113 protein-coding genes and 2 tRNA genes (2 of these 115 running past the window's edge) are annotated in these 114,518 nt (G+C 56.1%); 66 read left to right on the top strand and 49 right to left on the bottom strand.

The window, feature by feature from the left end:
• The 16 genes from EQG79_RS14630 to EQG79_RS14555 form a co-directional block, all read right to left on the bottom strand.
• Positions 1-960, bottom strand: partial view of a hypothetical protein gene (locus EQG79_RS14630; protein WP_077919749.1) — the 5' portion only. The gene continues 1,140 nt to the left of window position 1, outside the view; 960 of the gene's 2,100 nt are visible here — the first part of the coding sequence; the start codon lies at positions 958-960; its stop codon lies off the left edge, out of view.
• 3 nt (positions 961-963) lie between these two features.
• A complete protein-coding gene (locus tag EQG79_RS14625) occupies positions 964-2,397 on the bottom strand; it encodes an SGNH/GDSL hydrolase family protein (RefSeq protein ID WP_129602164.1) in 1,434 nt (477 codons plus the stop codon).
• Positions 2,397-3,227, bottom strand: a complete 831-nt coding sequence (locus tag EQG79_RS14620) for a hypothetical protein (protein WP_077919747.1) — start codon at positions 3,225-3,227, stop codon at positions 2,397-2,399. Before EQG79_RS14620 ends, EQG79_RS14625 begins: the two co-directional genes overlap by 1 nt.
• A complete protein-coding gene (locus tag EQG79_RS14615) occupies positions 3,227-7,885 on the bottom strand; it encodes an SGNH/GDSL hydrolase family protein (protein WP_129602162.1) in 4,659 nt (1,552 codons plus the stop codon). The genes EQG79_RS14620 and EQG79_RS14615 overlap by 1 nt, the downstream gene beginning before the upstream one ends.
• 28 nt (positions 7,886-7,913) lie before the next feature.
• Positions 7,914-8,183: a hypothetical protein gene (locus EQG79_RS14610; protein ID WP_077919745.1), complete on the bottom strand. Its 270-nt coding sequence runs from the start codon at positions 8,181-8,183 to the stop codon at positions 7,914-7,916.
• Between the two features lie 2 nt (positions 8,184-8,185).
• Positions 8,186-11,083: a hypothetical protein gene (locus EQG79_RS14605; protein ID WP_129602160.1), complete on the bottom strand. Its 2,898-nt coding sequence runs from the start codon at positions 11,081-11,083 to the stop codon at positions 8,186-8,188.
• A 2-nt stretch (positions 11,084-11,085) separates the two neighbouring features.
• Complete coding sequence (locus tag EQG79_RS14600) at positions 11,086-13,080, bottom strand: hypothetical protein (RefSeq protein WP_077919743.1); 1,995 nt, start codon at positions 13,078-13,080, stop codon at positions 11,086-11,088.
• Positions 13,081-13,147: 67 nt separating this feature from the next.
• Complete coding sequence (locus EQG79_RS14595) at positions 13,148-13,660, bottom strand: hypothetical protein (RefSeq protein WP_077919742.1); 513 nt, start codon at positions 13,658-13,660, stop codon at positions 13,148-13,150.
• A complete protein-coding gene (locus EQG79_RS14590) occupies positions 13,657-14,517 on the bottom strand; it encodes a hypothetical protein (RefSeq protein WP_077919741.1) in 861 nt (286 codons plus the stop codon). The genes EQG79_RS14595 and EQG79_RS14590 overlap by 4 nt, the downstream gene beginning before the upstream one ends.
• Positions 14,492-15,067 carry an N-acetylmuramidase family protein gene (locus EQG79_RS14585; protein ID WP_077919740.1) on the bottom strand — a complete coding sequence of 192 codons (576 nt, stop codon included), beginning with the start codon at positions 15,065-15,067 and terminating at the stop codon, positions 14,492-14,494. Before EQG79_RS14585 ends, EQG79_RS14590 begins: the two co-directional genes overlap by 26 nt.
• Positions 15,068-15,075: 8 nt before the next feature.
• Entirely contained in the window at positions 15,076-15,438 is a 363-nt protein-coding gene (locus EQG79_RS14580; RefSeq protein ID WP_129602158.1) for a hypothetical protein, read from the bottom strand.
• 56 nt (positions 15,439-15,494) lie between these two features.
• Positions 15,495-16,106, bottom strand: a complete 612-nt coding sequence (locus EQG79_RS14575) for a hypothetical protein (RefSeq protein WP_129602155.1) — start codon at positions 16,104-16,106, stop codon at positions 15,495-15,497.
• Positions 16,057-16,311 carry a hypothetical protein gene (locus EQG79_RS14570; protein ID WP_129602153.1) on the bottom strand — a complete coding sequence of 85 codons (255 nt, stop codon included), beginning with the start codon at positions 16,309-16,311 and terminating at the stop codon, positions 16,057-16,059. The genes EQG79_RS14575 and EQG79_RS14570 overlap by 50 nt, the downstream gene beginning before the upstream one ends.
• Positions 16,312-16,465: 154 nt before the next feature.
• Positions 16,466-17,407, bottom strand: a complete 942-nt coding sequence (locus tag EQG79_RS14565; protein ID WP_129602151.1) for a DUF6712 family protein — start codon at positions 17,405-17,407, stop codon at positions 16,466-16,468.
• 4 nt (positions 17,408-17,411) lie between these two features.
• On the bottom strand, positions 17,412-18,812 hold the full coding sequence (locus EQG79_RS14560; protein WP_077919736.1) for a hypothetical protein: 1,401 nt from the start codon (positions 18,810-18,812) through the stop codon (positions 17,412-17,414).
• Positions 18,809-19,072, bottom strand: coding sequence for a hypothetical protein (locus EQG79_RS14555; RefSeq protein ID WP_129602149.1), 264 nt, complete (start codon positions 19,070-19,072; stop codon positions 18,809-18,811). Before EQG79_RS14555 ends, EQG79_RS14560 begins: the two co-directional genes overlap by 4 nt.
• A 276-nt stretch (positions 19,073-19,348) precedes the next feature.
• Between EQG79_RS14555 and EQG79_RS14550 the strand changes: the two genes are divergently transcribed.
• A complete protein-coding gene (locus EQG79_RS14550) occupies positions 19,349-19,549 on the top strand; it encodes a hypothetical protein (RefSeq protein ID WP_077919734.1) in 201 nt (66 codons plus the stop codon).
• A gap of 831 nt (positions 19,550-20,380) precedes the next feature.
• A complete protein-coding gene (locus EQG79_RS14545; RefSeq protein WP_077919733.1) occupies positions 20,381-21,877 on the top strand; it encodes a hypothetical protein in 1,497 nt (498 codons plus the stop codon).
• A 387-nt stretch (positions 21,878-22,264) separates the two neighbouring features.
• Here the strand turns inward: EQG79_RS14545 and EQG79_RS14540 are convergent, their stop codons facing one another.
• The 5 genes from EQG79_RS14540 to EQG79_RS14520 all read right to left on the bottom strand — a co-directional run bounded on the left by EQG79_RS14540 (position 22,265) and on the right by EQG79_RS14520 (position 25,079).
• On the bottom strand, positions 22,265-22,798 hold the full coding sequence (locus EQG79_RS14540) for a hypothetical protein (protein ID WP_077919732.1): 534 nt from the start codon (positions 22,796-22,798) through the stop codon (positions 22,265-22,267).
• Between the two features lie 11 nt (positions 22,799-22,809).
• On the bottom strand, positions 22,810-23,280 hold the full coding sequence (locus EQG79_RS14535; protein ID WP_077919731.1) for a JAB domain-containing protein: 471 nt from the start codon (positions 23,278-23,280) through the stop codon (positions 22,810-22,812).
• On the bottom strand, positions 23,277-23,504 hold the full coding sequence (locus EQG79_RS14530; protein ID WP_077919730.1) for a hypothetical protein: 228 nt from the start codon (positions 23,502-23,504) through the stop codon (positions 23,277-23,279). The genes EQG79_RS14535 and EQG79_RS14530 overlap by 4 nt, the downstream gene beginning before the upstream one ends.
• The gene (locus tag EQG79_RS14525; RefSeq protein WP_077919729.1) at positions 23,501-24,088 is read right to left on the bottom strand and encodes a hypothetical protein; all 588 of its coding nucleotides are present in this window, start codon (positions 24,086-24,088) and stop codon (positions 23,501-23,503) included. Before EQG79_RS14525 ends, EQG79_RS14530 begins: the two co-directional genes overlap by 4 nt.
• Before the next feature lie 64 nt (positions 24,089-24,152).
• A complete protein-coding gene (locus tag EQG79_RS14520) occupies positions 24,153-25,079 on the bottom strand; it encodes an ArdC family protein (RefSeq protein ID WP_161492708.1) in 927 nt (308 codons plus the stop codon).
• A gap of 910 nt (positions 25,080-25,989) precedes the next feature.
• On the opposite strand from EQG79_RS14520, the gene EQG79_RS14515 reads away from it, so the two are divergent.
• Together EQG79_RS14515 and EQG79_RS14510 are read left to right on the top strand one after the other, a co-directional pair.
• Complete coding sequence (locus EQG79_RS14515) at positions 25,990-26,445, top strand: hypothetical protein (protein ID WP_077919727.1); 456 nt, start codon at positions 25,990-25,992, stop codon at positions 26,443-26,445.
• Positions 26,446-26,496: 51 nt separating this feature from the next.
• The gene (locus tag EQG79_RS14510) at positions 26,497-26,793 is read left to right on the top strand and encodes a hypothetical protein (RefSeq protein ID WP_077919726.1); all 297 of its coding nucleotides are present in this window, start codon (positions 26,497-26,499) and stop codon (positions 26,791-26,793) included.
• 72 nt (positions 26,794-26,865) lie between these two features.
• Here the strand turns inward: EQG79_RS14510 and EQG79_RS14505 are convergent, their stop codons facing one another.
• Complete coding sequence (locus EQG79_RS14505; protein ID WP_129602147.1) at positions 26,866-27,240, bottom strand: nuclear transport factor 2 family protein; 375 nt, start codon at positions 27,238-27,240, stop codon at positions 26,866-26,868.
• A gap of 646 nt (positions 27,241-27,886) precedes the next feature.
• On the opposite strand from EQG79_RS14505, the gene EQG79_RS14500 reads away from it, so the two are divergent.
• From EQG79_RS14500 to EQG79_RS31290, 4 genes are read left to right on the top strand one after another with little or no spacing between them, the layout of a single operon-like run.
• Positions 27,887-28,597 (top strand): response regulator transcription factor, encoded by a 711-nt coding sequence (locus EQG79_RS14500; RefSeq protein ID WP_077919724.1) that lies wholly within the window; start codon positions 27,887-27,889, stop codon positions 28,595-28,597.
• Positions 28,594-29,865: a sensor histidine kinase gene (locus tag EQG79_RS14495; RefSeq protein WP_077919723.1), complete on the top strand. Its 1,272-nt coding sequence runs from the start codon at positions 28,594-28,596 to the stop codon at positions 29,863-29,865. The genes EQG79_RS14500 and EQG79_RS14495 overlap by 4 nt, the downstream gene beginning before the upstream one ends.
• Before the next feature lie 44 nt (positions 29,866-29,909).
• Entirely contained in the window at positions 29,910-30,149 is a 240-nt protein-coding gene (locus EQG79_RS31295) for an EamA family transporter (protein ID WP_240699354.1), read from the top strand.
• A gap of 19 nt (positions 30,150-30,168) precedes the next feature.
• Complete coding sequence (locus EQG79_RS31290; RefSeq protein ID WP_236648601.1) at positions 30,169-30,318, top strand: EamA family transporter; 150 nt, start codon at positions 30,169-30,171, stop codon at positions 30,316-30,318.
• Between the two features lie 69 nt (positions 30,319-30,387).
• On the opposite strand, the gene omp85 is transcribed toward EQG79_RS31290, so the two are convergent.
• Together omp85 and EQG79_RS14480 are read right to left on the bottom strand one after the other, a co-directional pair.
• Positions 30,388-31,794: an Omp85 family outer membrane protein gene (gene omp85 / locus EQG79_RS14485; RefSeq protein ID WP_236648599.1), complete on the bottom strand. Its 1,407-nt coding sequence runs from the start codon at positions 31,792-31,794 to the stop codon at positions 30,388-30,390.
• Positions 31,795-31,879: 85 nt separating this feature from the next.
• The gene (locus tag EQG79_RS14480; RefSeq protein WP_077919721.1) at positions 31,880-32,509 is read right to left on the bottom strand and encodes a DedA family protein; all 630 of its coding nucleotides are present in this window, start codon (positions 32,507-32,509) and stop codon (positions 31,880-31,882) included.
• A 152-nt stretch (positions 32,510-32,661) separates the two neighbouring features.
• Between EQG79_RS14480 and EQG79_RS14475 the strand changes: the two genes are divergently transcribed.
• Entirely contained in the window at positions 32,662-35,085 is a 2,424-nt protein-coding gene (locus EQG79_RS14475; protein ID WP_129602145.1) for a TonB-dependent receptor domain-containing protein, read from the top strand.
• 492 nt (positions 35,086-35,577) lie between these two features.
• Here EQG79_RS14475 and EQG79_RS14470 read toward each other — a convergent pair whose 3' ends face one another.
• The 13 genes from EQG79_RS14470 to EQG79_RS14410 all read right to left on the bottom strand — a co-directional run bounded on the left by EQG79_RS14470 (position 35,578) and on the right by EQG79_RS14410 (position 45,424).
• Positions 35,578-37,347: a hypothetical protein gene (locus tag EQG79_RS14470; RefSeq protein WP_077919719.1), complete on the bottom strand. Its 1,770-nt coding sequence runs from the start codon at positions 37,345-37,347 to the stop codon at positions 35,578-35,580.
• A complete protein-coding gene (locus EQG79_RS14465) occupies positions 37,319-37,945 on the bottom strand; it encodes a hypothetical protein (RefSeq protein ID WP_077919718.1) in 627 nt (208 codons plus the stop codon). Before EQG79_RS14465 ends, EQG79_RS14470 begins: the two co-directional genes overlap by 29 nt.
• Complete coding sequence (locus tag EQG79_RS14460; protein ID WP_077919717.1) at positions 37,942-38,220, bottom strand: hypothetical protein; 279 nt, start codon at positions 38,218-38,220, stop codon at positions 37,942-37,944. The genes EQG79_RS14465 and EQG79_RS14460 overlap by 4 nt, the downstream gene beginning before the upstream one ends.
• A complete protein-coding gene (locus EQG79_RS14455; RefSeq protein ID WP_077919716.1) occupies positions 38,204-38,440 on the bottom strand; it encodes a hypothetical protein in 237 nt (78 codons plus the stop codon). Before EQG79_RS14455 ends, EQG79_RS14460 begins: the two co-directional genes overlap by 17 nt.
• A 19-nt stretch (positions 38,441-38,459) precedes the next feature.
• Entirely contained in the window at positions 38,460-39,056 is a 597-nt protein-coding gene (locus EQG79_RS14450; RefSeq protein WP_077919715.1) for a hypothetical protein, read from the bottom strand.
• Positions 39,040-39,702, bottom strand: coding sequence for a hypothetical protein (locus EQG79_RS14445; RefSeq protein ID WP_077919714.1), 663 nt, complete (start codon positions 39,700-39,702; stop codon positions 39,040-39,042). The genes EQG79_RS14450 and EQG79_RS14445 overlap by 17 nt, the downstream gene beginning before the upstream one ends.
• Positions 39,703-39,765: 63 nt before the next feature.
• Entirely contained in the window at positions 39,766-39,978 is a 213-nt protein-coding gene (locus EQG79_RS14440; protein WP_077919713.1) for a hypothetical protein, read from the bottom strand.
• Between the two features lie 15 nt (positions 39,979-39,993).
• Positions 39,994-40,524 carry a hypothetical protein gene (locus EQG79_RS14435; protein ID WP_077919712.1) on the bottom strand — a complete coding sequence of 177 codons (531 nt, stop codon included), beginning with the start codon at positions 40,522-40,524 and terminating at the stop codon, positions 39,994-39,996.
• A 57-nt stretch (positions 40,525-40,581) separates the two neighbouring features.
• Positions 40,582-41,007 (bottom strand): hypothetical protein, encoded by a 426-nt coding sequence (locus EQG79_RS14430; protein WP_077919711.1) that lies wholly within the window; start codon positions 41,005-41,007, stop codon positions 40,582-40,584.
• Positions 41,008-41,095: 88 nt separating this feature from the next.
• A complete protein-coding gene (locus tag EQG79_RS14425; protein ID WP_129602143.1) occupies positions 41,096-42,184 on the bottom strand; it encodes a hypothetical protein in 1,089 nt (362 codons plus the stop codon).
• A 63-nt stretch (positions 42,185-42,247) separates the two neighbouring features.
• Positions 42,248-43,753 carry a S49 family peptidase gene (locus EQG79_RS14420; RefSeq protein ID WP_129602140.1) on the bottom strand — a complete coding sequence of 502 codons (1,506 nt, stop codon included), beginning with the start codon at positions 43,751-43,753 and terminating at the stop codon, positions 42,248-42,250.
• 692 nt (positions 43,754-44,445) lie between these two features.
• On the bottom strand, positions 44,446-44,850 hold the full coding sequence (locus EQG79_RS14415; protein ID WP_129602138.1) for a hypothetical protein: 405 nt from the start codon (positions 44,848-44,850) through the stop codon (positions 44,446-44,448).
• Positions 44,851-44,995: 145 nt separating this feature from the next.
• Positions 44,996-45,424, bottom strand: coding sequence for a hypothetical protein (locus EQG79_RS14410; RefSeq protein ID WP_129602136.1), 429 nt, complete (start codon positions 45,422-45,424; stop codon positions 44,996-44,998).
• Between the two features lie 790 nt (positions 45,425-46,214).
• Between EQG79_RS14410 and EQG79_RS14405 the strand changes: the two genes are divergently transcribed.
• Positions 46,215-46,787 (top strand): recombinase family protein, encoded by a 573-nt coding sequence (locus tag EQG79_RS14405; RefSeq protein ID WP_129602133.1) that lies wholly within the window; start codon positions 46,215-46,217, stop codon positions 46,785-46,787.
• 52 nt (positions 46,788-46,839) lie between these two features.
• On the opposite strand, the gene EQG79_RS14400 is transcribed toward EQG79_RS14405, so the two are convergent.
• From EQG79_RS14400 to EQG79_RS14390, 3 genes are all read right to left on the bottom strand, one after another.
• Positions 46,840-48,060 (bottom strand): phage integrase SAM-like domain-containing protein, encoded by a 1,221-nt coding sequence (locus EQG79_RS14400; RefSeq protein WP_165358898.1) that lies wholly within the window; start codon positions 48,058-48,060, stop codon positions 46,840-46,842.
• 342 nt (positions 48,061-48,402) lie between these two features.
• The gene (locus tag EQG79_RS14395; protein WP_129602129.1) at positions 48,403-48,906 is read right to left on the bottom strand and encodes a helix-turn-helix domain-containing protein; all 504 of its coding nucleotides are present in this window, start codon (positions 48,904-48,906) and stop codon (positions 48,403-48,405) included.
• A gap of 376 nt (positions 48,907-49,282) precedes the next feature.
• The gene (locus tag EQG79_RS14390; RefSeq protein ID WP_129602127.1) at positions 49,283-49,534 is read right to left on the bottom strand and encodes a hypothetical protein; all 252 of its coding nucleotides are present in this window, start codon (positions 49,532-49,534) and stop codon (positions 49,283-49,285) included.
• 43 nt (positions 49,535-49,577) lie between these two features.
• On the opposite strand from EQG79_RS14390, the gene EQG79_RS14385 reads away from it, so the two are divergent.
• From EQG79_RS14385 to EQG79_RS14265, 26 genes are all read left to right on the top strand, one after another.
• Positions 49,578-49,904 carry a hypothetical protein gene (locus EQG79_RS14385; RefSeq protein WP_129602125.1) on the top strand — a complete coding sequence of 109 codons (327 nt, stop codon included), beginning with the start codon at positions 49,578-49,580 and terminating at the stop codon, positions 49,902-49,904.
• A gap of 14 nt (positions 49,905-49,918) precedes the next feature.
• Entirely contained in the window at positions 49,919-50,161 is a 243-nt protein-coding gene (locus EQG79_RS14380) for a hypothetical protein (protein WP_129602122.1), read from the top strand.
• Positions 50,162-50,164: 3 nt separating this feature from the next.
• Positions 50,165-50,485 (top strand): hypothetical protein, encoded by a 321-nt coding sequence (locus tag EQG79_RS14375; protein ID WP_129602120.1) that lies wholly within the window; start codon positions 50,165-50,167, stop codon positions 50,483-50,485.
• Between the two features lie 150 nt (positions 50,486-50,635).
• On the top strand, positions 50,636-50,920 hold the full coding sequence (locus EQG79_RS14370; RefSeq protein WP_129602118.1) for a hypothetical protein: 285 nt from the start codon (positions 50,636-50,638) through the stop codon (positions 50,918-50,920).
• Positions 50,910-51,287, top strand: a complete 378-nt coding sequence (locus EQG79_RS14365) for a hypothetical protein (RefSeq protein ID WP_129602116.1) — start codon at positions 50,910-50,912, stop codon at positions 51,285-51,287. The genes EQG79_RS14370 and EQG79_RS14365 overlap by 11 nt, the downstream gene beginning before the upstream one ends.
• Positions 51,265-51,471, top strand: coding sequence for a hypothetical protein (locus EQG79_RS14360; RefSeq protein ID WP_129602114.1), 207 nt, complete (start codon positions 51,265-51,267; stop codon positions 51,469-51,471). Before EQG79_RS14365 ends, EQG79_RS14360 begins: the two co-directional genes overlap by 23 nt.
• Before the next feature lie 58 nt (positions 51,472-51,529).
• A tRNA-Met gene (locus EQG79_RS14355) sits at positions 51,530-51,601 on the top strand.
• A gap of 915 nt (positions 51,602-52,516) precedes the next feature.
• Positions 52,517-53,236 (top strand): hypothetical protein, encoded by a 720-nt coding sequence (locus tag EQG79_RS14350; protein ID WP_129602112.1) that lies wholly within the window; start codon positions 52,517-52,519, stop codon positions 53,234-53,236.
• 2 nt (positions 53,237-53,238) lie between these two features.
• Positions 53,239-53,412, top strand: a complete 174-nt coding sequence (locus tag EQG79_RS30995) for a hypothetical protein (protein WP_165358896.1) — start codon at positions 53,239-53,241, stop codon at positions 53,410-53,412.
• Positions 53,413-53,414: 2 nt separating this feature from the next.
• A complete protein-coding gene (locus EQG79_RS14345) occupies positions 53,415-53,777 on the top strand; it encodes a hypothetical protein (RefSeq protein WP_129602110.1) in 363 nt (120 codons plus the stop codon).
• Positions 53,778-53,888: 111 nt separating this feature from the next.
• Positions 53,889-54,170, top strand: coding sequence for a hypothetical protein (locus EQG79_RS14340; protein ID WP_129602108.1), 282 nt, complete (start codon positions 53,889-53,891; stop codon positions 54,168-54,170).
• A 37-nt stretch (positions 54,171-54,207) separates the two neighbouring features.
• Positions 54,208-54,585 (top strand): hypothetical protein, encoded by a 378-nt coding sequence (locus EQG79_RS14335; protein ID WP_129602106.1) that lies wholly within the window; start codon positions 54,208-54,210, stop codon positions 54,583-54,585.
• Between the two features lie 94 nt (positions 54,586-54,679).
• On the top strand, positions 54,680-54,865 hold the full coding sequence (locus tag EQG79_RS14330) for a hypothetical protein (RefSeq protein ID WP_129602104.1): 186 nt from the start codon (positions 54,680-54,682) through the stop codon (positions 54,863-54,865).
• The gene (locus tag EQG79_RS14325) at positions 54,862-55,110 is read left to right on the top strand and encodes a hypothetical protein (protein ID WP_129602102.1); all 249 of its coding nucleotides are present in this window, start codon (positions 54,862-54,864) and stop codon (positions 55,108-55,110) included. Before EQG79_RS14330 ends, EQG79_RS14325 begins: the two co-directional genes overlap by 4 nt.
• Complete coding sequence (locus EQG79_RS14320) at positions 55,107-55,382, top strand: hypothetical protein (protein ID WP_129602100.1); 276 nt, start codon at positions 55,107-55,109, stop codon at positions 55,380-55,382. The genes EQG79_RS14325 and EQG79_RS14320 overlap by 4 nt, the downstream gene beginning before the upstream one ends.
• Positions 55,383-55,709: 327 nt before the next feature.
• The gene (locus EQG79_RS14315) at positions 55,710-56,273 is read left to right on the top strand and encodes a hypothetical protein (protein WP_129602098.1); all 564 of its coding nucleotides are present in this window, start codon (positions 55,710-55,712) and stop codon (positions 56,271-56,273) included.
• A 19-nt stretch (positions 56,274-56,292) separates the two neighbouring features.
• On the top strand, positions 56,293-56,688 hold the full coding sequence (locus EQG79_RS14310; RefSeq protein WP_165358895.1) for a hypothetical protein: 396 nt from the start codon (positions 56,293-56,295) through the stop codon (positions 56,686-56,688).
• Positions 56,678-57,973, top strand: a complete 1,296-nt coding sequence (locus tag EQG79_RS14305; protein WP_129602094.1) for a S49 family peptidase — start codon at positions 56,678-56,680, stop codon at positions 57,971-57,973. Before EQG79_RS14310 ends, EQG79_RS14305 begins: the two co-directional genes overlap by 11 nt.
• 62 nt (positions 57,974-58,035) lie before the next feature.
• On the top strand, positions 58,036-58,989 hold the full coding sequence (locus tag EQG79_RS14300; RefSeq protein ID WP_129602092.1) for a hypothetical protein: 954 nt from the start codon (positions 58,036-58,038) through the stop codon (positions 58,987-58,989).
• A gap of 59 nt (positions 58,990-59,048) precedes the next feature.
• The gene (locus EQG79_RS14295; protein WP_129602090.1) at positions 59,049-59,468 is read left to right on the top strand and encodes a hypothetical protein; all 420 of its coding nucleotides are present in this window, start codon (positions 59,049-59,051) and stop codon (positions 59,466-59,468) included.
• Positions 59,469-59,471: 3 nt separating this feature from the next.
• Positions 59,472-59,996, top strand: a complete 525-nt coding sequence (locus tag EQG79_RS14290; protein ID WP_129602087.1) for a hypothetical protein — start codon at positions 59,472-59,474, stop codon at positions 59,994-59,996.
• A gap of 2 nt (positions 59,997-59,998) precedes the next feature.
• Complete coding sequence (locus tag EQG79_RS14285; protein ID WP_129602085.1) at positions 59,999-60,202, top strand: hypothetical protein; 204 nt, start codon at positions 59,999-60,001, stop codon at positions 60,200-60,202.
• 49 nt (positions 60,203-60,251) lie between these two features.
• Complete coding sequence (locus tag EQG79_RS14280) at positions 60,252-61,088, top strand: hypothetical protein (protein WP_129602083.1); 837 nt, start codon at positions 60,252-60,254, stop codon at positions 61,086-61,088.
• Positions 61,024-61,761 carry a DNA adenine methylase gene (locus tag EQG79_RS14275; protein WP_129602081.1) on the top strand — a complete coding sequence of 246 codons (738 nt, stop codon included), beginning with the start codon at positions 61,024-61,026 and terminating at the stop codon, positions 61,759-61,761. The genes EQG79_RS14280 and EQG79_RS14275 overlap by 65 nt, the downstream gene beginning before the upstream one ends.
• A 33-nt stretch (positions 61,762-61,794) precedes the next feature.
• A complete protein-coding gene (locus EQG79_RS14270) occupies positions 61,795-62,358 on the top strand; it encodes a hypothetical protein (protein ID WP_129602079.1) in 564 nt (187 codons plus the stop codon).
• Positions 62,355-64,106, top strand: coding sequence for a hypothetical protein (locus EQG79_RS14265; RefSeq protein WP_129602077.1), 1,752 nt, complete (start codon positions 62,355-62,357; stop codon positions 64,104-64,106). The genes EQG79_RS14270 and EQG79_RS14265 overlap by 4 nt, the downstream gene beginning before the upstream one ends.
• A gap of 379 nt (positions 64,107-64,485) precedes the next feature.
• On the opposite strand, the gene EQG79_RS14260 is transcribed toward EQG79_RS14265, so the two are convergent.
• Positions 64,486-64,710: a hypothetical protein gene (locus EQG79_RS14260; protein ID WP_129602075.1), complete on the bottom strand. Its 225-nt coding sequence runs from the start codon at positions 64,708-64,710 to the stop codon at positions 64,486-64,488.
• A 478-nt stretch (positions 64,711-65,188) separates the two neighbouring features.
• On the opposite strand from EQG79_RS14260, the gene EQG79_RS14255 reads away from it, so the two are divergent.
• The 17 genes from EQG79_RS14255 to EQG79_RS14175 are packed head-to-tail and all read left to right on the top strand — an operon-like array spanning position 65,189 to position 89,164.
• Complete coding sequence (locus EQG79_RS14255) at positions 65,189-66,550, top strand: hypothetical protein (RefSeq protein WP_129602073.1); 1,362 nt, start codon at positions 65,189-65,191, stop codon at positions 66,548-66,550.
• Positions 66,547-67,461: a DUF6712 family protein gene (locus EQG79_RS14250; RefSeq protein WP_129602071.1), complete on the top strand. Its 915-nt coding sequence runs from the start codon at positions 66,547-66,549 to the stop codon at positions 67,459-67,461. Before EQG79_RS14255 ends, EQG79_RS14250 begins: the two co-directional genes overlap by 4 nt.
• An 18-nt stretch (positions 67,462-67,479) precedes the next feature.
• Positions 67,480-67,866: a hypothetical protein gene (locus EQG79_RS14245; RefSeq protein WP_129602069.1), complete on the top strand. Its 387-nt coding sequence runs from the start codon at positions 67,480-67,482 to the stop codon at positions 67,864-67,866.
• Positions 67,866-68,159 carry a hypothetical protein gene (locus EQG79_RS14240; protein WP_129602066.1) on the top strand — a complete coding sequence of 98 codons (294 nt, stop codon included), beginning with the start codon at positions 67,866-67,868 and terminating at the stop codon, positions 68,157-68,159. The genes EQG79_RS14245 and EQG79_RS14240 overlap by 1 nt, the downstream gene beginning before the upstream one ends.
• Positions 68,110-68,706, top strand: coding sequence for a hypothetical protein (locus EQG79_RS14235; protein ID WP_129602064.1), 597 nt, complete (start codon positions 68,110-68,112; stop codon positions 68,704-68,706). The genes EQG79_RS14240 and EQG79_RS14235 overlap by 50 nt, the downstream gene beginning before the upstream one ends.
• 2 nt (positions 68,707-68,708) lie before the next feature.
• A complete protein-coding gene (locus EQG79_RS14230; RefSeq protein ID WP_129602062.1) occupies positions 68,709-69,278 on the top strand; it encodes an N-acetylmuramidase family protein in 570 nt (189 codons plus the stop codon).
• A gap of 13 nt (positions 69,279-69,291) precedes the next feature.
• On the top strand, positions 69,292-69,630 hold the full coding sequence (locus EQG79_RS14225) for a hypothetical protein (RefSeq protein WP_129602060.1): 339 nt from the start codon (positions 69,292-69,294) through the stop codon (positions 69,628-69,630).
• Positions 69,627-70,409, top strand: a complete 783-nt coding sequence (locus EQG79_RS14220; protein WP_129602058.1) for a hypothetical protein — start codon at positions 69,627-69,629, stop codon at positions 70,407-70,409. The genes EQG79_RS14225 and EQG79_RS14220 overlap by 4 nt, the downstream gene beginning before the upstream one ends.
• A complete protein-coding gene (locus EQG79_RS14215; RefSeq protein WP_129602056.1) occupies positions 70,396-70,911 on the top strand; it encodes a hypothetical protein in 516 nt (171 codons plus the stop codon). Before EQG79_RS14220 ends, EQG79_RS14215 begins: the two co-directional genes overlap by 14 nt.
• Before the next feature lie 8 nt (positions 70,912-70,919).
• Positions 70,920-72,962, top strand: coding sequence for a hypothetical protein (locus EQG79_RS14210; protein ID WP_165358894.1), 2,043 nt, complete (start codon positions 70,920-70,922; stop codon positions 72,960-72,962).
• Positions 72,963-72,964: 2 nt separating this feature from the next.
• Positions 72,965-74,893, top strand: a complete 1,929-nt coding sequence (locus EQG79_RS14205) for a hypothetical protein (RefSeq protein ID WP_129602051.1) — start codon at positions 72,965-72,967, stop codon at positions 74,891-74,893.
• Positions 74,894-74,895: 2 nt separating this feature from the next.
• Entirely contained in the window at positions 74,896-75,165 is a 270-nt protein-coding gene (locus EQG79_RS14200) for a hypothetical protein (RefSeq protein ID WP_129602049.1), read from the top strand.
• Positions 75,166-75,193: 28 nt separating this feature from the next.
• Entirely contained in the window at positions 75,194-79,852 is a 4,659-nt protein-coding gene (locus tag EQG79_RS14195; protein ID WP_129602047.1) for an SGNH/GDSL hydrolase family protein, read from the top strand.
• A 53-nt stretch (positions 79,853-79,905) separates the two neighbouring features.
• A complete protein-coding gene (locus EQG79_RS14190; protein ID WP_129602045.1) occupies positions 79,906-83,472 on the top strand; it encodes a right-handed parallel beta-helix repeat-containing protein in 3,567 nt (1,188 codons plus the stop codon).
• Between the two features lie 3 nt (positions 83,473-83,475).
• Positions 83,476-85,512, top strand: a complete 2,037-nt coding sequence (locus EQG79_RS14185; protein WP_129602043.1) for a hypothetical protein — start codon at positions 83,476-83,478, stop codon at positions 85,510-85,512.
• Positions 85,509-85,976 carry a hypothetical protein gene (locus EQG79_RS14180; RefSeq protein ID WP_129602041.1) on the top strand — a complete coding sequence of 156 codons (468 nt, stop codon included), beginning with the start codon at positions 85,509-85,511 and terminating at the stop codon, positions 85,974-85,976. The genes EQG79_RS14185 and EQG79_RS14180 overlap by 4 nt, the downstream gene beginning before the upstream one ends.
• Positions 85,976-89,164: a phage tail tape measure protein gene (locus EQG79_RS14175; RefSeq protein ID WP_129602039.1), complete on the top strand. Its 3,189-nt coding sequence runs from the start codon at positions 85,976-85,978 to the stop codon at positions 89,162-89,164. The genes EQG79_RS14180 and EQG79_RS14175 overlap by 1 nt, the downstream gene beginning before the upstream one ends.
• Before the next feature lie 251 nt (positions 89,165-89,415).
• Here the strand turns inward: EQG79_RS14175 and EQG79_RS14170 are convergent, their stop codons facing one another.
• On the bottom strand, positions 89,416-89,829 hold the full coding sequence (locus EQG79_RS14170) for a hypothetical protein (RefSeq protein WP_129602037.1): 414 nt from the start codon (positions 89,827-89,829) through the stop codon (positions 89,416-89,418).
• A gap of 70 nt (positions 89,830-89,899) precedes the next feature.
• Positions 89,900-90,070: a hypothetical protein gene (locus EQG79_RS30990; RefSeq protein WP_165358893.1), complete on the bottom strand. Its 171-nt coding sequence runs from the start codon at positions 90,068-90,070 to the stop codon at positions 89,900-89,902.
• A 198-nt stretch (positions 90,071-90,268) separates the two neighbouring features.
• Here EQG79_RS30990 and EQG79_RS14165 point away from each other — a divergent pair, with 198 nt between their 5' ends.
• The 3 genes from EQG79_RS14165 to EQG79_RS14155 all read left to right on the top strand — a co-directional run bounded on the left by EQG79_RS14165 (position 90,269) and on the right by EQG79_RS14155 (position 92,478).
• Positions 90,269-90,754: a hypothetical protein gene (locus tag EQG79_RS14165; protein ID WP_129602035.1), complete on the top strand. Its 486-nt coding sequence runs from the start codon at positions 90,269-90,271 to the stop codon at positions 90,752-90,754.
• Between the two features lie 208 nt (positions 90,755-90,962).
• Positions 90,963-91,568: a master DNA invertase Mpi family serine-type recombinase gene (locus tag EQG79_RS14160; protein WP_129602033.1), complete on the top strand. Its 606-nt coding sequence runs from the start codon at positions 90,963-90,965 to the stop codon at positions 91,566-91,568.
• A gap of 469 nt (positions 91,569-92,037) precedes the next feature.
• On the top strand, positions 92,038-92,478 hold the full coding sequence (locus tag EQG79_RS14155) for a hypothetical protein (protein WP_129602031.1): 441 nt from the start codon (positions 92,038-92,040) through the stop codon (positions 92,476-92,478).
• Positions 92,479-92,518: 40 nt separating this feature from the next.
• Here EQG79_RS14155 and EQG79_RS14150 read toward each other — a convergent pair whose 3' ends face one another.
• The gene (locus EQG79_RS14150) at positions 92,519-93,727 is read right to left on the bottom strand and encodes a phage integrase SAM-like domain-containing protein (RefSeq protein ID WP_165358892.1); all 1,209 of its coding nucleotides are present in this window, start codon (positions 93,725-93,727) and stop codon (positions 92,519-92,521) included.
• Between the two features lie 264 nt (positions 93,728-93,991).
• Positions 93,992-94,076: transfer RNA gene (locus EQG79_RS14145), tRNA-Ser, on the bottom strand.
• Between the two features lie 173 nt (positions 94,077-94,249).
• On the opposite strand from EQG79_RS14145, the gene purL reads away from it, so the two are divergent.
• The 7 genes from purL (at position 94,250) to EQG79_RS14110 (ending at position 103,807) form a co-directional block, all read left to right on the top strand.
• Positions 94,250-96,511, top strand: a complete 2,262-nt coding sequence (purL, locus tag EQG79_RS14140; protein ID WP_077919704.1) for a phosphoribosylformylglycinamidine synthase subunit PurL — start codon at positions 94,250-94,252, stop codon at positions 96,509-96,511.
• A gap of 35 nt (positions 96,512-96,546) precedes the next feature.
• Complete coding sequence (locus EQG79_RS14135) at positions 96,547-97,365, top strand: inositol monophosphatase family protein (RefSeq protein ID WP_129602027.1); 819 nt, start codon at positions 96,547-96,549, stop codon at positions 97,363-97,365.
• A gap of 279 nt (positions 97,366-97,644) precedes the next feature.
• The gene (locus EQG79_RS14130; RefSeq protein ID WP_129602025.1) at positions 97,645-98,190 is read left to right on the top strand and encodes a hypothetical protein; all 546 of its coding nucleotides are present in this window, start codon (positions 97,645-97,647) and stop codon (positions 98,188-98,190) included.
• Between the two features lie 460 nt (positions 98,191-98,650).
• On the top strand, positions 98,651-98,989 hold the full coding sequence (locus EQG79_RS14125; protein ID WP_077920084.1) for a PadR family transcriptional regulator: 339 nt from the start codon (positions 98,651-98,653) through the stop codon (positions 98,987-98,989).
• A 44-nt stretch (positions 98,990-99,033) separates the two neighbouring features.
• Positions 99,034-101,664 carry an ABC transporter permease gene (locus EQG79_RS14120; RefSeq protein WP_240699358.1) on the top strand — a complete coding sequence of 877 codons (2,631 nt, stop codon included), beginning with the start codon at positions 99,034-99,036 and terminating at the stop codon, positions 101,662-101,664.
• Positions 101,665-102,129: 465 nt separating this feature from the next.
• Positions 102,130-102,708, top strand: coding sequence for a Crp/Fnr family transcriptional regulator (locus EQG79_RS14115; RefSeq protein ID WP_077919699.1), 579 nt, complete (start codon positions 102,130-102,132; stop codon positions 102,706-102,708).
• Positions 102,709-103,072: 364 nt separating this feature from the next.
• Complete coding sequence (locus EQG79_RS14110) at positions 103,073-103,807, top strand: SDR family oxidoreductase (protein ID WP_077919698.1); 735 nt, start codon at positions 103,073-103,075, stop codon at positions 103,805-103,807.
• A 197-nt stretch (positions 103,808-104,004) separates the two neighbouring features.
• On the opposite strand, the gene EQG79_RS14105 is transcribed toward EQG79_RS14110, so the two are convergent.
• From EQG79_RS14105 to EQG79_RS14095, 3 genes are read right to left on the bottom strand one after another with little or no spacing between them, the layout of a single operon-like run.
• Positions 104,005-105,510 carry a DUF1501 domain-containing protein gene (locus EQG79_RS14105; protein WP_129602021.1) on the bottom strand — a complete coding sequence of 502 codons (1,506 nt, stop codon included), beginning with the start codon at positions 105,508-105,510 and terminating at the stop codon, positions 104,005-104,007.
• The gene (locus EQG79_RS14100) at positions 105,510-108,800 is read right to left on the bottom strand and encodes a DUF1553 domain-containing protein (protein ID WP_129602019.1); all 3,291 of its coding nucleotides are present in this window, start codon (positions 108,798-108,800) and stop codon (positions 105,510-105,512) included. Before EQG79_RS14100 ends, EQG79_RS14105 begins: the two co-directional genes overlap by 1 nt.
• Positions 108,801-108,815: 15 nt before the next feature.
• Positions 108,816-110,285 (bottom strand): c-type cytochrome domain-containing protein, encoded by a 1,470-nt coding sequence (locus tag EQG79_RS14095; RefSeq protein ID WP_129602017.1) that lies wholly within the window; start codon positions 110,283-110,285, stop codon positions 108,816-108,818.
• A gap of 153 nt (positions 110,286-110,438) precedes the next feature.
• Between EQG79_RS14095 and EQG79_RS14090 the strand changes: the two genes are divergently transcribed.
• The 3 genes from EQG79_RS14090 (at position 110,439) to EQG79_RS14080 (ending at position 114,254) form a co-directional block, all read left to right on the top strand.
• Positions 110,439-111,308 carry an AraC family transcriptional regulator gene (locus EQG79_RS14090; protein ID WP_129602015.1) on the top strand — a complete coding sequence of 290 codons (870 nt, stop codon included), beginning with the start codon at positions 110,439-110,441 and terminating at the stop codon, positions 111,306-111,308.
• Between the two features lie 737 nt (positions 111,309-112,045).
• Entirely contained in the window at positions 112,046-113,377 is a 1,332-nt protein-coding gene (locus tag EQG79_RS14085) for a glycosyltransferase (RefSeq protein ID WP_129602013.1), read from the top strand.
• A gap of 211 nt (positions 113,378-113,588) precedes the next feature.
• Positions 113,589-114,254, top strand: coding sequence for a LuxR C-terminal-related transcriptional regulator (locus EQG79_RS14080; RefSeq protein ID WP_129602011.1), 666 nt, complete (start codon positions 113,589-113,591; stop codon positions 114,252-114,254).
• A gap of 11 nt (positions 114,255-114,265) precedes the next feature.
• On the opposite strand, the gene EQG79_RS14075 is transcribed toward EQG79_RS14080, so the two are convergent.
• Positions 114,266-114,518 carry the end of an HlyD family efflux transporter periplasmic adaptor subunit gene (locus EQG79_RS14075; RefSeq protein WP_129602010.1) on the bottom strand. The gene runs 1,091 nt beyond the window's last position, so the window shows 253 of its 1,344 coding nt (coding positions 1,092-1,344); its start codon lies off the right edge, out of view; it ends in the stop codon at positions 114,266-114,268.

Below are 114,518 nucleotides of genomic sequence, written 5' to 3'. Positions count from 1 at the left end.
GCTGTCGACAAAGCGAACCAGGCGGCAAATTCGATCATTGGCATTAAAGGTGAACGCCAGCCCAAATCGTCCCTTGATCGCTTTCAAAAAATCTGAAACGCTCATGTCGGGCATGTGCTGGCCGGCCGTTACGGTATGGCCCACCAGCAGGGTGTTGATGCCGCCCGTCAGCAGCTGGCCACCCGTCCAGATGGGTAGGGCGGTCATGTTGACAATGACTAGCCGCTGCGCTTCCGGACTGGCCAGCCAGTCGGATTCCAGGCGAAAGCCGGCCAGGGCCATGATGCGCTCGAGTACCCAGCTCAAGTAAAAGAACGGCACCACGGGATACCCCCGGGTGAGGGCGAGCTGACCGGATTTTAGGGTATCGGTGCGGAAGCCGTACCCACCGCCCGTCAGCGCTTCCCAGGCATTGACGTAAGGTTGACGAACAAAACCCGGGACCTTGACTGCATCCAGCGCGCTCTCGAAAAAGCCGTCATTCCGAATGGGGAAAAACGTGAGCGGAAATTGACCCGGCGGCATCTCGGCGATCTGCCGCAGGCGGGTGGCAATCGGTATGGTTTGGCCACTAATCAGCCCGTCGCCCAAATTGATGCGGTCGGGTAGGGCCTCCAGCAGGGTGAGATTGCGGATTCGGTCGTAAAACTCGGCGGAGTCGAGTTTGAGAAAACCCGTCAGCTTGCCACCCTGCAGCCGGTAGCCGAACCGGCAGCGCCGGTACAGCACCCCCTGCATTTCAACACGGACCGCCAGCTCGCCGAGGGGCCGGGCTGCGTCAGGTCGATACCCAAACCGGACGAATCGCCGGTTGTGGTCGTTCAAGGGAGCCTGGATCGGGTACGAGAATTCCGCCGGCAGTTCATCATCACTGAGCCAGGCAACGGCCTGCTCCGTGATGACTTCCTGACCGGGATCGAGTTGCAGGGCTTCACCCTGATCGTTGGTGATGGCGATCATGGGTTAGAATTGAATGTTGAGGGCGTTCAGGTCATCCCGCACCGCCTGAAATATTTTCAGGTTGCCACCGTCATTCGGATGGATGCCGTCCGTAGTGTCAAGCGCAGGATTGAAACAGGTGCGCGTGGAGCCAATCCAGATAATGTTCGGATCACCCACGCTGGCCACGGCGGCTGCCATTTGTGGACTGAGCGTGGCCAGGCCAGCTTCGAGGGCCGCATTCGTAACCGGGAAGGGGGCCAGCACTAGCATTTTCGCCGTGGGCGCCTTTCGCTGTTTGTGGCGGATCATGTCGACCAGATCCGCCACGGTTTTGCTGTCGGGAACGTTGGTAGATTTATTATTTACCCCGTGCTCGTAGACCCATACCCCGGTTTTGGTGTCAAAATCATAGCGGTTATCGAACAGGCGGAAATTATCATGGTCGGTAGTTGTCGAGCCACTGACCGACTTGTTGATCCGCCGGATGTGGTAACCCCGTTCGTTGCGGAGCCAGTTGCGAAACAACATGGACCACATCGTTTTGTAGTTCGACGCCCCCGAGCCCGCACTAATAGAGGTGCCGATGATCGGCATGATATGCGGGGCGGAGTAATCGTTATCGCAATCGATCAGCCAGCCATTACCGCTCCCCGATATGTGGGCATTAATCGTTGGCGCAACGGTTACCGACAGCGGAGCCGAGTTAGTGCCTGGCGCTAGGATGGCCGTGGTCGTTGCGGTTATTGTGCCGCTCGCCACCGAGGTAGACCAGCCCGATCCGCTGACGGCCACCAGCCGGACCCCGGTCGGCAGTACGTCAGTCAGCGTCGTCGTCCCAGTCAGTGAGGTACTGGTCGAGTTGGTAACGCTGACCGAATAGCTGAACGCCTGATTGGCCAGGGGCGTGAGGGTTGGATTTTTCGTTGTGACCAGCCCGGTCGAGCCATTCACGGCTGATGCCACAATCAGCAGCGGGTCGGCCTCGCTCATGGAGATGATATTAACCCCATAGGGGCCCATACCCGGCCGTATTACCGATCCGACGTTGATAACGACCGAACCCGATGGCCCACCTACAACCTGGCTGTTGAACTGCACGGCCGTGTTGCCCACGGCATAATAACCAAACCCGCCCTTCAGCCGCACCTGTCGGGTAGAGGACAGCGTTACACTTTTTAGATAGTACGCGTAACCGGGCGGAATCGGCTGAATGGTGCCCACGGACTGCCCGCCTTGCGTATTGAGCCCCGACCAGACAAAGCCGGTCGCTTCAAAACCAGTCGGCCCCGGGACGCCTTCGCGGTAGCAGCGCTGCTCAAAATCGTCGTTAGCCTGGTTAACCGATCCGGCTACCTGCAGCGATGAATTGGTAATTTTGGTGGGAAACCCCTCGATAGTCTGCGCGTGAGCGGTGTACGAAAGAAACGTGAGTAAACTGAGGATAAGCGTTTTCATTATCTGGAGATTAAAGGAGATACAGAGTAGGTGGAGCCGTCCCAATAGGTGACACTACGGCCAAAGCGCTCGTCGTTGGTGATCAGATAGATGGTGGGCCTGCCGGCGACTGATAGCGCCTGCGCGGCCTCGAACGTGGTCACCGCGACGATATCTGGCTTTTTGGCATCAGCCTGGGCCTTCGTATACACGTCGCCCGTATTCGCTTTCAGGCCGATCGACAACATCATATTCGACTTGTCGACGTTGTAGCTGCTCAGATCCACCTTGCCGGCCGACAGAGAGCTGATCTTCGTGGTCTGTCCGGCATCGATGCTGGCCTGACTGGCCAGGAAAGCGCTGTAGATATCCGAATCCAATTTGGTAGGCAGCGTGGCGCTGACGGCCGCGATCGAGGTGCTGAGGGGCAACAGATCCGCCCGGGTCAGGTTGCTGACGTTGACGGGCTGGATCTGCCCCTGGGTAGCAACGTTCCGGTTAGCCGCAACGAACTGAATGTAATCGGCCCAGACTACCGTCTGCTCGACGCGAATCTCCAGCCAGATCTGAGAAGGCTGCTGTTGCGTTTGTGAACTTGTCCAATTAATTGAGAAGGTCTGTCCGTTTCGCGTGATACCGGGCTGCAAATAGTCTGGTAATACTGTGCCAACCGGAAAGTTCTTAGCCCGGACGGTTACGGCAACCGGATCACCCTGGAGGGTGCCCGTCAGGCTGGCCGGCGAACTCGGGTAGAGCTGGATGGGTCTGGCTGCCAGGGTCAGCGGCAGGTTACTCTGGGCCAGCGTCGAGCCAGCCCAGAGCAGCATGAGAAGCGTTACGTAGGTACGCATTATTGATTGTCTAAATTGCGGTAGCTGATCCATTTGATGTGCCACTGATCGTTCTGCAGCGGGATGAGGCCACTCCCGTAGTTGCCGCGCTTGATACTGACCTCCATGCCCAGATCCCCCGACCAGTTCGGCACATTCGTCAGGTCGATATCGATCGTCCGCAGCTGCCCGTCGGCATTGATCGAGAGCGGATGGGTGAACTCCTGGGCGCCTTTCTTCCAGCGCAGGTAGATCGAGTTCGAGCCCTGAAACGACGCCCGGAGGTAGACGTGCTTGTGCACATCCGCGTTGATCCAGCGTTCGGGCAGGGTGATATCGAAGTCGCGCCCCCCGTTTTCGTTGTCGGTCGCCGGGGTCACCGTAATGCCGTCGACGATGTTTTTTTCGAGCTGATCGTAGGCGTTGTACAGCGTGCAGCCAAACCGGCTCTTTTTGCCCTGATCGAAGCGAACTTCGAAGGTGCCGGGCCAGCGCGGCTGGTTGTAGAGCCAGATCCGGGCGGCCGCTTCGCTCGGAAATTCGCCCAGCGCCACGTCGAAATCATACACCCCATCGCGATCGCACGACAGCATCGGGGCTGACGCGATATAAGCGGCCGGGAAGGTCGCGTTCGGCCCGTTGGGGTGCTCAGCCGCCACCACCCGGCCCGAGTGGGGCGTGTAGAGAATGATGACCCGGCCTGTACCCGGATTTTTGGCCAGGATAAAGGGCTCGGTCGAGAAGCGAGGGGGTTCGGCCGCCCCCGAGCTGGTAATGGGGTACGGAACCAGCGAGGCATTGGTGTAGGGCTTACCGGCGCAGTACCAGAACTCGGAATAGCTCGGGTGGACGTACGCGCAGGGCAGCTCCTGCTGGCGGGGGGTCGGGTAGTGACTGGCCTGAGGATCGTCGCGGAACATCGTCCAGCGCGAATGCCGCCGGACGGCCCGCGGTTCAGCCGGATCGAACTGCTGCCAGGTCTCCATGTACATTTTTCCCAGCACGCCGGTGCCATCCCCCCGGGGCGACGGTCTAAGCTCCCACTGCACCGGCTGCGTTTTGCTATACATCAGCCCGTTTTGTACCGAATGAATCAGCGTTTCCCCGTACTTGGGGTAATCGTCGATGTTGCCCCCCTGGACGGGGTTATAGCCGATGCCAACCGGGCTGAACGAGCTCAGCCCGGCTTCCGAGTACAGGCCTTCGCTCCAGGGGTGCAGGGCGACCCCGTTTGGAAAACCGTACATGGCATCCATCACCTGCCGACCGGCATCCTCCCGGCCGCTGTTCCACACCGGTGAGTTGATCAAATTGAGGTTGCTGCCGGCCACCGATAGCCAGTCGAGCACCGACCCCACGCGCACGTTGATGCCCGCCTTGATCACTCCATTATCAATAAAACTGCGCCAGGGCGACGCACTGGGGCGGGCCGTTTCGGGCTGGGCCGTATAGCTGCTGTTGGCTGCGTAAATCCCCCCGTACCCCTCAAAGCCGGCTGTCGTTGCCGTTCCCGAGTTACAGGTCGTGCAGACCGGGGCGCTGGGCGTCGAGGCAATGGCGACCAGCGTGCGCCGGGCCAGCTCGCGGTGGCCCGCATCGTTGGGATGGCGCTGCACCCCGTTGCCCGTCTGATCGACGTAGTACCCTGGATTACTCCAGAAATCAGCCACGTCGACCAGCGACAGGCCCAGCTCACTGGCCACCCCGTTGATGACGCTCGTCACCGCAGCCTGATTCCAGATCGAATTGGTCAGAACGACCCGCGCGGAGGGGTTGCCCGAGCGCAGTTTAGCCAGCAGCGCTTTGTAGTCCGCGCTGAGGTTGGTCAGATCGGCAATATTTTCGGCCAGGTGCACGACGATGAGGTTCGCGCCCCAGGCCGCTACGTTGTTGAAGCGATCCAGATTGAACGTCCGGTGGTTCTGCTCCCAGTCCGAGCCGGTGGAGCCCGTGACCGAACCTCCGTCCCCTTCGAAGTCGACCAGGGTGCGCGCCTGCAGATTGGTGTTGACCGTTTTAAGCTCCCGGACCACCTGGGCCATAAAGGTTTTGTCGGGCGCCGACGCGGCCATCGCCCAGGCGTATTCCCACACCCCCGGCAGGTAGGGATGGTAGGTAATGCTGTTGCCCACAAACAACACCTTGGCGTAGGCCGGATAGGTGCAGCTGGGGCACAGCCGCTCGGGAGCCGTGTCGAGGTTGGTGGCCCCGATGTACTGGATCTCCAGCTGCTGGCCTTTCTGAATCAGCCCGCAGCAGCCCCGGTCGTTACCAATCTCGAAGCGGTGAATGATCCCCGTCCAGCCGGGGGCGCTGGCCAGGTTGACGGCGTAGGTGTGAAACTGACCATCATCCTGCACGTCGAAGTAGACCGTCTGGGCGGCATCATCGCGCTGACCCAGGGGATACTGCACCGAATTGCCGGCGTTGTTGGGATCAAAGCCCGACGGTTTCTGTCCCACCCGCAGCCAGGTTACCCGCAGCCGGTTGGGCGCGTTGGAGGCCCCCTTGGCGTACTTCATCCGGATGTAGAGGGTCGTAAAGTCAGCCGCCTTCCAGGCTCCGGCCGGCGACTGCAGCGTCACCGTCGAGGCATGCGTGGTCGGGACGCCCCCGATCAGTTCGGTTTTTCCTTCAAACTTCGGATTCCAGTAATCGGAGTTGAAGGGCTCGCCTTTATCCGAAATACCGTCCAGGCCCACCCACCCGGCCCGGCCCGCGGCCCGGCTGAAGGTCCAGCTCGGCAGCGCCTGCCGGGGCAGGGCGTAGGCTGCTTCCCGGATGTCGGCCTCCGAGCCGATGACATAGCTATACTCGTGGTAGAAGGTCTGGTCGGCATCCAGGTGACTGTAGGGCCGGGCACCCATGTACATGAACCGATCACTGTACTCGCCGGACTCTCCGCCCAAATTTGTGTAATTCAGGTTGGCGTTGTACAGATCCGGCGAGACTAGCCCGATGTAGCCCCCCTCGGGTAGGTTAGCCGCTATCCAGGGTTCGCTGAGGGGAAAACTGGATATGGTCCAGCCAACGGCATCGGTGCTTGTCGTCGAGGCATTGGTAAAGGGTTGATTACCGTTGTAAAAGCGCGCTTCCGTCGCCGGCCAGATCATGGTGAACGGCGTCTCCTGCTCCCGGGCATCATAGAGCGTTTTATCGCCCCGGAAGTGGGTAACTTTCAGCCGGACGTCGACGCGCTTGTTGGTCACTTTCGCCCACCGCTCGACGTAGATAGGCAGCAGCTGCAGCTGGTTGTGGGGCCAGCTGACGTACTGGGTTTTGGCGTAGAGCCAGCCGTCCGGGGTAATGCCCTTGACGAGCACCGGCCCCGCTTCCCCACTCACCCCACCCCCCAGGGGGTTATAGCCAATCTGCGCCCAGAAATTACCCTGATCAGCTGCGTAGTTGAGGGGCCCTGCGTAGCCGCAGTACGACTCGCACCGACCCTGATCGCGCCGGTTGATGGTGCTCACCCACTGGGTACCCACTTTGCGCTGGATCTGCAGGGTGGCCCCGAAGCCTTCGGCCAGCTCAATGCGGAGGTTACCCGACTCCTGGCGCAGAATCCCCTTGACGGGTATGTTGTAGGGGGGCACGATTTCCGTGCTGACCTCCGTCCAGTCGCTTGGCTGAGCGGGGGCCTGGTAGGCGAACGTACCCGAGCCGCAGGTGGTGCAGGCCGGTGGAGTGGTGGTGCCCCCCCCGCTAGAACCGGCCGCCGTAAACAGCGGAACCGGCGTGGCCGTCAGCGCGGGCGTAAAGACGTGCACGAAATCAGCCTGACCCGGTTTTTTAAAGGTCAGCCGAATCGGCACCGTAGGCACCGGCCCCAGCGTCCACTCGATGACAAAGGGAGCCTGGTTATTGAGTTGCCCCCAGGGGTAGTCGACGCCCGAGCTGAGGCTGGGGTTGTTGTCATTCTGCAGGGCCATCGCCACGCCATCGACGCGCTCGATGCGCAGGGTGATGCCGTTGCCGTCATCGCTCGGATCGCCCTGCACCTGCAGGTACTGACTCGACTGGGTGTACCGCGCGGCCAGCCAGCTGGGGCCGGTGGTCGTGCCGGTACCGCAGGTGGTGCAGGTGGGCGGGCTGGTGTTGCTGCCCGACAGCACGATCCGCTGCGCGCCGGTACTGGGCGTAAACGTATAGGCGTAGGTAGCCGATCCACCCGCCTGCTCGGCCGTAATCCGGAGCGGTACCTGGGGCAGATTGACCGCCCACTGCCGGTCGTAGGGAGCCTGATTGTTGAGGGGTCCGTAGACGTAAAAGGTATTCGAGTTGATGGTAACGCCGTCCGGATTGGTGGTCGTGAAGGCCTGGTTATCCTGCCGCTCGAATTTCAGCCGGCCGATCTGGCCCGCCCCTTCCATGGTCAACAGCCCCCCGGTGTAGGAGTAGCGCATGCCGGTGATCCAGGAAGGAGCCGATACGCAGGTGCCACTGACGGGTATGGTGCCCCCGTGGGTGTAGGAAAAGGCGGTGCAGCCGCTGTTGACGGCCACAAAGAAGGCGTCTCTACCCGCTGGGTTGTCCGGGTAGACACTCATGTCGCGCCAGAGCTTGAACTTTTCGGTCGAGCCGTCCGCCCGCTCCCGTTTTACCTTCTGTTTCTTGAAGGACTGCGCCGAGCCGGTGAGCGTCAGGATCGACAGCAGCAGAATAAGTACTTTTTTCATGGTTCGTACAAGTGGGGTGGTAAGCAGGTTAGTCGATCAGATCCGGACCGTCGTCGGTGTCGGGGACGTAGGGGCCATCGGCCGTGGCCGCGCAGTTGCGGACCTGCCAGACCTTGCCCGAAGCCGGGGCGGGAGCGGCCAGCGTGGTCTGGGCCACCTGCTGGGCGTCGGTAAGCGCCCGAAACGCCGCTTCGGCCTGGGCGCAGGTGCCCTGACTGTAGGGCCAGTAGCGTTTCTGGCCCACCGGCCAGCCGGTCTTGGCGGCTACCGTGTTGGTTACTTCGAGGTAAAAAGCCATGGTTACGGAGCGGTATAGATGACCCGTACTTCACCGATGGCGAGGTTGGGCGCAGTGAACTGGAATTCGAGCAGATTGGTCGTTGTATCAGCTTTGCGGAGCCGGAAGGTGGTCGTGCCATTCAGGGCGGTGAGGTAATCGCCGGCCGACGCCCCGTATTCGTACTGGTACTGGAAGTTCTCAAAGCCATCCGGTCGTTCGTCGATGATATTGGACTCACCACTGTAACCGACCGGAAGCCACAGACCCAGGGACGACCACCAGCCTTCCATACCCAGATTGCCGCTGGTCGAGGCCGACCGCACCAAAAACATGGGGGTATCGTCCGGGGTGCGCCAAATGGCCACGCTGGTTATGCCGGGCGGTGTAGCCGCGGGCACGTAGCGCTCGGACAGGTTGGGAGCCGCTTCGAGCTGTATACCGGGCAGGGCGGTCTGGTTGGTCAGAAAGCCCCCACCCGTTCCCAGGTTGTCGTCGATCGGCGAATACACGATCAGCGCCTGCCGGGGCATCGCGTTGGGCAGGTTACTGATCTGCCCGTCGCTGAGCGTCGTTTGCCAGACCTGGATGTTGCGGAAGGCGTAGCCCTGGGCCGTCGATGGGGTGCCGTTGGTGCGGCCACCCCAGCTGAGAAAGGGCACCTCGATGCCCGCCGTCAGCGTACCGCTGCCGATGGCCACCTCATTGACGAACAGGCTGGCCACCCCGGCGATCGCGTTGTAGCGCACGACGATCCGGTGCCAGGTGCCGATCGAGAGCGGAGTCTGGGTCGAGGCCAGCAGGGTTCCCGTCGCGTAGATCAGCTCCAGTCGCCGGTCGGCCTGGGCGATGCGCAGGCGCACACCCGGCTGGTCGTTATCGATCGAGTGCTGGGAGAACAGCGAGCGGAACAGCGTGGCCTGCTCACTATCGAAGCGCAGCTCGAAGGCGGTCGTGAAGGAGGCCATCGGCCGGGTCAGCTTGAAGGGTATCCCCTCCGAAACGGTCACCATACGACCAGCCTCGGTCGAGCGGTTCAGGGCGGGCATCATCGCGCTGACCTGCAGGTACTCCCGGGGCATGGTTTTGACGGCCTGCTGGTGGCCCAGATCGTTCCAGTGGATGTTGTCGGCGTTGATGGCCGGCAGGTAGCCGCCGGTACCGTCGTCGCCCAGGGCACCCACCCCCAGCACGTAGGCGGGCAGGGTGTTGATCTGCGCCCACTCCTGTTTGACCAGGCTGTACTGGGCGGGCGACAGGCCGGGCCGGGTAAGCGAGTCAATCATAATCGGAATGGCGCCCACCGCGCGGATCTTGTTGACCAGCTGCCCGTAATTGAAAGTAAACGTGTCGTAGCCTACTACGTCGCCCTGCAGCGCATTGCTCCATTCGTTGCCCAGCGTGAGCCAGACGATGACGTAGTGGGGGTTGACCTCTTGCAGATCCTGATCGATGCGGTTGATCCACTGGCTGCTGTAGGAGCCGCCCACGGCGCGGTTGACGAACGAATGGGTGGCGCTGAGCGCGGTGGCCAGCTGCTGCATGGCTCCGTTGTTGCCAGGGGCGCTGTTCCCCACCGCGCTGGAGGAGCCCACCACCAGCACCCGTTTACGGGTATCGGCACCGGGGCGGTTCAGGGTGATCAGCACGTCGTCGGGCGTCGAGCCGTAGGCGTTGCTGCCCACCACGCGGATCGCGATGGTGTCGACGAAGGTGCTGGCCACGGTTAGTTTTCGGGTGGCGGGGTCATAGCTTAGCCCGTTGGGCAGCACCGCATTGGTGTTCTGGTCGATGATGCGGTATACATTCATACTGGTCGCATTGAGGAAATAATCGACCGGCAGCGTGTACTCATGGGCGTCGTTGTCACTGATGAGGATGTCGGCGATGGGGTTATGAAGAATAGGCGGAGCGCCACCGGGTTGTTCGGTGGGGCACGCGTCGGTGGTCTTGGGGCTATAGGTCAGGGCCGTGGCCGTACCGGCCACGCGCACGGTGATGGTCAGGGCCACGCCTGTGCGGAACTCGGCCGGGATGGTCCACTCGAAACCGTACTGGTTGAAGGAGCCGGTCTGTCCCAGGGCGGTGGCCACGTCGGGCCGGGGCTTGGTGGTGGACACGGTCGCCTGCTTGGTATCGCCCAGGTAGATATCGACGGACTGGGCCGCGTTGCGGTCGCTGTCGCGGCTCAGCCAGCCGGTTACCAGGTAACAGGTGTTGGTCTCGTGACTACCCCGGTAGCCGCCCGCCAGCAGGGGCGGACCGATCGGGTCAGGATCAGGGTCCGGATCGGGGTCAGTCGGCAGATCGACGTAGACGAATGCATCGACGAAGTGAGTACCGAATACCAGCACCGGTACCGGGGTGGTCGTGCCCCCATCGCCGGCCAGCGCCTGGTCGATATCGACGTAGTGGTTACCGAACACCAGGACCGAAACGGGGTCGGGATCGGGGTCAGTACCGCTGCCGCACCCCTGGGCCGTCAGTTTGGCGCACAGGGCCTGGATGGTGGCGGCATCGGCCGCGGCAATGAGCTGACCCAGCAGGCCGTTGAAGCCCGCAGCGCCCAGCACCTCGAGGGTTTTGGTCTGGGGATTGAAAACGACCAGGCGAAGCTCGGGAGCGCTTGCGGGCTCCAGTCCGGAAAAGACGACGCTTCCCGCCAGCTCGATATCGGCGTCGGTGTAGCCGTCCCGGCTGGCCACCTCATCAAGGGTATCACCAGCCCGGGGCATAGTCACGAACCGACGGCCCCGTTTGGCTTCGCCCACGTTACGGATCTCGATGAGGTACTCCTGACCCGGCACGAAGGGCTCCCCGTTCAGCTGGGCCGTAAAAAGAGGTTCGGTCTGCCAGGTCACTCCGTCGAGGCTGTACTCCCAACCGTCACCGAGTGGGCCTAAAATGCGTATACCGCCCATAGTTAAGCAGGTTCTAGGGCCGTGATCCAGGTTTTGACCCGGATCACGACGTCGTTATTGGTGAGGGTAGATTCAGCCAGCGCCCGCACCTCGTCAAGGGTCGGTACGTCTGACAAGCCGATGCCATCCCGGGTGTTGGGGATATTTTGCAGTTCGGCAAACTGTATGGGAATACTGGAGGGTCGGAAAATCATCCGGGCCGTCTGCTCGTTGAGAAAGCCCAGCGTGCGCGGATCGGGCCTGGCAGCCGCGATATCAAAGGTGTTGATTCGCTCGGGGGTCAGGCCACGCACCGCATTCGGTACGGTGTCATCGACCGATCGGATTAGGGTAGTCTGCTCGACGACTACCGTACCGCCCCCGGCCACGAAGCCGATGGGCGGGGCACCGTCGCCGGCTTCTTCTTCAGCTTCCGCCGTAAAAAAGTCATCCCGAAATAGGTAGGTGTACTCGAAGGTGTGGGCAAACAACGTGTCGCCATCCTTACCCTGTTTAATGGATTTGCTCAGGATTCCGATGGGCAGGGCCCGGCCGGTTTGCAGGCGAAACCGGTACGCCGACCGGTAGAAATCCGTCCACAACAGCAATTCGGCGGCCGGCCGAAACCCGGTAGTTACTTCAACCTGCTGCTGCAGCCCGACGTTGTAGTCGACAAACTGCCCGTCCTGTACAGTGTAGGCGTGCGGCAGGTAGCGTTCGGCCTGCTCATAGAACCGGGTTAATTCGGCCGATCCCTTGCCGGTGGTCGCCAGCGTGTCGACGACGCCCAGGCTGGTCAGGTAGGCGAAATAGCGCGTGTAGGGCTGATAATCGTAGTTGAGTACGTAGCGGTAGGTGACGCTGAGTGCGCTGCCGTTCCCGGCTGTACGGCGAACGCTGTATTCGGTCAGGTGTTTACCGGCTGGTACCAGCGCGAGCAGCTCCAGCTGCCGGGGGCCGACCGGGTAGGTAAGCTTTTCGCCTTTGGGCAGAGCGAGCTGAGTCGGCAACAGGTTGTCACGGCTTAGTGACGAGCCGTCGTCAAAGGTCAGCTCAACCGTTAAACGAGACTGATCCTGCTGCGGGCGGGTATTAACAAATGTCAGGTATTGCGGTTCATCAGGCCGGATATACCGCGTCAGCGAACCGAACCGCAGGGCCGTATCGAGGGCGGGGGTGCTACCGGTAAACTTGTAGAGTTCAAAGCCACTGCCGGCCCGGCCCGCAAAGTCAGCCCCGCCCAGATAAACGGTGCGGATGTCGTCGGCCTGCATGCGGCCGATCTGCAGCGGACTCCCCCAGGCTTCACCGTAAGCTAGAAAATACTTTCGTACCGAATAAACCGATCCAGACGGGTTTTGAAACGACCAGGTAGGCCAGTCGGGCGTTAGCAGGCTATGCAACACGCTGCCGGCGTCAAATTGGCACTCACCGGTTTCGTTGGTTTCGACGGGCGCGGAAAATACGCGGTCGAAATCCGCCGGACTGTCACCCGCCGAACCCGGCCGCAGCGCCCAGAGTTCAACGTACACGCCGTAGCGATCCCGCCGGATGGGGTCAGCCCCGGCTAGAATGGGCTCAAAACCGAGCTGAGCTGGCGCGGTGGGGGTTGGGGGGGCGACCAGTGACAGGGTATACGCTTCTCCGTGCTGGCGGGCGTTGAAGACGATACCCCGGTGGCTGCCGAAATCACTGGCTGTTGCGACAAAATCCTCGCGGAAGGGAAAGTACTCCTGGAAAAAGGGAGCCAGCACGTCGCGGGCGTAGTCGGCCGACCCGTCGCCGGCGGGGGCTTCATTAGGCAGCTGGGGGTTGTTGCGAAAGGTGATGGTTTGATTTTGCCCCCGCCAGCGCAGCTGGATGCGGGTGCCATCCGCCAGGGGCCCGCTGAAGCGTAGTACACCCCGGGCCGTGGCACCCCGGGTGAGGTACTGGCCTGATCCGAGAAAGTGAAAGGTGGTGCGCCCGCCCCGGGAAAAAGCCAGTGGATCGGGCGCGCTGATCAGGGTAACGGGCATAGCTCCGCGAAACTGCCCGCCCGGCTACGAATCGGCCGCGACAACCTCGGTGACGGCCCGGGGCTAATCAGGGAAGGTCGAGCCAGGTGCCCGGCTGGGTGGCCACGCGGGTGGGCAGTACCCATTCAAAGGAATAGCCCCAGCCGGTGGCTACGCCCGAGCCAATGACCGGGGTTGGTTCGCCATTGGTTTCTTTGGCTGCTACGACGCGTTTCTGCCCCAGCAGGCTGGTGGGGCGCCGGCAATCGTCAAACATCCGATTCACGAATTGGAGGGCGATCGTGCGGGCTTCGGTGCGCGCCCGGCGTTTGTCGGCCGGGTCGGCCGGATTGCATTTGACCAGCACGGCCAGGCCGCCCAGAATGCGCAGCCGGTGGTTGTCGGCGGTGCGGTCCTGATCGTCATAATACTGATCGAGCAGCAGACAAGGAAGATAGAGTTTATTCCGAAGGGCCAGCTCGAGTTCGGTCCGGTTGTCATCGTGCACAACGTAGAAGCGAGGTTCGGCCGCCGAGTGCCGAATGGCCGTATGCTGACTGGCCAGTCGGGCAAAATAATCGATGTAGTCCTGTTCCGTCATCGTTTTTTTACGGCTTCGAGTTGCTGTTTCATCTCGTCGGCCTGGCGGATCTGCTCGTTGAGTACCTTCAGCGCCAGGTACAGATTGGTCTGTTCGATGTCCCGGATTTTGGTTACGTCCAGTTTGGCCATGTTAATGGCCACGTCAAGCCAGCTGCCGCTAGTCGGTTTACCGCTGTTGGTTGAGGAACCGCCCGGCGGATCGAAGACCTGGGGGAAGTGACGTTTGAGTACGAGCAGGGACGAGCCAAAACCAAAGTAGAATCGCTCCAGCAGCGCCGGATCGAGCCGGGCAAAGCGGCTGACGTAGTTGGCTACCCTATCCTTATCCAGGGCGGGCCGGCCTTTCCCGAGCGGCCGGCACAGGACGGCCGCCAGCAGGGGGCGGTTGTTGCTGCGGAAGGCTTTCTCGGCGAACATAAAGTCCTCGAATGTGCAGTCCGACAGGGCCTCGGCGGGACCGCTGAAGATCTGACGGTTTCCCAGTCGGCCCAGCCAGACGCGGGGGGTTCCGAACTGAAAATCATAAACCCGAAACCGCCTGGGGAACCGGGCGTCGGGTTCGCCGATCCAGGCCAGCGTATCCAGCAGCTGCCCGCCAATCGACAGGGTCAGATCGATAGCTTCCGGAGAAAGCCCCTGCCGACGCAGAAAGGCCGCGTCGAACAGCCACCGCTGATCCCGGGGCTTCATGCCGTAGAGCACCCGTAACGCCACAAACACGCGTTCCTGGTGATCCTGAATGCTTAGCCGCACCCGGGTCATCTGAATGGCCTGCTGCTCGCTGAGTTCCGCCCAGCCCGACGGCCCACTAAACAGGCGGGCTTTACCCTTAATCCAGAGTTCGATAGTGTTCATACAGGGCTAAGAGGTCCGGTCCGTAGTTGTTGGCGGCACTGTCGGTACCGTTATAGGCATCGGCAAAGGCTTGCAGCCGTCGTTCGCGTAGCGCATCGGCCAGCCCCTGCTTTTGGATGTAGCGCACGAAGGCGTCGAGCTGGGTCCCTTCGCCCTGATTGAAGGCCTGCACCAGGTCGTAGGCACTTTTGTAGCCCAGTAGGGCATAATGAAAGCCCATAATCTGAAACATGCCGTAACTGGCGCACTCGAACGCCACATCCCCCGCCAGCTGGCGAGCCTGCTCGAGCCGTCGCCAGTCGCTGATCGTTCCCTTGTTGAAGGGGCATTTTCGCATGTAGGCATGGGACAGCGTGGGGTGCGTTTTGTTAAACTTACCCCGGGTGAGTCGCTGGAAAATATGGCCCTCGAAGCGAACGACCAGGAGCTGACGCTTCAAAAAACCGCCCCCATCAGACTCTTTTTCGGCAACCGCCCGGATGATGGCAACCTCGCAACCAAGCGCAGCCGCGGCCCGCTTGTAATCAGCTGGGGTGAGTATAGCTTTCATAGGTTCGCTCAGGCCTGGGCCGGTTCGGTGGGTTTGGCGACCGGTTTGCGGGGGTTCAGCGGGCGCAGGCCTGCTTTGCGGGGGTCGAGATCATCGATACGGGACAAAATCAGGCGGGTGTTGTCTTCGTTGACATCGTTCATGCGCTGGATAGCGTTGGCCAGCGCGTTGTAGGCCGCCGATATCTGGCCGTTCGAGCTCATCATTTTTTCGAAAAACTCTTTTTGAATGGCCAGCGTCATTGCCCGCTCGGCCGTCAGATCGGCATCTTTTTTATGGACGTATTTCCAGACGACGTACAAACAGAAAAAAAGGAAAAGCGCAATGGGCGTCACTTTGAGCGCTTCCATCACAACGGGCATAAATTCCATAGCGAAAAGGGTCTAGCCCCTGGCAACCAGGGGCGGGTTTGGATACAGGCGTTAGCTTACAAAAGCAGGGTAAGACCCAGCACGAATCCGAGGGCGCACCCAGCCCCCCCGAACGTCCACTTTCGCACCCGGAGTGTATCCAGGTAGGTGACAAGGGTCGAGTACGTTTGGTCGGGATCCGCCAATCGAGCCAGCAGGCGCCGTAAACGCCGGGGTAGGGTAGCTACGACCCGGGCAATGGTGCCATTGGCCCGCTCCAGCTCCTGTTTAACCACCCCGAGTTCGGTTTCGACCTGGCGGAGCCGGCCCCGAAGCCGGGCCGTTTGCAGGGAATCGTGCCGGCTAAGCCGGTCGCGATCCGCCAGGGCACCGCGGGTAGCGGTGATCTCCAGGGTGAGCGCCTGGATGCGGGCCTCGGCGTGCGTGCGCAGGGAGTCGGCGGCCCGCACTTTAGCCTTGACGGCCGCGTAGGTGCTGTTGTCCAGGGCCACACCGGTTGGGTACGGGAACGGCTGCTGGTTGACCATGGGGAGAACCGGCGGTAGCACCTGGGCGTCAGCTGGGGTAAAAAGCGCACCCAGGGTGGCCAGGGCTAGGGCAACCAGCAGGAGCAGGGCTTTACGGCAGCGTAACCCGAATCGAGTCGTAGCGTTGACGAAATTGTTCATAGGGCGTTTGGGTTTGGGAAGCTCGGTGGCGCACGATCAGCAGTTCGCCGGCCGACTCGTCGGCGCGGTGCTGAAGATGAATGCGGGTAGTGTCGACGTATAGCGTAGTTTGGTCAGTGGGGGTGGGGGGAGCGGGCCGCGAGCCGCAGCCACAGAAAAGAACGATTAACCCCAGTGTCAAGAGAAACAGGGATACGTGCCGCATTAGGGGTGTCCCAGGGGTTAGGAAGAGTCGCCAGGCTAAAAAAACTGCGGGTGTAGCTCGTTGACTGGACGGGGGGAAGGTAATTGGCCAGACAACTCGGGTGAGTACATGAATGGCTAAAACGATCAAACTGGAAGACAGGGTCGGGAGCATGTCAAAGCAGGGTTACAGCGCCGGTCGAATAGACCAGGCCGGTTGAATCGGAAAAAGCATTGGGGGCTAAGACGGCCGTAAGGCTATCTTCGTAGGTGCGCCAGGCTAGATCGGCCTGGCGCGTCAGGTTGTCGAGCAGCCAGCTCAGCTGTTCTTTGCCCGGCGCGTTGTAGTACTGGGTGTTGCCGTACTGGCTCGAGTAATTCACCTGCAGGTTCACGCCCTGAATCTCAACGCTCAGGTTAGGTAGGGCCTCGATGACGCTCTGGTAGGCCAGCGCCCGCTGAAGCTTTCGGCGGATCAGCGCCCGCGTCGCTTCCGGTACGGCAGGGGCCAGCTCGTCGATGCGCGCCACAGCCGCCACGCCCCGGTCTTCTTCGACGGCCCGGATAAACGGTCGCAGCGCCCAGAAGGTGAGCCAGCGGTCCTGGATCGGGTAATACCGCGAGAACTCGGCGGGCGTTTTGAATAAGGCGTCTTGATGCTCCTGAAAATAAGGCGAGTCTGGCCAGGTGGGGAAAATCTCGGTCTGACTGGCGACGAGCGTAATCAGCGCATCCAGCTCACTCCAGCCCCGCTCCAGCAGGGTCTGAGTGAGCTTGTTGGTCTGGTATTCGAAAGCCGCTTTTCGACCCTCCATGGCCGGCACGGTGATGCCAATGTCGTCGATCTGAACTTCGGCAAACGGTACGTGCTCGGCAAACGCAATGCGGGCTACGGCGGAGCGGGCCAGGTGCAACGCCTGCCGTTCGACGGTTGACAACGCCTGGCTGGCCGTGTTGACCAACTCCTCGAACTGGCTGGCTATGGCGGGCCCAAAAAACCGGTCCAGCAACCGGGCCTGGGTGGCTTCCAGCGTGGGCAGCAGCGCTTCCGCCGTATACGTGATTGTGACGGGTACGTACTGGCGTAGCTGGTCCGTCGAGCCATTGAGCAGGGGCATAGCGTTAGGTTAAGCGATCTTGGGTGCCAGCCCCGGTGTCCAGGGTGGTCAGCAGCGTATCCCGCCAGCAGAAGCGCAGTCTGGGGAAACGGGCTTTCCAGCCGTTGTAATCCGCCACGAAGGAAAGCGGCTCGATGAGCATCTGGCGAAAGGGAGCCAGCATCTGCAGGGCGATCAGGTAAGCCTCCCGCTTGTCGGAGCCGCCCGAACGGGCGCCCATCTTCTCACCCCCTGCGAAGCCGACCAGGGTCGGATCGATGTTGAGGGCGTAAAAGATGTTGGCCGCGGCCTCGAGATTGTCTTCGATGTACTTGCCGTCCTTCATGGCGTCCGTCAGGGGCACCAGCTGTACGTAATCCTTGGTTGATTTGCCGTCGAGCTGCTGTTCAATTTCGGTCATCAGCATGGCGCCCGCGTTCTCGACGTTGGTCAGCATTTTGGTGATCTTGTCGACCCAGCCTTTTTTAAGGGCCTGCTTCTTGGCGTTATCGGCCGCCGTGTAGTCGTTGCCCCACAGCGTTGACCAGTAATTTTTATCGACCTTCAAGTGATACTTTAAACTCATCTGGTTTTTGAGCAGGTACTTCTTGAAGGCTGGTACGGCCAGGTGCACGTCGAGCCAGCCTGATTCGACCAGGCTGTAGTGGTGAGCCAGGCTATAGAACCGTTTGCCCGGGGTGGGATACGAGATGGGGTATACGCAGTTATAAAATGAGCTTTCCCGCAGCCAGTCGACAGCATCCCATCGGTAGGGGTCGAGCGCGTTGATTTTGACCGTACGGCCGTCGTCGACGGTGCAGTGGGGCCAGTTGGCATTCAGATACACATGGGGCATATTGCCCCGCTCATCCATGCGGCACCAGCGGATTTCCTCGGCATTGAGCGGGTGGAGCTGCACGATTTTTTTGCGATCCTTGCTGAGCAGCAGTTCCGGAAACCCGTTAAAAAACCAGGCCGCATCGGCCGCCATCTCCCGGAGATACGTCTCAAACCGGATGTTGCTGATGAAGGCGGTAATCTCAGCCGTTACTGGATCGCCCGCCGGCAGCGGGCGGGTGAGTTCCTCGCCGTTCTGGTCAATATCCTCCAGCACCGCCTTAATGCCCCGGCCGATGAGCATAGAGGCTACTTTGCCCAGGGTAGGAGGAATGATGGGGTCACGGTTGTAGAGCTCAGTAATGCGCTGGGGAAAATCGTTGCTCTCACCCCAGGGCATGATATCGCCACTACCGGCAAACCGGGCCAGATCGGGCTGAACGACCGACGGGCGGGTCCCCGGCCCAGGTAAGCTACTGGCTCCGGCAATTAGCCGAGCCGGCTGATCATTCTCCAGGGCCAGGCTGACGCCGGCACCGGGCAACAAGACGACGTCGTAGGCATCCCCCGGGAAAAAATGCTCGTTCATGCGACCGGGATCTGATTAAAGTACAGGATCAGATCAAGGTGGACGCAAATACAATCGTTCGTGCCCAGGGGTTGCAGATTCACCGTGCGGTTCTCAGTTCGCTGTTTCGTCAGCAGCACGGCCTTGTGCAGTTCACGAATCTGGCCCCCCCGGCCACGTCGGCGATCGCCGGTCACGAAAACAAGTGAGAACGGTCGGGGCTGATGCAGGCCCACCGTGCGTCTCATTTCCTTCACCATGTCGCCCACCTTGATGATCATGTCAGTTGATAGCGCTACCCATTGGCAGCAATGGGCGGAAAATTGGGGGAGTGGGGTGCTCGATACCGCGACAACCTCGGTGACGGCCCCGAAGGAGTCGTACCAACGGACTTACATCCATTCGTTGTCCATAGAGGAGAGGGAGCGGTCGGTCGTGAAAAATAGGTGATCTGGATAGCCTGACGATGGAAGCAGGAAACTACAATGGCGTTAGGAATTCCTGACGATTTTTTCTAGATTTGTGGTATGTCAAAGCCCGAAAACACCACAAACGCCATGTTTGACATCTTGGTCAACTCACCCTACTACTGGAGCTTGACCGGACGAAACAACGGCCTGCGCCGTCAATACGTGCATACGCTAGGCCGGGGCGAAGGCATTAGTCTGGATAAGAAAGAGCAACTGCTGGCCGAAGCCGGTTTCACCGTAGCTCAGGAGAAGCTGTGGAATCTGCCGTCAGATAAGAGTATTGAATGAAGAATTAATTTGATTGAAAGTGTGAACACCCCCGGAGCTATGCATTGGGGGTGTTTTGTTTTTTTAAGGCAGTCTACTGTTAAGTGGATCAAGGCTGAATATTAGCCAGCGTTAGTTCGACAGTTCCTAGGCTTTAATGCACAAAAAGATTTTGGATGATGCTCTTCAGTTTGACGACGGGCTGTTGACTGGCCAGTGTAATTCTACTACACCGCTTGGGAAGGTTTAAGGATTAAGATACATGAAAACCAATCTGGAATAATAGGGAGCTTATAGATATGCCACCAACGTCCTGTTGTCCGAATAATATAGGTGGCAAATACTAGTAAATCGAGTTGGTAATGAATGAATAACAGACATTAAAATTATAATTTTTAAAGAATTTTTATTGACAAATACCAGTACTTCAAAATCATGTAAGTACATATATTAATTCAATTGTTCGATTTAAAAACAGTATTTGAGTAATGAGCAGGGGTGTAACTGCATCCCACAATGAATAAAATAAGTTCAAATAAATTTATAATTAATCCTATAAATTGTATAATAAGTTAATCAAATAGTCGATTCGGTTGTAGTTTAGCAGGGAAACAGCCTGGTAATATTTTGACGATCAGAGATGGGGTTCAACGTTTCACTGCTAAATCATCAACATATGTAAAAATTAGAGATTGGCTTTTTGAGACTTTAAGTCATCTCTCGCCTACAGGTACCCTCCTAAAAGCTGTTCTAGCTATTCATTGATCTGGTCTGCGCTACTAAGCCTGGAAAGCATCACCTGCGATGCTTAGAAATTAGTGTCAAGTACTCAATTCTAAACTCATCAAGATCATGAAAAATTTGTCTCTAATGTCAATGGTATGGGTATTGTTATGTATCCTGTTACCGCTCTCCTGTAATACGGAAATAAATTCACTCGCTCCTAGTAAAATCAAGCAGGGGCCAGCACCCCTAAATCTCAATGGATCTACTACGTTAGATGATATCCTGGCTAGAAATAACGCCTACGCCCGGGCTAGAGATACAACTGGCTTTAATTTCAATACCCACGGTCAGGTACTGTTGAGGCACATTAAATATTACTCCGCAACTATTGATCCATTGACCTACTTGCCGGCCAATCAACGAGCAGGGTTCAAGGCTAAGTTTGACGCCTATCAGGCGAAGATAAAGGCCAACCATTGGACTCATGACCAAATTATTGATGATTTGGTTGCTCAGAAAAGCTATACCCAGCGACAGGGTCAGATCATCAAAGACCAGCAGCGTTCGCTCCTTGAGCTGCTAGCTACGCAACCAGATATGCAAACTGCCTGGGACTGGTTTGCGCAGCGCGAGAAGGAGATCATGCAGGATAACGTCTTGACTCCATCCGAGAAAAGTGACGTCCTGAATCAGCGGTCAACTGTCAAATATGCCCTGCTTTATCGATTGGAACAGGCGCCTGCATCAGAAGGCGTTTCTGAACCAAAAGCACGTTCCACGTCCGCTTGCGGATTTTGGGCTAAACTGTATTGCTACGTGGGCACGATCAGTGGGTTGTCCTCCACGGGCAGTGCCATTGGTGGCGTGGAAGCCATTGTAAAATCGGGGGCGACAATATTGGTGAAAGGCTCAGCGATCGGCGCCATCATTGGCGCTGCCTACGGAACCATACAGGCCTTTACCTCTTGTCAGTGCGATCAGCAGGAGTTAGCCAAATGTGACGCGCCTGCAACCGTTTCTTTCCCTTACCGCTGCTACGTACCGGGAGCTGGGCTACGATATACAGCTGTTGGTTATGGTACGAATGGGCCTACTCAGTTCATCTGGAAAATATCGGCCAACAATGATTTAAATAACGTCATCTATGAGAACATAGGTAGTGGTAACTACTTTGATATACCTGGTAATTTAATAACTCAAAACAACGTCAGTACGCTCGGCATGCGTGTCACAAGCCAGTGCCATGATACCGGTGTCACCGAGTCCAGACAGTCTGATGCGTTCGGCTGGTTTGATCTAAGTAAGTTGGGCAAGCCTTATTTTACGATATCAGGAGCTGATAACGTGTCACCGGGTCAGTATGCTATGTACGGAGTAGCTGGCTCGTACGAGAATATTGAGGGTAGTGTTACAATAACCTGGCAAGTCATTCCTTCGGGTTATCCTAACTACTCACTATCAGGAACATTTTCTAACGGGCAAACGACGATAACAGGGGGGACCTATGTGGGGGTTCAGTGGAGTTCGAACCAGGGTTATGGGACCATCAAGGTTACGATCACCAGCTATTGTGATGGTGGTCAAATCAGTGAAGTCCAGTATTTGAATGTCCGGGCCCAATAATAAAGCCGGACAGTAAGAGCGCAATTAGATGAAGCTAGAAAGGCAGCCCCAATAGGCTGCCTTTCTAGCTTCATCTAATTCATATTAACTCAAAATACGTCCATAGTTGCTAGAAGGGAGCATAGGTAAATCGGCTGTGGAAGCTGCATCAATCCAGAAAAGCAGGCGTCAGCAACGTGCCGAGGGTGGGGTAGATCCGGGCGGTTTTCTTTGTTACTTTCTTACCAAGAAAAAAGAAAGTAAAAATTTTGCTTGTCGAAACTATATTTTTAGTTGCATAGGTCAAAAAAAAGGTCTGTAACGTTCGTTACAGACCTTGCCAGGATGGACATATCTTTTGGGCAGATCGGCGCTAAAATGGGCAGAAGAGGGGCCCAAAACAAGGGACTAGGGGCGGGCATGTTGTTTGGCTCCTCCATATTCTTCGGCAAACGGAATGCCTAAAATGTTCTCGTAGACTTTCCAAACCTTATCCGCTATGAGTAATTTTTGCACCTCAGGGGTAAAGTAGTCGAGTGGCTGAAGTGAGCTGATCTTCTCACTGTCGCGGCCGTCGAAAATGGCAAACCGTTTGTAGACTATATCCGGCGCTGGTTCCGGCTCGGGTACTGGCGTTGGCTCGGAGACTGGTGCTGACTCGTGGAGCGTTCGGGCAACCTTGTAAAGGTGGAAAGCAAATAAGCCTCCTGCTGAAATGCTTCTAATTTCCTTGGTCGTATGATCCCGGTTAACCCCCAACGTCTGCGGACTGCAACGGCGATAGGTATAGTTTGCCGTATCGGTACATTTTTGCAGGATGGCGAGTAAGCTGTCTGGGTCATGTAGCAGGGTGTGATTGTAGGTTTCTACCTGCCTGAGTAGATAGTGCTGTAGCTGGTTGGCTGGCCGTAACTGGCTACTGATCCGGGCGAAATAGGGCATAGTCGTAGGGATTAAATGCCTTCGTCAGCAAATGAAAAATACCGGTCTTGATCAGGCCCAAGAATCAAATGATCGAGTACGACGCAATCAAGCAACCGGCCAATTTCCCTAAACTTTTTGGTTAACTCCTTATCCTGCGCGCTAGGACTCATATTACCGCTTGGGTGATTATGCGCCAAAATGATGCTGGACGAGTGACAGCCTAAAGCAACCTGAAAAATAACTTTCGCGTCTACGTAGGTGGCGGCGGTTCCACCCGTTGACACGAGGTAGATACCTACTACCTCGTTGGCTCGGTTTAAACAAAGTATATAAAACTCTTCCAGTCGGTTAATTTGGTCGGTCCAGTGCTGACGGAACATATAAAAAGCATCCCGGCTACTGGTTACCCGTTCGCGTTTGATAGAACGGTCCTCTTGATACGTTACTTTAATTTCAGCCACACAAAAGCGGGGCGTAACGGAATCGTTTAAAATAGTCATACGTCTAAGATCTCGACGAGGTCGAATTGGGTATGGTGATGACAGAAAGAAGTAGGATGCACTAAACCCGACGGATACCAAAAAATGCGGTAGCCGATGCGGTGCGGTTCGGTCAGTCGAAAAATGCCGGCGGTATAGTTGTTGAGGATGGCTTTTGCCGGGGGACGAGTGCGCCGAAACTCCCGGCGCAACTCGTCCACAATCAGCCAATCAAAGTCACTCACGATCTGGACACCCGTAAAAATTCGGTTTCTTTCTCGTCAATTTTCTGCAAGAATACCCCTTTCAGGTAGTCCACCACCAGAGCGGCCAAGCCGTGATTTTTACAGACAAACTCCCGGTTGGCATCATCGTAAATGACCAGACGTCCAAACCGGCTATCCTCGCTCTGATCTACGGTATAGGAAAATGCTTTTAGTTCGTCGTGTTTGCCTTTCAGGTTAACCAGTTGTGTATTGACCAGTTGTAGCCGGTTGGCTTTGTCCACCTGAAACTGAATTTCTTCGGACCGACTACGTACAGGCATCAGGGCCATTGGTTGGGGGGCTGGCTCCGGCTCGGGGGCTGCTGCTGACTCCGGTTTTGTTGCTGGTACTGGCTCGGGTTTAGCGGCTGGCTCTATCTGCGGGGCTACCTCTGGTTTAGTAGTTGGGATCGGGTAGGTAGTTGGCGTTTTGACGTCTTCGGGGTTAATTTTTTCTTTAGCCTGGGCGATTAGTTGAGAAACGGCTACGGGTTCGGTTGGCTTGATGCCAAATGCCGGTTTACCGCTGTTGATGGTGCTGGTTGTTGCGTTGGTCGTTTTCATCTGATTGAAAGTGATTAAACTGATTTGAAAAAATTGAACTTGGGTAAAGTGATCGGGTAAGTAATCAGGCGGTTACGGCTTGCTCTGAACAATCCATTAGGAACGTAAAAGCGGCCTGTGCCTCGCTGGCCGCGTCCCAGACAAACCGCTTATCCTTTCGTAACTTGGTTAACCAGCCCTGTATATAGCTGGCCGCGTTATCTTCGACGGAGGCCGTATTGATGCCGTGGCGATTGCACAGAAAACAGGCGCCCAACTCGGCCACTAATTCTTCTTTGCTGTAATTGGTATCGCCAAACTTAAGCGCGTCGGTTAGCGTGGCCCGATTTAACCGGCTGGCGTGGCCCGTAAAATGGGTTAATTCATGGTACAATGTGGCGTAATAATGTTCCGACGACTCAAAGCGGGAAAGTTCAGGCATGAGAATTCGATCTTTCGATTTGCTGTAATAGGCCTGTCCGCTGGTGGGACTGTTTAGCAACTTTTCCCCTAGGTTTAAGCCCGTGACGAAGTCAGCGCAAACGGCTATTTCCTGATTTTCGCTGTTTCCCTTGTGGCTGACTGGCTTAACGGGGCACCCTTCCACATCCTGCATATTAAAAACCGGAAACAGGCGGATATAAGGGTATTTACTGACGTTTTTATCACCCGCTTTCAGTCGCGCCCGGGCTTCTTCCTCGTTTAGTCGGGCACCCGTTTTGGCGTCTTTATAAATGCAATCGTGAAAGTAAACGGCGGAGCTTTTGGCTCCCTTCTTTACCCGCCCTCCGGCCTCGTTGATCTGGCGAATGGTGGCGAAATAGGGCGTTTCATAATTGGTAATTAGCATTAACAGCTGATTGATACCTCGGTATTTGTGGCCCGTGAAATGATTCTGTGCGGGTTCAATAAACCCCCAGGGTTGATGCCAGGGTACAACCCCATGTTCAAGGCTCTTGATAATGCGCTCGGTTACTTCGGCGAAATGATCGCGTTTGGCAGTGGTTTCCATGTCTTTTTTTGATTGAAAGTGTGTAACTGACTTTAAAATTTGGGCCGTGTAGGCCCGTTCGTCGGTGGTGCCGACTAGCATTGATCTGTCCAGAAATCAAAGAACGAACCCCTTACCCGCCCGATACCGGCCTACCTGGTATCACCCGCCAACCCATTCAAAATCCTGTAGGTCTCCCTGCCCAAAATCCCCTGATTTTTCCCCTTAACTCCTTCACTATCACTATATAAAGGTAATACAAAGTGTTAGGAATTCCTAACGCTTTGTGACTTATTTTTGCAATTTAGAAAAGGTCTAACTAATTGTCTTTCAGGCGCTTAAGTCGATTATTTGGTGCACGCTTCGCGTTTGGGACGAAGTGCCCCCCAATGCCACGCACTGAGCCGAAATGCAATTGCAGGGGTGGGGGTAGGGGCGGTATATGAAGGGGGGCAGACTGTGCTACTATGGGCGGTTACGCCCTACACAAACAGGTCCGCTTAATAGGCCTGGGCCTCTCAAAGTGCCCTACTTGAACAGGTCCGCTAGCTAGGTATCGACAACTCGAGTGGTATATATAATCGTAGGGATCAGTGTGTTTTGCGAATTGCTGAGCAAGTAGGGGAGTTGCATCACTGTCAATAACCTACTACGTAGAAGGGATAATTTTGGTCACTTTCGGCTAAAATACCTATTCCGTTTACTATGGAATCGTGTGATCAATACATCTGAGATTACCGATCCATTGAAGAAGTATGTTAGTCGAGCTACACTGCTTCAGTACCGATTGACCCACAGGGTAAAACAATTGGCAGAAACCTACGAGGTAATGCTTTGTGCAAGAAGACAGAGATATAATTTATGAATACGTTTGTTAATAGATTATACAATAGGCTTCCAACGTTTAAACCCTTTTCCTGGTCTCTATAAGATGGAAACTATAAAAGCGGTGAAGTATAGCCTGCTAGTGGCCATACTCACCACTAGCCTAAGCTGTGGCATCAAGGCCGTTGAAAAAGGAACGGTCATCACAGGAACGGTTCAACTCAACACGGGAGAACCCGTTGAGGGTTACCCCTTAAGTGTAGTCGGCAAAAAAGGGACAGGCTTTGGCGTTACTAATCCAGTATCTCGTCAAGATATTCGCACTGATAAGAACGGGACTTTTTCCTATCAAGGCTTGTTAAAATCGGGGGGATTGGATGGCCTGGGTTATGAACTGCAATGGGCTTACTACTTTGACGTTCAGGGGCAGTCCTATTCAGTCGATACAATTCAAGCTTCCATTCCCGACACAGGGATTAACAATACGCCGGGTTACCAATATGACGGCTATTTATTTCCAGGGAAGCAGCATGAAATCAAGATCATCTTGAAGAAGAATTGAGTTGCGCTTTCCTTTAGATTAACATAGTGTTTGATTATACAACAGAAAATAATGGAAGTAACTATAAGTCGTAATGACTTGCAGACGCTACTCACTCAAGTTGTTGCTGTTTATGTAGAGCAACTCTATTCTGGCCAAGAGATTTTGATAAGCCAAGACTACTTTTGGAACATTGAGCAGGAAGCTCTTTATAACGTATCAACTGAGCCAAGCCATCATGATATGGGTTCATTACATGATGCAGTAATTGAGCTAAAGATGCTAGTTGAAGCCGATGATGACTACATACCGTCAAACATTGATATTCGTCGGATCTCGTATCTTCTTCGATACTTGTCAGGTATATAAAAGCTTACTTAGCAAATATATTGCCACTTATATAGTGGCTATTCTAAGCGAGGTGAAGGTATCAAAAAAATATCAACTTGGCATTGGGCTAATGTGAGCCGCAAAAATTTGCCAACCTCTGCCCTGATTATGCCAAACACGAGTGTAGCGATAACGACCACTAAAGGCATGATCTTGGTAGGTTCCTTGCATTTTCATAAGTGCAAAGACAATAGCCACTCCTTCAGAGATAAGTTGAATAGTTACCTCTTGGGGTTCCATTGTAAGAATACGAAGTAAACCATCCCGATGAGCAGCTACATCGTCAATCTTATTTGATAATCGTCCATCTGGTCCAACAACAACAGCTTGGTCCGATATAAGTGAATCAAGTTCACTCACATCACTGGCAAGCATGGCTTTGAGGAGTCTTCTCTCCATCTCCTGAATCTGCTTCGACGGGTTCATACATAACTATTTGTTAGTTTCTCCCACAAAAATGGACTTGTATCACCCTTAAGCATAATCGGCGTGACTTGATAATTAATTAGTATATGTTGAGGTTAAGCGAGTAGTGACAGTCTTTCACATTTCCAATAGTATGACTGGTATATCGTGCGAACTTATCTTTATCTACTACCTCTACATAGCATCAGTTATAGAACGGGTCTTGGGAAAATACAACCTCCTGCCTCACAGTGAGTTTACACTTATCGCAGACCCCTTCTATAACTACACACATGTAAAGAGAATTTTCCGAGGGGTGAGCCGCACACAAGCTCTGAAAACAAGCCCGATTGTACGTTTGAAAGGGAAAGAAAACGCATTATTATGTTGATCAATTATTCATCGATTATTCTATTCTTCTAAAAGAGCGTTTATTGAGAATGTGCATTTTGAGCACCAGGCTGCCCTTTTACTATCTGTCAACACTGATCCGTAGTCATCGAAAAATGATATGGAAAAGCAAGTCGACTACATCCGTCAGCTGTTCGATAGTATGTGAGCAAAGGACAACCCATTCTTTCGGTAACGGTAGAGCGTTCAGTCCAATACGCGGCTGCTATAGAATTTCTTCAGATTTCAGGTTCATCTTTGATCAAACGTTTAAACCATGAAAATTCTGCTGGTCGAAGATGAACCCGCCCTGCTGATCGCCATGCGGCAATTTCTGGAAGAGGAAGGGTACGTGGTGACGACGGCCGCCAGTTTTGTTAAAGCTACCCAGGCCCTCAACGATTATGATTATGACTGCCTGGTAGTCGATATTAGCCTGCCCGATGGGAATGGTCTGAACCTGATTCGACAACTAAAGGGCAACGACCGGTCTGCAAAGGCAACTACTGCGCAAATGGCCCAGCCCGGACTAATTATTATTTCCGCTAAAGATTCGCTCGACGATAAATTAGTAGGGCTGGAACTGGGGTCGGACGATTACATCACCAAACCCTTTCACCTGCCCGAACTCAACGCCCGCATCAAATCCGTGCTGCGCCGACGTTTTTTCGGGGGAAACAACCTCATTAGTTACGGCGACATCACAGTCGATCCGCTCGCGCACCGGGTGAATGTCCAGGAGCGCAGCCTCGACCTGACAGAAAAGGAATACCACCTGCTACTGTTTTTTCTGGCCAATACAAACCGGCTGCTCACGAAAGCGGCCATTGCCGAGTACGTCTGGGGCGACCACATGGACGGGGCCGATTCCCACGATTTTCTTTATACCCACATCAAAAATCTGCGTCGTAAACTCATAGACGCCGGATGCCCCGATTATGTCCGAACCCGGTACGGGGCGGGGTATATGTTCTCCACAGCACCATGAGTTTGCTCCGTAAAACCCTGCTGTATCTGGTGCTGGTGGCCGTTCCGGTGGCCATCGGGGGCGGTTGGTTGTTTCACACCCTCATCAGCCGAGTGGTCCGCTACGAGATTGATGAGCAGCTCACCAGCGATTTGCTCTTTGTCCAGGAGCAATTGAGTACAACTGATCGGCCAATGCCCGAGGGGCAGCATTTGCTGGACAATCCCCACGTGGAAGAAATAGCCCCTGGTTATACTCTGAAGCCCCTATTTTCGGATACGCTGGAATACGACCGGCGCGAGAAGCAGTTGGTTCCGGTCCGCCGACTAACGGCCACCGTACAGGTGGCGGACCGCTCGTACCTGGTGGTGGTAAAGCAGGTGATTGGGGAGTTTATCGAAATTACCCAGTTGTTGTCAGTGGCTATCATCGTCGGCTTCCTGGGCCTGCTGGGGGTATTGCTGGGATTGACTAGCTGGGTATCCCGTCGACTGTGGCAGCCTTTTTACCAACTGATCGATCAACTTCGTAACTACCGGCTCGATGCCCAAACTCCGGCTACGTTTCCCGACAGCACAATTACCGAGTTTAGTCAATTAGGCCGTACCCTCAACGATATGAGCCGGAATCTGCACGGGCAATACGTCGCTCAGAAAGAGTTTACCGACCACGCCGCCCACGAGATGCAAACGCCCCTGTCCATCGTCACCACGCTGCTGGATCGGCTCTTAGCGACCGAACCGTTGACCCAGCAGCAGGTCGAGTATATGGAACAGGCCCAGGGGGCCATTGGTCGACTCGTTCACCTCAACAAAAGTTTGTTGTTGCTCTCCAAGATCGACAACAACCAGTTTTTGGATCAGCAACCCGTCGACCTGAGCGCCCTCGCCCAAAAACTGCACCATAACTTCTCCTCCTACGCCCACCACCGGCAGTTAGGTTGGGTAAGCCGAATCACCCCGGATGTTATTCGGCCGATGAATCCGTATCTGGCCGAGGTGTTATTCAGCAATCTGATTAAAAATGCGACCATCCACGCCCTGCCTGCCACCTGTGCAGAAATGACCTTGACGAAGACCTTTTTCAATATCGTCAATGTCGGTCTGCCGTTGCCGTTTCCGTCCGACCAACTCTTTGACCGGTTTGTCAAGAACCCCAATCGACCCGAATCGACCGGCTTAGGGTTAGCCCTGGTTCGCCAGATCGCCGAACGCCACGGCATGACCGTGCAGTATCAATTTGATGAGTTAGCGCAAATACACAGCTTCTCGGTTTATTTTCCTCATTAGTAAAACTGACTATGCCTACCTGGGTCATTTACAGTCTTATTTCAATGCTCTTTGCCGGTTTAACGGCCGTTGTCGCCAAGTTGGGCCTCAAGGACATTAGTTCGGACCTGGGATTAGCCGTCCGGACGACGGTCGTCTTCGGGCTGGTACTACTAAACTTTCTCTGTTTCCAGAACGTGCGGGAAGTTGGTCAGCTCGACAGCCGCATCGTCGGCTTTCTGGCCATATCGGGCCTGACGACCACGCTGTCGTGGGTTTTTTACCGCGTCGGCGGTCCGATATAAAGCCATCCAGATTGGCCGCGTGTCAGATGTCGCCCTGATCGATAAAGGAAGCATCGTCATGACGATCCTGCTGTCGGTTACGTTGCTTGGCGAACCCGTTACACCCAAGTTGCTGATCGGTGGTGGGCTGATTTTGATCGGGTTGCTGGTGCTGGTATGGCCGACATAAAGCAAGACTTCCGGCTACGGTTCCGCTACATCTGGTACGCCGGAGCGGTCCCGTGCCGCGGTGGTCCGGTTAAAAAATCTGCCCGATGCCAAAGTAGAATAGCCGGTCTTCTTTCGATAAGCCATAATCGAAGAACAGGATAGTCGAGAGGTTCCAGGCCACCCGGGCGCCAGCCCCGTAGGATGTCTTGATGTTGCTAAAATCCAGGTCCTGCCAGCGGTCACGCACGGTGCCCGCGTCGAAAAAGGGAGCCACCCCTAACCCAAAATTTTGTCGGCCAACTTTCAGGTCGGCCAGCCGAACCCGAAGCTCCACGTTGGTGAAGGCGAGCGAGCGGGCCAGGAACCGGTTGGCCCGGTAGCCCCGCAGGGATTGTCGCCCCCCCAGCGCATTAATACTGCCGTCGGGACTCCACTGATCCTGATACTCGAAGAAGGGAGCCTGTCGGCCAAAGATGGTTCCCGCCCCAATCCGACCCGCCAGCACCGTTCGCGACCCGACAGGCAGTTGGTGGTAGATACGCCCCTGGAGGAACAGTTTATCAAAATTGAACTGGGAGCCGATAGCACGGTGAGAAAACTCATTGGCCACTTCGATATATATACCCCGCGTTGGATCGGGTTCAAAGTTACGGGTATCGTAAATCAGCGCCCCCTGCACGATGGAAACCCGCCCCCCATCGAGGCCGAAAATCAGTCCCTGCTGCGCATCACGGGCCAGCAAGGACGTGCCGTTGGGCGCTTTGGTCTCCGCCCCCGAGACGGGATCGATAGCATCCGTTTCGGTCCCCTGAAACGTTTTGTACGCTAAAGATTGGATCTCGTAGCCGCCCATCACCCGCCATTTGCCCTTACCTAAGGCATAATCGGCTTTAAGATTGAGCATGAATTCGGTTTCCCGAAACCGGTTCGATAAGGCATCGCTCACGAAGGGGGCTTCGCCCGCCTGACCAGGCCGCAGGGTGCTGCGCGCCCGGTCGTAGGCGGCATAGGTCGCGAACGTTTTGTTCGGATCGGAGGGCAAACGAAGGGGCCCCAGCGTGCTTTGGCTTGATCCGAAATAGAGATTCGACGGGTTTTGCTGCGCCTTGAAATCCACGCGAAACCGCCAGCGCGATCCTTTATAGTACGGCACATCCACCGAAAAGGTCAATTCGCGGGCGTTGGTGGTATAGTACGATGCATTGGCGCGCAGCCTCACCAGGTAGGGCGTATAGGCGAAGAGCGGGTTGGCGCGGGTGCCATTCCAGTAGGTGTTGGTTCGGATACCGATGCCAAACCCCGTTACCGGGTCCGACGATAAATCGGGCAGACCCGTCGTAAAGCGTCCTTCCCTCTTCTTGGCCAGATCGACCTCCGACATGCGCTTCGAGCGAATAAACGAAAGGCTATCAATCACCAAGGTGTCGGTCTTTTGGGCCAGTGTCGGTGGGGTAAAACCACCCAGCAAACCGAAAAAGCAAAGCATTCTTTTCATTGAGTAAGTTGATTAATGAATTTATGAAAGTTGTATAGACCCACTGGTCACTGCTTACAGACTTGTGCAGACAGCAGCTAACCCGCTATTGGGGTACATTATCAGATCGGCGAAATCGCTTGACGAGGAGCGTTCCGAGTACCAGTACCACTACGCCCAGAAAGATGTATTCCACGTATTGGCCGATCCCGGGAAACCGCCCACCCAGCCAATATCCAGCCAGCACCAGGGTGGTGATATAGGCTATACAGCCCGTAGAGGTCAGGAGTAAAAACCGGGTCCAGGGCATGCCGCTGTTGGCCGCCAGTAGCGGATTGAAGGTGCGAATGATCGGGAAGAAACGACCGATCAGTAAGGCCCGCTTCGGGTGTTTGCGGTAAAATTGGTCGGACTCTTCCAGGTCGGCTCGTTTGAAGAGGAACGTGTCGGGCTGGTGACGGAGTCGGTCACCGAGTTGGCGGCCAATCCAAAAACCCGTCAGATCGCCAGCCACGGCAGCTACGACCAGCACGCCGACAAGTCCTAAAACCGGCAAATGCAGCGTACCGACGCCCGTCAGCAGCCCCGCCGTGAACAAAAGCGTTTCGCCACCGGGTACGATCAGGCCCAGCAGAAAACCCGTTTCGATGAACACCAGCGCGGCAATCAGGGTCGTACCGCCCCACTCGATCCAGGCCGTGTTCAGGCCCAGTATACTCATGACGTTAGCTTCCATAGCGTTGTGTTGATGCGGACAAAAAAAGAGGGCGAATCTGAAGTTTTTCTGAAGTTCTTCCGGTAACAACTCAATTCGGGATAGCCCGTCGGCTGCTACAGAATTGCTCCCGAATTGGTCGTTAGGTTTGAGTAATCAATTACCTTAAGCGGATGAAGTCGATTCTCTCTTCTGTTTACCGGACGCTGTTTATCGTCGGCACGACGGCCGTTGTCGCTCTGGCGCAAACGACCAACGTAACCCTATCGGGGACTGTCAAAGAAGCCAAAAACAAAGTCTTCCTGCCCTTCGTGAACGTAACCCTGCTGACCCCGAGCGACAGCGCCTTCGTGACGGGAGCCATCACCAGTGAAGAAGGGCTATTTACCCTCGCGGGCGTTAAACCGGGCAACTACCTGCTGAAAACGACTTACATCGGTTACCGGACCCGCCTTCAGCCCGTACTGGTGGGGCAGTTGAGCGAATTTTTGAACGTGGGTACGCTGGAGCTGACCGAAGAAGTGGCTCAGTTGAGCGAAGTGGTCGTGACCGCCGGGCCCGAAGCCGTTGCGGGCACGATGGACAAGAAAACCTTTACGGTGGGCGAGAACATCAGCCAGGCAGGCGGCTCGGCCCTGGAAGCGATGAAAAATCTGCCGGGCGTGACCGTGGGTGAGGATGGCCAGATCCAACTGCGGGGCAGTAAGCAGGTGATGGTGCTAATCGACGGGAAACAGACCGCCCTGACGGGTTTTGGCGGTCAATCCGGCTTGGAAAACATTCCGGCTTCAGCCATCGACCGGGTCGAAATCATCAACAATCCATCGGCTAAATTCGACGCCAACGGGAACGCGGGCATCATCAACATCATCTACAAAAAAGAAAAGAAAGAAGGCTTCAACGGTAAAGTAGGCCTGGCTGCGGCCGTGGGTGCCCTCTGGGAGAAACAGGCAAACTACCCGACCATCCGGCCCCAGTACCGGAACACGCCCAAAATCAATCCGTCGCTCTCGCTCAACTACCGCAAAAACAAGGTCAACCTGTTTTTTCAGGGCGACAACCTCTACACACAAACGCTGAACAAAAACGAGTTTGCCGACCGGTTTTATAACGACGGCACCGTCGTTCGCCAGCAACTCAAACGAAACCGCAACACCAACATCTTAACGGGCAAGGCCGGCATCGACTGGTTTGTCGACGCGGCCAATACGGTGACGGTATCGGGATTATTCAGCAGCGAGAAAATCACCGACCGGGGCGACCAACCGTTCTTCGACGGCACGCTCTCGGAGCGGCTGCGGCTGTGGCAGTTTCTGGAAGATGAACTGAAAACGACCGTTACGGCATCGGCGAACTGGCAGCACAAGTTCAAACAACCGGGCCGGTTACTCAACGCGGGTTTCAACTACACATTCCACCGGGAAGACGAGAAATACTTTTTCACCAACATACTGCCCACCTACACGGGCCAGGATTCGTTTAAACTCCTGTCGGATGAAAACGTAGCCGACCTGACCGTCGATTATGTGCAGCCGCTGCCTTACGGCCGACTTGAAACCGGGGTTAAGTTTCGTCGCCGGTGGATTCCCACCAATATGCAGTTTTTTCCGGGTCTGAACTCCCCGCTGGATGTCGACGCCGGAGGAGCGGCCACCTACCGCGAATGGATACCGGCTCTGTACGGCAACTACCTGATCGAAACGAAGAGAGTAGAGGTAGAAGCCGGTTTGCGCGTCGAATACGTGGATTTGCAGTACGAGGTAAACCCGAACCACAACACGTACAAGAGCGACGGCTACCGGTATGGGCAACCCTTCCCGACATTGCGACTGGCCTACAAGCTCAATGACAATAACCGACTGTCTCTTTTCTACACGCGCCGGGTCGACCGGCCCAACGAAGTGGACATCCGAATTTTTCCCAAGTACGACGATGCCGAAATCATCAAAGTAGGGAATCCAGGCCTGCGTCCGCAATTCACCAGTTCGTACGAGCTGGGCTACAAGACCAACTGGAACGGTGGGTATCTGTATTCGGCGGCCTACCACAAAGCCATGCAGGCCACCATTACCCGTATCAGCAGTATAGTCCCTGGCAGCACCCTGATCTACAATATTTTTCAGAATGCCGGTCGCAGTCGCCTGAGTGGGGTCGAATTGATCCTATCCCAACGCTTTGCAAAATGGGCCACGGTCAATCTGAACCTGAATGGCTACCGGAATACCATCGATGCCTTCTCGGTGGTCAATCTATATCCGGTCCGAAACACGTTTTCGGCGGAGCGGCAACAGTTGTTTTCGGGGAACGTGAAAGTCAACGGCCTGTTTCACTTAGGAGGAAAGCTCGATGCGCAGTTCACGGCCATCTATTTAGCCCCTGACCTGGTGCCGCAGGGCCGCATCGACTCCCGTTTCTCCATCGATGTAGGCTTGAAAAAAGCAATCCAAAAGGGCAAAGGCGAGTTGTTTATCAACGCGACGGATATTGCCAACACACTGCGTATCCGACGCGAGGTGCAGGGCGACGGCTTCCGATACGTCAGCACCGACTATTACGAAACGCAGGTGGTGAGGGTTGGCTATGGGTATAAGTTTTAACCTAAAACGGACCAGCCTCACCAGTGACGCGGTTCGACGTAAACTAGTGCTTCAATTGGCCAAGTTGTTATTTCAGGCTTGGTACTCTGGCATCGGTTACCGGTAAATACTTCAGCAGAGACGCTATTCACATAAAATAGGGTTAACGCAATGCTTTTGAAAAGCACAACTTCGTCCCATAGGTTACTGGTAATTTTTGCCATACCCTTCGATATTCATCATTTTAAACGCCAGTTTATCCAATATCACAAAACTTATTACCAGCCGCCGTTCTTTTCTCAGGTCTATTTTCTCAACTTGTTATCCGAAAGAGGGGCTACTTCCAAAAATCAACATCTCGTTTCAACAAAGGGTTTGAGTTTGTAATCCGAATATTCCTAAACAACGAATTATCGCCCTTTCCGCCGAAAAACCAAAGATGCCCTAAAGAGGCAAGCTAAAAAGGAGGGCTGACCGGTTAGGTCGGCCTGCGCACCGCAAGGGTTGGGACGATTAACTCATAAACACGCCATCGAAGGAACGGCTATCCGATTCGAAGCGGTGAAGCAGGTGCGCCCCGTACAGTAGGGTATCGGCTGCATCCGAGAAGTGGGTGGTTTCCCGTTGGTCGAGGTTATGGTTCTTCTCATCTTTTTTATCCTTCCGGAAGCCGGTACTGCCCTGGGCAATCTGGGCCTGCTGCATCGAGATCCGCACGAACTCGGTATTATTCCGGTTGAAGCCAACCCGAAACAGCCTGGCATCCCCACCCCTCAAGGCCCGGCCCCACAGTTCATAGCGCTGGGCGGGTTCAGGAGTGTGACCGACGTAGCGGTCTTCCACAGTCCAGCCTTCACTCATGAGGTATTCGGCGAAAACGTCCTTGGGACTGGTGGCGCTGGTGGCACTGGTGCCGATGGCGGTATGGTCAAAAAAGTAATTAATGACCTTAACCGGGTGGTGTTTATAATAGCGGCAGAACGCTCGGGCCACGTCAACGACCCGGTCCGGGTGGCGCACGTACATTTCCTTCAATACCCGATAGTCCCGGCCGTGGGGTTGCCCTACCAGGAGCGGGTTTATATGAGCCCCATAATCGAGCGCCACGTCCAGCGGACGGTATTTGTCGACATCGGCGTCTTTTCGGCTATCCTCAAAGAGACCCTTCCCAAATTGGTCGAAGTCAAAGCTATCGATGAAACCATAGTCAATCTCGTCGTAAAAGTGATGTTCGTCCAGATCCGGGTAAAACGCGTTTTCCGTTAAGAATGGACGCCGGTTCAGAATCGCCGTTTCAAAGATGAAGGGGGGCAGTTTCTCCCGCAGACGGGCGATGTTTTTGGCACCGAAGCCGTGGATATTGTCCAGCGTGGAGGCCTCCGAGAAATAAACCGTGTTGCTCCGGATCGCATCCCAGCGGGTTTGGTAGGTCTGGATCTTTTTCAGGATTGAGGCCCGCTTGCCCGGGTAGGCAATCAAGCCTTCGTAGAGTGCGTAAATCTTGGTCCGAAGGTCTAAAATCGCTTTGATCCGGTCGAAACCCAACTCTTTAGACTGGGCAATCATGCGCTTTTCTTCCTCCAGGATCCACATGGCCGCTTTCGAGGTCGGCATATCGGTACAAAACAGCAGACTATGAAACTCGGGGATGCCGCCAAAATACCGTTCGTCGCCCCGGTTGGTGAGTAGCAGCTCATTGTCAAGTTTGGCTTTATCGAGGAATTTGGCTTCGTCGCCGGCGATCCAGTGCACGGTTTTGCCGTTGGCTGAGCCGGGTCGGTCCTGACTGACCATGCTCGCCACGGCCCCGTTGCGAAAAAAGATGCAATGCTCGGTAGTGATTGGGCCAACGATCGGCTGGGGCACATTGAGTTTTTTGGGTGGGCGTTCCCGTACCCAGAAGTCACGACCCCTGACCCAGCCCATCTGTTCCCAGCCTTTGATGACGGGCGGCAGGGTGCGTTCGAGCAATTGCAGGTAGGTAGAGCCCACAAAGCAGCCATGCCCCCGAGGCATGACTTCCACGTTTCGAAACGTTCGGGGTGCAATCAACCCTTCTGATTTACCGGTGCCCCGCCCCCAGACGGCGTATTCCTCGTTAGCCCCGACCAGCATCGAGCGCAGCTGCGGCTTGTTGAAGTGCCGGTGAACCGCCTGGACATCGTCGGCGAGACTGTGGGCGTCGTGGCCCACGTGAGCCAGGCGAACGGCGATCTGCAGATCGGACGTCACCAACTCATCGAGCTTATAGCGATCAGGCAGGTGTTTGGGGGGAGCTGACATCTTCGAAATCGTCGAACAGTTCTTCCGTTTTTTTCTTGTCCAAGGCCAGCATCTTATCAATCATCCGGGTCAGCTGCTCGTCGCTGATCTGCTGGCCACCCAGCTGCTCGGGGTTAAAGTTGATAATGTTGATGACCGTTTTATTCTCGACAGGGTCCTCCGGCTTGTCGGCGCCGATTAGCTTGATATAGATCTGACGCAGGGCGGCCAGACTTCGTAAATCCCCCTTCTTTTTAGCCAGCCGCATATCATCCCGCATCTCGTCAATGAGCATGACCCGCTCGTAGGCCAGGTTCGGCTGGTCCTGAATCGCAAAAAAACGGCGGGTATCGTCCAGGTAGTTGCGCGCCGTGCGGGCCGAAATGCCGGGGATAGCCTTCAGAATGGCGTTGAGCTGCTGGCTGGTTTTTGGATACCGGCCCGTCGACAGTAGGGCGTGAATGGTAATCCAGTGGCTCAGCTGCTCGGCGAGATCGCGGGAGAGTTTGACCTTTTTAGGATCGGTGTCGGGTAACTGGCACCGGTAATACTTGACGATCCGGTCAAATTTATCCTCGAAGCGGGACGGTAAGTTGGTCAGGGCGAGATCGTTGTTCATGGCTGGCGGGCCTCCAAATCATCCAGAAGCCGAATGGCCAGCGTTTGGGCCGGGCCCGAGCCTTGTTTGGCCAGCGTCAGGATGGACTTGCGGAGTTCAAGTTTTGATTTCAGCTTGCCCCGCTGGTAGGCGCGGTACGCGGGACTGGTTTCATCGTCCAGGGCGTCCTCGAGCGCAACGGCGTCGACGCCCAGGACAATGGCGATTTCGTCGGGTACGAAAAAAAAGCCGGCCATGCTTTCCAGCTCGGTAAGTTGATCAGCGGTTAGTGTCATGAGGAAGGGCGCGAATCTGGTACTCCCAGACCGGTCGTTCGGTTGAGTCGGTGTAATGGCGAACCAGGTGAAGCTCAATGCCCTGGCGGTGAATCTGGCGCAGCAGCTTGCCCAGCAGTTTCTGATCGAGGGTGGTATCGGTCTCGCTATGGGTAAACTCGAGCACCGGCTCGTCCTGCTCGTCGAGGGTAATACTGATCAGGTCGGCTTTAGAAGACATCAGGCGGGGCGTTTGCGGGTTAGGGATTAAACGGTTTGGCTTTGCTCATCTCGGCTTCGATCCAGCCGATATGAAACTGAGCCACCAGGGGACTGACAGTAACGACGCCCGATTCAATCCGGGGGTTGTTGGTGTAATTGGGCGAGCCGTTGACGGCCATCGACCAGGCCTCGTTTCGAATGACGGTTACTTTGGCGTGACAGACCGATACGGCCGTTTTTTCGGCGTGGGCTTTGACAAAGGCGTAAGCGCTGGGGTTACGCCGGGTGACCCGCCCATCGATGAGCAGCCGCAGCCGGCGGATCACACCCGCTTCCAGGCCCTGCACCAGCATGCGTACGGCGTCCTCGGTCATCGACCAGGTAGCAATCCAGACGTCGGCGGGTCCGGTCTGGCGCAGGAGGTGGAACAGCAGGTCGTGCATACTCCAGAGGCCGGCGCTAGCGTAATGGTAGCTGTGGCCGGCCTCCAGGGGCGGCCACACCGCATCGACAGCATCCGAAACGCGGCCGACGAGTGTATGGGTGTGTTCAGGTGGCTCAGCAGCCGGGCACAGGGCGGCCTGCCGGTGCTGGGGTAAACAAAAGTCTTGGACATCGTCAGCGTGAAATAGCATCGTCAGTCGGGGTTAGCGTATCCAGCTGTTGCTGGATCTGGAAAAGTTCGCTGTGATACTGGGCGAGGAGCGTCTGGCATTTCAGCCGCTCGGGTTCGGTGCCAGCCGCCACCAGCCGTTTTTTATAGCGCGAAACGAACGTACGCAGGGTGTTGCGCCGGGTCAGCAGCGCCTGGGCCGAGCGGACCACCGGCTCCGACTCATCGGGCAAATAGCCGTGCTCGGCGAAAAAATGCCGCCGGCCGTAAATCATCGTCAGTTCGTCGCCGATGTCCAGAATGCGAAACGACCAGGTGCGCAGCTCATCGCCTTCCCTGGTTCCCCCGTTATAAGCCATCCGGAGTCGTTCTTTCAGGATGGTTCGTTCGTCCATCAATCGCTTGCCGTCCTCCAGGGCATCGACCAACGGCTGTGGGTAGCTGGCTTGCTGGAGTAGCAGCCGTTCGCCCAGCTGCTCGTGCAAGCTGGACAGGGCCGTATGTAGGATCTGGCGGTTGTAGTCATCAGCGCCCGCTTTCAGCATGCCCAGCACGAAGGTCGAACCGGCTGGCGTGGGCAAAATCAGTTTTTCGTACAGTAGCACGCCCTGCTCGTAGAGGGGGGCATCCAGCCAGGCGCTGAGCTGCTCGATCGATTCGTTTATCATTGGAAAGGAGCGGGTGAAACAAAGAAGCCCGGCAAAACCGGGCTCTTTCGCCGTTCACACACATTACACGGGCACGTCGCCCACGTTGTCAGTCTGGAGATAGGGTACCTGCTGGGGAAACTGCAGCAGGTAGCTCAGCTCCGATTCGGTTAGGTTGGCCAGGTCGTAGCGTTGTCCCTCGAAGTCGATGGGCATCGTGGCGGCCGGCGTCAGACCGATGATGGAATAGGGCCGGGGCGGAGGAGGAGCCAGCCCGACTTTGGACAGTTTAGCCATCGCTCGATCTCGGGGTTAAGGGGCCGGCGTTAAGGGTACGGCTGCGCTATAGAAGAGAATATTGGGCACGAAGCCCGAAATCTCAATGAACGTGCCCAGCCCGCGCCCCGATACCGTACCGGTTTTCATTTCAGGCGACACGGTCATAAAGTGTTTACCACTCCCCAACTGGATGATTTTGCCGTTGTTGAGCGGGACGAGCATGTTCACCTTATCGTTTTTAACGTCGTTGATGAACTGAATCGCGTCTTCGTCGATACCAGGATAAAACAGCTTGAGCATGGGTTTGAAGCTCTTGCCATCGGCCTCACCGTTGCTGCCTAGATCCAGTTCGGACATGTCCTCGGTGGTATAGAGCTGCATGGCTTTCTTCCCCGTGTTGAGCACGTAGGGCGTGTTCATAACGTATTTGTTGGCCGGTGCCGCGGCCGGGGCGGGATACGTCTTGACGTCCGACTTGCGGATCAGGTAAACGATCTGCTCGGTGCCCCCCATGTTGTTTTCCTCCCCGTTGGGACCCAGGAGGTCTTTGTATTCGATAGCCATGGCTAATTGAGTAGTCTATGATGGAGAAAAGGCCCGACGGCGGGCAACGTAACGGGGCTACTTGACGACCTTACGCAGGGTAGCGACGCCCTCCCGGATCAGTTCGGCCACCAGTTTGGCGTCGTCGCGCAGCGTGGCCACGGTTACCACCTGGCCCTTCCAGCTGAACTCGGTGAGCAGCTCATAGCTGTCTTTACCGTGGCTGATCGTGGGTAGCGCGTCGCTATCGGCCTGTTGACTGGCGAGGGTTTGCTTGAGCTCCGTAACGATCCGGGCGGCCGACTGCAGCTCGCTGTCTTTAGCGGCCAGCTGATTGGTCTGCTGGATGAGCGTCTTTTTGGCTGTTTCCAGGTCAACGACAACTTTAGCCAGATCCTGCCGGGCCTGGTCACGTTCCGTTTTATACGTAGTACGCTCGGTTTTCAGCCCCTCAATATCTTTCAAGGCGGCTTCGAGTTTTTGTTCGGCGGTTAGTTCAGCCATGGTTGGCAGTGCGGGTTGGAAAAGTTGGTAACCTGCCCAGGCAGGTTACCAACGGGTAAAGGGAAGGAAGAAATCGAAAGCCAGTTAATTACGCCTGGTCGTTGACGAACAGGATGTCCAGATCGGCGATCTGGAAGGCGAGCACCAGCTGCATTTTGCAGGTGTAGCCATGGACGAAGGGGATCATCTGGCCGATCGAGGTGAAATCGCTTGTCAGATCGGTACCGAAGTAGAGGTTCTTATCGACGTCGGCCACCAGCCGCTTCGAGCCGGACATCCAGCTGGCGGGCTGCAGGATCCACTTACCATCCGAGCCAAAAATAGACTTGCCGATGACTTTCCCATTGGCGCCAGCGATGTCCAGAAATGAAGTACCATTGGTGAATTTGGCCAGCGCGCTCATGTTGTAGTTATCGTAGGTCGAGCGCGAGCAGCGGATGATGCCACCTAGATTCCGGATTTCTTCCGGGATCGCCAGGTAGAAGTTCGTAACCTTGTCGAAGGCGTTAGTCGCGTCAATCGTGCCGGTGGCGATTTTGTTGCGGGCCGGCAGCGCTGCGTATTCGTCGGCAATGATGGTGCCCAGCCCTTTGTTGATCGAGCTGTTGTTAACCTTTTGCCACTTGGCGGGGTGCGATTCAGGTGACTGACCCGCGGTGGTGATGGCCAGACACTTGAAATAGGAATTGGCGTAGCGAACCCGGGCATCGACCGCGTAGACGGTACCGCCATCGTAAACGGGTATCAGTTGGCCATCCACCCCGAAATAACTGTTGTTGTTGATTTCGGCGCGCTGCTTTTTAATCTGCTCGTCCCAAAAGTACTGAGCAAAGCCCTGCGGATAGTCGGGCGCGTTCGCTTTGAGCATCTCGGAGAGATACGTCTTACGCAGTTCCTCGGGAACAACGCGCAAAATCTTCATGGCCGTGCGCGGCACAATGGTGCGCTGGCTGAAGGTACCAGCCTGACCGTCGGGGTCGACCACGTCGACGTCGTAGGGGCGAAGCCCTTCGTTTGCCTTGTACTTAGGCATGATACGCGGGGCGGTCAGGTTGGTGATCAGGTTCAGATCGGTAGCGATGTCGAGGCCGTTAAAAATCGACGTCCGGATGCGCTGTTCGTACTGACCCGCGTAGTTGTTGATCGCGGTCAGATCTTGTTGAGGGGTTGTGGCCACAGGGTTTGGCTGGCTAAGGGTTTAGAGTAGGTAGGCTGAAGGACAGACAAGCGCTGGCCTTGCTCAGGCTCGCTGGCCTTTGAGCCGGGCGACTTCGGCGTCGGTCTCCGAGAAAAAAGGGTTGGTGGATGATCCACCGGCCGTTATCTCGGTTTCTTTGGGGCTTTTCGAGCCCAGGTGGCCCGGCTGGCTGCCGAACTTGTCGAGCTCACTGGTCAAGCGGGTGATTTCGGCGGTGGCCGTCCGGCCGGCGTCTTCAGCGGCCTGGAGCCGCTGCTGGAGGTCCTGGGCTTGGGTGAACTGGGTTAGATTGACGGACGCGATGTTGAAGCCATTGGCTTCAAGCTCGGCATTGATGGCACTGATGTGGGCGTCGGTAACGTCGGCCGCAGCCAGGCCTTTGACTGCCGCCAGGGCGGGCAGTTTGGTGAATCCAAACATGGGATCGGTAGGGGTTGGGTTTGTCGGAGTAAGGGCTGATTCAGAGTCGCCGGCGGTTTTGTCGGGGGCTGACGCAGCGGCATCAGCCAGAGCAGGTGCCTGGCTATGGGTAGCCGACGCCGAGGGCATCGTAGAATCAGGTGTTGGCTGGGCTGCCGCCAGCTCGATAACCTTGTCGACTGCAGCCTGCAGAGTGCCGAAGCCGTCGATGAGTCCCAGTGATAAGGCTATCTGGGCGCTGTAGAGCTTGCCGGTGAAGGGCTCATCCGTTTTCGGGGTGGGCTTGAGCCGATCGCCCCGGCCGGCCCGAATAGCGGCTTCGAATTGATCGACCGCTTCATCCAGTTCATCTTCGAGGGCGGTTGTGTCACCCGCCAGGGCGTCCCGAAAGGCTTTGTTTTTATCCGTTGAGCGCCGGCTATACACCGAAATGTCCCGGATACCATCCTGCTCGAGGGCTTTGCTGTAATCGCGCAGGCGGCAGAATACGCCAATCGAGCCGATTTGATCGGTCGGCTGGGAGGCCAGAATCCAGTCGGCTCCGCAGGCCAGCCAGTAGGCGGCCGAGGCCATGATGCCGTCGTTAACCAGCACTACCGTGGGCTTGATGGGGTTGCGGATGGCGTCGTAAAACGTGGGGGTGCCGCTCAGCTGGCCTCCCCCTGAATCCACCAGGATTACGGCCCCGATGAACTGCTGATTATCGTAAAGGGCGTTGAGCTCCGCGGTGTAGTCTTCCGTGCCGTAGGCGCCACAGAAGCCTTCCTTCATGATTGGGCCCCGTATATCAATGACGCCAACGCTACCGGGGGGTAGGTCCGGGTTGGACAGGCTCGTCTCGACGCGCCGGTAGGATGAAGCGGATGAACTGGCGGAAGAGGGAGCCAGGGCAAAGCCGATCGGCTTTTTATCGTCTTCTTCGTCGTCAAAGAGACTAGCCATGCGACCACCCAGGAAAGCATTCACCAGCCCTATATGCTGGTTGGCATAGCCCGGATCAATCATCCAGGTATGCCGCATTAAGGCCGAAATGGTCCGAAAGGAGCGATTCATGCCCCGAAACTGCCTGGCCAGCCAGCCCACAGCCGCGACAAGCCCGGTGACGGCCTGCTTAAAAACAACCAGCACGTAACCAGTCGGCTACGTGCTGGTTGTTATCTATACGTTTAATTAGGTTAGTACCGACAAATCTAAATAGGTTTATAAAACAAATTCAAGTGTAAGTCACTATTATGCGACAAAAAAACACGCAGCCAACCGGCCGCGTGCTTTCTGATTCTATCCACACCAAAATTATTCTTGGTACGTAAAGCTACAAAATTGGAACACTGGGCTTAGTTAGCTGGCCAGAAAAAGTTAACTGGGTCCCCCGGCGATCGCCTATCTGCTTACCCGTTGAGAACTGATAGCGAAATGACAATGCTTGCTCGAGTGTGCCGGCCCGGCGTACCAGTCCGGCGTAATCCTCCACCTCGACCACAAACCGGTACCGGACCAAGTCGGCTAGCAGCTGCCGGCGCTGGGGAGAGTCACCGGGAAGCCAGCCGTCGATCGATACATTCCAAATCGGCCCGTTATCGGTTTCTTACTGGTCTTCCTCAAAGCCAATTGTACCGTCAGTTCCGTAAGAGGTTAACCACCGGTAGCCGGAGCGAAAGCTAACCGGCCCATTGACAGTAGAAATGGCGGATACGCCGATAACGGGCACAAAGCGCACCAGGCAATTGCCGCCTGGATTGTCGACAGGCTCAAATAACAGATCACTGAGGGAAGGGCCGTAGGCAATCAAGGGGGGCGTCGTGCCCGCCGGCGTAAGGCGGTCAATACGTTGCACGGCTGCTCCTTTCTAAATAGTTCCTCTCGTCGAGCCAGTGAAGCCAGGCGATACCGGACCAGCGTCCACAGCGTTCCCCAACCGACACGGTCGAACCATTATCGATTTGGAAATAGCGGTAGGGATCGACCGATACCGTGACAGAGTGCGAGGGGTACTGGCAGTCAATGAGCAACCTCCACTGGGCGGGGTGGTAGACGGAATGACAGGTATTGACCCCCTTCGTCTCAGCGTGGCAGTCCACCGTGGTATAGGGGGCCTGGTATTGATGATCCAGCACCAGGCCAGGGCAGTGTCGGGTTTGGCCCGCCGAGCAGTCGACCATGACGGCAATCATGAACAGCAGGAAGAGCAGTCCCAGCAGACCTCGGGAATCGAAACGATTAGTCACAGGGCAGAAGTTTGGTTCCGGTTAATTGGATCAAACTTCTGCCCTGTGAGCGCACGGAGTGCGACAAGCCCGGTGACGGCTTATTGTGCTACAAGCCCGATAAAACCCGTGGCTTTTGACAACAGCGTCAGCCTTAAGAAAATGATTACGCGGCCAGCTCCAGGGGGTGGAAGTGCAACTGGCGACCTACATGCACACTAAATGAGGACGCCTTAATGTTGCGTCGATGGCGGAGGTAGGCCTGCCGCAGGGTCTGTTCGTTACAATCGTCGTCGGAAAAGTCATACTGGTCAACAAAGAGCTTAATCCGACGCATGGGCTCGATGTCGGGAGCGGCTTCGCAGAAGAGCACCATCTCGTTGCGGATGATGTAGTCGACAAAATTGCTGAAGGCTACTAGCTCGGCGGCATTCAGCAGGTACTGATGCCGGCTTTGGTGAAACTCCTGGATGCCTACCCCCATTCGCTGGGTCATGTCGTCCGGAATCAGATTTCGGCCCCCGCCCTGGCGATTCAGATGCCCTGGGCGGGGCTTTCGCTCGTACTGCAGCAGGACTTTTTGGGATTGGGACAAGGCCCATAAAAAAAGAGAGGCCCCTTCTGATTGCGGGCCTACCAGCATAGGACGAGGGGCCCCCTGGGCATCCTGTAACTTGATGGATACATACTTTTTAATCCGCGGCAGTACCGGGATGTCGAAAAGTACAGGTTCAGTAAAGTACATGTTGTTACGGTGAGTTAAAAACAGGATAAAAATAAATATTATCCATCCTAAAATATACCTACAGGTACCAATGTGATGAAATATTTACTGGTAGGTGTCAACTGTTCAAATTTATTGCTGGCTTGTAACTGATAGCAGAAGCAAAGCCTTCTGCTGACAAGAAGTTGAAGTAGCCCCACTGAAACGGCAATATGCCGCGAATCGCCCGGGGCATGTGGTCTGTCCATCAAAACGCTTGTTTTACTGGACACAGTTAGAAAGCTATGTTTCTTGCAAGGGTTTGCGGGTGTTGTGTCCAAAATACTTGTCTAGTATTGCTTGTCCAGCTATTCGCTATTGCTAGTGTTATTTTGGACAAATCAGCTAACTTACCAGCCGGTTATTTACCTACTTCCGTAACTGTACTTACTATGATTATTTATCTTCTAAATGGGGCCTTTAGACAGGAGCGGTATGCCTACTGGTCTGATGTCAGCGATAGAGTAAGAGAATTATTAAGCCAGTCAGACATCCTGCTGCTAACTTACCATCATGTAGAGATGAACTTTACGAAATGGTACGTCGAGGGCGAGGTATATGCTAAATGTAAGGATATGGTTGACGCTATGATTAAAGCCTACCGTACCCAACTTGGATTAGTATGAAAATAGGTTACGCCCGCGTATCAACCCAGGACCAAAACCTGGATCTACAAGTCAATGCGCTGATTGAAGCAGGGTGTCATGTAGTGCATAAGGAAAAGATCACGGGTGCCCACGCCGATCGGCCGGAGCTGCAGAAAATGCTGGAGTTTATGCGGCCAGGAGACGAGATTGTCGTCTGGAAACTGGACCGGCTGGGCCGATCACTGTCTCATCTGATCGAACTGGTTAACTTGTTTTCTGAGAGAGGAGTGACTTTTACCAGTCTCCAGGACAAAATTGACACCAGCACACCCTCAGGTAAATTAATCTTTCACATCTTTTGTAGCCTGGCCGAGTTTGAACGGGCGCAGATCCGGGAGCGGACCATGGCTGGTTTAGCCGCAGCTAAACTAAAGGGAAAGACGGGGGGGAAGCCAGCAGGCCTGTCCGAAGAGGCCAAGCAGAAAGCGCGGGTAGTCGAATCCCTTTATCGAGATGGGTACGGGGTCAAGCAAATCGGGCAACAGCTCAACATAGCCCGGACAACCGTTTATAAGTATCTCCAGGAAAGGGGAGTGAACTTGCATTAATCTATTAATCTAAAGTAGAAGAGCCAGGCAAGAAAGCCTGGCTCTCCTAGTTCTAAGCTGATCCTCGTTTTTGCATTACTTTACTTTGCTTCAACTCCGCAGATACCCGTCTCTCATCAGGACGGCCGTACACCTCAAGCCCTTTATCGGACTTTCTACCCAGTAGCACCTTCACCGAATCGGTTGTCAAGTGGAGCGTGTTAAAGCACCAATCGGTAAAGGTCTTCCGGCCCGCTTTGCTAGACAGGTCGGGGTGCAATTTTAACTCACCAGCGATCAGCTTCAACCAATAATTGAATTTGGGGAGGGAGATAACGGGTAGTTTCTCCCAGCCGCCGTATTTGGCTACGATTTGCTTAACCTCTTCAAACTGGGGTACTTTGGCCGATACCTCGGTTTTGATGCGTTCTTTAATGATCCAGATTTCGCCGTCGATGCCCTTACGCACGGCCGTTTGGTGCTTTCGAATCAGATCAAGTAAATCGCCGTAATGAAAGCCCGTTCGGCACAGCAAAACGAAGACGTCAGCCACGTGCTGCATGTGCGGGTTGGTAAAGTGGTGGTCACGTAAGCGATCAAACTCATCCTCGCTGAGAAAGACCGGATCGCCATACTCGGCGTTCTTAATCCTGAGTCCCTCCAGGGGGTTGGAGTCCGCAAGCTTGTGCAGTTTCGCCCATACCAGCACGTTCTTAATCGTCTGGGTGTGCTTGACAATATAACTGTCGGCATGGCCCACTTTGCCGCCTTCCAGGGGCACTTGCTTCATCCACCGGCGGTATTTCTTGACCCAGTTTAGATCGAAGTCCTCAACGAGCAGATCCTGCGCCTTTTCGCTAATGAGGAAGTCTACCAGCTTCTTTCTGACATTATCGTACACCTCGAGGCTGGAGGCCGTTAGTTTGCGCTCGGGATCGGCTTGGCTGTCGGTCAGGTACATGCTGAAAGCGGACAACAGGGAGACATTTACACTCTGGCCCAAAAACGCCCGTTTGATTTTTTCCGGGGTGATCTTCTCCCGCTTCCGGAACAGATCATTGAAGATGGCCCGGAGTTGGTTGCGTAGGATATCGAGCTGCTCATTTTTAAAGAACGCTTCCGGGTCTTGATCACTGATGCGCTGGCCATCCCAGTGATGGTCATAAATAGTTAAACCGGTACTGCCAATTTCGGCCCGGCCGCTTTCCATCGTAATGCGGCAGTAGAGTTGGGACTTGCCCGGCGTCTTACTCTTGTGACGCCAAAAGCTGATTTCCATGCGGAATAGATTCATTGCACGACTCATTTTGGTGAGCGGGCGCAACTGAATTTTTATATGGTGTGTGTGTCATGTGTATATTAAGCGGCTCAATTATTACCAAAAGGTGTGCTATGGTAACGGAGGGTAATTCATCGGTCACTACAAAAACAAGCAGTGCCACCTGGCACATTGGTGTGCCACCTGTAATGCCACCAGATCCGGAATAGTGAGTTTTTTGTCCAAAAAAGGGCATAAAAAAAGCCCGAAACGGGATTTGTTTCGGGCACCTGACAGTGAGTACAGCTATTAAGCAGAGAGAGAGGAACTCGTACGCTGTTTTTAAGCACTTGAAATAGACCGTGTTAACCACGTAGGCTAACGGGGTGCCACCAACTTTGCTGTGGATGGATTGACGGGGATGATCCGGCGTTTCTGCACGCTGGACAGGCCAGCCGCCATGTACGCCTGAAATACCGCGTTAAACTCATCCATAGAAAGCGGTTCTACGATAGCACCCTCAGACTTTCCCACTAACACATCAACAGTTCTTTGTAAACCGGCTATCTGCTGGTTCTTGACCTTGATCTCCTCCTCATAGAAAACTTTAAGATTTTCTATATCCCGAGCCATCTTATCAAGTATCCGCCCCCCAAAAGTAGAGTCGATCTCTTGCTTCGTTGGGGTGGTTCCATATAATTCTGAGACATCAACCCCAAAGAACTCCGCAACCTTAGCTAGCCTCACAGCTGAGAAGGAGTTGTTCTTCATCATAGCATCGAAGCCCTGCATACTCATTTCCAAGTAATCGTAGAGGCTTTTCTTCGTTCGATGATGCTCGTGGAGCAGTTCTTCGATTTTTTCTTTAAAACGATATTCCATTGGTTTTCAGCATTAAAGTGAAGGATAAGGCAAAAAATGAGATATTTTTATCAAATTATTTGGATAGTATCTCAAAGCCCTTTAATATTGTATCAGATATACGAATCAAAGATATATTTTTATATCAGAGGCTCGGCACAATATCTATAATTTTTTGTGAGCGGTACTTTCATGGAAAACGTAGTGAGTGGATTTCTTGAATTGTCAATCAATGGCAAACGGCAGTTGATCCGGGCAGCCTTTATCGATGGTATAGGCGAAATGGATGACGGAAAGGTGGGTATAGTGATCGGCAAACACACCGATGTACTAATCGTAGACCAGACTTTCGAAGAAGTAAGGTATTCACTACATATAGCCTTGAATTTCTGAGGCTTCACTTTGAGACTTTTCTCTCAATTTCCTTGAGCTGCCTCTTGATCTGTTCTACGTCTGTGCCGATGAGTTTTGTCCGTTTGTCTAAGAACTCGTATAGGTCGGCAATGCTATCTTGAAGAGTATCTAATTTTTTAGACAACTCATCTTGCTTGTCATAAAGAGAGCTATACTTTTCATATACGTCACCGAATAATGTTTTAAAGTTCTCTCTCATTTTGGTCAAGAGCACTTCATTGCTTACGTCTGCCATCGCGAAAAATGTTTGTATTTATCTATCACAAATTTATAAATATATGATAGTGACGCAAGATAAAAACCCGCTCGCCCGCTTAATGGCGCTTCTGCCTATGCAGGTCGCCAGGGAAAAACGGCGCGCTATTGAAGCAGATATGGTTGCCATTGGCAAGTATGAGCATTACCGGCAACGAGTGATACGTCGCGATTGGAAGATGGGGAGTACCCAGGTGGATTGTGCTGCTGTGATCATGCGTCACCTAGGCGTCACATTGGAATTTTTCACCGGGACTGATGAACAGCGGGAAGAGCAAATTGAGACGGTAACTAAAGCGTACTATCAGCAAGCCTTTGTTGGTGAGGGTGTTTTTCAACCTATTCCATAATGTTCACTTTACCTATGACCACACTAGAAACCGAACAAGCCTGGCTGGAACAGATCGAAGCCAGTAGACTGGTGGGCATCTGCCTGCTCGACGCCGAGGGGCGGCTCGTGCAGCGGCTCGATGACGATCCGACCCTGAAAGAAGCCATTGCGGACTGGCAGGCTCAGCGCATCCGCGAGTTGAATCGATCGGCCTTTCGAAGCCAAACAGCCGCTTACGAGCTGCCTGGTGAGAGCTATCAACCCCAAACCGCCTAAGCCATGCAACCAGGTCTAACCACACCTTTGCCAAAGCGGCACCTGCACAGCCTTACCTATCCGGAGTGCCGGACAATTCTGGCGCTGGCCTTCGGCTTTGCGCCCCCCGATTCTGCCATCACTACATTCTGTATAGCCCCCGGCTCCCCGATCACGATCGTTAGCCATGGCTTTTCGATAATCCTGTACGAAGACGGGCAAATACTGCCGTCTCGATCAGCCCAGAATGTAGAGGGTTTCGATTCAGCCGCCTGTTTTAATGCCTGGAAAGTCGTTACCTACCTCAATAGTCTAAACATGCTTTTTGGCACCCCAGCGGTATGAGCGATCTATTTCAATACGGTCCCTTCTGGCCGATCCTGGGCCTAACGACAGCTTTGCTGTTGACCATTGCAGGGGTTTGGATGGTACTGTTAGCCTGGCGTGATAACCGGCGTGTGGATAAGGCGATCAACTCGATGAAGACTCAGCGCCATGTATAATAACCTCGCCGACTTCTTCGTCGCCCACCAGGTCGATAACCTGCTGGAGACAGATCACCAGCAGCTCACCAAAGTGGAGCGCTGGCAGCTGATCGATCAGCTCGATCAGGCGACCGATCAGTATCAGCGTTGGCAGGGGATGCTTCAGGCCAGCCATATCGCTCACACGCTGGTCACTGAGAAGCTGCGCGCTATCCGCCTGAAACGGTTTCAGGTCTGGAACTCCTTCTACCCGGCGATGACAAGCGCCATAAAGATCGGCCTCCATGCAGCTTGACTTCGACAACATGGCCAGCCTGCTGGAGCCGGGCAAGCAGGAACAGGTACTCGCCCATTTTGGGCTGGGCCAGGACTTTAGAGATCGCCTGGATCTCGTTTCGGAAGCCTTTCGTATCCATGTCATCAACATGGTGATTCAGGCTCACCGCTCTTGCTCGGGCGACGTCGAGCAGTTTCACGAAAGCCTGTTGCTAAAAACCCTTTTCGGCATGGTGGATCAGTACGTCAAACCTCAGTCCGTAGCCGAGGTGGCCTGCGTATCCTTTCTGGCCAGCGCCCTGCTAGCGGGTTGTGAGACCATATTAAGCCCGGTACTGGGCATGATTCAAACCACTACATTTCATGGAGGCACAGCAACAGCTTGACGAGCTGGTCAGGGCGACGCGTACTATGCGCCAGGCTCAGAAGAAGTATTTCAGGAGCAGGACCACCACGGCCCTGTCTGAATCAAAAATTGCTGAAGCAGCCGTCGACCGACTTCTCCAGCAACACCCCGAACCGGCTCAGCCGGTGCAGGCAGAATTGGGTTTCAGTACATCACATAAGTAATTCGGATTGGCCACTTGGCTTCCGGGTGGCCAATTTAAAACAAGATCAGAAGAAACCTAGCGGGGTAGAGCAGTAGGTAGATCGTGGGCCTCATAAGCCCAAGTCGCCGGTTCGAGTCCGGCCCCCGCTCCATGGGTGGTTGACGATTGGTTGGAAGGCATGCAGAATGCCTGACGAGCGTGGAATAGACACCTCGGCCCTGGAACGACCAGGGCCGGGCTGAGCCAGGCTAACTGACACCACCTGCAGTATTGGTCACTCCGTCTGTCCAGCGGGGTAAAAACGGGGATAACGGGACCCTAACGTTTGAAAAAAGGAGACTCCCCGACAAAGGAAAGTTGATAACGAAACCTGACAGCCGGGAAGCAGACCGGCACATTGTAGTAAGGCTACTGGAGTAGCAGGGGCTGAGTGGCCCGGCTTGTTCACACTCTGGTTGTGAGGATGGTTTTTTGAGGGTTTTCCATCCCGCAGTCAGGCGAACGCCCTCCTGGTTCGAATCCAGGTACTACAACTACTGGCCCCTTCGGGGGGTGGTATGCTTACCTCACGAGGTAAGTAATGGTGTGGATAGAACGAGTGAATACCGGGGCCAGTGGTCCCGGTATTCCTAACCTGCCCACCCGAGATAGTCTAACCCATTAACGCCTGTGCCCATGAGATCCTTCGCTCCACCTTAATTCTCCCTGACCATATCGCCATTGTGCATTGCACGTCCGAAACTCGCGATTTCGGAACGCGGTAATGTATTTTTCATGCCTCGACGCCTTTGCGTTTAGGGGTAAACGGTACTTCTTTGCCCGTTGCGCAAGCAGCGTTTTTTCGCCACCGACTTTGCAGTTATTCGGTTAGGGTAGCTTATATAAAGAAGTTAATCAGGGTTACTCCCCTGTATCTAACGTTACTCAACCTTGGTACTTCAGTACTTCAGTACTTTAGTTAGGGCGCGAAAAAAAATCGAAAACGAGCCCGGCCTTATCCGCTCGATCCAGTCCAACCCCGTCTCTCCAACCGCGCCACAGAGCGCCTGTGATTACCGAAAACCATGACAATGCAACCAGCCTACAACCGTAAGCCCAATACCGGTACGCCCGAATTTTCCGCCGATCCAATCAACAGCACCTACCGATGGGAGCTGCACCTGACACCTGGCCACCCTCGCAACCGGGTTGCCCTGCTGGACGGCTACAGCAAAGGGATGGGGTTTGAGAACACCAACAAGCTGGTACTGCTCTACCGCAAGCTGGTAAACCCGGTGCTGCCCTATCTATCCCGTTGCGACAAGATCATCATCTTCGAGCAGAACCCAGGCCTGCCTAAAGAATTTCACACCAAACTGCTGGAGATTATGCCCCACGATTACCGGGCTTTTGGCTGGGTAGCCAGCGACAGTTTCATCAACGAGTTCCTGCAGTCGTACTACGCCGAATACAAGCAGACCGGGATTATAACCCCGGTGGAGGATCGTCGAAAGAATGTCCGCAAAGCGTTTTATGTGCCCGAGTTGGACCACAGCAAATATGATTTCAAAACCCAACAGGAGCTACAGGATTTCTGTCGACGGTTGGTCAACAAGTATTCGGCTCAGTGCATGACCATCTGGTACCATAAGCACGCCGAGTTTCAGCCGGAGTTGTTCAGCACGGACGTGACAGGAGCCCTGCAGCACCAGGTGCACGCAGCTCCGTCGGCTGAAGCGGCTGAAGCTGCGCTCAGCCAAATAACCGAGATGCAGAGCAAATTCAACACCCGAAAACCCCAGTAGACATGAACACACCATTGCATACCATCCCCTATACCGTAGCCGCCTGGCTCGGTGACCGATTCATCACCCGCCTGACCATTTGGGCTGCCAACCGGTATGCTGCTGAGCAGCTGGCCGGTGCCAATCTGCGCTCGTCGGGCAAAGCTTACGATACAATCACTGCCGTTGCTGCCTGATCATGATTTCGCTCAAGCTGACCCCCAACGAGTTCAAGGCGCTGATCCTGTTTGTCCGGGGCGTCGTGGATATCCAGAGCCGCCTGCCGATCATGGATCAGCACCTGTCGGGTCTGGTGCTCGAGCAATACCTCGGGAAGTGGCGACCGCATCAGCTGCTGGCCTGGGGGCAACGTACTGCCGGCAAAGAGTTCAAGCTGAATCTACCCCTGCCGGTAGCCAAAGCGCTCTGGCAGGAAATGCAGTACTCGATGCTCATGGGCTGGCAGCAGCTACTGCTGGGCAAGCTGGATCAGGCGCTGATCAACTACCGGAACCCGCTACTGGAATCGGCGACCTACGCGGCTGCGGTCCTTGATTCCTAAACCAAAAACCCCCGACTGCGCCTAACAGTCGGGGGAGACAATGTACCGATTATGATGCTAACCACACGCGGCCCGGCCCGAAACGGCCTGGTCGCAAAGCTACGCAATCCTATGGCAAAAAAACGGCCCAGGACGGGCTTCACCACCACCACCGGCTTTTACAGCCACTACCCCAGCTCCCTGCTGGTCAAGATTCTCAAGGGGCTCGAGCGCGACTTCGACGCAGCCGCTGCGGGCGAAGCCTACCGCCCGCCCATGATCTGGCTCAGCGCCCGGATCGATCTGATCGCCCGTATCCTTGAGCAGCGGGCTGCCGATCAGGAACCGGTACCCGGCCGTATCGATAGCCGCCTGGCCAAACCTATCCGTGTTACTTGGAAGACCAAGCCATGAGGAAGAGAAGATCAATCAGCTCACCCGATCGGAAGCCATGCAGACAAACGAATTCTACGTCCCTGAAGCCAAATGCAGGGAGATATACAGCAAAAGTGACCTTACGAGCATCATTGAAAAAAGCTGCTCTAAAACCTTCTTTTGGCAGAATCAAGAGTACATATACGGCGGATCGGGTCATAAAGCCGGCGTTATTCTCTATATCAAAGCGTACCGAGTCGAGCCGCTGTCAACCTATAAAGGCACGCTTACCCCGCTTAAATATGGTCCACACTTCGAACAAGTGGATCTGGGCAACCGGGAACGAAGTTATGCCGGAATGTTGCTCACCAACGGCGGGCGGGAGCTAGTGGTATGTGCTCCTGAATACACGTTCAAGCAGCTGGACGTCGGCAAACAACTCTCCATTTTTTAGCTCTGGCCAAGTATAAATATGAAAAAGATACCCAAGCTCGTGTTTTTCCGGCCAGCCGATAATGTGTCTACAATACACCCTAAACCTTTACTTGATGATGTCAAAGTTTTTGTTGATCCCCCTGGCGCTGATCATGCTGCTGGTGCTGCTCACCCTGATCATGGTGGCCACCGTCGTCCTGGCGCTCCTGACGCCCCTGTTTATGCTGGCTGAACCAATTGACCGCCCGGCGGCCCGGTTACATTCCGTCAAATACGCCGATTACACGACCCCCATATGACCCAAGCAGAAATAAAAAAGAAATTCGACACGAGCCAACGCCTGGCGTTGGCTCGTGTCGAGCGGATGGCTCAGAACGGTACGATTGAATGCGAGTATTCTGATTGTAAATGTCCGTTTAGAAATCGAATTGGACCATCAACAGTGTCCGTTATTGTTACCCCTGATTACGAGGTAGAGCTTGTTTGTGCGCCTGCAGCACTTGACTTTGCCCATAAACACAATATTGACCCGAGAAGCGTATGAAGGATATCAAATTCACCCCAAACCCCTTCGGGCAGACAACGACTGCCGAACGCGATGCCCAGTTTCGGGCGTTTAACGAGGAATTAGTCGCATTAACCCAGAGATATGGGTATGCCGACTACCTGATCACGGTCAATGACGCCCGGCCTCCCCAGCTGTACAGTTCAGCCGTTATGGCTAATACAGTCAAGATCGGGCACGAGCTGCGGCAGAAATCGTATCGGGCCGTTGAGGACTGGGTCAAAACTATGTCAATCAGTAAGCTAAAATGAGACTGCGGATATTTCGTATAGGCCAGACCGACACGATGCGGGCCACGCCAGGCAGGGTGCTGAGCCAGTAAGACAATATATTGAGAGGAGTTCTGACAGCCACACCGGTCTCTGGTGTGGCTGTTTTGTTACCGGCCGGTTACCTACTAGTATATTTTATAGGACGGCTAATTTATAGTTGAGTTGTACTATGTATCTTTATCAAGGAGTTACTACTCAGTTACACCTTCATCATTTTGCAACTCATTCCGCTTGAGTGTTGTCATTTTTCGGGAAAAGGGTAAAACGTAGTTTCGCTGCTGCTCAAGTTTGTTCCCTTCCCACTCAATGACCTCACGTTACGTAACTTTCGACATTCGCGTTTACCCCCTCGTGCGCAAATTTCTGGCGTACCACTATGGCACAGCCCCTTTTGAGGTCAGTAATGTCTCCAATCCCTACAGCTCCTACCTATACGCCTGTCTCGATCGCTACGATCACCGGGACACCCAGCGTCCCCGCAAATTCTCCCGAATGACCGACACGCTCACGCTGAGCGTATCGACCTGGCGGGTGAAGTCATTCGCGGTCGGTATGATGTCGCCGACCAAGCAGGCCTCCTTCAATGATTTTGTGCGGGATCTGTTTTTTGAGAAACTGGCCTCTGAAGTAGCGGTGGCCACCAGCTTCGGCGTTGGAATCAAAACGGCAATACAGCGCTTTCTGGACCGCTACGGCATCACCGAGCGCGAATTATCGATTGGCCTGGCTATACGGTACTACTACCGGTACCGGGACGCATTACGGCTTGAGTATTGTCATTTACTACCGGCGACTCCTAGCGTAATCTTGCCCCATGAGCGAGATTCAACGGACGGGTCAGTGGAATCCTGGGGGCGGCAGGTGGCTTGAGGTCATCGCCGTCGGCGATGTGCTGTCCTACCAGCGCCCCACCAAAACCAGCGCCCCGGTCATCACGCTCCGCGACGGCTCCAGCTGGTGCCGCATCTACACCACCCCCGGCACGCTGTACTACCGGGAAGTCCCGAGCCGCACTGACAACGGCCGACTTTACACCTACGAGGTGAAAGGCTGGTCTCCGGACGACAACCCAGAAAAGGGCATGGCCCTGGACACCCTGCTGGCCACCGAGCGCGTGCTGGTTCGCTTCTGCGATAACAAGGGCCTGCAGCGCCTGGCGGGCACCCCCGACGAGTTTCTCCTTTTCTCCTACGAGTTCGACACCCAATCCGACGTCCCTGATCAGCGGGGCTATACGATCACGGTGTCCGGCTCTACCACCACCCGCGCCCCTTATGCAGCTTAAGCAGCATACCCTCGATATCACGGCGTTTGCCGCCCAGAACTGGCTCATCGATTCCGAGCTGCGTGATCTGATGTTTATGCAGCTGGCCCGCGAGGGCCGGATCGTGCTGTCGCTCGACGAAACGCCGGTCCACTACACCGACTACAACTGGGCGTATTACAGCGAGGCTCCCAAGAAAAACTCCACGGCTGTGCTCACCATTTCGGGCGTCATCTATGACTACTACGCCCAGTACGTGTGCATGAAGCTGCAGGCGATCGCGGCCGACAAAAACGTCTCCAGGGTGCTGGTCAAACTCAACAGCCCAGGTGGCTCGGCCGACGCCGGCTACCGGATCTCCGATGCCCTGATGAACCTGTCGATACCGACCTGGTGCCATATCGACTTCGGGCAGGCCAGCTCCGCGGGCTACATGATCGCCTGCAGCTGCGACGGCATCAGTGCCAGCCGGGCTAACGACCGGGTGGGGTCCATCGGTACCTACGTACAATACCAGGACTGGAGCAAATACTACGCCCAGCTCGGCATCGTCTCGAAAAACATCTACGCCGAGCAGTCGACGGAGAAGAACATCGAGGGGCGGGAAGCCGAGAAGGGCAATTTTAAGCCCCTGACCGACTACGTCAGCCAGGAGGCCAGCGCCTTTATCGATTATGTCAAATCACGCCGGACAACGCTGAATACCTCGAAGATGGACCCCTTCAAGGGGAAAGTCTTTTCGGCCACGGACGCCCAGGCGATCGGGCTGATCGATTCGATCAACGACCTGAAAACGGCCGTCCAACTCCTTAACAGCACAACAACCAAAACAAACGCAACCCCTCGTACAACTATGATTTTTGGGTATGTAAAAGCCGAAAAGCTACTGGCTTTCAAAGGCATCGAAGCGAGCGCCCTCACCACGGAGATGGTAAAAAGCGCCAATGAAGAACTGGCCGCGCTGGGCATCAATGCCGTCGCGCTGATTAGCCAGGCTGAATTTACGGCTATGATGGAAGCCAACCAGGCTGATCCGGAGGCCCTGACCAAAGCCCAGGCCGAAGTGACTCGCCTGACCACAGCGCTGAACGCGGCCCAAACCAGCGTCGGCAACCTGACGACCGAGCGGGATCAGTGGAAAACGAAGGCTGAAGAGTATGGTGCCAAGAATGGTGCCGAGAAAACCAATGGCGCTAAAGCCGAGGAGAAAGCTCCAGATGCCGATGACGCTGACGATACCGCCACGATCCTGGCTGGGCTGGAGCACAATAAGCAGCTGGTCGATATGCCCTGGCTGAACAAGTAAACCCATACGGCAGCCAGATCCGGCTGTTTTCACAAACGTACCCATTTGTAACCCTAGTAATAATGAACACAACTGACATCGTAACAGAATACGGCGCGTACTACCGGAAGCAGGGCCAGAATGCCCAGCGACTGTTCCAGGTGGCGCGCCGGACGGTGGAGTCGGAGTCGATCTTCACGCCAATCATTACGGACGAAACCATCTGGCAGGCTGCCAAGGTGGTATTCGGCCGACTGGTGCAGGCCTACCAGAAAGGCTTTACGCCAATCAACCCGCTTGATTTCAAGCCGGTCGAAATCCGCATGTTCCACCAAAAGGTCGACACCAAAGAGACTCCGCACGATCTGGAGGCCAGCTGGCTCGGTTTTCTGGCCGGTGACGGTGTTAAGCCGGCGGAATGGCCGTTTGTGCGCTGGTGGATCGAAACGCAGGTGATTCCGCAGATCCAGGAGGATATCGAGGTTTTTGAAATTGGTAAAGGGGTGCGCGTGGAGCCAACAGCCGGTACCGCTGGTGCCGTCGGGGCATCGATGAACGGCTTCCTGACCATCATCGCCAACCACATTACGGCTGGCCGTACCACACCCATCGCCATGGGGGCGCTGCCTACGGGTGCCAATGCCGATAAGGAATTGGTTGATTACTTCGAAGATTTCTCGGATCTGATCAACAAGAAATACTGGAAGAAGCCCATGCAGCTCAATGTCAATGAGGAGCTGGAGCGCCAGTACCAGCGCGGCCTGTTGGAGAAGTACGGCAAAAACTACGTCATGAATGAGCAGAACCTGACGGTTAAGTTCTCGAACCTGACGCTGAAAGGCCTGCCCTCGATGGAAGGCAGCGACCGGATCTTCTGCTCGCCCAAAGACAACTGTGTCTCGCTCAACAAAAAGACCCAGAACCAGGCCGTGTTCGACATTCAGTCGTTCGATCGGGAGGTCAAGCTGCTGAGCGACTGGTGGAAGGGAGTGGGCTTCATTTTACCGGAACTCGTCTTTTGTAACGACCAGGTTTAACCGGGCCCACCCGCTGTTTACCCCTAACACATACTCCTTAACGGATCAATAACCGATCAATGGAAGATACAAACAAGGCACCTGAAGTGACCATCGAGTCACTTCAGGCCCAATTAGACCAGGAGCGTGCCGAGCATCAGGCTACGAAGGCCGAACGCGATGCTGCCCTTGAAAGCAAGGACGATGCGGCCAGCGCCCTCGACACCGCCAACAGGTCGCTCGTCGAAGCGACTCAGATCATCGCCGGACAGAAGGTGACGATCGCTGAGCAGGAAGCCACTATCGTGAGCCTGCAAACGAATCCGGCTCAATACCCGATCATCAAGGTTGGTAAAAAGAGCTACGAGGTAACTACCAAGACGTTCCAGTACAAGAAAGTCGAGTATACGGTAGAACAGCTGCTGGCTGATACCAAGCTCCAGAAGGAGCTGGTGGAAAAGGGTATGGGATTTTTAGTCGAAGTAGGAAAGGAAGCCTAAGCCATGCCAAATACGTATAAAAGCATCAAAGACCCAGGCCGTAACAACCGGATGGGTGGTTTGCAGCAGCGGGTGTTTCTGGCTGTGTTCAGCGAGTTTCAGACCCTGCAGAAGCCCGCAGCGGGCACCTACAAAATCACCGAGGCCCACGTGTTTGCGGCCGGCAAGGGCTTCATCGAGCTGTACGTGACGAAGGACACGGGCTCGCTCAAGTTTACGCCCCTGGGCGGTCCCGATCGGAAGTCGTTTCTGGCCGAAGGTGAGTTTCTGCACCCCGGCGAAAGCGACGATATCGAGAAATTCGCCAACGAATCGAAGAACGACCGGTTCATCCTGCTGGCCCCATTACCTGGCTCGACCGAGCTGTATCAGATCGGAAACGAAGAGTTTCAGGTGGAGATCGACAGCGAGTACGACACCGGCAAAAACTCGGGTGATGGCCGCGGCTCGCTGTTCCGCTTCCGCTGCTTCTGCGCCAACAAAATCAAATACACCGCGGCTACCATCCCGATGGCTACGGACGCGTAAGGATGAAGGCAAATGAAACGTCAGTGCTGCCGGCCAAGGAGTCGGCAGCACTGCCTGTGGCCAGCTATAAAGTCGTGGGCCTCGATCCGGGAGTGCATGAAGTATACGTGCCCCTGATCAGCAAAAGCGTGGTGGTGGCTGACATCACCCCGGCGCTGTTCGAGCTGCTGCACCGCCTGGGCTGGCCCCATGTCGAGAAATCCTAGTCATCCCACTGAACCCCGATAGCCGCATCCGTGTGGCTATTTTTTTACCATGCTGACCGATCAGATCACTGCCTGGCTAACCAGCCCCGACGATTACGACACCGGCCTGCAGCTGCTGCGAAAAACCGGATATAGCAGCTTTACCCTGACGGTGCTATCGATGGGCGCCGACGTCTACAACCGCCAGCGGCTGGAAACCGAACTGCGCACCTGGCTGGAGAAACAGAATACTATTCGGCCCGCGGCCGGCAGTACTGCTCCCGGGCCCACTAGGTACGCGGTAGATTCTTCGGTGCCGCTGACCGTGGCGATGGACTTTGTCCCCGGGCCGCACCAGGCCGGGCCGCGTCAGGCAGGTGCACAAATCGTCGTGCATGAGCCAGCCATTGGCAAAACAGCCGTGCACCAGCCAGCCGAACCGGATCGGGCGGGTCAGCTGCGTAAACAGGCGGGCCAACTGCTCGACGAGCGGGCGGAGCTGAAAGCCCAGCTGCGCGCCAGAATGGACGAGGGCAACAGCGACGCCCTGATGGCGGCCCGGCTCCCCCTGGCCCTGCGCGTAAAAGCCATTACCCGCCAGCTGGATGATATCTACGGCCAGCTGGATTTTCTGGACCAGAACGGCTATCTGCCGCTGGCCACTGATCCGGCCGTCGAGGTCGATGACCGCGCGGCCCTGATGAATGTACGGAGCTACGTGTCCCGGTACCGGGCCAAACTCAAGAAAGACCTGACGCCTGAGCAACGTCAGTCGGCCGTGCAGCTGCTGCAGCAGTACGAGGCCGAAAAACAACGATTAGAACTGAAACTGTACCCTAAACATGATTCTCACTCGACCGGGCAACAAGCGGAAGCTGGCCCAAACCATCCTGACCCATTTCCCTGAGCACGATCTGTACATCGAGCCGTTCTTCGGAGCCGGGGGGATGTTTTTCAATAAACCCCAGGTCAAACACAACATCGTTAATGACTATGATTCGGAAGTATATAACCTCTTCAAGGTCATTGTCGACCGTAAAGAGGAGCTGGCCCGATTCTGGGAGATAATGCCCATACACGAGGATTTGTGGAAGTACTGGAAGGAAAACACCGAAAGCGATCCGATCCGCAAGGCAGCCCGCTTTCTGTTCTTTTCCAACTTCAGTTTCATGGGCCGCATGACCACCCTCAAGTTCGATCGATCGAATACGTACTGGCTGGTGCTGATGCGGCTCAATGAGATCCACAAGCAGCTCCAGGGCGTGCAGCTGATGAACTGCGACTTCCGGGACGTGCTGCGTCGGATATCGATCCGCAAGGGTAGCCACCAGAAAGCGTTTATCTACGCTGACCCACCGTACCTCGATACCAAGGGCGGCAATTACGACGCTTTCGGCAAACAGGACTCGATCGACCTGTTCAATTGTCTGCTGGCGTCGGGCTGTAAGTTCGCCATTTCGGAGTTTGATCACCCCTTTATTCTGGAGCTGGCCCGGATCAATCACCTCCGGGTCATTCCGATCGGGGAGCGCCAGAACATGAAAAACCGGCGCATGGAGATCCTGATCACCAATTACTAGGCCGCAAGTACTGCGGTCGTAACCACCGTAGTTATGAAAAGTAAGAGTGAAGACGTCCGCTTCGAAGAAGCATTTGACGCGATTATGCGGTGGTACCGGGACGAAGACCGCTACCCACTGACCCCGTCCCTGGCCGAGCGGCTGAACCGCTGGAAATCAGCTAGGGAGTTTATACTGACCATGAAGCCCCTCACGGATTCGTCCGTGGTGGGCTTTCTTATGCAGACCCACCAGGTGTCCGAGCCCCAGGCCTGGCGCGACGTCCGCGATACCAAACGGTTTTTTGCCTCCATGGAGAAAACCAACAAAGACTTCGACCGGATCATGCTGATCAGCAATATCAAGGATCTGCGTACCAAAGCTGAGTTTTCCGGGGATTATAAAGTCGTGGCGCAGTGCAACGCGACGCTGGCCAAAATGGGCGTCGGGGAGGAGGAAGCCCCTGACGCCAACGTGGGCAAAAAGATTGAGCTGCACATCAGCTTCAACCCCAAACTCATCGGGGCCAAAGAGATCCCGAATCTGCTCGAGCAGGTAGAAAAATACATTGGCGAGGCTGCCCGGCGTGAGCTGATGATGGAAGGGGACGAGCTATGAGTCGGGCGTTGCTGAAACGGCCGCTCCCGGAACCGGTACCGCGGCCATCCGATCGAGATCCGGAAGCGGATCAGAACATCGAGATGAAGCAGATGCACTTCAACTACCTGCAGCTGAGCTGCCTGTTGATCGGTGCCCAGTACACCACCGTCGTGGCGGGTCGGGGTACGGGGAAAACGTTGGGTGTGCTGGCCCCGAAGCTGCACCGGCTCCTGGAGCGGTTGCACCGCTCGTCGATCGTGCTGGTCGGAGCGACCTACGTGCAGCTGCTCACCAGGACCGGTCCCGAACTGCTCGACGGGATGCGACGCCTGGGCTACGTCGACAATCAGGATTTCTGGCTGCGCCGGTTTCCGGATAAGAAATTTAATCTGCGCCTGCCCCATAACTCGCCGATCGATCCCAAGTATTCCATGTTCTTCCGGAATCCCGGTACCGACTGCGTGTCGGCCGTCCGGATGGTGGGCCAGGACCGGCCCGGCAGCGCGAACGGGTTATCCGTGTCCGCCATCATCGGTGACGAAGCCAAACTGCTCAACAAGCCCAAATTAGACTCCGAGGTGATGGCCATCAACCGCGGTGGGCAGGAGTGGTACGGGGGCATTGCTGAGCACCACTCGGTTACGTTCACGACCGATATGCCGACGTCGAAAGAGGCTAAATGGATTCTGAACGATAAGACTGAATGTCTCAAGCCGCACCACCAACGGGCGATCGAGCTGATTCTGTCGGTTCAGCTGGAGCTATACCGGGAACGCCAGAAGCTGCACACCCACGTGCGCAATGCGGCCCGGCTGAAGCGAATCGACAAATACGAGGGCTATCTGAATGAACTACGGCGCAACCTGGTGCATTACGCATCGGCCAGCTCATTTGCCAACGTGCACGCCCTGACGCTCCAGTACTTCAAGGAAAAGCAGCGAACCTTCAGCCCCAGCGCCTTCAAAGCCTATATCCTCAACCAGGAGCAGGATGGCGTTGAGAACGGGTTTTACAACAACTTCGATGCCCTCAGGCATTGTTATGATGCGACGGATTATCGCCACGTCGACGAGAAAAGCTTCAGCCGGACACCGATGTTCGACTGTCGGAAGGATGAAGATCTGGACCATACCCAGGCGCTGACGATCGGGATGGACTACGGGGCCAGTTTCAACTGTATGGTCGTGGGCCAGCGCTTCAGCCGGCTGCATCTCAAGAACAGGTCGGGACGCGATGAAGTCCGCTACCTCAAGAGCTTCCACGTGGCAGCTCCTGGTCTGGTCCAGGATGTGGTGGCTCAGTTCGTGGAGTACTATCAGTACTTCTACCGAAAGGAAGTCCTGTACGTATACGATCCGACGGCAGTGGGCAAGAGCGGTCTCAGCCCGATGACCTACGCAGACGAGGTCATCAAGGCGCTCAAGGCAGCAGGCTGGAAGGTCAAGACCAAATACCTGACCAAGGTGCCCCTGCACCACCATCGGTACCTGGGCTGGGCCTGGTGTCTGAACGAAGCCGACGACCGCTTCGCGGCTCAGCGCTTCAATCGGGAGAACATGCGCGTGCCGATCCAGGCCATGAAAGACGCCAAAGTGAAGGAGGGGCGGAATGGCTTCGAAAAGGATAAGACCGATGAGCAGAACGACGAGATCGATCAGTCGACGACGACGCACTACACCGATGCCCTCGATACCGTGTTCTGGTATCTGACCATCGTCGATCCCAACAAGGTCGAGGTGCTCGGCACCGTGTTTGGTCAGGCATAACCTGTCAGGTGAGTCGCCTACTGGTCCCAGCCCCGCCCCAACCGGCGGGGCTTTTTGTTGGGCTGATCCGCCCGCGGTTTAATATATGCATGGCCCCTAACGGGGTGCAATTGCACTCGTTCGGTAGTGCGTGGCGGGGCCTTCGTTGCGGTCGAGCAGCTCGTGTTTATTTTTTTCGGGACCGCAGGGGTGTAAACCAGCCAGTTAGGCCCGAAACGTTGAAAAAAACGCGAAAATTTTCGTGTCAAATTTGCGAGACAATCCGGTGCTATTCGGCGGGCAATCAATTGGTTACAGGCAGAAAAGGAGCAAAATAAAATTGGTTGCTTTTTGGCCGAACTAGCCAGTTGCAGGGGTAAAACGGGGATTTGTGCCGGCATTAGTGGCCTTTTTGAGGGCGATTCCACTGTTTCTCGACCGCTACGGTGAAGCCGCAGCGCGTCAGGATCTCCTCCATCAGATCGAGCGACAGCTGATCCCGATCGAACCGATACTTGAGTCGGCTACGGTCCTCTTTCGTGTAACCGGCTTCGAGCCAGGTACGCAGGTAATCGTCATCGGTCAGCAGCACCCGCAGCGCCAGCTGTGTACTCAGTTTTGCCATGGTCAAATATCGCCATTCAGGCCGACTTTCCGCTGCTTGAGTGTTGTCATTGATTGCCTGCCCGGCCCCTCCCAACTTGCTACCCATTTCACTCTCGTAACGAGTACGCACCTAACCTGATGGGCCATGTAAACCGTAAGTCTGCCGCACGTCAATCGACACTCCTCTCCTGGCAGGAGGCTCTGGCCATCATTGAACGCTGTGATGCGAAGGGGGTTCCGATCCCCTTCGCCATCGCGTTCTGCACCTGTGATGAGTCCAAACGCACCGGGGGCGAGATCATACGCTACGACCGCGCGGTCTGGCATGTCAAGGGCGGACGCGTCACGGCTACGGCCGACCACGAGCGGGTTGGAAAAGCCCCACAGCGGTCACCGGGCACGCGGTGGGTGAAGCATATCCGGGGCGTCGACAGCGATCAGATCCGTAACGTTTACGCCCATCTTATCCTAGAAATTAATGGCCAGCCAGTACGATAATGAGCGAGGTAGTCAGTAATACAGCGGGCAACGTCGCCTATTTGCCGACGGCTAAGGCAGTGGTAACGGGCCTGCCTGCCCTGAAAGGGGTGCCCCGATCCGGGGCGGAGCTGGGGGCAGCACCCACCCAGCCGGTCGTCAAACGCATGGAATCGCCGGGCGATTCGCTGATCACCTACTGGGGTGAAGCAAACGACTACCCCCAGAAGGTGATCGAGATAGCCAGTAAATCGACTATCATCCCCGCAGCTATTGCTGACAAGTCGGCTCTATGGGTGGCCGGGGGCGTCATCGCTACGGCCGATAAAGAATCGACCGAGATGGTCGATGACGATGAGATCTACAAGTTTCTGACAGATACGACCTTCGAGCGATACCTGATCGAATGCGCGTCCGACGTCAGCTGGTGGTGGAATGCCTTCCCCGAGTTCATCCTGAGTCGGGACCGCTCCAAAATCAACCAGCTGCACAACAACGAAACGGCCTACTGCCGGTGGGGGCGTCAGAACGAGTCGACGGGCCTGCTGGATACGGTCTATTTCAACGCCAACTGGCCTAATGCCAACGCGCTCGATAAAGAGACCGAGAAGCTGACCGCGATTGATCCCTACCTGTCCAATCGGGTCGACTGGGTTCGTACTGGCAGCAAAGACTTCAAATTCGTCTATCCCCTGAGCCTGCCCTCGCCTGGCAAAAGTTTTTATCAGCTGGCTCCCTGGGACGCCACCCGCACGAGCGGCTGGCTGGATTATTTGTTCAGCATTCCGCAGTTCAAAAAGTTTGGAATGCAGAACAAAATGACCCTGCGCTACCACATCGAGGTGCCAGCCGAGTACTGGAGTAAGGTCTACGGCGAGCGCTGGGACAATGGGAGCGTGGCCGACAAGCTGGCGATCCGGGACGAGTTCCTCTCGTCGATGACCGAGAAGCTGACCAACGTCGAGAATGCCAACAAGGCCGTGATGACCGATACCTGGTTCGATGATCAGGACAGAGGTAGGGATCAGGTAGGTATCAAGATTACGGTGCTCGATGACAAGGAAAAAGAGGGCAAGTATAACGAGGATTACTCGGATGGGCAGGCTAACCTGCTCTACGCCCTGGGGACTGATCCGAGCCTGTTTGGCTTTCAGTCGAAGGATATCCAGCGCTCCGGAGGGTCCGACAAATCGCAGTCGTTCAACATCTTCATCGCCAAGTCAACCCCGTACAGATCCCGGATTCTGGAACCCCTCAAATTCATCGCAGAATACAACGGCTGGAAGAAGCGCTTCCCGCGGCTGACCTTCAAGTTCGACGATACGCTGATGAAGAACCTCTCGACGGGGGCACCCATCGCTAAAACTGCTACGGCACCATGACACTCCTGATCCGCACGATCCAAGAACTGGCCGAGGTCGTCACGTTCTCGGGCGATATCCGCTACGAATCGCTCAAACCCGCCCTGCGCTCATCTCAGGCGTACCTGGCCACCTTCGTCGGGGACGAGCTGCTCGAGGAGCTGGGGGCTGATCAGCTCGACGAGGACCAGGCGGCTCTGCTGCCCTACCTGACGGCCGCGATCGGCAACCTCGCTATGCTGCGCTTCGTGGCGGCCAACAACGTCCGGATCACTGACGTTGGCAACCAGCGCAACCGCGATGCTAACAGTTCGGACGCGTTCGAGTGGCAGCTGGAGCGGACGATGGTCTCGCTGGAAACGGAAGCCTACGCGGCCATCGAATCGCTCCTGCGCTACCTGGCTGGTCACCTGGAGACGTTCCCGGCCTACGCGACGTCTGCGCCCTACCTACAGGAAAAAAGCCAGCTGATCGGCTCGGCTGAGCTGTTCAATCAATACTATTCGATTGGCAGCAGTCGGTTGGTTCTGATCACGCTGCTGCCCTCGATGCGGACGGCCGAACGGTCGATCCGGAAGATGCTGGGTGAGCAGCTGGAGGGGCTATTAGGCGATGACCTGAGCCCTGAACAAACCGAGCTGCTCGATTCGGCCCGGCGTGCCCTGGTCTACGCCACCATCGCCCGCGCGCTGCGTGAGCGGCTGGTCACCATTTCGGAGAAAGGGGTACAGGTCTGCGGCATCAGCCAGGTGGCCAACCTGCACTGGAAATCGCCGGCCAGCGACAAGCAGCTCCAGCAGTCGATTCAGTACTTCGACGAACAGGCCGCCCAGTTTACTGGCGAGCTGGCCACCCTAATAACGCCCACCACACCTGCCGATCCGACCACGATAGTGGGCCGGGTTCGCGGCACCTCAATCGTTTCACTTTAACCTCTTTATATCAAAGCTATGATTACGTTCAGTGCCCTCGAGATTATAATGACCCTGACCTTAGTTTTTGGTATGCTTCACGCAAGGATACGCGAAGAGGCATATAATGATTTGCCCGATGGAGAGCAGGTGGAAGTAAAAAGGTTGGTGGTGGCCGATATAGTATTAATTCTGGTGATTGCCTTCATAGGCCTTCAACTCGTCCATGTTGATACGTTACCCTTCACCAAGCCAACCAGTGCCTCTGGTATATTCGGCTTTTTAGCGCTGGTTATAGGGAACATAGATCAGTTTGGGCAAAATATGCTCAAGCACAAGGAAGATTCGATACAGCATGCGATTTACCTCCTGGGGACGCACGTGCTGGCCGTTATCGTCTTCACCTTGGCAACCCTGCTGAGCTAATGGCTATCTACCAGCAGGAAACCACCGAGCGACGCCACTGGCGCATCGCAGCCCTCCTCACCGCCCTGTGCATGCTCATCGTGCTGGGGCTGGCCACCAGCTGTAAAAAAGCACCACCGGCCCCCCCGGTCGTAACCACGATCTACGCCGACACGGCCCGCACCCGGCTTCTGCACCGGGCTGAGGAGTCGGGTAAGGCCGTGATCATCATTCACGAGCGTAACCAAAAAACCGTAGCTGACTATGAAAAATCTGTTAGTGCCTTCGACTCGATACGGGTCACGCTGCCGTAAGGCCCTGCTTCTGCTGGTTGCCCTGGCGCTGTCAGCTCTGTGTGCCCTCTTCACCCCGGCCGGTGCGCAGGGCGTGCAGGCCATGGTTAAAAACCAGCCGTTTCCCTACGCGCAGGGCGTAGCCATGGACACCACGATTTACGCAGGTGTGAAAGCTAAACTGCTCGCAGCGGATGCCCTCCGGAAGGCCTCGAAAGCGGCCGTGGATTCACTGCAGCGGGAGATTCTAAAAACCCGCACGGCCCTCGATGACCAGACCCAGCTCGGCCGCTACGATGCCGGGCAGGCGCAGGCGCTCACCCAGCAGCTGGGTTCGCTGCAGACGCAGCTGGTCACCGCCCAGGTAGGCTATCAGCGGGCTGACGAATCGATCAATAGAGTGCTGGAGGCTCTGCCCAGACGGTACCGGAATCGCGCTAAATCCTACGACGAGATTGCCCTGGCTACGGAGGAATATACCCGGACCATGCGCTGGCGACCGGCCAAATGGGGCGGAGCCGGAATAGGACTAGGCTTTCTGTTGGGTGTAGCCGTTAGCTTCTTCTAGCCATGGAGATCACCCTGGCCGATTACCAGGCGGCAGCCGCGCTGCTGCGCACCGGTGTTGCCGAGATCCGGGCCGTCGCCGACGTCGAAAGCCGGGGCCGGGCGTTCCTGCCGGACGGGCGACTGGTCATTCGTTTCGAAGGGCACCGGTTCCGCAAGCACACAAAGGGTAAGTACGACAAGTCACACCCGACCCTGTCGCACAAGTACATGCCCAACTGCCCCTACAACAAAGGGGTGGCCAGTGACTACAAACGCCTGAAGATCGCCATGGCGCTCGACCCGACGGCTGCGCTGATGAGCTGCAGCTGGGGCATGTTCCAGATCATGGGCGACGAGTACTGGCGCTGTGGGTTTAAAGACGTGCACGCCTTCGTCGATGCGCTCAAAACGGGTGAGAAAGCCCATCTGCTGGCCGTTTGTCAATTCATCCTGAGCAAGAATTTGGATGATGCCCTGCGCACCCACAACTGGCGGGCCTTCGCCTTCGGTTATAACGGCGCCGACTACGAGGTGAACGAGTATCACCTGGAGCTCGCTCGCCGGTACTCTTTTTATCTACTCAATTCGTAACCCCCGTATACCCATGGAATTTTTCACCAAAGAGTTTTTCGTCGAAATGTTCAAGTACAGTCCCTTCGTGACGGTGATGATCATTTTCCTGATCATCGTCTGGCGATCGCTGGGCAAAAAAGACAAGGCCCTCATCGACATGATGCGGGAAAACAGCGCCAGTCAGCTCCAGCTGACCCGCGAAAGTATCACGGCCCAGAACGCCATGGCCTCCAGCAATTTGCAGGTGGCGGGTGCGATCGAAAAGGTACACGAGGGGCAGCGCGATATCCGGGCCGATATCGAGAGCCTGAAAGGCCGGTCGCTAAACGGCCGGAAGGTGACCGGTAAAAAGCCCACGGCGACCGCATGAACGTTGTCGTCATCGGCCAGCACACTTTTCGGGGTCCAGCCTCCTGGGACGAGCTCACCCCCCGCCACTTTCTGCAGCTGCTCAACTGGCGGGTGAAGTTGGGCGGAGAACCGGCCGGTCGGTGGGTGCTGCTCCAGCTGTGGTACGGCATCCGCTACCGCCACACCCGGCTGCTCGATGACGATCAGCGCGCCTGGCTGATCAGTTACCTGGATTTCCTTGACGAACGGCCGGAGCGCTGGATGCTGCCCTGCCTGCGGGTTCGACTGCGTCGGTATATAGGGCCGGGCGATGGACTGCAGCATCTGACGTTTGCCGAATTCATGCACGCCGAAGCGGCTCGCAAACGCTACGAAGCCGATGGCCAGCCGGCCGATCTGGCGGAGCTGGTGGCCGCGCTGTATCGCCCGAAAGCCCGTTTTTTTGAGACGGCCGGTGATGGGGCCCGCACGCTGTTCGATCGTCGAACGCTGGACACCCAGACGGCCGACATGGCCACCCTGCCCGGCGCGGTGCAGCTGGGTGTCTTGATGAACTACATGGGCTGTCTGGACCGCTTTCCCGATCAGTTCGAGTATTTGTTTAAACCCTCGGATCAGGGAGGGCAGGAGGGCGGCAGCTGGCTCGACGTCGGTATCAGCCTGGCCCGCCAGACCGGGGCGCTGGGAACATTTGCCCAGCTGGAGCAGAGTAACCTGTACCTGGTACTGACCATGCTCGATGCGCTGATGAAAGAAAATGAACAGCTTAAAGCAAAGCTTCAACATGGGACCGACTGAGGAATTTTACAGGGCCTACGGGGAAAGTTTGGCCAGCCGCCTGGCGGAGATCGCCCACAGCCCCGCCCGGCCCGCGTTCGTGTTTCTGGAGGATATGGGTGATCCAAAGGAACTCAAGCTGCAGACGGGAAGAAAAGACGCGCTGCTGGGCGATAACCAGCTGGTTTGGGAAGCGTTTCAGGAGGATCTAGACACCGGGGGGCGCGACAACTACCACAGTGTGTGGACGGGCAGCGTGGCCGTGATCCGGAAGGCCACCACGGACGAGCAGATCCGGGCGGCCCGGGCCACCGCCCGACAACTGGTGCTCAAAGCCTACGCGCTCATGCTGCAGGATGCTGCCCATGGCGCGCTGGCTGAGGAATTCATTCAGGTGGAGGTTCGTCAGCTACCCCTGGAGAAGATTGGGCCGATCGCATCGGGCTGGCACGGCTACGGTTTGCAATTTAGCTGGACCGTGCCGGTCGATCTGGAGCTCGGTCCCCTCGACCTGATCGAATAGCTGCTTGAGTGTTGTCATTGATTACGGGGGTGCCGGGGGGCAATTTCGCCACCATGTCCGTTACCCTCGTACAAGCTCCTGACACCTATGCACTGACCAAAGGGGGTCGGATGCGCTACGTTTTTAGCGGGCAGGGCCGCTTCGAGACGACCGGCACCAAAGCGGTGGCTGGCATCATATTCTACGGGCCAATCGTCGACGGCGAGACCATCGGGCTGCGCTGGAATGGCAAAACAACCTCCGTTACCGCCCGCACCAATCCCACCCGCCCTGACGAGTTTCCGGCCGGCGACGGCTCAGCCGCCTACGTCGACTCCCTGCTGCCCTTCTTTCGGGGCCTGTACGCCTTTCGGAAAGATTGGGTTGTAACGCGTGAGAGTGCAGGAAACCTGCACGGAATTACCTTAACGGCGCGTCGCCCTGGCAAAGCCTACAACCTTACCTACATCCCAGGCAAGACGCCCGAGCTGGAGCGCAAATACACCGTTGGGCAGTCGGTCATGGGTACCGACGCCCTGGTTCGGGATCGGTATGGCATCTACCTCGAAGTGTACCTCCAGAAGCCGGGCACGACCGGGGCCGATCGGGATCTCGACTACGAGCTGATCGGCGACGGGGGCAGTCACATCGAATGCGATGCGGACGGGGTAGCCAAGTACGACCTGGGGGATCTGCTGCACAGCTACCTGAGTGCTGATGTGCCCGATTTTCAGGGCCAGGGTGGCCAGGTGGCCCAGCAGTCAGCCCGACAGTACTACGTGGCCTACGGCGAGGCCTGGGGCCAACCGATCACGGTGCAGCAGGTCGTTGAAGACCAGACGCGCCATGCGTACCTGGGCGGTGCCGACTGGGAGCGCCGGGCCGACACCGGCTACAATCTGACGACAGCGCTGCTGGGTGCCGATGCCGGGGCCGACAAGTCCCTGTTGATGGGATCACCGGCGCGAATAGCCCGGCTCGACGAAGCCCATTTTCTGACCTTTATCAATCTGCGGGAGCAGGCCTCGTCGGTCAAGCTGGAGATCCGGATGACCTTCGACGATGACAGCACGCACGTGCGCACGGGCATCCAGGCGGCTATCGATTACCAGCCCGGTACCAAAGTAGCGTTCCCGGTGGGGATCGCTCAGCTGAACCTGCGTGAGCAGGTGCCAGCGGGTAAGTTTCTCAGGGAATACAGCTGTCGACTGGTTACGCTGGCCGGGGGCTACCTCAGCCGGGCTTATCGCTACGTGGTCGATTACGACAACCGGCCCTACCGGCGTCAGTTTTCCTACCTCAACAGCCTGGGCGCGTTCGACAGCATCATGACCTGGGGGAAAGGCAGCTACGAGCTGCAGCTGTTCTACGAGCAGGCCGAGCGCGTCATGCCCGCAGGCTACGAGCCGACGGCTGCCCAGTTCGTGCAGTATAACCTAAGCCGGCAGCAAGCCGTCGAAGTGGCCTCTGGCTGGCAACCGCTCCCGGAGCTGCAGCGCTGGGATGACTTTTACTGCTCGGCCGTACGCTTTCAGGTGCTGGCGGATCGCGTCCTGGCCATCGGCCTTACCAACAAGCAGATCCGCCAGCAGCGGGACGGCGACACCCAATTCGCGCACGTCTTCAGCTACGTCTACCAGCACCGCGACGAGTTTTACACCGATGATTTTCCCGAGGGGGGCGAAACCCTGCCCCCTGTGCAGGCACCGGCCGGTAGCGTCTACGTGCTGCCACCCCTGCCCGTATTTACCCGCGACCCTACGGTTCCCCAGGCGGCTCGCGATCTGACGACGCCCCTGCTCGATAAACTCAAAATTGTCGCGGAGAGGCCTAACCCGGAGACCCTCGGCTTTCTCAAGCAGCCCGCAGCGGATGCGCTGTACCGGCGTGACGACGAGAAGATTTCCTACCGGGATGACCTCATCGATAAACCAACCACACGCGAAGAGTCTGGCCTCACGGACGTGTATACCATACCCGAAGCCATACAGATGACCAACCTGATCCTAAAAAACACCGTCGGCGTTCACCCCATCTTAAGCAGCTGGACCGACGAAGTTGAACCCGCCTAACTATGCCTGGTATTCGCGTCAAGTACCCCACCGGTTCCGAGTGGACCTATAGCCTGGATTTGGAAAACTGGCAGAGCAGCCCCGTATTCACGGAGACTGAAACAGGCGTAGCGTTTGTTGTCGGCACGGTTTACACCGTCTACTGTCGCAATGTTGTCCAGGAGATCGACGCCGTTGCGGCTATTGAGTTCGGGGCGGGTGACAATGACGACACCCTCCATGCGGTCGCCCAGCGTGGTGGGCCCGGCCGAAAAGGTTGGACGGATGTTCTAGTCCAGCTCATGGGGGGGCTGATGCTGGATAAAATTCCGCTAACCACGGAGAACTATCCAGTCCTCGTCTTGGGGCCAGACAAGCGGGTCTACCGGCGAGAGGGAGCTGTACCTGATCCTGATCCGGACCCAGATCCAGTCTCCCTGCTGGTGTTCGGTAACCACTACGTCGATATCGACCAGGCGCTCTCTGGTGATGGGGGCGGTACTTCGCCTGTTTCCCTACTGGTATTCGGTAACCACTATGTCGATACAACCGTGTACGTTGATCTGCCGACTGACCCCGACCCTGATCCCGATCCGGAGCCTACCGGCCCGCCGGTCCTGGGCGGCACCCACTCGGGATCGCTCGACGCCGGTGACTGCTACAGCGTTCGGGGCTGGTGTGCCCGGCGTAGTAACCTGAATGAAATTCAGGGGGTCGATATCTACCTCGGCCCGAACCGCCAAACCAAGGTGGCAACCGTTACCTGTTCGCTGCCGCGTCCGGATGTGGCCACCGCCTTGGGGCAGACGGGGGGCTTCAATACGTATGGTTGGGAGTATGCCGTTCCGGCACAGTACCGAACGGGGGTTGTTTTGGCCTGGCACGCCTATGTGGCGGGTACGGCCCTGGAGCTAACCTTTAGCCCGCGAACCACGAATGCCTGCCTGGCCGATGGCCCCCAGCCGATTTCTCAGTTCCGCACCGCCCCGACTTCTCCGCAAAGTGTGGTCGAGGGTGGGTCAGCCCAGTTGCTGTTTCAGCAGAAGTATAACGACGATCAGTGGCGGGATTATTCGGGCGACTCGACCAGTGAGTACTACGGGTCACCCCCCTCCCTGTCCTCGACCATCACCACTGGGGGGCTGGTCGAAGTGCCGGATAATACGATCGAGCAAAATATCGCCTTTACGGTCAAAACCGTCTTCCCGGGCGGCTACGTGCTGCAGACTAATCTGACGGCGCTAAACAACGTAGATAATACGCCACCCGTGGTTGCTACGGCCATTCCCGACTGGCTGGTAACGCAGGCTGGTGTGCAGTCGCGGCCTCTGCCCGCTACCACGTTCTCCGATCCGGGCGATACGCTGACGCTGACATCGGCCCGTATTATTAATGCCACAACCACGGAGCCGTTTCCGACTGGATTGCTGTTCGATCCCACCTGGCCAGGCATACATGCCATCACGGCTGACTTCCCCAACGGAAGCTATCCAATCCGGGTGTGGGCGTCCGATAGCGTCGGGCAGGCCGTAGCGGCCGACTTCCTGTTGACGGTTAATCGACAGGCTGTACCCAATCCTGATCCGGAGCCCGTTAACAAAATCCTGGCCGTCGACCATTTCTGGTCTGGCGATAACCCGCCCCAGTTCTCAGAGGTCAACCGCTTCTGGGTGCAGACTCGGCTATCCAATGGAGTCGAGTATGCCTTCGAATGGCCTGCCCAACAGACCTACATCGGAGCTGTTGCGGCTATGCCTAAAACCGTATTCGCGTCTATGTCTGCCACCAGCAATGATCCAGGTGGCTATGGCTACACCGGCGCATTCGCGGGAGTGATTCACACGGCTACCGTTTACCTCCGCGCTACTGACAAACCCAATGATGTCCTCGTGATCAACGTCAACAACGGCGCTGCGGCTATTGCCCGCACGACCGTCTATACTGCTCCGTAACCATGGCTTTTTACCTCGAAGTAACCAATACCGTAGCCGCCAAGACCGGCTGGCCGGTGGGCCAGAAACGCTACTGGCCCTACAGTCAGGGCACCTGCGCCCAGGCCGAAGCGGCGTTTCGGGCGCTTACCGACGCCCAGCAGGTGGCCCAGACCACGCTGGCCGCACCCGCCCCGGCGTCGGGCCAGGTCTGGCAGGTCCGCAACTGCGCGGCCACGGCCGATGGCCCCTACGTACCCGACACCGACGACGGTCCGGATCTGATCGACTAACCGGCTTACCACCTCACTTGTACGAACCATGAAAAAACTACTCATTCTGCTGCTGTCGATCCTGACGCTCACCGGCTCGGCGCAGCCCATCAAGAAACAGAAGGTAAAACGGGAGCGGGCGGACGGCTCGACCGAAAAGTTCAAGCTCTGGCGCGACATGAGCATCTACCCGGACAACCCAGCGGGCAGAGACGCCTTCTTTGTGGCCGTCAACAGCGGCTGCACCGCCTTCTCCTACACCCACGGGGGCACCATGCCCGTCAGTGGCACCTGCGTATCGGCTCCTTCCTGGATCACCGGCATGCGCTACTCCTACGCCGGGGGGCTGTTGACCATGGAAGGGGCGGGCCAGATCGGCCGGCTGAAATTCGAGCGGCAGGATGGACAGGCCTTCACGACCACCAATCCGGACGGGGTTACCATCAACTCGAATACCTTCTACGTCTACGGGTCGCTGGGCAACCAGGCTCCGTATGACCGGCAGTGGGCCGTGAATCTGCCCCAGGTGCCGCTCCGCATTACGGCCGAGCAGGCGGGTGGATCGGCCACCTACCCCTATACGTTTACGCCCAGTACCGGCGCGCAGCGGATCGTGCTGTCGGGCAGCAACACCAGCCCGCCCACCTGCACGACCTGCGGCACCGGCACGACCGGCCCCAGCTGGCTGGCCGCGCGGTACACCCAGTCGAGTCAGTACCTGCAGGTGCAGGGCGATCCGAGCGATGACGGCAACGGCATCACCCTGCGCATCGAGCGCGTCGACGGCGTGGCGATGGCCCTGCAGAATGACAACAACCCCAGCCTCAGCTCGGGCGTCGACTACCCCTGGGGCCAACTCAATAACCAGGCTCCCTTTGTCATCGAGTGGACGCTGGGGCCGGTGCCTACGGTGCCGATTCGGCTGACCTTTAAAAAACCGGGTCAGGCTGATTTCGTGCACGTCTTTACGCCCGCGCTGACGGCCACGCCGGTTCCGCTGTTTACGGCGGCCGGTTCTAGTGGAGGTGGCACCACCACCCCACCGGCCTGCACCACCTGCGGCTCGGGTACGTTCGCCTACCAGGCCCCCGCTCAGCCAAGCGACTGGACGGAGGTCAGCAGCCAGATCGTGCCGCCCTATAACATCCAAGTGAAAGGGATTCTGCGCCAGGAGTCGGGGAACATCCGCATCGAGCTGGCCGAAGGGTTCGGGGCTACCCTGCAGATCCAGCGTAAAGTGGGTACCCAGTGGGTGAGCACCATCAACCGGCGCGATCAGGGCCGCTGCGAGTCGTACTGCGGGTATGCAGGGCCCCTCAACTACGCAGCTGATCAGGGCAACACCTGGGCGCAGATTGGCTATAACCCGCTGGGGGGTGGCGTGAGTGGCGAAGCGGGGCCAGTACTCTTTAAAGGCATTACTCCCGACGGCTGGCTCTACGCCAAAACCCAGTACGTCAGCTGGCCCCATAACCAGCTGCAGCTGCTGCCTATGTACGTCGAGCGGTGGGCGAAAGCGACCAACAACCGCGTCGACGTCCGGCTGAAAGTGACCCACTTCCGGGGCGATAAAACGCTCTACGACGCCCGCGAGCAGGAGACGCCCTTCACCATGATCTGGCCGGCGACGGAAGCGCGCTTTTATAATGGCAATCAACCCTTCACCAATGCCTCGACCACGAGCACGGATGCCGTTGGCTGGACCATATCCAGTTTCCCCCTCAGCGAACCCTGGATAGCGGCTAACCTGCCCGAGGGGGGCTACATCGGGCTAGTCTCGCCGGATCTCTACAATGCCAACCTGAACTTCACCGATCTGGACTCGACGGAGGCCTCGGGTGAGTTCAGCGACCGGTTCATGTACATGGGTGCCCGGCCCTACAGCCACCTGGATGCGGACCAAACCTTCTACCACGAATATTCGTATGTGATTGGCTCGGAGGCCGACATCCGGGAAGCGGCCTACGCCCTGCCCCGGCAGGCGCTGCCGAGCTGGACCTTCAGCCGGGCCGCGGGCCGGGCCGGGTGGGTGGGCCTGGACGGCATTTCCGACAAAGGCGAGCCCTTCAGCTCTGATTACTGGAATCCCAAATTCGAAGGGAAAACCGAACTCATTGGGGACGTCCCGACTACGCATGCCTCGACGGTGACGCTGCAGTCGCCGGCCGGAGCCTGGAAGGCGGCTGACTTTACGACCCTCTACATCCGGATGAAGTACGCCAAGGGGGCCTCCAACGCGCCCAACCGGCTGCGGGTAACCTGGCTGCGGGTGGGTCAGAAACCGTCGGGCTTTGATCCCAACAATGCCGGTAATTCGGTGCAGTATCCCCTGGGACAGCGGGATGATGCGTCCCAGACGGTCTACTTCGACGTGCAGGATGATGGTCAGTTTCACACCTACGCCGTCAACCTGGCCAGCGCGCCCGGCTGGACGGGGATCATTCACCGCTTCGAGATCGGCAATGACCGCGGCTGCTGTGGGCTGATTCAGAAAGGTCAGCAGCTGGAAATTCAGTACATCGGGGCTACCAATCCCGACACGGCTCCTGAGCGGCTGTGCCCCAGCTGCACCTATCCGGCCTACGCCAAGGTGTTGTTTGTGGGCAACAGCATCACCTACCATCCCTACCTGCCGGGGGTGTGGGAATACGCCTGGGCGATGGCCGCATCGGCGCCCGACAAAACCTATATGGCCCAGGTGGTCCGAGAGCTTAAAACGGTCAACTCCAATCTGCAGGCGCGCACCCTGGTCGACTTCGAAGGCGACGGGGGTACGGTCACCGGCTCGACCGGCTCGGACTGGGAGCAGAACCACCGGACGTTCAACCTGGATCGCTTCAACAACGTAGCGGCCTGGGGTGCGAACCTCATCGTCGTGCACCTGGCTGAGAACATTACCGATCTGACCAACCTCAGCGCGGACTATAAAGCGCTGCTGGCCAAACTGCGCTCAGGGAATCCCTCCGCGCGGGTCGTTCTGACCAATTCGGTCTGGAATCAGGCTGCGGTGACGAGCGTCATCAACGGGGTGGCCAGTGAGCTGGGCCTGTCGCTGGTCGACGTGGCGGATTTCTGGAGTAATCCAGGGTACTACGTCAACCAGACGGGTAACGCGGTGCAGCGCCATCCCAACGATGCGGGGCATAGGGAGCTGGCCCGGCGCACGCTGGTCGCCATTGCCTCGACGCCCAGCGCCCCGGTCTGCACGACCTGTAACTCGGGTACGCCAACGACGGCCGGCTTTGAGGGATATGGCAATGTCTATGCAGCGAATAGCAGCTATACGGCGCAGCCCGAAACGGCCCGCCCCAGTGCCTCGCCCTGGCGCAGTTTTATTGATAATGGGGTGATCAAGGCGGGCATCAACGTACGCGTGGGCTCGGTGCTCGACTGGCTGTCCGAGAGCGGCAGCTCCCTCAACCGGATCAACTCACCTGTTTGGAATTCGGGGCGAGAAGATGCGGGTCGTCAGGTGATGGATGCCATGTACGGCTATCCCAACGGGGTTGCGCTGCATCCCTGGAGCGAAGGCCTGTACTCGGAAGCCGGGCTGAGCTCGTTCAGCCCGGTTGGCATCGGCTATAACCCCGTGCAGGGGGGCAATATCGATGATTATCCGATGTATGGGCAGACCCTGATTCACTCGGTGCAGAACGGGCTGATGTACGCCAAGGTACAGCCGGTGCAGTGGGAACTTAGACCGTCCCCTCGGGGCGATGGTACCGGCGTGCTGGGGAAAATGTACATGGAGACGTGGCAGCAGTTCGATCCGGCTGAACCGCGGGCCGTTCGGCGGCATTCGCGCTGGACGATGTTCCGCGACGATCCGCAGGCCAGTCACTACCCGACCCCCCGCCAGCAGGAGCTGCCCTGCGCCTACGTCCACCCGAGCTATTCCGAGTTCTGGTACTGCGCCGGTAAGCCCTACACCAATGCCTCGCTTGTCCCGTACCCCATTACCAGTTCGGGGGCGGCCGAACCCCCTCGCTTCTCGACCGAGCCCTTTATCCTGGCTAAAAATCCCGCTAACGGACGGGTCATCATCCTGTATACGCCCCATTCGGGCCGGGTCGTGGCGGCTGAGCACCCCAACGGGCCGAACGCGACCTTCCCGGCGGCTTATATCGCGTCAGCCCCGATGCTGTCGTGCGACAAAGATGGGGTGTATGATTTCGACGTGGCGCTGGGCGAATTTCCCAACGAAGCAGCCGCCCGGATCTGGCTCTATAACCAGCCCCGATGGCCCGGCACCTTCGAGGTGCGCTTCGACCAGGGCAAAAAGAGCCGGTTTGGCTGCACGCTGTACAATGCCTACGATCAGCTCGAAAAGAATATCGTCGACGGCATTACGGTGACCCCGGCGACGGATAACGAAAACGGGGGGCGCGACTTCGATATCACCCTGCCGGAGCGCTGGATCAACGCGGATGTGCACAAACACATCTACCTCCGGGCCTCGTTTCAGGGCTCGAACTCGATCTACCTGCGCTGGAAGAAAGGCGCGCAGGAGTTCACCCACCCGCTCTCGATCAATGCCGACGGGCAGCTGCGGACGATCGATATCGACCTGACGAATGTGCCCAACTGGTCGGGGGATCTGGGCATGGAGGTCTCAATCAAGCGCGGCAACTACGGGAGTGGCCTCATCCCGCTGCAGAATGATCAGTGGCACATCAAATGGATCAGCTACCGCAACCTTGATAACTAACCAAACTGTAATCCAGGCCGCTGAAGGGTTGGCCTGGACATTTTACAACTGCGATGCGCAACTTCATAACCACCGTCTTCCTCCTGCTTATCTGTGCCTTAACTGGCTTTGCTCAGGTGAGCACCTTTAACATCAGCGAATTTCGGGGAAACCCCATCTCTCGAAAAATTGTATTGACGCCCGGTGATACTTCAAAGGTTATCACTGTACGGGCGCGTTATTCGCCGGAATCGCGCGAGTTCGAGCAAATCTTTCAGCCGACAGTTACCCGGCAGGGTCTGGATCTGATCTTCGGTTGGACGAATACTGACAATCTGCCATCGGGGTGGGTGCAGATCAGCATTGGCGGGGTCATTCGTCACGCGGGCACGCTCTCGATCAATAAGTTCACGTCGACGCCGGTCCCTGGCAGTCTCACTCTCGTATCGGGTACTTATTCGTTCTCAAAGCTGATCGATGTGCCTCTGTACCTCCAGCCGACCACAATTAACCAGGAGAAGGTCGCCACAGCCAACGCCCTCAATCAGCGCGTAGTCCACATCGCGGATATCGCTACGCTGACCGCGACGTCAGGCAGCACAGCCCCGGCGGTGATTGTCCGGGATGCCGTTCGGGGGGGGAGTTTTATTTTTGCCGCATCGGGTTATACGGTCGATCAGGGTACTGTATTTCCGGCGCTCGGGGGCGGATACTGGGTGCGGCAGTACCTGGGCGATGCGCGGGTAAAATGGTTTCCCGGCGCGACCGACACCGACTGTATTGTCAACGCGCTGGCAGGTAACGATAATAACCTGCTTATGGAGCCACGAGCGTACACGGCCACCCAGTTCAGCATACCGAGCGGGAAGCGGTTGCGAGGCATTGCGGATAAAACCATTCTGCGGCCCTCGCCCAGCATCGTAGGCCAGGCTAACCCTGATTACGGTTACCCTGGACAGGTGACAGGTTGGATCACCATGTCAGCGAATAATATAGCTCTGGAGGATGTAACGCTTGACCTGAGCACCAACACCACCCGGCTGGCTGCCATTAAGTCAATGGGAGTTGCGCTCGATGGGTGGCGAGTGAATAATGTTACGTTCCTGAACGGGATTAACCACTTCATCTACGTGCATCTGGCGGCTACGTCGAAGAATATCGAGATTACCAACAACCGGTTTCTACATGGCGATAACGGGGTCTCTATTCGCGCTACCGTAGCTGCTCGGCTCAATAACAACATCAAAATAAACGGCAACACCTTCGACGATGTAGGCGGAAACGTAATTGGACTGGAAGATAATTTCTCGGTTGGGCCAGGTCGATACGACACGCACACTAACGTACAGGTCAACAACAATATCATGACCCATTTGCGCGTGACGGGTGGCTACGACGGCGCCATACCGCTTGAGCTGCATGGGGTGACGAATGGGGTTGTATCGGGAAACATTGTTGATTCCGGCACCAGGGGGTTGGGCGTGATGACGTCCAAAAATGTGGTTTTAGAAGGTAACACAGTCAGCAACCAAACAGCCTACTTCTCGGAAATAGCGAAGCTGGAAGACTGTTCGTTTATCGGCAATGTATCGAAGAACAATAGGACGTTTATCACACTAAGCCCCAGCGACAACTATGCTGTACCCAATAAAAACATCCTGATTTCAGGCAACCAGGTAATTGGCAACGGCATACAAACCGTGGCAGCGGGCGTTGATATCGCGGCTATCAATACCAGCTATAACGCGATCCTGCAAAATTGGGTCATCGAGAACAACGTATTCACCAATCAGGATTTTGCTAGTAATGGGGTTATTTCCATCCGGGGGTCACGCGCCCGGCCTAACCTTATCTTTTCGGGTGGTGGAGGTAGTGGCGCACAGGCCACGGCCACGCTGAAGGTAGTGTCTGTGAAGATCGATCAGGGCGGTAGCGGCTACACCAGCGCACCAACCGTAAGTGTTTCTGCGGTAGACGGTAGCGGTGCAACAGCTGAAGCGGTCGTTACGAACGGTGTGGTTACGTCCGTGATTGTTACCAGTGCCGGGGATGGCTACCTCTACGAACCCAGTATTATTTTTTCGGGCGGTGGGGGTAGTGGAGCTTCGGCCACCCCTATTCTGGGCATAGCTTCGGTCAGTGTCGTGTCGGGGGGCAGTAACTACACCAGTGCCCCAACCATACTGGCTAAAGACAACGGGGTCATCGTCGACGAATACGGCGGACTGCAAACGGGCGGAGCGGTCCTGACTGCCACAATCAGCGGGGGTAGTGTTGTATCGGTCAATGTGGTGTCACCAGGTAATAGTTTTGGTCGGCCCAATACGAACATTGTTGTCCGGGGGAATAAATTTTTCTCTACGTCGGTCAATTCGCCCATTCAACTCATCAACCTGACTGGTCGGCATCTGCGGGTTGAGGATAACTACTTCTATCGAACTGCCGCCTACAGCAACACGACCCACTGGCAATCTGGCGGGGTAGTGGTCAGTACGGTTGGTCTGGGTCTGCTGGATGAGGTGGCGATTGAAAACAATACCTTTCTCTTCCGGGGGCGAATGGGGTCGGGTCAATACGCAGCCATTGGTCAGTATTTGAGTTTTTCGGATCGTGTCTTGACAAAAGGATTGCGGATAAAAAACAACTTTATTGACGGTCCTTTTACTCGGGGGATTTATGTAAATGACCAGTCCACCGATTCCGAAATATTGAACAACGAACTGGCCGACGCGGTAACCACGCCCTACACCGTTGGGACGGGGAAGCGCGTCTATTCGCTCAGAACGTTTAACGGTAGTTCGGCCCCTATAGCGGGTAACTGGCGCGCTGGCGATAAGCTGCTGAATCCTGCCCCCACACTCGGCCAACCCGAAGGGTTTCTGTGTATAGCATCGGGTAGCCCAGGTGCCTGGATTGAACTCTCGCCGGTCGGAACGGACAGGATTGGCGACGGGTCGCCCAACGGGGTTGTAGCTGCACCCTTAGGGTCTATTTATCGAAACACAGCTACGGGTACGGCAGCTCTTTATTATAAAGCAAGTGGATTAGCGGGCAATACAGGCTGGCGGGAGCTGGCTAATGTCAGCAATACGATTATGCTTGGTGACCCGTCTATCACGCACAACGCAGGAACGGGCCTTAAAATGGCCAGTAACACCACCGCATCGAGTGATGGGCATTACCTCAACTCGGTCGACGCCAGTGAATTTTTCCTCACCAACAGCAACAGCAGTCAAACCCGATTCGAGCTGAAGCTGGGTACGTCCCGTTCGAACGATGCTACCGTAGGGCTTCGCTACATCACGGGTACGCTGGGGGCAGGAGCCGGGGTGTTGAGCATTGGTCAGGCGTCGAAAAGCTTATCTGGCTGGACGCATGGGTTCACGCGGTTTTACAACATGGGCGTGATCACAGCCACCACTACGCCCGACAACCGGCTTTTAATCGGCACTCAAACCAATAACGCTGCTGATCTGCTACAAGTGGCCGGGTCAGTACTGTTGCGTCGGGCCGAAGGGGCCGGACCACCACCACTGAGCCGGCTGCCTGCTTCGGGCGATTCTATTCTATGGAGGGACACAGCAGCAGGGACAACGAAATGGTATACGAATGATGGGGGCACAGTTGTGCCGGTTAATTAACTCATGATCGCTATCACTAACGAGTCAGGGCTGAGCCTGGTGCTTGATCCGCAGCAGCAGCTCATGCTGGAGCAGGCCACCGGCTGGCTGGTCGATGATCAGCTGCCGGGAGCCAAAAGCTACCCTATTGCCTTTCCAGTCGAGCCGAACGAGCGATTCCTCAGCTCGGGCTATCGGCTTGATCAGGCTCGGCCGCGCATGGAGCTGATCGTGCACGTCCGGCTGATGGGGGTGATGTTTCGTCGTTGCCGGCTGAACTACCGGATTGTGTCCGGGAAAGGGTCTGGCTATCTGAAATACGATGGGGGGGAAGTGTTCTCCCAGCTGCGCAAACTCTCGCTGCAGGAAGCGCTGACCGATGCCGTATCGCTGGGTACGTCCCCGCTGGAGGGGCTGGCCAGCCGGATGAAAACCATCGCCAGTTTGCCGCCCGGTCAGTTCCCCTGCACGTTCTTTCCCATCCGGAACGAGCTGTTTTTCGAGGAGTCGCTGTCGGCCGCCACGCTGCCCGGCTTCGTTCGTCAGCCCTATATCAATGCTTGGAAAGGCTCGAACTTCCTGGTCGACAGCGCTACTGTAAAGGGCTATCCGGTCAGCCCGCAATTTTACCTCTGGTGGGTGCTCGAGCAGCTCTTCGCCCGCGCGGGCTACCGGATCGATGGCGACTGGATCGGTCAGCCTGAAGTGCAGCGCCTGGTTATTCTCAACCAGACGGCCATGCAAACGCGCCGGGTGGGTATTGTGGATCTGACCCCCCTGACGGTACAGCCTGGCCAGCATTTGCCGGCCATGTCGGTGGGCGATTTTCTGAAAGCGATCCGGCAGGGGCTGGGCCTGATTTTTTCCTTCGACGGGAATCGCCAGGTGGTCACCATCCGCCAGTTTACCGACGTCGTACGCAGTCCGGCTGTCGATCTAAGCCCATACATGGTCGATCGTTACGGTGTCGACGCACCAGCCAGCAAGGGGGTGCGGATCATTGACCAGGTAGATGCCAACGACGAGCTGTTCCGGGATAAGGACGGTAACCAGCTACCGCCCTCGTCGATCGTGCTGGGCGGCACTGCTGAAGGCGAACGCGACGAGGTGCAGCTGGGTATTGCCGCTACGCAGCTGACGTACGAACCCGCCCCCGATGGTGGCCACTGGATCGTGCCCACCCTGCGCCAGCCTGGTAACATGCTCGATCCCTACTATAAACCCAGTGATCGGTATCCTAACGAGCCAGGCCTGGGCCAAACCGGACTGCAGCTGAAAAACGCGATTGCCCTGCGCCTGGTGAGCTACCGTGGGCTGGTACCTGGTAGTAATTCACTTACATATCCCCTGGGAACGACCGACGTCCGCTCGGGCGCGCAGGTGGTGATTGGCACCAGTGCCACGCGCCTGCGGGGCCGCTACGGCCGCTACCGGCAGCTGCTTCGCCACCTGTTCTACTTCCGGGATCAGACCCGCCTGGTCACGGTACCCATGAATTTCCCGGTGGGGGTGTTGACGGGCGTGAAGCTGCACGAGCCGATCGCCCTGAAGCTCACCAGCCAGGCACGTCGGTCGTTTCTGATCGATAAGCTGCAGGCCGAATCGCCCGGCCCGGATGGGATCATGCCCTGCACGCTCACGTGCCTGACCATTCCGGATGGACTGGATCTGGAGCCGCTCGTCGACGAGGAACCCGTCTGGGTCGAGCTGATCAAAGGACCCGCGCGGCCGGTCAACGTGGCCGTGTCGGGCCGGGTGGTCAGCCGCATCCTGGTGACGCTCACCATCAAGGTCTGGACCACGTCCACCCGGACGGTACCCGCTGTGGTGACTAACCTGCCGGTGACCCTGCGGCTGAAAAGCTACCAGGTGTATGGGGGTAGCCAGACCGGTCAGACCCAATACCACGAGTATCCAATCACTTACCTGGTCAATGGCAGCTCGACCGTCGTCGAGGCTGATTTCATTCAGACCGAGTCGGATACCAGCAGCCTGGCTAATAACCTGCTCACCCAGTCGATGCAGATCGATCCGGGCGACGATTACCTGATTCTGGTATGACCTACAACGAGCTGGATATTAACCAAAAGATCAATTACAAGGCTGCTGTCTCGGCCTGGGCGGAATATGCTGTCGAGCATTTTCAGACCAGTCTCGATAAGAAAGTGTACCGCGTCCGGAACACAAAGAAGGGCCGCCGTCAGGGCAATAAAAATGCGTCAGGAGCGCTGCGTCGTACCTGGTACCAGAACGTGGCCAGCAGTGGCGAGCGCGTCGTTATGCAGTTTCTTCAGTACGGCCGCTACCTCGACATGGGCGTGGGCCGGGGCACCACCCACACGGATCGGCTGGTCAATCGCCAGCTGCGGTTGGGAGCCACCGGGCGCGTCCGGAAGGCCTGGTATTCGAAGCGGAAGGGTTATGAAATCAAACGGCTCCGGGAGATCCTGGCTGCGCAAAACATCAATGTGGGCCTCGACCTAATCGAGAATGCCCTGAACATCACCGTAGCTATCAATCGATAATGGCAGCACAACAGGAACGCGCGGTCGTTGACCTCGTTATAAACGGGCAGCAGGCACAGGTGTCCATGAAAGACCTGGCCGCGGCCACCATCAACGCCCGTAAGGCGCTGTACTCGATGGCCGAAACCGATCCGGGGTACAAGAAACAGAAAGCCGAGCTGGAGGCACTCATGAAGGCTCAGCAGGCTCGGATCGTCCGGATTCACGAGGAGAAAACAGCCTGGCAGAAATTCGTAGCCTCGGCCGGGTCGGTGACGGCCGGGATCACCGGGGCCAATGTCATATCGACCGGGCTGGGACTGATCCAGGATGGCTTCCGGAAGGCCCGGGAGGAGTTTAAGCTGTTCGATGCCGCCAGTAAGGAGTTGTCGGCCGTGACAGGTGCGACGGGTGCGGATCTGGAATACCTCAACCAGCAGGCCAAAAACACCGGTCCCCAGTTTGGTAAATCGGGCGCTGAAATGCTCGAGGCTTATAAGCTGATGGCCTCCGCCAAACCCGAACTGCTCGCCCAGAAGGAGCTGCTGGTGGAAACCACGCAGGCGGCTATCACCCTGTCGCGGGCGGGCAAGATCGATCTGGCCGAAGCCACGAAGGTGACGGCCGAGTCGCTCAACCAGTTCGGCCAGGGTGCTGATCAGGCGAACCGCTTTATCAACGTGATTGCGGCTGGTGCCAAAGAAGGCTCAGCCGAAATCAACGAGATGGGCATTGCCCTGAAAAACTCCGGAACGGTAGCCTCGGCCCAGAACGTCAGCTTCGAGCAGACCAACGCGATCCTCCAGAGCCTGTCGACGATTGCCCTTAAAGGGGGAGAAGCCGGTACGCAGCTGCGTAACGTGCTGCTTACGCTTGGATCTGGCTCCGACGATACCAACCCGAAAGTTGTCGGTCTGGAGAAGGCGCTGCAGAACCTGGAGAAGAAAAACCTCAGCACGGCCGAGATGACCAAGCTGTTCGGCAAGGAAAACATCACGGCCGCTCAGCACATTATCACCCACCGGAAGGAGATCGAGGAGCTGACCCGCAAGGTGACCGGTACCGACGAAGCCTTCTCTCAGGCGGCCAAAAACAACGCAACCTACGAGCAGAAGCTGGCTCAGTTTGACGCTACGCTGAGCAAGGTGGCGGTTACGATCGGCGCCAAAGTAGTACCCGCCCTGACGACGATGATGGACTGGGTTATGAAGGGAGCCAATTGGCTCGATCAGCAGCTGGCCCCGGCTAGCGAGAAAGCCGCGCGGGCCTTCGAAGACCAGCGGGCCCAGGTGCAGAGCCTGACCAAAAACATCGCGCCCCTGCTGACAAGGCATGATCAGCTGAAGGCCAAAACCACCCTGACCAAAGGGGAGCAGGATGAGCTGAAGAAAATCGTCGGGCAGGTAGCCAGCGTGATTCCGACGGCTATCACCCAGTTCGACAAATACGGGAACGCGATGGGGGTCAGTACCGGCAAAGCCCGGGAGTTCATTCAGATGCAGAAGGAGCTGCTCAAATACAACAACCGGGCTGCGATCGAGGAAACCCGCAGCGAGCTGGCAGACCTCAACGGGGAACTGCTCAAGAACACGACCCTGCTGCGGACGATGCCCCGGTCGGATGGGTCACTATTCAGCGGTGGTCTGACGGCCGACGAAATCCAGCAGCTTCAAAAGCGCAATCAGGAGATTCTGGCTACCATCAAAGGACTGGAGCTGCGCCGGAAAGCCCTGACGGGTGACTATCTGGATACGCCAGCGCCGGTGGCTCCCAAGACGGCGCCGACTCCACCCGATACCGGCGGGGGTGGCTCCGGTGGGGGTGGTAAAGAAACCAAGGAGGAGAAAGCGGCCCGGCTAAAACGCGAACGGGAGCAGAAAGCTACCCAGAAGCATAACGATCAGCTGGAGCAGCTTATGGAGCAGGCCCGCGCCCGCACCGCGCAGGCCCAGGGCGATTCCTTCGAGAAAGAGCAGATCCAGTTCGGCGACCACTACAGTACCCTGTACAAGCTGGCGGGCGGCAACAAAGAGAAAATGGCCGAGATCACCGAGCTCATGTATAAAGAGCTGGGGGCTATTGTTCAAAAGGAGGATGAACGCCAGAAAAAGGAGCAGGAGAAGAAAAAAGAGGAGCAGGCCAGACAGCAGAAAGAGGACTACGAACAGGCTAGTCTGTTCCTGCAGAAAAAACGGGAGGATGCGCTGCGGGAAGCGGAACGGAACCCCCTGACGATAAAGGGTAACGTGGTCGAGGGGAGCCAGGAGGCCCGTCGGCTGGAAATCCTGCAGCAGTACCTGGAGGCCGATCTGCTACTCCGTCAAACCCACGCCCAGGATGTCTCTCAGACCGAAGCGGCCCTGACGGATAATTTTGTATCCCAGCAGGAGATCTGGCGCAAAGCAGGCCGCGAAACGGTCGAGTATCTCAAGGAAGCCGATCGGGCCTGGCTGGTGGCCAAACAGGAGGCCGTGTCGGCCGGGCTGGGTCTACTGCAGAGTTTCTTTGCCCGCTCCTCAGCGATCGGTAAAGCGATCCTGATTGCCGAAAAAGCCTGGGCCATTGCTTCGATCGTGATCAACCTGCAGAAAGAGCTGGCCGCGATATCGCTGGAGGCCAAACTCAAAGCCGCCAACGCAGCTGCAGTACCGTTCGTAGGTCCGGCCCTGGCTGCGGCAGCCTACGCGGCCGGGGTCACGGCCTCAAGTACGGCCAAAGTCCGGGCAGGGATAAGCATTGCGACCATTGCCTCGCAGGCGGTGGCTGGTCTGGCCCAAAAGGACGACGGCGGTTTCACGGGTATTCAGGATCTGTACGGATCTGCATCGGGCTTTGTCGATCGGCCGACTCGGGTCAACGCTGGAGCGCGGTCGTACATCGTCGGGGAGAAACGTAAAGAGTGGATCATGGGGGGCGAAATGTTGGCAAACCCGGTGATGGCGAACCTGGCCGGGGCGCTTCAGGCACTCCAGGTCTCCGGAGGCTACCGAAACCTCAACCCCCAGAACGTAGCCGGCCAGCTGGGTCTGCCTGCCAGTCCGGCCGCTGGGGGTATGAATGATCAGCTGCTGCTGCTGTTGATCGAGGAAACCCGCCAGAACCGGGCTGAGTTTAGCCGGTTTGCAAGTCGGCCGATTAATTACAACCACTTTAAAATTCGGGATCAGCAGGATTACCTGAGCGAAATCGAATTAGATACCTCCCTGTAATTTTCGTAGTTTTGCCCCGCTCAAGTATAGTTTGGTTCACTCTCAGGAGAACGGCATCGCCTTGTCGAGTAGGCGGTGCTGTTCCCCCGTATTTGCATTGTAATGGTGCAAGTAAGTCATTCCTGAGAGGGTATACTTGAGCAGCGGGTCAGGGCAGCACCTCCTGTTCGGAGCATATTCATAAAGAAACCCCGACCGCAGGCGCAGTCGGGGTTTTCTGGTACTATCCACAAAATGCTCGTAGGAGCAACCTACGAAGCGGTCTTATCAGTCGTGCGCTCGTAGGTACGAGGGCTATATTCGACTGCCTTCACCAGGCGCACGCCCAGCTCCGGAATTTCTTTGATATGATCGGGCGGTATGATCCCCCGGTTGATCCAGTTCAGCACGACCTCGCTATTCTTCAGGCCGAACCGATCCGCGTATTTCTTTGGTGTCAGCCAGTCGGTCAGCGGGTACTCGACACCCTGCGATTTGAGGGTCGTAATCATGTCCTCCCGAGCGGCTTTACTCTGGGCAGTTGACTCTTTTAGTTTCTCCAGCAAGGCCTGCTGTACCTCGGGAGCCATCGGCCCCGGCTGGGACCGTATGAGCTGATCAACACGATGCATGTCCTCAGCGGTGGCGATGGCCCGGATCTGGTTGATAATGTCCTGCGTGTTCATAATTGTTAGGGATAATTGTGTACTGACTATGTAGGGCAGCAGGAGGGGGGGCTTTCGCCCCCCTTGCCTGTTAGCTGAACATCTCTCTCATTTCGTACCATCCGCCTAGTTCGTCGAGGGCGTCGTTGATGACCTGCTGAACCTCCTCGTTGGTTTCACCTTTGTCGGTGATCAGGTCTCTTACTGAACCTAGGATGGCCTCCTGTAATCTGATGTGGCCTTCGATAAACTTGCTTCCCATTTGCATTTTGTGGTTGAATGCCCTCCCCCGTGGAGGACATAACAAAGGTCGCATTTGTTAGCGAGACTAACAAATGATTAGGGGATTATTTTTGACTATTTTTTAGAAATATTTTGTACTCCTATTATTTGTTAGTCATGCTAACAAATGGTATATTTGTTCAGTCTTAGGGGGGCTAGGACAGTAAACAACAACCGTATGAATAACCGTATAGAAAGCCTGGTTTCGGTCGACGTAGTAACACTGGGTGAGCTGGACAAAAAAGGGCTGCTGTCGCTGGCAGACCAGATGGTACGTAACAGTCACGAGTACGGCCTTGACGTGCTGGCCATGTTGGCCGAGGCCACTAAGCTGGAGCTGGTGGCGACCCGCATCAAGGAGCAGGCCAAATCGGTTGCCCTGAACGAAGTACTAACCTACGGCCGGGGCGGGGTCTCCAAGCTGGGCGTCTCGATGACAACCAAAGAGGTGGGGGTCTCCTACGACTATTCAGGGGATCGGGTTTGGAAGGAGCTGAACCGGACGGTACTGGCGGCAACGGCCAAACGAAAAGAACAGGAAGAAATCTTGCGGTCGCTCCCCTACGAAGGCCGCATTATGATGGACGAGGAAACCGGCGAAGAGTACCGGGCCTATCCACCCGCTCGCACCGCCAGTGATGGGGTGGTACTTACTATCAAGTAAACAACTTTGCAAACTCGGGAGCCTGACCAGACGGTCAGGCTTTTTTATTACTAGTTGCCTGAATTAAAGGGACGTTTTACACCGGCAAAAACTGACGACTATAAAGCGTTTTATTTTCGGCATTAATTGCTTATATTAATAGGGTGAAATGGGTTTAACCTTACAGGTAGTTTTTTCACCCCTAGCAACCTACTTTTTTGATGCTTTTATGAACTACGCTTACATCCGGGTTTCGACCAACCGACAGACCGTCGAGAACCAACGGTACGAAATTTTAAAGGCGGCTGCCGATCGGAAGGTGATCATTAATGAGTGGATCGAGGAGACCGCTTCCGGAACGAAGTCGGCCAGGGATCGCCAGCTGGGGGAGTTGCTGGATAAGCTGAAGAAAGGCGATCAGCTGTTTGTTTCGGAATTATCCCGGATCGGCCGATCCTTACTCGAGGTGATGTCGATCCTGCATACCTGCATGAAGAAGGGCACGGTCGTGGTGGCCATCAAAGAAGGCTACGAGCTGGGCAACAACATCAACTCGAAAGTGCTGGCCTTCGCTTTCAGTTTGTCTGCCGAGATCGAGCGCCAGCTGATCAGTCAACGCACCAAGGAATCACTGGAGCGTCGCAAGGCCGAGGGCGCGGTATTGGGTCGGCCGGTTGGATCGATCTCGACGAATACCAAACTGTCGGGCAAGGAAGACATAATTCGGGAGCTGCTCCGGAATCGGGTCAGTCACTCAGCGATCGCCCGTATCCTAGGGGTAAATCGCCAGACCGTGACTAGTTTTATCAACAGTAGAGAGCTGGCTGACTTATGAACTTTATGAACCCGGAGAAACGGCCTGGTCCCAATCCTTTATTAAGAATTTCTGGAGCTGACTTGATGAAAGCCCTGGGCCGTGACGCCCCCAAATTCAAGGTCTATGATAATAAGGCGTTATGGAAAAACGAGGCTGTCTTGTTGATGAACCGGCTGGAGGTTTCGCCAGCCGTACGGGAGTGCCTGGCTGATCCGGATACCTGTACAGAAACCTTCAAAGGTCTATCTATACTAGTCTTTCTATAAACTATTGTTAGTTAATATTAATGGGGAAAAGGTAACGATTAGTAGCTTTACGCGAAACTCTAAACATTCCACCCATGAAACAGATTTTCTGTGCTATTGCCCTATCCACATTATTAACAAGTTGCGTAGCACTCCAGCCGAAGCTGAGTACAACAACAGACCCGTTTACGGGAGAAGTCACCAGGTACATGTACGTCGGTGATTCGGATCAGCTGCTACTTATGTCAGCCCTAAGTGGTAAACCAAAAGCCACAACGCTTCCGGATCATTATCACCTGGGCATTGCCATTACCGATCGGGATACCATTCTGAATTACTACCGGTATTATCCCGATCGGGCTTACGATATCTTGAGTGATGGCAAAGTGCTGCTCAAATCACTGGAGCAGCGTAATGCACCGGCTCAGATCGTCAGCCTGCCCCTCGTCCGGAATTATCATACGATTGGGGGGCCATTGATCGTGCGGGCCCGCGTCAATAAATCGATCGTGGCCATGTTAAAGCAACAGGATCTGGACGTGATGCGGATCGACCGGGTTAGTACCAACGAATCCGAAATGCATCCTGTCGACTGGTACTTTACACCGGCCTATGCCAAAGCCTTCCGGGATGGGGTGAACATGCTGTTTGCCACCCCGAAGCCCCAACGGGCCAGACGATAAAAACAAACCGGCCGCTCCTGATCAGGAGTGGCCGGTTTGTTTACGATGCCTTCCGGATGTCCTTCTGATACCCGGCACTCTGCTCCAGCTCCCCGATCACCCTCCGCTCGTCCGGACGGCCGTAGACCTCCAGCCCCTTGTCAGAGCTGCGGCCCAGCAACACCTTCACGGCGTCGGTGGTGAGGTGCAGCGTGTTGTAACACCAGTCGGTGAAGGTCTTCCGGCCTGCTTTAGTCGACAGTTCGGGATGAAACTTCAGCTCCCCGGCGATCAACTTGAGCCACTGGTTCATGGTTTTGTTCGACTTGATCGGCAGGTTCTCCCAGCCCCCGTACTTGTTGACGATGCTGGCCACCTCTTTAAACTGGGGCACCCGGGCGGTTACCTCCGTTTTGACCCGATCCTTGATCAGCCAGGTCTTGCCATCGATGCCACGACGCAGCGCCGTCTGGTGCTTGGTCACGAAGTCCTTCAGGTCAGCGTAGTGGAAGCCGGTGCGGCAGTAAATGATGAATACGTCGGCCACCTCCTGCATGTGGGGGTTAGTGAACTTGTGTTTCTTCAGCCGCTCAAACTCCTCATCGGTCAGAAACAGTGGGCTGCCGTATTTCACGTCAGGGATACGGACGCCGTCGAGCGGGTTGACAGCGGCCAGGTGTTTGCGCTTCGCGAAGCGAAGCACCTGCTTGATGGTCTGGCTGTGCTTCCGGACGTAGCTGTCAGCGTGGCCAGTTTTACCGCCCACCGGGATCGTCTTCATCCAACGCCGGTACCGCTTGAGCCAATCCTCGTCGAAGTCTTCTGCCGGCAGATCCAGCGACTTCTCACTGATCAGGAAATCGATCAGCTTGATGCGGACGTCGTCGTAGGTTTCCCAGGTACCCGCCGTCCGATCGGGATTGGATTTCACGTCGAGCAGAAACAGCTCGAAGGCTGAAAGGAGGGAAGCCCCCTCACCACCGCGCAGAAACATGCGTTTGATCTTGCCGGCCGTGATCACGGCCTGGCGCCGAAACAGATCGTTATAAATGGCGTAGAGCTGCGATTCAATGGCGCTGAGCTGCTCGTTCTTGAAATGGGCCATTGGATCATCATCCAGTACCCGCCGGGTGCTGGCGTCCCAGTGATCTTTCCAGATGGTTATGCCGGTGGAGCCGATATCGACACGCTCACCTTTGATAGAGATTTTACAATAAACCTGGGCTTTACCTGGCTTTTTGGAGTCATGAAGCCAGAGAGAAATATCCATTCGTTTAAACTTCATCTTTCCGTTATGTGTGGTACTGAGCACTAAACGGAGCCAGGAATTAGGATGATTTTGTAGGTTAGGCAGGTGCCAACAGGTATTTTAGGTGCCAACAGATTTGCCCTGGCGAGCCTGTTTACCAGCTGGTAGGAATTGTTTCTATTGAGAATGAGGAACATATATGCTCATATATGTTACCGGGCGGGCACAAAAAAAGCCCGAAACGGGAGAAGTTTCGGGCACCTGGTCTATAAAAAGGCTTGTCTGCAGAGAGAGAGGGATTCGAACCCCCGGACCTGTTACAGTCTTCGGTTTTCAAGACCGACGCAATCGACCACTCTGCCATCTCTCTGTGGTGGTGCAAATATACGAACGTTTGCAGATTTGTCAACCCACCCTCGGACTCTTTGGGCCGAAAACCGTAGTTTTGTGGCGTATTTACTGCGTGAACGGGTCAGCAGACCGGCCATCTCATATCACCCGGCATCTGCCAGCCCCCACGCTCCGTCTTACTTTTTCGCACGAATGGATACCCTCGAAGCTCTCCCCACTGTCGAAACAGCCCGCAAACTGGGCCTGCTGCCCGATGAATACGACCGCATCGTCCAGATTCTGGGTCGCCAGCCCAATTTTACGGAACTAAGTATCTTCTCCGTCATGTGGTCGGAGCACTGCTCCTACAAAAACTCCATCGTCTGGCTCAAAACCCTGCCCCGCGACTCGGATCGGATGCTGGCCAAAGCCGGCGAAGAAAATGCGGGCCTGGTCGACATCGGCGATGGGCTGGCCTGCTCCTTTAAAATCGAATCGCACAACCACCCCTCGGCGCTCGAACCCTACCAGGGTGCAGCAACGGGCGTGGGCGGCATCAACCGGGATATTTTTACGATGGGTGCCCGGCCCATCGCCCAGCTCAACTCCCTGCGCTTCGGTGATCTGAGCCTGCCCAAAACCCGGCGGCTGCTGCGGGGCGTGGTCAAAGGCATCGGCGACTACGGTAACGCCTTCGGGATTCCGACGGTGGGTGGTGAGCTATTCTTCGACGAGTGCTACAACACCAACCCGCTCGTTAATGCGTTCTCGGCGGGTATCGTAGCCGCGGGCAAGGTAGCCAAAGCGACCAGCTACGGCGTGGGCAACCCGGTCTTTATCGTAGGCTCGGCCACGGGTAAAGATGGTATTCACGGCGCTACCTTCGCGTCGGAAGATATCAGCGCGGCTTCGACCGATAAGCTGCCTGCCGTACAGGTGGGGGATCCGTTTATGGAGAAGCTGCTGCTCGAGGCTACGCTGGAGATCATCGCAACGGGCTACGTAATCGGTATTCAGGACATGGGCGCGGCCGGTATCATCTGCTCGACCTCCGAGATGAGTGCGAAAGGGGAACACGGGATGCGCATCGACCTGGATCTCGTACCTACCCGGCAGCCGAATATGGCGCCGTTCGAGATTCTGCTGTCGGAGTCGCAGGAGCGGATGCTGGTGGTGATCGAAAAAGGAAAGGAACACATCATTCAGGGCATCTTCGACAAGTGGGACCTGAACTGCGCCCAGATCGGGGAGGTGACACCCCCGGCCCCGGAAGGTGGAGGCCGACTGCATTTCTACCGCCATGGCGAGTTGGTAGCCGACGTACCGGCCCATGACCTCGTGCTGGGTGGGGGCGCCCCGCAGTACCAGCGCGAATACCGCGAACCCGCCTATATAAAGGAATACGAAGCCTTCGACGCCGACGACGTTGACGATATCGACACCGACGAGATCCGGAAGGTAGCCGAGCACCTGCTGAGCCACCCCAATATCTGCTCGCGCCGGTGGGTGTACGAGCAGTACGACTCGATGGTCGGCACCGCCAACCGCAGCACCAACGCCCCGTCCGATGCGGCTGTGGTACGGGTAAAAACCCCCGAAACCGGCTTGAGCAACAAATCCATCGTGATTACGGTCGACTGCAACAGCCGGTACGTGAACGCCAGCCCGCGCCGGGGCGCTATGATCGCCGTGGCCGAAGCCGCCCGCAACATCGTTTGTACGGGTGGTGAGCCGCTGGCCGTTACCAACAACCTGAACTTCGGCAATCCCTACGTACCGGAGGTCTACTGGCAGTTTGTGGAAGCCGTTCAGGGCATGGGCGAAGCCTGCCGCCGGTTCAGTACCCCCGTAACGGGCGGTAACGTAAGCTTCTACAACCAGTCGTCGGACGACGGGCCGGTTTTCCCGACGCCAACCATTGGGATGCTCGGTCTGATGGAAGACCCGTCGAACCAGATGACGCTGAACTTCAAAAATGAGGGTGACGTCATCTTCCTGATCGGGCCGTCGACCAACGACATTGCGTCGTCGGAGTACCTGTATTCGTACCGCGGTATCAAAGCCGCACCGGCCCCTTATTTTGAGTTCGACACCGAGTGGCGCGTGCAGGAAGCGACCAAGACCATGATCCGCAACGGCTGGCTGCAATCGGCCCACGACGTATCGGACGGTGGTCTGTTCGTGGCGCTGGCGGAGTCGGCCATGACCGGCAACAAAGGCTTTACTATCGAAACCGACGACCGGCACCGGACCGATGCTTTCCTGTTTGGCGAAGGCCAGAGCCGGGTGGTGGTATCGGTATCGGCCGAGCAACAGCAGCAAGTAGAAGCTTACCTGGAAGATACGATTCTGCCTTTCGTGAAGCTGGGCCTGGTAACGGCAACCGGTGAGTATATCATCGACGGCAATACCGTAATGACCAGTGCCGATGCCAAAGGTCTTTACGAACCTGCGTTAAGTACTATCATGGCCTGATACTTTAACGGCCTGCCGACTAATCAAACGGACCCATGCGCAATAATCTGGCTGAACTGACCGATCAAATTGTGGTTATTGCCCGCTCGGCTGGCGCGTTCCTGCTTCAGGAACGCGCCCAGTTTCAGCGGGAAGCGATCGAGTATAAAGGGTTGAACAACCTCGTTTCGTACGTCGACAAGGAAACCGAGAAGCAACTCGTTGAGCAGCTGCACGCGCTGCTGCCCGAAGCCGGCTTTATCACCGAAGAAGGCACAACGGGGCAGATCGCCGACCAGACAGCCCTCAACTGGATCATCGACCCCCTCGACGGAACTGCCAACTTCATCCACGGCCTGCCCGTTTTTTCGGTCAGCATCGGTCTGGCTGAAGGCAGCACCCCCATTGCGGGAGTCGTGTATGATCCAAACCGCGACGAGTGTTTCTCGGCCTGGCAGGGTGGGGGCGCCTACTGCAACGGCAGCCCCATTCGCGTATCGGCGGCCCCGACGCTGGGCGAGAGCCTGATTGCAACGGGGTTCCCGTACTACCGCTTTGAGCAGATGCAGACATACCTGCATATTCTGGAGTCGCTGATGCAGCAGACGCACGGCCTGCGCCGGATGGGTTCGGCGGCTATCGACCTGGCCTATGTGGCAGCGGGTCGGTTCGAGGCCTTTTACGAGTACAACCTGAATTCCTGGGATATGGCTGCGGGGGTTTTGCTGGTGCGCGAAGCCGGCGGTACCGTCAGCGACTTTGCGGGTGGTGAAGAGTACCTGTTCCGGGGCGATGTCATTGCCGGGGGCGGAGTACATCCCGAGCTGTTGCGGGTTATCCAGGAACACTGGAATGCTGCGACCAGCCCACTATAAAGGGGTACTGCTCACGCACGATAAGGTACAAGCTCAATGAATTCAGGGACGGCCCAATCGATGGCGTATCGATTGGGCCGTCCCTGTTTGATGAATGATGAATACGTAGGGGCCTACCGCTTTCACCGTGGTCCCCACGGTAGGATAAAGTGACGCGGCTCATCGATCGCTGTGGGCTGGACGGGCGGTTTAGGGTTGAGAATTGACCGCTTGCTCAATCGGGTTTATCGATGAGCTGGTTGGAACGACTAACGGGACAGTTGTTTCTGAACCAAAATCATGAAAAAGCTACCGTATCTGCTCCCACTGCTAGTGGTGCTCCACCTGTCTGCAAACGCCCAGCGGACCGAAGTGAAAAATGTAACGGCCCGCGAGTATCAACGCCAGTTTGACCGGCTGGTGGCTCAAGGCTACCGACCCATCAGCGTATCGGCCAACACCCTGCAGGTCATCGATTACCAGCCCGGCGAGCGACCTCAATTGGGGTACTGGGGCATCTTCCAGAAACGGCCTGACACGACGCCCTGGGCGGCCCGGCACGCCCTAAGCCACGAGGCCTACCAACGCGAGTTTAACACCTGGACCCGCCAGGGGTATATGCCGACCAGTATCAACGTGGCGTTCATGGATGGGCATACCAGCTACTGCGTGATTTATGACAAGATTCCCAACCCACCGGCCTGGGTGGCCCGGCACGGGATAGGCTACGCTGAATTTGCCAGAACCAATGAAGACCTGCTTCGGCAAGGCTACCGGCGTACGATCACCAGCCAATGCCAAACGCCGACGGGACGGGTGATGGCTGGCCTGTGGGTGAAGCGGTAGGCGGGTAAACGGCCTGCGCGTTGGGGTTGGGTAAGTCATTGCGCGCTGGTTTCCCGCGATGCAAACGTTTGCTCTGACTGGCTGGGCCAACTCGGATAGGGGATACGCCCCTGTACGCCATCTGGGTACCGAAGCCAGAGAGGGAAAGCTACTTTCTTCTGCACCGCTGCCATGTACGGCTGGATGCGTACATTCCTATGAATCTTGTCGCCAACGGCTGCCGGCTCGTAAGCCAGGAGCCAAGAGTTCCCCGAACTCATGACAGGCGTTTGCCAAAACTGGACAATTGTCTGTACAGAAATGGACAGACAATTGTCCAGTTTTGGACAATATATAGCTGGTCAAATACTTCTAATGGCTCCGTATGGCTTGTTAAGCCACTTTTTGACGTTTGGCTTAGTATTTGTTCGACAAAAACTATACTAATATCAACGACACCGGCGAACCGGCAGTTTTTGCTATGAAACGAGCTTTTTTAGGGGAATTAGAGGAAATAGTCCTGCTCACGGTAGCCGCTTTGCAGGAACTGGCTTATTGTGCTTCGATCACCCAAACGATCGATCAGGAAATGGGCCGAAGCATCAGCTTTCCGACGGTCCACACCACGTTACAGCGGTTGGAAGAAAAAGGCTTTGTGGCTTCTCATATGGGCGGGGCAACCGCTGAGCGGGGCGGTCGCCAAAAGCGCCTGTTCACGGTTACAGCGGCTGGCCAGCAGGCATTGATAGAGAGTCGCCAGGTTCGGGCCCACCTCTGGGATCAGATTCCAACCCCAATCTTACAGTTATGGGGCGCTTAAACAGCCGGGAAGAAAGAGCCGCTGGCCCGTTGCAGCGGCACCGAATGGCGGCCAGGCGACCACCACGCTGGGCTGACTGGCTATTGAGTCGGTTCTGTCCGGTCGGTATGGAAGATGAACTACTGGGTGATTTGCTGGAGATGTACGCCTATTGGGTCAGCACTGTTGGCCCCTCAAAAGCACGCTGGCGATATGCCCTGGCCGTCATACGGCTGATTCGCCCCTTTTCAGGGACAACCGTCAAACAAAGTACTGAATACCCTCAACCCTTTTTCTTACACCCTGTCATGATACGTAATTATATCAAGATTGCCTTTCGAAACCTCGTTAAGAACAAGGTGTATTCGTTCATCAACGTGGCCGGCCTGGCAACCGGCATGGCCGTAGCTATGCTGATTGGTTTGTGGATTTGGGATGAACTGTCGGTCAATACGTATCACCAAAACCACGACCGCATAGCTCAGGTGATGCAACACCAAATCATTAACGGTGGGATTGAAACCTGGGACAGTCAGGCCCTGCAGCTCGGCCATGAGCTGCACCATACGTACGGCAGCAACTTCAAACATGTTGTTATGACCAGTGGCGCCGTGTTTCCTATTTTATCCGTTGGTGACAGAAAGTTTGCCAAAGGTGGCCGGTTCATGGAGCCGGCAGCGCCCGACATGCTAACGTTGACCATGCTGAAAGGGACACGGGCTGGCTTGAGGGACCCTAACTCCATTCTGCTCTCCGAATCGGTCGCGAGAAGCTTCTTCGACGATGCCGATCCGATTGGTAAACTCATGAAGATCGACAACGATTGGGCCGTTAAAGTAGCCGGCGTTTACAAAGACCTGCCCCCAGGCTCGTCTTTCGCCGAGCTGGCGTTTATTGCTCCGTGGGACTTACTGATCAAAGGCGAAGGATACGACAAAAAGTTGGGTTGGGGTAACAATTGGTTTCAGACTTTTGTCCAAATCGCCGATCGGGCCGATATGAACAAGGTTTCGGCGGCCATCAGGCTGGCCAAGTGGGAACGCGTTAAGAACCTGACTTCTGAAGCGCCTTTCAGGGCGGAACTGTTTCTCCACCCAATGAATCGCTGGCATCTATACGGCGACTTCAGGAATGGCGTAAACGTGGGCGGGCGTATTCAGTTTGTGTGGATGTACGGCATCATTGGCGCCTTCGTGCTCTTGCTGGCGTGTATCAACTTCATGAACCTGAGCACGGCGCGCTCCGAAAAACGAGCGAAGGAAGTTGGGATTCGCAAATCCGTTGGTTCGGTACGGAGTCAGCTTATCAGTCAGTTCTACAGCGAATCGTTGCTGGTGGCTTTCGTTGCTTTTGCGCTGGCGATCCTGTTGGTTAGCCTCACGCTGCCTCTTTTCAACGACGTGGCGGGCAAGAAAATGGCGATACAGTGGGCTAATCCTCTGTTCTGGTTAGCCGGTATTGGCTTTACCCTGCTGACGGGCTTGATTGCGGGCAGTTACCCGGCGCTTTACCTGTCGTCGTTTGCGCCGGTTAAGGTGCTCAAGGGCACTTTCAAAGCCGGTCGTTTAGCGGCCGTTCCCCGCAAAGCGCTGGTCGTGATTCAATTTGCGGTGTCGATTACGCTCATTATCGGCACAATCATCGTTTTCCGGCAGATCCAGCATACCAAAAACCGCCCCATTGGCTTCAGTCGCGCCGGTCTGTTGAGTATTCCGATGAAAACAGACGAGGTTCGCAGCGGGTACGAAGCCCTGCGCAATGAGCTACTATCGACGCGCACCGCCGTTGAAGTCTCCCAGTCGGAAACGCAGGCTACCAGCGCCGGTATCACCAACGGCGGTTTACGGTGGCGAGGCAAGCCGGAGGGTATGCAGGATGAACAGGTGACCGTTGCGGTCACTCACGAGTTCGGCAAAACCATCGATTGGGAAATCAAAGTCGGTCGCGATTTCTCGCGGGCGTTCGGTACGGATTCGTCCGGGTTTATTCTCAACGAAGAAGCGGTTAAATACATGGGTTTCAAAGCGCCAGTGGGCGAACAGATCAACGCGTTTGGGCGTACCTATACGGTTATTGGCGTGGTTAAAAATATGGTGATGGAATCGCCCTATAACCCGATACGCCCTACCATTTTCTACATTGACACCTTCAACCGGACTTTCTATAGCAATATCAGAATCAACCCAAACGTCAGCGCCAGCGAAGCATTATCAAGCATCGAAGCCACGTTTAGGAAGTACAATCCAAACACGCCGTTCGAGTACAAGTTTGCCGACGACGATTATGATGCCAAGTTCAGAGCCGAGGAACGCATTGGTAAGCTGGCCAGCTGCTTTGCGGTGCTTGCGATCTTGATTTCCTGCTTAGGGTTATTTGGTTTGGCGTCGTTCGTTGCCCAGCAGCGTACCAAAGAGATCGGTATTCGAAAGGTGCTTGGCGCATCGGTGTCCAGCCTGTGGCAGTTACTCTCGAAAGACTTTGTGGCGCTCGTCCTTATCGCCTGCCTGATTGCCATTCCCCTGGCTTATTACCTGATGGGCAGCTGGCTGCAGAACTACACCTACCGCGTCAATCTCTCGTGGTGGATTTTCGCAGCGGCCGGTTTGGGCGCGCTGGTCGTTACGTTGCTGACCGTTAGTTATCAAAGTATAAAAGCCGCCCTGATCAACCCGGTGAAAAGTCTACGCGCCGAATAAGCGTTGTTTTAATTTATCTCAGCTCCAGCCCATTACCGGGAGGTGTTGTTTTTGCAACCCAACGCGCCGTTTGAACAGTAAAAATGCCACGTAACGGACGTCTGCTGATCGCAAAAAAGGCTTCGCTGTGAGACGGACGAGTCGTCATATGCTGGCTTGCCGGGCTGGAACCGGGTATCATTTTTTTTTCGGGCCGCGTAGTCGGTTAACCTGCCTGCTGATGGGGGCAGTCTTTACCTGTAAGCCTTGTTTGGCTTCTTCTGGTAACAGTACTTTTGTTGGCAACCGTTCAGAAAAGGCAAGGATTGAGTGTCGGGTGCACTGCGTCAGCAAGGCGCCGGCCGCCGGTTGAGTTGCCCCAAACCTCGCTGATTGGTTGGCTGGTCGGCATACACTATCCTTACGGGCTCCCGACCGGGCTTTCGCGACAGTGTGAATGTAGAGTTGACACATAACATATTGATCATGCAGCGGTTGCGCCAGTTTATTAACCAGATAGCCCCACTGACCGACTCTACCTGGGAAGTGGTCTCGGCCCTCTTTACGCCGACAACCCTGCGTAAGAACGAGTACTTCGCGCTAGCCGGACGGGTTGAAACAACGGCCGCCTACGTGACGCAGGGCGTACTGCGGGGCTTTTATCGACATGCGAATGGGCTGGAGTACAATAAAACGTTTTTTGTCGATAACGACTTTGTGGGGGCCTACAGCTCGCTGGTAACGGGTCAACCCAATCAGATTTACATTCAGGCCCTGACCGACTGTGAACTCTTCAGCGCCGATTATTCAGCCCTGACCCGCCTTTACCAGACCCATCCTGACTGGGAACGGTTTGCCCGCTGCCTGGCCGAAGGCTATTTTGTGTACAAGGAAAAGCGGGAACTGGAACTGGTCCTCTTTAAGGCCGACGAGCGGTATGTTCGCTTTCGGGAAGAGTACCCGATGCTCGAGCAGGTGGTTGCCCAGTATCATGTGGCCTCTTATCTGGGCATTACCCCCACGCAGTTGTCGCGGATCCGGGCAAAAGTATTTCACCGCAGTTGATTTCCTCAACCTATGTAAATGACCCGCTACTGGCAGACGCCCACCTTTGTGTTTCAATCAAACAAGGTACGGTATGCTTTATGAATTCATAAGTTGTTTGCGGGTAGCGCCTGCTTCTACAAACGTCTACGACCCTGGCCCTATCGGTTGACACCACTGGTCGGGTGCCCGGCTCGGGTGCGGTTGGACTGCTCACATCACTACTGCCATTTTCAAGCGCTTTCCAACGAGCATACCGGAGTTAGTTCGACCGAAAGTGTGCGTGGGTAGATTGTCTGCTTACTCACCAAACAACTTGAGCGGAGCCGACCGGAAGCATCTCCCAATGGCTCGGACCGTTAAAATACGACTAAGCAACTTTTCAATGAACCTATCAGATAACACCGTATTGGTTACCGGAGCCAGTTCAGGCATCGGCTATGCCCTGGCCCTGCGGCTGGCTCAACTCAACAACACAGTCATTGCGGTTGGCCGCCATCAGGCCAGGCTCAACGAACTCCAGTCGCGTTCGGCCCGCATTCATTCGTTTTGTGCTGATTTGGCCGATAAACAGCAACTCGAACAACTGGCACTTTGGGTTGAAGAGAACCACCCCGGTTTGAACGTACTCATCAATAACGCCGGTATACAATACAATTATACGTTTGCCGAGAGCCGTGCTTATTTGTACCAGATCGAGCACGAGATTAACGTGAACCTGACTGCCCCTCTGCAACTCACGGCGTTATTATTACCTACGTTGGTAGGTAAGCAGGCAGCTGCCATTGTAAACATTTCATCTGGCCTGGCGCTAGCCCCCAAGCAGTCGGCTCCTGTTTACTGCGGCACCAAAGCGGGGCTGCACATCTTTACAAAAGCATTACGCTACCAGTTGGAAACAACGGCGGTTCGGGTGATCGAAGTCATTCCGCCACTGGTCGATACGCCCATGACTGCCGGTCGGGGGAAGAACAAAGTAAGTCCGGAACGGCTGGTCGATGAGTTTCTAAGCGGCTTTGCCCGAAATCAGCCCGAAATTAATATCGGTAAGGTTGGACTGCTGCGAACCCTACTGCGGCTGAGCCCATCGCTGGCCGACAGCCTGTTGAAAAATGGTTAATTCGTTCCATTCCATTGGCACCAACGCTACTACTCCGCCTGGCAGGGTGTGCAGTACCTGCGGGATCGGCAGGATGGGCAGGGTAAGGCTACCTCGCTGGACAATGACCGCTACGCGGGTATAGGCTGCCATACGGTGGGGTTCTTAACCAATGGTGTACCGGCCAGGGGTTGACGTAGCGATTTGTCGATGAACCATCAGGTCAGAATGCCCTTTACGAGTTTACCCTCCACATCGGTCAGGCGGAATCGGCGTCCCTGGTATTTGTAGGTCAGTTGCTCGTGGTCGATGCCCATCAGGTGCAGCAACGTAGCCTGAAAGTCATGAACGTGTACCGGGTCTTTGACGACGTTGTAGCTGAAATCGTCGGTTTGGCCGTAGGAGAACCCGGCTTTCACGCCTGCTCCGGCCATCCACATGGTGAAACAGCGCGGATGGTGATCGCGGCCGTAATCGGTGGTCGTCAGCCTGCCCTGAGAATAAACCGTCCGGCCAAACTCACCGCCCCAGACGACCAGCGTATCGTCCAGCAGTCCCCGGCGTTTTAAGTCCACGATCAGTCCGGCCGTAGCCTGATCGACCTGCTGGCACTGGTTCTTCATGCCTTTGGGCAGAGAGCCGTGGTGATCCCAGCCCTGGTGGTAAAGCTGCACAAACCGTACGTCTTTCTCCAGTAGCTTCCGGGCCAGCAGGCAGTTGGCTGCGTAGGTGCCTTTGTCGCGGCTGTCGGGTCCGTACAGCTCAAATACCTCATCGGGCTCGGTCGAGGTGTCCATCACCTCCGGTACCGATGTCTGCATCCGAAAGGCCATTTCGTACTGCGAAATGCGGGCATTCACTTCGGGGTCGCCCCAGCTTTCGTTCTGCAGCTGGTTAAGCTGGGTCAGATAAGTCAGCATCTCCTCCCGATCGGCACCGTCGTAGCCTTCGGGATTGTTGAGAAACAGCACGGGGTCTTTACCGGCGCGGAACTGCACGCCCTGATATTCTGACGGCAAAAAACCATTGCCCCACAGCCGGGCGTAAAGCGGCTGATCTTTCGATGCGTTTTTCGACACCAGGACAATGAAAGCGGGCAGGTTCTGATTCTCCGACCCCAATCCGTAACTCACCCACGAACCAATCGACGGCCGGCCAGGCAGTTGATGGCCCGTCTGAAAAAACGTAATGGCCGGGTCGTGGTTGATCTGCTCGGTGTACAGCGATTTGACCAGACACAGCTCATCCACCACCTGCGCCGTATACGGCAGCAGCTCGCTTACCCACGTCCTGGTTTTGCCGTGCTGGGCAAATTTGTAAAGGGATGGTGCAATGGGCAGGGCCGCCTGGTTGGCGCTCATACCCGTTAGCCGCTGCCCCTGGCGCACCGAATCGGGCAGACTTTTACCCAGCATGTTTATCAGCCTGGGCTTATAGTCGAAGGTTTCGAATTGCGATGGTCCCCCCGCCATGAACAGATAAACGACCCGTTTGGCCCGGGGCGCTACGCGCTGGCGAAAGGCGTCGAGGGCCTGCTCGTTCGCGGATGCGCCAGCGGCCTGGTTGCCCAGCAGGCTGCCCAGCGCCAGCCCTCCCAGACCCGAAGCCGTACGGCGCAGAAAATTCCGGCGGTCGAGCGTCTGGTTCAGCGCGGCCAGATCGGGCGTTTGCAGCCGGGCTGCGAAAGGCCGCCCGGGGTCGTCGTGATGCGGTGAAGAGGTCATTAGCGTTTGGTTAACGTTGCATCCGAATTCATAATCGTACTGGCAACCACCGCATTGGCCGCGATCAGCGCCGGGTCCAGGTTGCCATTGGGGCGGTGTAACCCGGCTTTAAGCCAGCCAGCTGCTTTGGCCGGATGGGTCCTGAATTTCTCGTACTCAGTCTGTTGCAGCTTTGTCAGCAGCGTCAGCTCCCGTTCCAGGGGCCTCCGACCCGTTAGCCGGCGGTAGGCCTGGGTTATGGCCTGCTCTGTATCGGTCTGGCCCGCCATATGTTCGCCCAGTACGCAGGCCGCTTCGACAAACGTGGGGTCGTTAAGTGTTACCAGTGCCTGTAGGGGCGTGTTTGTCCGTTGCCGACGTACCAGGCAGCTATTCCGCGCCGGGGCATCGAAGGTGGCCAGCGTCGGGTTGGGCACAGACCGTTTGACCACCACGTATAAACTCCGGCGGTACACAGCGTCGGTCGATTCGGCCTTGTAGGTCATGCTGTTGATCTCCCACAGGCCGTCGGGCTGGTAGGGCTTTACGCTCTTGCCACCAATAACGGGGTTGAGCAGACCGCTGGCCAGCAAGGCATTGTCACGCATCATCTCGGCAGAGAGCCGCGTGGCCGGTCCCCGGGCCAGGAGCCGGTTCTCCGCATCCCGCTCCCGTAGCGCAGGGCTGGTGTGCGAATCCTGCCGGTACGTTGCCGACATCACCATCAGCTTCACCAACCGCTTCAGATCCCAGTTATAGTCCTGCTGGAATGTCACAGCCAGCCAGTCGAGTAGTTCAGGATGGCTGGGCATTTCGCCCTGATTGCCAAAATCTTCGGCGGTTTTGACCAGGCCCGTGCCGAAGAAATTCTGCCAGTAGCGGTTCACCGCAACGCGGGCCGTCAGTGGATGGTTGGCATCCGTTAACCACTCGGCCAGGCCCAGTCGGTTCTTTGGGCGGTTGGCCGGAAAAGGGAGGATCGCGTCCGGCGTATTGGGGAAGACTTCCTGCCCCGGCATATCGTACTGACCGCGTTGCAGTAGGAACGTCTTTTTGGGCGTCGGCATCTCCTGCATCACCATAATTTCGGCCACGTGGCGCATCGAATCGCTGAGGGCCGTCCGGCGTTTGCGTAGTTCCTGCCGGGCCGCGTTCAGCCCGGCGTCTTCGGCCGACAGGTAATAGGCCTGCAGGACAGACCTGTCGTGTTCGCTGAGGTCGGCAGGCGCTTTAGCGGCCAGCGTGGCCCAGTTTGTTTTTCGGGCTAACACACCGATTTCGAAGGAGGTCAGCGGGCGGTCATATACGACCACGTCATCTACCTTGCCGCCCTTAAAGCCCAGCCCGCGCCACCAGCCCCCCAGTTGCAGGGCCGGTTCTTTCTGCTCGAAAAAGATAATGTCTTTCTGCAACTGATCGACCACTGTTATCATGGGTAGCTCTGTCCCGTCGAGGTAGAGCCGTAAGCCATCGGCTTTCGACGAACCGTCGTAGGTCATCGTTAGCTGCACCCAGGTTTCACGGGGGATGGGCCCCTGGCTCTGCCGCGTAATGGCGTTCGAAGGGGCCGTATGCGCCAGGCTGATCTCCAGGCGGTTGTTTTTCAACAACAAGTGATATCCTTTGAAGTTGTAGAGCCGCTCGGCATTGCCCTTGTGGAAAATAACGCCTTCCCTGAAGCTCCTCGGGAACCAGGCCCACAGACCAACAGAAAACGGGTCCGATTGCCGAAATACGCCCACATCCTTCAGGTCGGCATAGGCATCGCCGTTCAGCAGCAGCACCTGCCCCCGGTTTGTTCGTTCAAAAACAGGTTTATCCGGGTCTCCTGCGTCGCGTTTCATGACGCCTTTCTGCTTCGGGTTTACGCGGTTCGTCAGCGAATCGTCGAAGGTGTAGAAACCCTGCAGGCCCTGCTGGGGTACTGTCTGGGGAGCCAGTTTCTGGTAGGCCCTGGCCGCTATCCACTGCCCGGCGGCCGTCTTTGCGCTGGTTTCGGCCTGCGCAACGGTGGACTGCTGCTCAGAAATCTTCGACTTCATGAACCGAATCAGTTCGTCCTGCCGCTCGGTGGGTAACAGCATGGTGGGTGTGGGCAGGTCATCGTTCCAGGAAATCTGCCCCGCTTCGCGCACGTTGTTGAAGAAGCTGTAGAGTTCGTAATAATTCTTTTGCGAAATCGGGTCGTACTTATGATCGTGGCAGCGGGCGCACCCCAGCGAAATGGCCATGAACGCATCGCCCAGGGTGTTGGTCCGGTCCATAACGTACTCGGTCTGAAACTCCTCTTCCACGATACCCCCCTCCATGTTTTGCGGGTGAAGCCGGTTAAAAGCCGTGGCAATCATCATGTCGCGGGTGGGTGAGCTACTGGCAGGGCGGAGGGCCGTATCACCTTTCATCAGATCGCCCGCCAGTTGGTGGTGAATGAACGTACGGTACGGCATGTTCTGGTTGAAGGCCCGAATAACCCAGTCACGATAGGGCGACATATCGCGCAGGCGGTCAACGGTATAGCCATGTGAGTCGGCAAAGCGGGCCAGATCGAGCCAGTCGGTTGCCATCTTTTCCCCGTAATGGGGCGACCCCAGTAGCCGGTCTACCTGTTTTTCGTAGGCGTTGGGACTGGCATCGTTGACAAAGGCATCCAGCTCGGCCAGGGTGGGGGGCAGGCCAGTCAGGTCGAGCGATAACCGACGCAGCAACAGCTCTTTAGGCGCTTCGGGCGATGGTGCCAATTTCTCGCGCGCTAATCGGCTGAAGATAAACTGATCGATTTCATTGACCGCGGGGGAAGCCGTGGGCTGACTGATGGTCGGCACGGCTTTCCGGTCGGGCTTCACGAAGGCCCAGTGCGGTTTGTAAACGGCTCCGTCTTTAATCCACTTTAAAAGGGTTGCTTTTTCAACGGCCGACAGAGACAGATGCGATTTGGGGGTGGGCATCTGATAGTCCGGATCACCAGACAGGATACGCAGGGCCGCTTCGCTTTTTTGCCAGCTGCCGGGCTTGATGGCCACCTTACCCGGATTTTCGGGTAGCGGACCAAAAGCCGCCTGCGCCCTATCGAGCCGCAGGCCAGCCTTCTGTTTGGCTTTATCCGGGCCATGACAGGCAAAACACTTATCCGACAGTATGGGCTTTACGTGCTGGTTGTAGTCCAGCTGGGCAGGCAGCTTATCATAGGCCGCCGACACGTCGGCCGGGAGTTTAACCCCGTCGGCGGGTACCCGTACCCTTTCCGTTGGTGACTGGAGCCACCAGAAGGACAAGCTTGTACTGGTCAGAACGAAAAGGATGTATCGTATCATGCCAACTCGTTACGTTTATAGGATTTTAGTTGAATCTGGCCGGGCCAGCTGTACCGTTCCAGTGTCTATTTTCAGATTGGGCCGGCGCTTTTGCAGCTGTTCAATCCCTTCGGGAGTGGTTTTCGTTTGCCACAGATAGACGACTTTTAAATTCGGGCAACGGGCCAGGGTAGCCAGCCCTTCATCGGTTACGGCCGTCCCGTACAGGTTTAGCTGTTCCAGATTCGGCAGGCCCGTCAGGGCAGTCAATGCCTTATCGGTTATGGACGTACGGGCCAGATTGAGCCGGGTCAGGTTCGTCAGCGAAGCCAGCGGATCCAGATCCGCATCGGTCACCGGCTGGCCGCTCAACCGCAGATGAACCACCTGTGCGCCTACTTCGCCCAGGGCTGCCAGCAGGGCCGGACTATAGGTTTTTACGTTGACGAAGTTGGCCGACAAATAGTTGGCACCATCGGTCAGTTTCGACAGCGACACCTGTTGTTGGGTCAGTCTGGCAAGTGTTGTCGGACTGGCTGCATCGACCGGCCGGGCCAACACGGTCGATTCCAGACTAATGGGCCGGGGCCCGATCTCGTCCGCTATTGAGTGGCTGGAGTCGGCTGAGCGTGCGAGGGGTAAAGATGGAATCACGTCCGCAAGGGCGACCAGCTGGTTCGACCGGGTGGGTTGGAGGGTATCGACCTGTTCGCTGAAGGAAGCGCCTTTCTGAATCCAGTGGTATATCGTCGTAATTTGCTGGGGAGTCAGCTGCAGCTTGCCTTTCGGAGGCATGTGGTTATCGTCACCTTCGGGCAACAGCAGATACGTAAACAGCTTGCTTTTCCGCGCATTACCCGCGGTCAGGATGCTGCCATTTTTGCCGCCCTGCCTGATAAACACCTCGGTGTCGAGCCGTAAGCCGCCTTTTTTCTTGGTGGCTGAGTGGCAGCTATAGCATTTTGTTTTCAGAATCGGCACTACCTGATCCCGGTACAAAAACGTTCGTCGAATAATCGGCTTATCGCGGCTATCGACCGAGTCGGTTTGCAGGGCAGTGGGTTGAGAAACTATGGCTGGCTGAGCCGCCGGTTCCTGTTCGACCAGCTGCCTGGTATCAGGAAACAGGTAATCCTGACCGTGGGTCAGGTTACCGCCGTAATGCCCCGCCAGGGTGAGCAGCCCAACCGTGATGAAGGCCACTGGCCACCGGTACTGTTTCAACAAAAACGTCAGGGTGGCCAGCCCGGCTGTCGCTAACCCGGCCCACTGGTGCCTGGCCACCATGTCGGCATCGTAATCTCCGGACTGAGCCAGTAACCAGCCCGCCCCGCAGGCCAGCAGGGCCGATGCGGCCCCCAGGCCCCAGGCTAACGACACGGCTGCTTCGACGTCCAGCTTCTTCAGCCGACCGTAGACCATCAAGCCTACTGCAAACAGCAGGATGCCGATGGGCAGATGCACCAGCAGCGGATGAAGACGACCCCAAAGTTCGGTAGAAGGCATATAGCAGTACAATTGACTGATTCCGGGATGCAATTGACTCAAAAGTAGTGGCTAAAGTCAGCCTGTACAATGAACACAGTTGTAATTAATTTGCACAAATCCGACTTTTGATTACTATAAACGGGTATATATCACCAATCTGGACTGATTTGTATGGATGCACTGTTAACGCTTAAGCTCCGGTTATTGCACTGTGGCTATACGCAATTAGGAGCTGAGTGGCAGTTTGATGGCGTTATCAGCCCGTTCAGTCGACTTTACCTGGTTACGGACGGCGAGGCCTGGGTATGGCACCATCAACAGAAGTTCACGCTACGGCCAGGCTGGCTTTATCTGATTCCGAGTTTTTCACTCAGCCGCTATCACTGCGATAGCCGTATGACGCAGTTTTACGTATCCATGCTGGAGGAGACCGAAAACGGCCTGTCTGTATTTGATGTACTTCCCTTTGGCTATGAGATGCCGGCGCTGGAGATCGACCAACGGGTGTTTGAGCGGCTGCTGGCACTTAACCCGGCACGGAGCCTTCAGAACATCGATCCGAAGGTGTACGATAACCAGCCGAACCTGCTCAGTTTCAATCAGTCCGGGCCTGGGCAGTCGGCCGGTCAGCTTCTGGAAACGCAGGGCATTCTCTTACAGCTACTTTCCCGGTTTGTAGGGCTCCAGAGCGACGACCTCAGCCAGCAGGCCGGGGCTCGTATCCAGCTACGATCGGTGCTGAATTACATCCATACCCATCTGGCCGAAAAAATCAATGTGGAGCAACTCGCGGCTCTCCAGCATCTGAATACGGACTATTTTTCCCGCCAGTTTCAGAAATTATTGGGCATACGTCCCATCGATTACATCATCAACAAACGGCTGGAGCGGGCGCAGCTGCTGATGATGACAAGCTCGCTGACCTTACAGGCTATCGCTGAACAGGTGGGCATTGCCGACATCTATTATTTTTCCCGGTTGTTTAAGCGCCGGTTTGGTGTTTCACCGGGCCAGTTCCGGAAGCAGGGTCGCCAGATCTGATCATTAGGTAAGCGCGTTACCATGGCCGGCCGGGTGCTCTCTGAATTGTTCGGAAGATAGGGTAACCCTGAACGAGTGGATGGCCTGATTGTCTTGAACGCCAACGGTTACTTGTTTACTGAATAACGGCGAAATCCGTTCACAAAAAAGTGGGGCAAAGACACTGAAATAAGCTGAGTTGTAGATATACATGCATAAAAACTGATAGGCTTCTACTACTGTTAGTGCCAATAAATGAACTATATCGCTTATTGATGAGCGAAGCGCAGGAGCCTACCTTTGATCCATACTAAGGCCGATATTCAGTGCACGGAAGATGCGGTCTTGGAAACCAGTACATGCTTCATCAACAAACATAGTCACAAGTAACACATGAAAAAGAAAATTCAGGAACTCGCCAATGCGCTACTGTCAAGGGAGCAGATAAAAAGTATTAAAGGAGGCAGCACCCGGTACTGCGTCTGTAATGGCTCACTCATCGGCTTCCCCAGTGGTACCCCAGGGGATTGCTCAACACTTTGTGGACCTCCAGGCGGTGGTGGTGGCGGGTCAGGCTGCAGCAACACGCTTCCGAACTTCCCTCCCTGTAATTAAAACCAACCCCAGGAACGCTCGTACTTCGTAGTACCGAGCGTTCCCTTTTTCTTAAACCCCCTTGTCATACACGTCATAGGTTGTCATCAGTATCGTGCCCCTTCGGCATACCCTGTACCGGCCGGGCGTAGAGGTGAGCGAATATGAAAAAAGCCTTATTTTTAATGTTGCCCACGCCCAGTCATTACACGCCCTGCTTCGGACTGGCCAATGACCTGCGTGATCGGGGCTTTACGATTGTCTTTGGTGGTACACCGTCTGTCGCTGACCTCGTAGTACGAAATGGCTTTGACTTCGTGCCGTTTACCTACATGCCTACCTATGAAGTAACTACGTTGACCAGTTTTCTTGGTACTTTCCTGAAGTCGGCTACTGATCCTGGTTTCCTGCGAGCCCGTTATCGTGAATTCGTACAGGGTATCGCGGCTGCACATAAGCTGTACAAATCGCAACAACCCGATGTTATCTACCTCGACGAGCACCTGAACCACTACTATGCTTATTTTAAGTCCTTTACCTCGTCTATCTATCTGATCAACACAAAATTATCTACGCGCCGGGCGGCTCACGTCCCTCCGCTGAATTCGGGATACGTGGCCAGTGGTGGCTGGGGTAGTTCGTGGTATTGCAAATACCTCTGGATTCGGCAATTTCTGACGAAAACCATCCGTCAGACGGTCAATGCTGTTGCTTTTGCGGGCCGGACCGACGACTATTTTCAGCACCGACTTTCCAAACGTTTAGGGGTAGCCGTTCGGTCTAGTCGGCAGTCGGCTATGTATTGCTATGATGCCTTGCCTGGGGTTAAGACATTGATTCTGATGGACGATACGTTCGAGTATCCCTGGATCAGACACTCAGCCGATGAGCGGGTGCTGCATTACTGGAATCAGGATGCTCAGCCGATCGATGATACAACCAAAGCCATACTGGCACAGAAGAGACCGAATGTCCCATTGATTTATTGTGGAATTGGCACGCTGGCGGGTAATGATGCCGCACAATACACCCAGTTTATTCATCAGCTACTAAAAGCATTGGGTGGGCTACCCACCTACCAGGTGGTGATTTCAACGGGCCGCTCCCTGGCCAGCGACGCATTTGATCCGGCTGCCATTCCGGCTAATATACAGGTGGTCAGCTACCTCAACCAGCAAGCGCTACTTCCCCATTGTGCGCTGATGATTACTCATGGTGGCCTCAACTCAATAAAAGAATGCATGGCGGCCACTGTTCCGATGCTGGGGATCGATAACCCTGCCGATATACATAAAGATACGCCCGGTAATATAGCCCGTATCGTTTACCATAAAATTGGACTGCGTTGCCAGATCAGCGATCCGGCGTCTGTAATCCGACTGCGAGTCGACCAGTTGCTGGCTGATGATACGTTTAAGACAAGGATAAGCCAGCTCAAGGCCACTATCGACAGCCAACAGCAAGTACGTTCTCCGGTACAGGCAGATCTTTATTAACTAGTTCAACTATTTTTATCGCAAGAGCAACCATCAGCCCTGTATGCGCAACTCGATCGGGCGAAAGTATAACTGTCAGTTGTGATAATAATATACTCATAGTCAATTTGTTAAATCTATTTTTATTGCGAATATAATTAGAGAAATAGTTGTACTATTCTGCAACAAAAATGTAGTATTGCGATATCTCTTATTGATACTTCCTTACTCCATGCTAACTCAACCAATTCCACCTGGTGGTATCCTGATCGCGAAGCAGGATATGTTATTGTGCGAAACATTGAAAGAATCGTTACAGGCCAGGCGACTTTATGTGCGCGGCTGCATAACAGACGGGCGTGAAGCACTAAGGCTCATTCAGCAACAATACCCAAGCCTGGTCATATTAGGTGCCGAAATGCCGGGTCTTAGCGGTATTGACATTGTGCGCTACATTGAAGAACACCGGATGCCGATTAAGTGCATCATTTATGCAAAAAGCCGTCGGCCCGATTTCCTGGCGGAAGCTCTCAAGTTAAATGTGAAAGGGTATTTGTTTGTCAACTCGGGCTTTGCCGAGTTGTTCTATTGCGTACAGGAGGTTTTGGAGAACCGCGAATACGTTACTCCGCTGGCGCATCAGGTAGTTGAAGAACTGGCGGCCAAATTGCCTCCCAAACCGGCCACGATGAGTGACCTTAACCGGCTTAGTAGTCGCGAGCGGGAGATTTTGTGTCTGATTGCACAGTGTTTCACTAATAATCAGATTGCGGACCGCATATGCAGGAGTGTGGCTACTGTTAACAATCACCGGCATAACATCATGAAAAAGCTGAACCTTCAGGGCCATCACCAACTGCTGCCTTACGCGTTATCGATGTATGATACCTTGACTTAGAAACTGCTTCATCATTCGAACCCTCCCCGTAAACGTTGGTAAGCCCGCTCCAGTAGTCGCAGGTCGTTGGTAACCACTTCCGCCGAACCCGAGGCTTCCGAGGTAACCTTAAGCTGTTGGCCGTAGCTGCTGAGCAGCCCATTGGGTAAGCTCACGCTGAGCCGGTACCGGCCGGGCGTCGTTGTGGGGGAAATGGCGGTTACCCGCCCCCGCAGTACGCCATACTCGCGGGCCGGGAAATCATTAAGTTTAAGAATAACCAAC

Source organism: Spirosoma sordidisoli, from assembly GCF_004138325.1.
Lineage (GTDB): Bacteria > Bacteroidota > Bacteroidia > Cytophagales > Spirosomataceae > Spirosoma > Spirosoma sordidisoli.
The sequence above is the reverse complement of the archived record's forward strand: the minus strand, read 5'-3'. Positions and strand labels throughout refer to the sequence as shown.

Bases quoted from the DNA above. Each gene is read 5' to 3' on its own strand.
- EQG79_RS14395 (WP_129602129.1), bottom strand. From the start codon at position 48,906: ATGGAATATCGTTTTAAAGAAAAAATCGAAGAACTGCTCCACGAGCAT.
- EQG79_RS14580 (WP_129602158.1), bottom strand. From the start codon at position 15,438: ATGGAATTTATGCCCGTTGTGATGGAAGCGCTCAAAGTGACGCCCATT.
- EQG79_RS30990 (WP_165358893.1), bottom strand. From the start codon at position 90,070: ATGGGAAGCAAGTTTATCGAAGGCCACATCAGATTACAGGAGGCCATC.
- EQG79_RS14460 (WP_077919717.1), bottom strand. From the start codon at position 38,220: ATGACACTAACCGCTGATCAACTTACCGAGCTGGAAAGCATGGCCGGC.
- EQG79_RS31295 (WP_240699354.1), top strand. From the start codon at position 29,910: ATGCTCTTTGCCGGTTTAACGGCCGTTGTCGCCAAGTTGGGCCTCAAG.
- EQG79_RS30995 (WP_165358896.1), top strand. From the start codon at position 53,239: ATGAACACACCATTGCATACCATCCCCTATACCGTAGCCGCCTGGCTC.
- EQG79_RS14430 (WP_077919711.1), bottom strand. From the start codon at position 41,007: ATGGCTGAACTAACCGCCGAACAAAAACTCGAAGCCGCCTTGAAAGAT.
- EQG79_RS14360 (WP_129602114.1), top strand. From the start codon at position 51,265: ATGGAGGCACAGCAACAGCTTGACGAGCTGGTCAGGGCGACGCGTACT.
- EQG79_RS14150 (WP_165358892.1), bottom strand. From the start codon at position 93,727: ATGGATATTTCTCTCTGGCTTCATGACTCCAAAAAGCCAGGTAAAGCC.
- EQG79_RS14285 (WP_129602085.1), top strand. From the start codon at position 59,999: ATGAAGGCAAATGAAACGTCAGTGCTGCCGGCCAAGGAGTCGGCAGCA.
- EQG79_RS14465 (WP_077919718.1), bottom strand. From the start codon at position 37,945: ATGAACAACGATCTCGCCCTGACCAACTTACCGTCCCGCTTCGAGGAT.
- EQG79_RS14290 (WP_129602087.1), top strand. From the start codon at position 59,472: ATGCCAAATACGTATAAAAGCATCAAAGACCCAGGCCGTAACAACCGG.
- EQG79_RS14205 (WP_129602051.1), top strand. From the start codon at position 72,965: ATGCCTGGTATTCGCGTCAAGTACCCCACCGGTTCCGAGTGGACCTAT.
- EQG79_RS14610 (WP_077919745.1), bottom strand. From the start codon at position 8,183: ATGGCTTTTTACCTCGAAGTAACCAACACGGTAGCCGCCAAGACCGGC.
- EQG79_RS14600 (WP_077919743.1), bottom strand. From the start codon at position 13,080: ATGCCCGTTACCCTGATCAGCGCGCCCGATCCACTGGCTTTTTCCCGG.
- EQG79_RS14525 (WP_077919729.1), bottom strand. From the start codon at position 24,088: ATGAAAACGACCAACGCAACAACCAGCACCATCAACAGCGGTAAACCG.
- EQG79_RS14195 (WP_129602047.1), top strand. From the start codon at position 75,194: ATGAAAAAACTACTCATTCTGCTGCTGTCGATCCTGACGCTCACCGGC.
- EQG79_RS14585 (WP_077919740.1), bottom strand. From the start codon at position 15,067: ATGAAAGCTATACTCACCCCAGCTGATTACAAGCGGGCCGCGGCTGCG.
- EQG79_RS14390 (WP_129602127.1), bottom strand. From the start codon at position 49,534: ATGGCAGACGTAAGCAATGAAGTGCTCTTGACCAAAATGAGAGAGAAC.
- EQG79_RS14565 (WP_129602151.1), bottom strand. From the start codon at position 17,407: ATGCCCCTGCTCAATGGCTCGACGGACCAGCTACGCCAGTACGTACCC.
- EQG79_RS14575 (WP_129602155.1), bottom strand. From the start codon at position 16,106: ATGAACAATTTCGTCAACGCTACGACTCGATTCGGGTTACGCTGCCGT.
- EQG79_RS14550 (WP_077919734.1), top strand. From the start codon at position 19,349: ATGTTTGACATCTTGGTCAACTCACCCTACTACTGGAGCTTGACCGGA.
- EQG79_RS14260 (WP_129602075.1), bottom strand. From the start codon at position 64,710: ATGGCAAAACTGAGTACACAGCTGGCGCTGCGGGTGCTGCTGACCGAT.
- EQG79_RS14595 (WP_077919742.1), bottom strand. From the start codon at position 13,660: ATGACGGAACAGGACTACATCGATTATTTTGCCCGACTGGCCAGTCAG.
- EQG79_RS14450 (WP_077919715.1), bottom strand. From the start codon at position 39,056: ATGCTATTTCACGCTGACGATGTCCAAGACTTTTGTTTACCCCAGCAC.
- EQG79_RS14155 (WP_129602031.1), top strand. From the start codon at position 92,038: ATGTCAGCCCTAAGTGGTAAACCAAAAGCCACAACGCTTCCGGATCAT.
- EQG79_RS14500 (WP_077919724.1), top strand. From the start codon at position 27,887: ATGAAAATTCTGCTGGTCGAAGATGAACCCGCCCTGCTGATCGCCATG.
- EQG79_RS14440 (WP_077919713.1), bottom strand. From the start codon at position 39,978: ATGGCTAAACTGTCCAAAGTCGGGCTGGCTCCTCCTCCGCCCCGGCCC.
- EQG79_RS14295 (WP_129602090.1), top strand. From the start codon at position 59,049: ATGGAAGATACAAACAAGGCACCTGAAGTGACCATCGAGTCACTTCAG.
- EQG79_RS14545 (WP_077919733.1), top strand. From the start codon at position 20,381: ATGAAAAATTTGTCTCTAATGTCAATGGTATGGGTATTGTTATGTATC.
- EQG79_RS14455 (WP_077919716.1), bottom strand. From the start codon at position 38,440: ATGTCTTCTAAAGCCGACCTGATCAGTATTACCCTCGACGAGCAGGAC.
- EQG79_RS14250 (WP_129602071.1), top strand. From the start codon at position 66,547: ATGACACTCCTGATCCGCACGATCCAAGAACTGGCCGAGGTCGTCACG.
- EQG79_RS14515 (WP_077919727.1), top strand. From the start codon at position 25,990: ATGGAAACTATAAAAGCGGTGAAGTATAGCCTGCTAGTGGCCATACTC.
- EQG79_RS14300 (WP_129602092.1), top strand. From the start codon at position 58,036: ATGAACACAACTGACATCGTAACAGAATACGGCGCGTACTACCGGAAG.
- EQG79_RS14115 (WP_077919699.1), top strand. From the start codon at position 102,130: ATGCAGCGGTTGCGCCAGTTTATTAACCAGATAGCCCCACTGACCGAC.
- purL (WP_077919704.1), top strand. From the start codon at position 94,250: ATGGATACCCTCGAAGCTCTCCCCACTGTCGAAACAGCCCGCAAACTG.
- EQG79_RS14540 (WP_077919732.1), bottom strand. From the start codon at position 22,798: ATGCCCTATTTCGCCCGGATCAGTAGCCAGTTACGGCCAGCCAACCAG.
- EQG79_RS14365 (WP_129602116.1), top strand. From the start codon at position 50,910: ATGCAGCTTGACTTCGACAACATGGCCAGCCTGCTGGAGCCGGGCAAG.
- EQG79_RS14135 (WP_129602027.1), top strand. From the start codon at position 96,547: ATGCGCAATAATCTGGCTGAACTGACCGATCAAATTGTGGTTATTGCC.
- EQG79_RS14080 (WP_129602011.1), top strand. From the start codon at position 113,589: ATGCTAACTCAACCAATTCCACCTGGTGGTATCCTGATCGCGAAGCAG.
- EQG79_RS14245 (WP_129602069.1), top strand. From the start codon at position 67,480: ATGATTACGTTCAGTGCCCTCGAGATTATAATGACCCTGACCTTAGTT.
- EQG79_RS14400 (WP_165358898.1), bottom strand. From the start codon at position 48,060: ATGAATCTATTCCGCATGGAAATCAGCTTTTGGCGTCACAAGAGTAAG.
- EQG79_RS14165 (WP_129602035.1), top strand. From the start codon at position 90,269: ATGAATAACCGTATAGAAAGCCTGGTTTCGGTCGACGTAGTAACACTG.
- EQG79_RS14315 (WP_129602098.1), top strand. From the start codon at position 55,710: ATGACCTCACGTTACGTAACTTTCGACATTCGCGTTTACCCCCTCGTG.
- EQG79_RS14340 (WP_129602108.1), top strand. From the start codon at position 53,889: ATGGCAAAAAAACGGCCCAGGACGGGCTTCACCACCACCACCGGCTTT.
- EQG79_RS14305 (WP_129602094.1), top strand. From the start codon at position 56,678: ATGCAGCTTAAGCAGCATACCCTCGATATCACGGCGTTTGCCGCCCAG.
- EQG79_RS14230 (WP_129602062.1), top strand. From the start codon at position 68,709: ATGGAGATCACCCTGGCCGATTACCAGGCGGCAGCCGCGCTGCTGCGC.
- EQG79_RS14215 (WP_129602056.1), top strand. From the start codon at position 70,396: ATGGGACCGACTGAGGAATTTTACAGGGCCTACGGGGAAAGTTTGGCC.
- EQG79_RS14200 (WP_129602049.1), top strand. From the start codon at position 74,896: ATGGCTTTTTACCTCGAAGTAACCAATACCGTAGCCGCCAAGACCGGC.
- EQG79_RS14375 (WP_129602120.1), top strand. From the start codon at position 50,165: ATGCAACCAGGTCTAACCACACCTTTGCCAAAGCGGCACCTGCACAGC.
- omp85 (WP_236648599.1), bottom strand. From the start codon at position 31,794: ATGAAAAGAATGCTTTGCTTTTTCGGTTTGCTGGGTGGTTTTACCCCA.
- EQG79_RS14520 (WP_161492708.1), bottom strand. From the start codon at position 25,079: ATGGAAACCACTGCCAAACGCGATCATTTCGCCGAAGTAACCGAGCGC.
- EQG79_RS14100 (WP_129602019.1), bottom strand. From the start codon at position 108,800: ATGATACGATACATCCTTTTCGTTCTGACCAGTACAAGCTTGTCCTTC.
- EQG79_RS14320 (WP_129602100.1), top strand. From the start codon at position 55,107: ATGAAGGATATCAAATTCACCCCAAACCCCTTCGGGCAGACAACGACT.
- EQG79_RS14185 (WP_129602043.1), top strand. From the start codon at position 83,476: ATGATCGCTATCACTAACGAGTCAGGGCTGAGCCTGGTGCTTGATCCG.
- EQG79_RS14620 (WP_077919747.1), bottom strand. From the start codon at position 3,227: ATGCGTACCTACGTAACGCTTCTCATGCTGCTCTGGGCTGGCTCGACG.
- EQG79_RS14180 (WP_129602041.1), top strand. From the start codon at position 85,509: ATGACCTACAACGAGCTGGATATTAACCAAAAGATCAATTACAAGGCT.
- EQG79_RS14510 (WP_077919726.1), top strand. From the start codon at position 26,497: ATGGAAGTAACTATAAGTCGTAATGACTTGCAGACGCTACTCACTCAA.
- EQG79_RS14570 (WP_129602153.1), bottom strand. From the start codon at position 16,311: ATGCGGCACGTATCCCTGTTTCTCTTGACACTGGGGTTAATCGTTCTT.
- EQG79_RS14535 (WP_077919731.1), bottom strand. From the start codon at position 23,280: ATGACTATTTTAAACGATTCCGTTACGCCCCGCTTTTGTGTGGCTGAA.
- EQG79_RS14470 (WP_077919719.1), bottom strand. From the start codon at position 37,347: ATGTCAGCTCCCCCCAAACACCTGCCTGATCGCTATAAGCTCGATGAG.
- EQG79_RS14090 (WP_129602015.1), top strand. From the start codon at position 110,439: ATGGATGCACTGTTAACGCTTAAGCTCCGGTTATTGCACTGTGGCTAT.
- EQG79_RS14110 (WP_077919698.1), top strand. From the start codon at position 103,073: ATGAACCTATCAGATAACACCGTATTGGTTACCGGAGCCAGTTCAGGC.
- EQG79_RS14085 (WP_129602013.1), top strand. From the start codon at position 112,046: ATGAAAAAAGCCTTATTTTTAATGTTGCCCACGCCCAGTCATTACACG.
- EQG79_RS14325 (WP_129602102.1), top strand. From the start codon at position 54,862: ATGACCCAAGCAGAAATAAAAAAGAAATTCGACACGAGCCAACGCCTG.
- EQG79_RS14160 (WP_129602033.1), top strand. From the start codon at position 90,963: ATGAACTACGCTTACATCCGGGTTTCGACCAACCGACAGACCGTCGAG.
- EQG79_RS14555 (WP_129602149.1), bottom strand. From the start codon at position 19,072: ATGATCATCAAGGTGGGCGACATGGTGAAGGAAATGAGACGCACGGTG.
- EQG79_RS14345 (WP_129602110.1), top strand. From the start codon at position 53,415: ATGATTTCGCTCAAGCTGACCCCCAACGAGTTCAAGGCGCTGATCCTG.
- EQG79_RS14495 (WP_077919723.1), top strand. From the start codon at position 28,594: ATGAGTTTGCTCCGTAAAACCCTGCTGTATCTGGTGCTGGTGGCCGTT.
- EQG79_RS14175 (WP_129602039.1), top strand. From the start codon at position 85,976: ATGGCAGCACAACAGGAACGCGCGGTCGTTGACCTCGTTATAAACGGG.
- EQG79_RS14270 (WP_129602079.1), top strand. From the start codon at position 61,795: ATGAAAAGTAAGAGTGAAGACGTCCGCTTCGAAGAAGCATTTGACGCG.
- EQG79_RS14255 (WP_129602073.1), top strand. From the start codon at position 65,189: ATGAGCGAGGTAGTCAGTAATACAGCGGGCAACGTCGCCTATTTGCCG.
- EQG79_RS14130 (WP_129602025.1), top strand. From the start codon at position 97,645: ATGAAAAAGCTACCGTATCTGCTCCCACTGCTAGTGGTGCTCCACCTG.
- EQG79_RS14125 (WP_077920084.1), top strand. From the start codon at position 98,651: ATGAAACGAGCTTTTTTAGGGGAATTAGAGGAAATAGTCCTGCTCACG.
- EQG79_RS14170 (WP_129602037.1), bottom strand. From the start codon at position 89,829: ATGAACACGCAGGACATTATCAACCAGATCCGGGCCATCGCCACCGCT.
- EQG79_RS14350 (WP_129602112.1), top strand. From the start codon at position 52,517: ATGACAATGCAACCAGCCTACAACCGTAAGCCCAATACCGGTACGCCC.
- EQG79_RS14625 (WP_129602164.1), bottom strand. From the start codon at position 2,397: ATGAAAACGCTTATCCTCAGTTTACTCACGTTTCTTTCGTACACCGCT.
- EQG79_RS14370 (WP_129602118.1), top strand. From the start codon at position 50,636: ATGTATAATAACCTCGCCGACTTCTTCGTCGCCCACCAGGTCGATAAC.
- EQG79_RS14225 (WP_129602060.1), top strand. From the start codon at position 69,292: ATGGAATTTTTCACCAAAGAGTTTTTCGTCGAAATGTTCAAGTACAGT.
- EQG79_RS14330 (WP_129602104.1), top strand. From the start codon at position 54,680: ATGATGTCAAAGTTTTTGTTGATCCCCCTGGCGCTGATCATGCTGCTG.
- EQG79_RS14560 (WP_077919736.1), bottom strand. From the start codon at position 18,812: ATGAACGAGCATTTTTTCCCGGGGGATGCCTACGACGTCGTCTTGTTG.
- EQG79_RS14265 (WP_129602077.1), top strand. From the start codon at position 62,355: ATGAGTCGGGCGTTGCTGAAACGGCCGCTCCCGGAACCGGTACCGCGG.
- EQG79_RS14615 (WP_129602162.1), bottom strand. From the start codon at position 7,885: ATGAAAAAAGTACTTATTCTGCTGCTGTCGATCCTGACGCTCACCGGC.
- EQG79_RS14220 (WP_129602058.1), top strand. From the start codon at position 69,627: ATGAACGTTGTCGTCATCGGCCAGCACACTTTTCGGGGTCCAGCCTCC.
- EQG79_RS14335 (WP_129602106.1), top strand. From the start codon at position 54,208: ATGCAGACAAACGAATTCTACGTCCCTGAAGCCAAATGCAGGGAGATA.
- EQG79_RS14380 (WP_129602122.1), top strand. From the start codon at position 49,919: ATGACCACACTAGAAACCGAACAAGCCTGGCTGGAACAGATCGAAGCC.
- EQG79_RS14590 (WP_077919741.1), bottom strand. From the start codon at position 14,517: ATGAACACTATCGAACTCTGGATTAAGGGTAAAGCCCGCCTGTTTAGT.
- EQG79_RS14190 (WP_129602045.1), top strand. From the start codon at position 79,906: ATGCGCAACTTCATAACCACCGTCTTCCTCCTGCTTATCTGTGCCTTA.
- EQG79_RS14480 (WP_077919721.1), bottom strand. From the start codon at position 32,509: ATGGAAGCTAACGTCATGAGTATACTGGGCCTGAACACGGCCTGGATC.
- EQG79_RS14120 (WP_240699358.1), top strand. From the start codon at position 99,034: ATGGCGGCCAGGCGACCACCACGCTGGGCTGACTGGCTATTGAGTCGG.
- EQG79_RS14280 (WP_129602083.1), top strand. From the start codon at position 60,252: ATGCTGACCGATCAGATCACTGCCTGGCTAACCAGCCCCGACGATTAC.
- EQG79_RS14095 (WP_129602017.1), bottom strand. From the start codon at position 110,285: ATGCCTTCTACCGAACTTTGGGGTCGTCTTCATCCGCTGCTGGTGCAT.
- EQG79_RS14240 (WP_129602066.1), top strand. From the start codon at position 67,866: ATGGCTATCTACCAGCAGGAAACCACCGAGCGACGCCACTGGCGCATC.
- EQG79_RS14505 (WP_129602147.1), bottom strand. From the start codon at position 27,240: ATGAACCCGTCGAAGCAGATTCAGGAGATGGAGAGAAGACTCCTCAAA.
- EQG79_RS14475 (WP_129602145.1), top strand. From the start codon at position 32,662: ATGAAGTCGATTCTCTCTTCTGTTTACCGGACGCTGTTTATCGTCGGC.
- EQG79_RS14405 (WP_129602133.1), top strand. From the start codon at position 46,215: ATGAAAATAGGTTACGCCCGCGTATCAACCCAGGACCAAAACCTGGAT.
- EQG79_RS14435 (WP_077919712.1), bottom strand. From the start codon at position 40,524: ATGGCTATCGAATACAAAGACCTCCTGGGTCCCAACGGGGAGGAAAAC.
- EQG79_RS14105 (WP_129602021.1), bottom strand. From the start codon at position 105,510: ATGACCTCTTCACCGCATCACGACGACCCCGGGCGGCCTTTCGCAGCC.
- EQG79_RS14385 (WP_129602125.1), top strand. From the start codon at position 49,578: ATGATAGTGACGCAAGATAAAAACCCGCTCGCCCGCTTAATGGCGCTT.
- EQG79_RS14235 (WP_129602064.1), top strand. From the start codon at position 68,110: ATGAAAAATCTGTTAGTGCCTTCGACTCGATACGGGTCACGCTGCCGT.
- EQG79_RS14605 (WP_129602160.1), bottom strand. From the start codon at position 11,083: ATGGGCGGTATACGCATTTTAGGCCCACTCGGTGACGGTTGGGAGTAC.
- EQG79_RS14445 (WP_077919714.1), bottom strand. From the start codon at position 39,702: ATGATAAACGAATCGATCGAGCAGCTCAGCGCCTGGCTGGATGCCCCC.
- EQG79_RS14275 (WP_129602081.1), top strand. From the start codon at position 61,024: ATGATTCTCACTCGACCGGGCAACAAGCGGAAGCTGGCCCAAACCATC.